This window comes from Sporosarcina sp. SAFN-015, from assembly GCF_059415085.1.
Window position 1 is genome coordinate 57,672 of record NZ_JBPFDR010000009.1, and the last position, 115,343, is coordinate 173,014.

The 115,343-nt window shown below is 42.9% G+C and carries 105 protein-coding genes and 1 other annotated feature (2 of these 106 cut by a window edge); of the genes, 26 read left to right on the plus strand and 79 right to left on the minus strand.

The genetic code is table 11. The features are described 5' to 3' along the window. Positions 1-1,288: the 5' portion of a threonine--tRNA ligase gene (thrS, locus tag ACR65H_RS15110; RefSeq protein ID WP_440501342.1), read on the minus strand. It extends 650 nt beyond the left edge of the window; only the first 1,288 of its 1,938 coding nucleotides appear in the window; it begins with the start codon at positions 1,286-1,288; the stop codon falls past the left edge of the window. Positions 1,289-1,359: 71 nt separating this feature from the next. Between thrS and ACR65H_RS15115 the strand changes: the two genes are divergently transcribed. Next, on the plus strand, positions 1,360-1,521 hold the full coding sequence (locus ACR65H_RS15115; RefSeq protein WP_440501343.1) for a hypothetical protein: 162 nt from the start codon (positions 1,360-1,362) through the stop codon (positions 1,519-1,521). 113 nt (positions 1,522-1,634) lie between these two features. Here the strand turns inward: ACR65H_RS15115 and dnaI are convergent, their stop codons facing one another. From dnaI to citZ, 14 genes are all read right to left on the minus strand, one after another. Further along, positions 1,635-2,579 carry a primosomal protein DnaI gene (gene dnaI / locus ACR65H_RS15120; RefSeq protein WP_440501345.1) on the minus strand — a complete coding sequence of 315 codons (945 nt, stop codon included), beginning with the start codon at positions 2,577-2,579 and terminating at the stop codon, positions 1,635-1,637. A 2-nt stretch (positions 2,580-2,581) separates the two neighbouring features. After that, complete coding sequence (locus ACR65H_RS15125; protein WP_440501347.1) at positions 2,582-3,940, minus strand: replication initiation and membrane attachment family protein; 1,359 nt, start codon at positions 3,938-3,940, stop codon at positions 2,582-2,584. A 33-nt stretch (positions 3,941-3,973) separates the two neighbouring features. Then, positions 3,974-4,438: a transcriptional regulator NrdR gene (nrdR, locus tag ACR65H_RS15130; RefSeq protein ID WP_440501348.1), complete on the minus strand. Its 465-nt coding sequence runs from the start codon at positions 4,436-4,438 to the stop codon at positions 3,974-3,976. Between the two features lie 839 nt (positions 4,439-5,277). Further along, positions 5,278-6,300: a glyceraldehyde-3-phosphate dehydrogenase gene (locus tag ACR65H_RS15135; protein WP_440501349.1), complete on the minus strand. Its 1,023-nt coding sequence runs from the start codon at positions 6,298-6,300 to the stop codon at positions 5,278-5,280. A 127-nt stretch (positions 6,301-6,427) separates the two neighbouring features. Further along, positions 6,428-7,024 carry a dephospho-CoA kinase gene (gene coaE, locus ACR65H_RS15140; protein WP_440501515.1) on the minus strand — a complete coding sequence of 199 codons (597 nt, stop codon included), beginning with the start codon at positions 7,022-7,024 and terminating at the stop codon, positions 6,428-6,430. Between the two features lie 16 nt (positions 7,025-7,040). Next, complete coding sequence (mutM, locus tag ACR65H_RS15145) at positions 7,041-7,913, minus strand: bifunctional DNA-formamidopyrimidine glycosylase/DNA-(apurinic or apyrimidinic site) lyase (RefSeq protein WP_440501350.1); 873 nt, start codon at positions 7,911-7,913, stop codon at positions 7,041-7,043. A 9-nt stretch (positions 7,914-7,922) separates the two neighbouring features. Then, a complete protein-coding gene (gene polA, locus ACR65H_RS15150; protein ID WP_440501351.1) occupies positions 7,923-10,547 on the minus strand; it encodes a DNA polymerase I in 2,625 nt (874 codons plus the stop codon). Positions 10,548-10,676: 129 nt separating this feature from the next. Next, a complete protein-coding gene (hflC, locus tag ACR65H_RS15155) occupies positions 10,677-11,678 on the minus strand; it encodes a protease modulator HflC (RefSeq protein ID WP_440501352.1) in 1,002 nt (333 codons plus the stop codon). Then, positions 11,678-12,646 carry an FtsH protease activity modulator HflK gene (gene hflK / locus ACR65H_RS15160; RefSeq protein WP_440501354.1) on the minus strand — a complete coding sequence of 323 codons (969 nt, stop codon included), beginning with the start codon at positions 12,644-12,646 and terminating at the stop codon, positions 11,678-11,680. The genes hflC and hflK overlap by 1 nt, the downstream gene beginning before the upstream one ends. 73 nt (positions 12,647-12,719) lie before the next feature. Next, complete coding sequence (gene pnpS, locus ACR65H_RS15165) at positions 12,720-14,120, minus strand: two-component system histidine kinase PnpS (RefSeq protein ID WP_440501356.1); 1,401 nt, start codon at positions 14,118-14,120, stop codon at positions 12,720-12,722. Then, positions 14,117-14,824, minus strand: a complete 708-nt coding sequence (locus ACR65H_RS15170) for a response regulator transcription factor (protein ID WP_440501517.1) — start codon at positions 14,822-14,824, stop codon at positions 14,117-14,119. The genes pnpS and ACR65H_RS15170 overlap by 4 nt, the downstream gene beginning before the upstream one ends. A 54-nt stretch (positions 14,825-14,878) precedes the next feature. Next, on the minus strand, positions 14,879-15,355 hold the full coding sequence (locus ACR65H_RS15175; RefSeq protein ID WP_440501357.1) for a MaoC/PaaZ C-terminal domain-containing protein: 477 nt from the start codon (positions 15,353-15,355) through the stop codon (positions 14,879-14,881). Positions 15,356-15,545: 190 nt separating this feature from the next. Then, positions 15,546-16,805 carry an NADP-dependent isocitrate dehydrogenase gene (gene icd, locus ACR65H_RS15180; RefSeq protein ID WP_440501359.1) on the minus strand — a complete coding sequence of 420 codons (1,260 nt, stop codon included), beginning with the start codon at positions 16,803-16,805 and terminating at the stop codon, positions 15,546-15,548. A gap of 95 nt (positions 16,806-16,900) precedes the next feature. Beyond that, positions 16,901-18,016 carry a citrate synthase gene (gene citZ / locus ACR65H_RS15185; RefSeq protein WP_440501360.1) on the minus strand — a complete coding sequence of 372 codons (1,116 nt, stop codon included), beginning with the start codon at positions 18,014-18,016 and terminating at the stop codon, positions 16,901-16,903. 182 nt (positions 18,017-18,198) lie between these two features. Here citZ and ACR65H_RS15190 point away from each other — a divergent pair, with 182 nt between their 5' ends. Continuing rightward, a complete protein-coding gene (locus ACR65H_RS15190; RefSeq protein WP_440501362.1) occupies positions 18,199-19,170 on the plus strand; it encodes an AI-2E family transporter in 972 nt (323 codons plus the stop codon). Here the strand turns inward: ACR65H_RS15190 and ACR65H_RS15195 are convergent. The 8 genes from ACR65H_RS15195 to ACR65H_RS15230 all read right to left on the minus strand — a co-directional run bounded on the left by ACR65H_RS15195 (position 19,160) and on the right by ACR65H_RS15230 (position 29,310). Then, positions 19,160-19,543, minus strand: a complete 384-nt coding sequence (locus ACR65H_RS15195; protein ID WP_440501364.1) for an FxsA family protein — start codon at positions 19,541-19,543, stop codon at positions 19,160-19,162. The genes ACR65H_RS15190 and ACR65H_RS15195 overlap by 11 nt on opposite strands. 78 nt (positions 19,544-19,621) lie before the next feature. Continuing rightward, on the minus strand, positions 19,622-21,382 hold the full coding sequence (pyk, locus tag ACR65H_RS15200; protein WP_440501366.1) for a pyruvate kinase: 1,761 nt from the start codon (positions 21,380-21,382) through the stop codon (positions 19,622-19,624). Between the two features lie 47 nt (positions 21,383-21,429). After that, positions 21,430-22,392: a 6-phosphofructokinase gene (gene pfkA / locus ACR65H_RS15205; protein ID WP_440501367.1), complete on the minus strand. Its 963-nt coding sequence runs from the start codon at positions 22,390-22,392 to the stop codon at positions 21,430-21,432. Between the two features lie 100 nt (positions 22,393-22,492). Next, a complete protein-coding gene (locus ACR65H_RS15210) occupies positions 22,493-23,446 on the minus strand; it encodes an acetyl-CoA carboxylase carboxyltransferase subunit alpha (protein ID WP_440501369.1) in 954 nt (317 codons plus the stop codon). Between the two features lies 1 nt (position 23,447). Further along, positions 23,448-24,302 carry an acetyl-CoA carboxylase, carboxyltransferase subunit beta gene (gene accD, locus ACR65H_RS15215; protein ID WP_440501370.1) on the minus strand — a complete coding sequence of 285 codons (855 nt, stop codon included), beginning with the start codon at positions 24,300-24,302 and terminating at the stop codon, positions 23,448-23,450. Beyond that, positions 24,299-24,949 (minus strand): FadR/GntR family transcriptional regulator, encoded by a 651-nt coding sequence (locus ACR65H_RS15220; RefSeq protein ID WP_440501372.1) that lies wholly within the window; start codon positions 24,947-24,949, stop codon positions 24,299-24,301. Before ACR65H_RS15220 ends, accD begins: the two co-directional genes overlap by 4 nt. Positions 24,950-25,283: 334 nt before the next feature. Next, positions 25,284-28,349, minus strand: a complete 3,066-nt coding sequence (locus ACR65H_RS15225; protein WP_440501374.1) for a DNA polymerase III subunit alpha — start codon at positions 28,347-28,349, stop codon at positions 25,284-25,286. A gap of 19 nt (positions 28,350-28,368) precedes the next feature. Next, a complete protein-coding gene (locus ACR65H_RS15230) occupies positions 28,369-29,310 on the minus strand; it encodes a DHH family phosphoesterase (RefSeq protein WP_440501375.1) in 942 nt (313 codons plus the stop codon). 91 nt (positions 29,311-29,401) lie between these two features. Here ACR65H_RS15230 and ACR65H_RS15235 point away from each other — a divergent pair, with 91 nt between their 5' ends. Further along, complete coding sequence (locus ACR65H_RS15235) at positions 29,402-29,722, plus strand: YtpI family protein (protein ID WP_440501377.1); 321 nt, start codon at positions 29,402-29,404, stop codon at positions 29,720-29,722. 34 nt (positions 29,723-29,756) lie between these two features. Here ACR65H_RS15235 and ACR65H_RS15240 read toward each other — a convergent pair whose 3' ends face one another. Both ACR65H_RS15240 and ACR65H_RS15245 read right to left on the minus strand, forming a co-directional pair. After that, entirely contained in the window at positions 29,757-31,064 is a 1,308-nt protein-coding gene (locus ACR65H_RS15240) for a DRTGG domain-containing protein (protein ID WP_440501378.1), read from the minus strand. Positions 31,065-31,208: 144 nt separating this feature from the next. Then, the gene (locus tag ACR65H_RS15245) at positions 31,209-31,889 is read right to left on the minus strand and encodes a metal-dependent hydrolase (protein WP_440501380.1); all 681 of its coding nucleotides are present in this window, start codon (positions 31,887-31,889) and stop codon (positions 31,209-31,211) included. A 101-nt stretch (positions 31,890-31,990) separates the two neighbouring features. Between ACR65H_RS15245 and ACR65H_RS15250 the strand changes: the two genes are divergently transcribed. Further along, the gene (locus ACR65H_RS15250) at positions 31,991-33,088 is read left to right on the plus strand and encodes a M24 family metallopeptidase (protein WP_440501382.1); all 1,098 of its coding nucleotides are present in this window, start codon (positions 31,991-31,993) and stop codon (positions 33,086-33,088) included. Between the two features lie 45 nt (positions 33,089-33,133). Here the strand turns inward: ACR65H_RS15250 and ald are convergent, their stop codons facing one another. Further along, on the minus strand, positions 33,134-34,249 hold the full coding sequence (gene ald, locus ACR65H_RS15255) for an alanine dehydrogenase (protein WP_440501385.1): 1,116 nt from the start codon (positions 34,247-34,249) through the stop codon (positions 33,134-33,136). A 348-nt stretch (positions 34,250-34,597) separates the two neighbouring features. On the opposite strand from ald, the gene ACR65H_RS15260 reads away from it, so the two are divergent. Beyond that, the gene (locus tag ACR65H_RS15260; RefSeq protein ID WP_440501387.1) at positions 34,598-35,047 is read left to right on the plus strand and encodes a universal stress protein; all 450 of its coding nucleotides are present in this window, start codon (positions 34,598-34,600) and stop codon (positions 35,045-35,047) included. 91 nt (positions 35,048-35,138) lie between these two features. On the opposite strand, the gene ACR65H_RS15265 is transcribed toward ACR65H_RS15260, so the two are convergent. From ACR65H_RS15265 to ezrA, 13 genes are all read right to left on the minus strand, one after another. Next, entirely contained in the window at positions 35,139-35,708 is a 570-nt protein-coding gene (locus ACR65H_RS15265) for a GNAT family N-acetyltransferase (protein ID WP_440501389.1), read from the minus strand. Between the two features lie 199 nt (positions 35,709-35,907). Further along, a complete protein-coding gene (locus tag ACR65H_RS15270; protein ID WP_440501390.1) occupies positions 35,908-36,300 on the minus strand; it encodes an SMI1/KNR4 family protein in 393 nt (130 codons plus the stop codon). 491 nt (positions 36,301-36,791) lie between these two features. Then, complete coding sequence (locus tag ACR65H_RS15275) at positions 36,792-37,652, minus strand: aminoglycoside phosphotransferase family protein (RefSeq protein WP_440501392.1); 861 nt, start codon at positions 37,650-37,652, stop codon at positions 36,792-36,794. A 389-nt stretch (positions 37,653-38,041) separates the two neighbouring features. After that, entirely contained in the window at positions 38,042-38,956 is a 915-nt protein-coding gene (locus ACR65H_RS15280) for a class I SAM-dependent methyltransferase (protein ID WP_440501394.1), read from the minus strand. Between the two features lie 88 nt (positions 38,957-39,044). Beyond that, entirely contained in the window at positions 39,045-39,551 is a 507-nt protein-coding gene (tpx, locus tag ACR65H_RS15285; RefSeq protein ID WP_440501396.1) for a thiol peroxidase, read from the minus strand. A 33-nt stretch (positions 39,552-39,584) separates the two neighbouring features. Then, positions 39,585-40,169, minus strand: a complete 585-nt coding sequence (locus ACR65H_RS15290) for an RDD family protein (RefSeq protein ID WP_440501397.1) — start codon at positions 40,167-40,169, stop codon at positions 39,585-39,587. Positions 40,170-40,183: 14 nt separating this feature from the next. After that, a complete protein-coding gene (sppA, locus tag ACR65H_RS15295) occupies positions 40,184-41,188 on the minus strand; it encodes a signal peptide peptidase SppA (RefSeq protein WP_440501399.1) in 1,005 nt (334 codons plus the stop codon). A gap of 62 nt (positions 41,189-41,250) precedes the next feature. After that, the gene (gene rarD / locus ACR65H_RS15300; protein WP_440501400.1) at positions 41,251-42,168 is read right to left on the minus strand and encodes an EamA family transporter RarD; all 918 of its coding nucleotides are present in this window, start codon (positions 42,166-42,168) and stop codon (positions 41,251-41,253) included. A gap of 110 nt (positions 42,169-42,278) precedes the next feature. Continuing rightward, positions 42,279-43,853, minus strand: a complete 1,575-nt coding sequence (gene mbcS / locus ACR65H_RS15305; RefSeq protein WP_440501401.1) for an acyl-CoA synthetase MbcS — start codon at positions 43,851-43,853, stop codon at positions 42,279-42,281. Between the two features lie 174 nt (positions 43,854-44,027). Next, positions 44,028-44,237: an alpha/beta-type small acid-soluble spore protein gene (locus ACR65H_RS15310; protein ID WP_381446212.1), complete on the minus strand. Its 210-nt coding sequence runs from the start codon at positions 44,235-44,237 to the stop codon at positions 44,028-44,030. A gap of 83 nt (positions 44,238-44,320) precedes the next feature. Next, positions 44,321-45,526, minus strand: coding sequence for a tRNA uracil 4-sulfurtransferase ThiI (gene thiI / locus ACR65H_RS15315; RefSeq protein WP_440501402.1), 1,206 nt, complete (start codon positions 45,524-45,526; stop codon positions 44,321-44,323). 3 nt (positions 45,527-45,529) lie between these two features. Continuing rightward, positions 45,530-46,660 (minus strand): cysteine desulfurase family protein, encoded by a 1,131-nt coding sequence (locus tag ACR65H_RS15320; RefSeq protein WP_440501403.1) that lies wholly within the window; start codon positions 46,658-46,660, stop codon positions 45,530-45,532. Positions 46,661-46,942: 282 nt separating this feature from the next. Continuing rightward, positions 46,943-48,637 carry a septation ring formation regulator EzrA gene (ezrA, locus tag ACR65H_RS15325; protein WP_440501405.1) on the minus strand — a complete coding sequence of 565 codons (1,695 nt, stop codon included), beginning with the start codon at positions 48,635-48,637 and terminating at the stop codon, positions 46,943-46,945. A gap of 211 nt (positions 48,638-48,848) precedes the next feature. On the opposite strand from ezrA, the gene ACR65H_RS15330 reads away from it, so the two are divergent. Then, positions 48,849-49,331 (plus strand): GAF domain-containing protein, encoded by a 483-nt coding sequence (locus tag ACR65H_RS15330; protein WP_440501406.1) that lies wholly within the window; start codon positions 48,849-48,851, stop codon positions 49,329-49,331. 48 nt (positions 49,332-49,379) lie between these two features. Here ACR65H_RS15330 and megL read toward each other — a convergent pair whose 3' ends face one another. Both megL and ACR65H_RS15340 read right to left on the minus strand, forming a co-directional pair. Beyond that, positions 49,380-50,597: a methionine gamma-lyase gene (gene megL / locus ACR65H_RS15335; protein ID WP_440501408.1), complete on the minus strand. Its 1,218-nt coding sequence runs from the start codon at positions 50,595-50,597 to the stop codon at positions 49,380-49,382. 86 nt (positions 50,598-50,683) lie between these two features. Then, positions 50,684-52,552, minus strand: coding sequence for a sensor domain-containing diguanylate cyclase (locus ACR65H_RS15340; protein ID WP_440501410.1), 1,869 nt, complete (start codon positions 52,550-52,552; stop codon positions 50,684-50,686). Positions 52,553-52,898: 346 nt separating this feature from the next. Here ACR65H_RS15340 and rpsD point away from each other — a divergent pair, with 346 nt between their 5' ends. After that, entirely contained in the window at positions 52,899-53,501 is a 603-nt protein-coding gene (rpsD, locus tag ACR65H_RS15345; RefSeq protein WP_381446233.1) for a 30S ribosomal protein S4, read from the plus strand. Positions 53,502-53,724: 223 nt separating this feature from the next. Then, positions 53,725-54,390 (plus strand): Type 1 glutamine amidotransferase-like domain-containing protein, encoded by a 666-nt coding sequence (locus ACR65H_RS15350; protein ID WP_440501412.1) that lies wholly within the window; start codon positions 53,725-53,727, stop codon positions 54,388-54,390. A gap of 79 nt (positions 54,391-54,469) precedes the next feature. Here the strand turns inward: ACR65H_RS15350 and ACR65H_RS15355 are convergent, their stop codons facing one another. Together ACR65H_RS15355 and ACR65H_RS15360 are read right to left on the minus strand one after the other, a co-directional pair. Next, positions 54,470-56,062 (minus strand): long-chain-fatty-acid--CoA ligase, encoded by a 1,593-nt coding sequence (locus ACR65H_RS15355; RefSeq protein ID WP_440501414.1) that lies wholly within the window; start codon positions 56,060-56,062, stop codon positions 54,470-54,472. A 117-nt stretch (positions 56,063-56,179) separates the two neighbouring features. Further along, positions 56,180-58,021, minus strand: a complete 1,842-nt coding sequence (locus ACR65H_RS15360; protein WP_440501415.1) for a DNA ligase D — start codon at positions 58,019-58,021, stop codon at positions 56,180-56,182. Positions 58,022-58,130: 109 nt separating this feature from the next. Between ACR65H_RS15360 and ku the strand changes: the two genes are divergently transcribed. Further along, positions 58,131-58,958 (plus strand): non-homologous end joining protein Ku, encoded by an 828-nt coding sequence (gene ku, locus ACR65H_RS15365; RefSeq protein WP_440501417.1) that lies wholly within the window; start codon positions 58,131-58,133, stop codon positions 58,956-58,958. 212 nt (positions 58,959-59,170) lie between these two features. On the opposite strand, the gene tyrS is transcribed toward ku, so the two are convergent. Next, a complete protein-coding gene (tyrS, locus tag ACR65H_RS15370; protein WP_440501418.1) occupies positions 59,171-60,436 on the minus strand; it encodes a tyrosine--tRNA ligase in 1,266 nt (421 codons plus the stop codon). Between the two features lie 363 nt (positions 60,437-60,799). Between tyrS and ACR65H_RS15375 the strand changes: the two genes are divergently transcribed. Then, a complete protein-coding gene (locus ACR65H_RS15375) occupies positions 60,800-63,793 on the plus strand; it encodes a transglycosylase domain-containing protein (RefSeq protein ID WP_440501420.1) in 2,994 nt (997 codons plus the stop codon). A gap of 46 nt (positions 63,794-63,839) precedes the next feature. On the opposite strand, the gene acsA is transcribed toward ACR65H_RS15375, so the two are convergent. Next, positions 63,840-65,558 carry an acetate--CoA ligase gene (acsA, locus tag ACR65H_RS15380; protein ID WP_440501421.1) on the minus strand — a complete coding sequence of 573 codons (1,719 nt, stop codon included), beginning with the start codon at positions 65,556-65,558 and terminating at the stop codon, positions 63,840-63,842. Between the two features lie 178 nt (positions 65,559-65,736). On the opposite strand from acsA, the gene ACR65H_RS15385 reads away from it, so the two are divergent. The 3 genes from ACR65H_RS15385 to ACR65H_RS15395 are packed head-to-tail and all read left to right on the plus strand — an operon-like array spanning position 65,737 to position 68,186. Then, positions 65,737-66,369 (plus strand): GNAT family N-acetyltransferase, encoded by a 633-nt coding sequence (locus ACR65H_RS15385; RefSeq protein ID WP_440501423.1) that lies wholly within the window; start codon positions 65,737-65,739, stop codon positions 66,367-66,369. 15 nt (positions 66,370-66,384) lie between these two features. Next, positions 66,385-67,032 carry an acetoin utilization AcuB family protein gene (locus ACR65H_RS15390; RefSeq protein WP_440501425.1) on the plus strand — a complete coding sequence of 216 codons (648 nt, stop codon included), beginning with the start codon at positions 66,385-66,387 and terminating at the stop codon, positions 67,030-67,032. Beyond that, on the plus strand, positions 67,032-68,186 hold the full coding sequence (locus ACR65H_RS15395; protein WP_440501427.1) for an acetoin utilization protein AcuC: 1,155 nt from the start codon (positions 67,032-67,034) through the stop codon (positions 68,184-68,186). The genes ACR65H_RS15390 and ACR65H_RS15395 overlap by 1 nt, the downstream gene beginning before the upstream one ends. Before the next feature lie 56 nt (positions 68,187-68,242). Here the strand turns inward: ACR65H_RS15395 and ccpA are convergent, their stop codons facing one another. Further along, positions 68,243-69,241: a catabolite control protein A gene (gene ccpA, locus ACR65H_RS15400; RefSeq protein WP_440501429.1), complete on the minus strand. Its 999-nt coding sequence runs from the start codon at positions 69,239-69,241 to the stop codon at positions 68,243-68,245. A 112-nt stretch (positions 69,242-69,353) separates the two neighbouring features. Further along, positions 69,354-70,436 (minus strand): bifunctional 3-deoxy-7-phosphoheptulonate synthase/chorismate mutase, encoded by a 1,083-nt coding sequence (locus ACR65H_RS15405; protein ID WP_440501519.1) that lies wholly within the window; start codon positions 70,434-70,436, stop codon positions 69,354-69,356. Positions 70,437-70,577: 141 nt separating this feature from the next. Between ACR65H_RS15405 and ACR65H_RS15410 the strand changes: the two genes are divergently transcribed. Next, positions 70,578-72,725: a cell division protein FtsA gene (locus ACR65H_RS15410; protein WP_440501430.1), complete on the plus strand. Its 2,148-nt coding sequence runs from the start codon at positions 70,578-70,580 to the stop codon at positions 72,723-72,725. A gap of 63 nt (positions 72,726-72,788) precedes the next feature. Here the strand turns inward: ACR65H_RS15410 and ACR65H_RS15415 are convergent, their stop codons facing one another. From ACR65H_RS15415 to ACR65H_RS15455, 9 genes are all read right to left on the minus strand, one after another. Then, positions 72,789-73,427, minus strand: coding sequence for a YtxH domain-containing protein (locus tag ACR65H_RS15415; RefSeq protein ID WP_440501432.1), 639 nt, complete (start codon positions 73,425-73,427; stop codon positions 72,789-72,791). Positions 73,428-73,458: 31 nt separating this feature from the next. Further along, complete coding sequence (locus ACR65H_RS15420) at positions 73,459-73,944, minus strand: DUF948 domain-containing protein (RefSeq protein WP_440501433.1); 486 nt, start codon at positions 73,942-73,944, stop codon at positions 73,459-73,461. 189 nt (positions 73,945-74,133) lie between these two features. Beyond that, the gene (gene murC, locus ACR65H_RS15425) at positions 74,134-75,447 is read right to left on the minus strand and encodes a UDP-N-acetylmuramate--L-alanine ligase (protein ID WP_440501434.1); all 1,314 of its coding nucleotides are present in this window, start codon (positions 75,445-75,447) and stop codon (positions 74,134-74,136) included. Positions 75,448-75,593: 146 nt separating this feature from the next. Beyond that, positions 75,594-78,248, minus strand: a complete 2,655-nt coding sequence (locus ACR65H_RS15430; RefSeq protein WP_440501436.1) for a DNA translocase FtsK — start codon at positions 78,246-78,248, stop codon at positions 75,594-75,596. 157 nt (positions 78,249-78,405) lie between these two features. Further along, positions 78,406-79,011, minus strand: coding sequence for a YtpR family tRNA-binding protein (gene ytpR, locus ACR65H_RS15435; protein WP_440501438.1), 606 nt, complete (start codon positions 79,009-79,011; stop codon positions 78,406-78,408). Next, complete coding sequence (locus tag ACR65H_RS15440) at positions 79,008-79,835, minus strand: DUF1444 domain-containing protein (protein WP_440501439.1); 828 nt, start codon at positions 79,833-79,835, stop codon at positions 79,008-79,010. The genes ytpR and ACR65H_RS15440 overlap by 4 nt, the downstream gene beginning before the upstream one ends. Before the next feature lie 63 nt (positions 79,836-79,898). Beyond that, positions 79,899-80,414 carry a hypothetical protein gene (locus tag ACR65H_RS15445; protein WP_440501441.1) on the minus strand — a complete coding sequence of 172 codons (516 nt, stop codon included), beginning with the start codon at positions 80,412-80,414 and terminating at the stop codon, positions 79,899-79,901. Positions 80,415-80,497: 83 nt separating this feature from the next. Next, complete coding sequence (locus ACR65H_RS15450; RefSeq protein ID WP_440501442.1) at positions 80,498-81,091, minus strand: DUF84 family protein; 594 nt, start codon at positions 81,089-81,091, stop codon at positions 80,498-80,500. A gap of 8 nt (positions 81,092-81,099) precedes the next feature. After that, positions 81,100-82,173, minus strand: coding sequence for a M42 family metallopeptidase (locus ACR65H_RS15455; protein WP_440501444.1), 1,074 nt, complete (start codon positions 82,171-82,173; stop codon positions 81,100-81,102). Positions 82,174-82,335: 162 nt separating this feature from the next. On the opposite strand from ACR65H_RS15455, the gene ACR65H_RS15460 reads away from it, so the two are divergent. Next, positions 82,336-82,650, plus strand: a complete 315-nt coding sequence (locus tag ACR65H_RS15460) for a hypothetical protein (RefSeq protein WP_440501445.1) — start codon at positions 82,336-82,338, stop codon at positions 82,648-82,650. Positions 82,651-82,717: 67 nt separating this feature from the next. Here ACR65H_RS15460 and ACR65H_RS15465 read toward each other — a convergent pair whose 3' ends face one another. The 5 genes from ACR65H_RS15465 to pepV are packed head-to-tail and all read right to left on the minus strand — an operon-like array spanning position 82,718 to position 87,534. Further along, complete coding sequence (locus tag ACR65H_RS15465) at positions 82,718-83,563, minus strand: YtnP family quorum-quenching lactonase (protein WP_440501446.1); 846 nt, start codon at positions 83,561-83,563, stop codon at positions 82,718-82,720. Between the two features lie 25 nt (positions 83,564-83,588). After that, complete coding sequence (gene trmB, locus ACR65H_RS15470; RefSeq protein ID WP_440501447.1) at positions 83,589-84,233, minus strand: tRNA (guanosine(46)-N7)-methyltransferase TrmB; 645 nt, start codon at positions 84,231-84,233, stop codon at positions 83,589-83,591. An 18-nt stretch (positions 84,234-84,251) separates the two neighbouring features. Continuing rightward, the gene (locus tag ACR65H_RS15475; protein WP_440501449.1) at positions 84,252-85,238 is read right to left on the minus strand and encodes a nuclease-related domain-containing protein; all 987 of its coding nucleotides are present in this window, start codon (positions 85,236-85,238) and stop codon (positions 84,252-84,254) included. 32 nt (positions 85,239-85,270) lie between these two features. Further along, entirely contained in the window at positions 85,271-86,125 is an 855-nt protein-coding gene (dat, locus tag ACR65H_RS15480) for a D-amino-acid transaminase (RefSeq protein WP_440501451.1), read from the minus strand. Beyond that, the gene (gene pepV / locus ACR65H_RS15485; RefSeq protein WP_440501521.1) at positions 86,122-87,534 is read right to left on the minus strand and encodes a dipeptidase PepV; all 1,413 of its coding nucleotides are present in this window, start codon (positions 87,532-87,534) and stop codon (positions 86,122-86,124) included. Before pepV ends, dat begins: the two co-directional genes overlap by 4 nt. 269 nt (positions 87,535-87,803) lie before the next feature. Between pepV and ACR65H_RS15490 the strand changes: the two genes are divergently transcribed. Next, entirely contained in the window at positions 87,804-88,025 is a 222-nt protein-coding gene (locus ACR65H_RS15490) for a DeoR family transcriptional regulator (RefSeq protein ID WP_239431539.1), read from the plus strand. 173 nt (positions 88,026-88,198) lie between these two features. On the opposite strand, the gene ACR65H_RS15495 is transcribed toward ACR65H_RS15490, so the two are convergent. Further along, positions 88,199-88,915: a pseudouridine synthase gene (locus ACR65H_RS15495; protein ID WP_440501453.1), complete on the minus strand. Its 717-nt coding sequence runs from the start codon at positions 88,913-88,915 to the stop codon at positions 88,199-88,201. 3 nt (positions 88,916-88,918) lie between these two features. Then, a complete protein-coding gene (locus ACR65H_RS15500) occupies positions 88,919-90,535 on the minus strand; it encodes a putative polysaccharide biosynthesis protein (protein ID WP_440501455.1) in 1,617 nt (538 codons plus the stop codon). A gap of 131 nt (positions 90,536-90,666) precedes the next feature. Between ACR65H_RS15500 and ACR65H_RS15505 the strand changes: the two genes are divergently transcribed. From ACR65H_RS15505 to ACR65H_RS15520, 4 genes are all read left to right on the plus strand, one after another. Further along, the gene (locus ACR65H_RS15505; protein WP_440501456.1) at positions 90,667-91,935 is read left to right on the plus strand and encodes a BaiN/RdsA family NAD(P)/FAD-dependent oxidoreductase; all 1,269 of its coding nucleotides are present in this window, start codon (positions 90,667-90,669) and stop codon (positions 91,933-91,935) included. 97 nt (positions 91,936-92,032) lie between these two features. Beyond that, a complete protein-coding gene (locus tag ACR65H_RS15510; RefSeq protein ID WP_440501457.1) occupies positions 92,033-92,194 on the plus strand; it encodes a hypothetical protein in 162 nt (53 codons plus the stop codon). Between the two features lie 111 nt (positions 92,195-92,305). Beyond that, complete coding sequence (locus ACR65H_RS15515) at positions 92,306-92,446, plus strand: hypothetical protein (RefSeq protein WP_440501458.1); 141 nt, start codon at positions 92,306-92,308, stop codon at positions 92,444-92,446. Positions 92,447-92,494: 48 nt separating this feature from the next. Continuing rightward, positions 92,495-92,623, plus strand: a complete 129-nt coding sequence (locus ACR65H_RS15520; protein WP_440501459.1) for a hypothetical protein — start codon at positions 92,495-92,497, stop codon at positions 92,621-92,623. A 2-nt stretch (positions 92,624-92,625) separates the two neighbouring features. Here ACR65H_RS15520 and leuS read toward each other — a convergent pair whose 3' ends face one another. The 4 genes from leuS to ACR65H_RS15540 form a co-directional block, all read right to left on the minus strand. Further along, positions 92,626-95,040, minus strand: a complete 2,415-nt coding sequence (leuS, locus tag ACR65H_RS15525) for a leucine--tRNA ligase (RefSeq protein ID WP_440501461.1) — start codon at positions 95,038-95,040, stop codon at positions 92,626-92,628. A 73-nt stretch (positions 95,041-95,113) separates the two neighbouring features. After that, positions 95,114-95,329: a binding site (T-box leader), on the minus strand. 201 nt (positions 95,330-95,530) lie between these two features. Further along, positions 95,531-96,175 (minus strand): 3-oxoacid CoA-transferase subunit B, encoded by a 645-nt coding sequence (locus ACR65H_RS15530; RefSeq protein WP_440501463.1) that lies wholly within the window; start codon positions 96,173-96,175, stop codon positions 95,531-95,533. A 9-nt stretch (positions 96,176-96,184) separates the two neighbouring features. Further along, positions 96,185-96,871 (minus strand): CoA transferase subunit A, encoded by a 687-nt coding sequence (locus tag ACR65H_RS15535; RefSeq protein ID WP_440501465.1) that lies wholly within the window; start codon positions 96,869-96,871, stop codon positions 96,185-96,187. Positions 96,872-96,980: 109 nt separating this feature from the next. Beyond that, on the minus strand, positions 96,981-98,162 hold the full coding sequence (locus ACR65H_RS15540; protein WP_440501467.1) for an MDR family MFS transporter: 1,182 nt from the start codon (positions 98,160-98,162) through the stop codon (positions 96,981-96,983). Positions 98,163-98,317: 155 nt separating this feature from the next. Between ACR65H_RS15540 and mnmL the strand changes: the two genes are divergently transcribed. Together mnmL and mnmM are read left to right on the plus strand one after the other, a co-directional pair. After that, positions 98,318-99,277 carry a tRNA modification radical SAM protein MnmL/YtqA gene (gene mnmL, locus ACR65H_RS15545; protein ID WP_440501468.1) on the plus strand — a complete coding sequence of 320 codons (960 nt, stop codon included), beginning with the start codon at positions 98,318-98,320 and terminating at the stop codon, positions 99,275-99,277. After that, entirely contained in the window at positions 99,274-99,873 is a 600-nt protein-coding gene (gene mnmM / locus ACR65H_RS15550; protein ID WP_440501469.1) for a tRNA 5-(aminomethyl)-2-thiouridylate-methyltransferase MnmM, read from the plus strand. The genes mnmL and mnmM overlap by 4 nt, the downstream gene beginning before the upstream one ends. Positions 99,874-99,911: 38 nt before the next feature. Here the strand turns inward: mnmM and ACR65H_RS15555 are convergent, their stop codons facing one another. The 3 genes from ACR65H_RS15555 to ACR65H_RS15565 all read right to left on the minus strand — a co-directional run bounded on the left by ACR65H_RS15555 (position 99,912) and on the right by ACR65H_RS15565 (position 101,497). Beyond that, a complete protein-coding gene (locus ACR65H_RS15555; RefSeq protein ID WP_440501470.1) occupies positions 99,912-100,637 on the minus strand; it encodes an SDR family NAD(P)-dependent oxidoreductase in 726 nt (241 codons plus the stop codon). After that, positions 100,634-100,810: a hypothetical protein gene (locus ACR65H_RS15560; RefSeq protein ID WP_440501472.1), complete on the minus strand. Its 177-nt coding sequence runs from the start codon at positions 100,808-100,810 to the stop codon at positions 100,634-100,636. The genes ACR65H_RS15555 and ACR65H_RS15560 overlap by 4 nt, the downstream gene beginning before the upstream one ends. Before the next feature lie 102 nt (positions 100,811-100,912). After that, on the minus strand, positions 100,913-101,497 hold the full coding sequence (locus ACR65H_RS15565; protein WP_440501474.1) for a 3D domain-containing protein: 585 nt from the start codon (positions 101,495-101,497) through the stop codon (positions 100,913-100,915). Positions 101,498-101,623: 126 nt separating this feature from the next. On the opposite strand from ACR65H_RS15565, the gene ACR65H_RS15570 reads away from it, so the two are divergent. Next, positions 101,624-102,139: a GNAT family N-acetyltransferase gene (locus ACR65H_RS15570; protein WP_440501476.1), complete on the plus strand. Its 516-nt coding sequence runs from the start codon at positions 101,624-101,626 to the stop codon at positions 102,137-102,139. 114 nt (positions 102,140-102,253) lie between these two features. Beyond that, entirely contained in the window at positions 102,254-102,916 is a 663-nt protein-coding gene (locus ACR65H_RS15575) for a GntR family transcriptional regulator (RefSeq protein WP_440501478.1), read from the plus strand. Between the two features lie 30 nt (positions 102,917-102,946). Here the strand turns inward: ACR65H_RS15575 and brnQ are convergent, their stop codons facing one another. From brnQ to ACR65H_RS15605, 6 genes are all read right to left on the minus strand, one after another. Continuing rightward, complete coding sequence (gene brnQ, locus ACR65H_RS15580) at positions 102,947-104,314, minus strand: branched-chain amino acid transport system II carrier protein (RefSeq protein WP_440501479.1); 1,368 nt, start codon at positions 104,312-104,314, stop codon at positions 102,947-102,949. Between the two features lie 195 nt (positions 104,315-104,509). Then, positions 104,510-107,587 (minus strand): AAA family ATPase, encoded by a 3,078-nt coding sequence (locus tag ACR65H_RS15585; RefSeq protein WP_440501481.1) that lies wholly within the window; start codon positions 107,585-107,587, stop codon positions 104,510-104,512. Beyond that, positions 107,584-108,735, minus strand: a complete 1,152-nt coding sequence (locus ACR65H_RS15590) for an exonuclease SbcCD subunit D (RefSeq protein WP_440501482.1) — start codon at positions 108,733-108,735, stop codon at positions 107,584-107,586. The genes ACR65H_RS15585 and ACR65H_RS15590 overlap by 4 nt, the downstream gene beginning before the upstream one ends. A 194-nt stretch (positions 108,736-108,929) precedes the next feature. Next, entirely contained in the window at positions 108,930-109,304 is a 375-nt protein-coding gene (locus ACR65H_RS15595) for a nucleotide excision repair endonuclease (protein WP_440501483.1), read from the minus strand. Positions 109,305-109,512: 208 nt separating this feature from the next. Next, positions 109,513-110,088, minus strand: a complete 576-nt coding sequence (locus ACR65H_RS15600) for a hypothetical protein (RefSeq protein WP_440501485.1) — start codon at positions 110,086-110,088, stop codon at positions 109,513-109,515. Between the two features lie 67 nt (positions 110,089-110,155). Next, positions 110,156-110,830 carry an SOS response-associated peptidase gene (locus ACR65H_RS15605; RefSeq protein ID WP_440501487.1) on the minus strand — a complete coding sequence of 225 codons (675 nt, stop codon included), beginning with the start codon at positions 110,828-110,830 and terminating at the stop codon, positions 110,156-110,158. A gap of 93 nt (positions 110,831-110,923) precedes the next feature. Between ACR65H_RS15605 and ACR65H_RS15610 the strand changes: the two genes are divergently transcribed. Together ACR65H_RS15610 and ACR65H_RS15615 are read left to right on the plus strand one after the other, a co-directional pair. Next, entirely contained in the window at positions 110,924-111,685 is a 762-nt protein-coding gene (locus ACR65H_RS15610) for a metallophosphoesterase family protein (protein ID WP_440501489.1), read from the plus strand. Further along, on the plus strand, positions 111,666-112,088 hold the full coding sequence (locus tag ACR65H_RS15615; RefSeq protein ID WP_440501491.1) for a protein-tyrosine phosphatase family protein: 423 nt from the start codon (positions 111,666-111,668) through the stop codon (positions 112,086-112,088). Before ACR65H_RS15610 ends, ACR65H_RS15615 begins: the two co-directional genes overlap by 20 nt. A 40-nt stretch (positions 112,089-112,128) precedes the next feature. On the opposite strand, the gene ACR65H_RS15620 is transcribed toward ACR65H_RS15615, so the two are convergent. The 3 genes from ACR65H_RS15620 to ACR65H_RS15630 all read right to left on the minus strand — a co-directional run. Beyond that, positions 112,129-113,694 carry a BCCT family transporter gene (locus ACR65H_RS15620; RefSeq protein ID WP_440501493.1) on the minus strand — a complete coding sequence of 522 codons (1,566 nt, stop codon included), beginning with the start codon at positions 113,692-113,694 and terminating at the stop codon, positions 112,129-112,131. An 84-nt stretch (positions 113,695-113,778) separates the two neighbouring features. Continuing rightward, complete coding sequence (locus ACR65H_RS15625) at positions 113,779-114,942, minus strand: MFS transporter (protein WP_440501494.1); 1,164 nt, start codon at positions 114,940-114,942, stop codon at positions 113,779-113,781. A gap of 18 nt (positions 114,943-114,960) precedes the next feature. Beyond that, positions 114,961-115,343, minus strand: the 3' portion of a protein-coding gene (locus ACR65H_RS15630; RefSeq protein ID WP_440501495.1) for a MarR family winged helix-turn-helix transcriptional regulator. The gene runs 19 nt beyond the window's last position; only the last 383 of its 402 coding nucleotides appear in the window; its start codon lies off the right edge, out of view; its stop codon occupies positions 114,961-114,963.

Genomic DNA, 115,343 nt, shown 5'->3' on the forward strand with positions numbered 1-115,343 from the left:
CCGGATCGCGGTACGATAAACGGAATGAGTAATCTGTAATATTGAAGTCTTTATACACATCGATGACGAGCTGAACGACACGTTTGAATTCTTCCTTGATTTGATCAGGGCGAACAAAGATATGCGCATCATTCAAAGTCATACCACGTACACGTTGGAGACCGGATAACGCACCAGACATTTCATAACGGTGCATCGTACCAAGCTCAGCAATGCGGATCGGCAAGTTACGATAAGAGTGAATGCCGTTTTTGTAGATCATCATATGGTGTGGGCAATTCATTGGACGGAGAACGAGGTCCTCATTATCCATGCTCATGACAGGGAACATGCCGTCTTGATAGTGTCCCCAGTGACCGGATGTTTTGTAGAGCTCAACACTTCCGAGAACTGGTGTGTAGACATGGTCGTACCCAAGCTTCACTTCTTTATCGACGATATAACGTTCTATAATACGACGAATTGTTGCGCCTTTTGGCAACCATAGCGGAAGACCTTGACCGACTTTTTGAGAGTTCGTGAATAAATTCAATTCTTTCCCGATTTTACGATGGTCGCGTTCCTTCGCTTCTTCGAGCATACGCAAGTGTTCTTGGAGCTCGTCCTTTTTGAAGAAGGCTGTTCCGTATATCCGCTGAAGCATTTTATTTTTCGAATCTCCGCGCCAGTAAGCGCCCGCGATGCTCAATAATTTAAACTCTTTCAGCTTACCTGTCGAAGGGACATGGATACCGCGGCAAAGGTCGAAAAATTCACCTTGTTCGTAAATGGAAACTTGTTCGCCCTCAGGAATTGCTTCCAATAGTTCAAGCTTGTAGGGATCGTCAATTTCTTTAAATCGTTTTTCGGCTTCTTCGCGAGATACGTCAATTCGTGTGATCGGAAGATTTTCGCCGATGATTCGTTTCATTTCCTTTTCAAGTTCAGGAAGGTCTTCAGCTGTGATTGGCGTTGGTGAATCAATGTCATAGTAGAAGCCATTGTCGATGACCGGACCGATTCCTAGTTTTGCGTCTGGGAATTTTCTTTTTACTGCTTGAGCTAATAGATGGGCAGTACTGTGACGCAGGATTTCGAGCGCTTCCGGTGATTGCGGTGTGATGATTGCAATATCACCGTCCTTTTCAATCGGTGTTTTCAAGTCGATGAGCTGGTCGCCAATTTTACCAGCGAGAGCGCTTTTTCGTAACCCCGGGCTGATGGAGCCTGCTACTTCTTCTGTTGTTGTGCCTTTTGGAAATTCCTTTATCGCACCATCTGGAAATTTCAATTGAATATTCTCTTCCATTACAAACACTCCTTGCTAATTTTTTTGAACAAAAAAAGCCCCATCCCGGTAAAGGGACGAGGCTGTTGCTCGTGGTTCCACCCTTCTTCCTTCCATCCGGCCATACAACCGGAAAGATGAAGCTTGAAACGGCTAACGGGCCGGGGTCCGTCATCGGCTATGTAAATGGTTCACCGATGCTGCTCCAAGGTGGTAAATCGATCCTCTGCACTTCAGGGCTTCCAGCCAAATGACCCTGATCTCTGTAAGTAGAAGAACCGATTCATGTCCTCTTCAACACATTTTCAAATATGATATCCATTAGTATAAGGAAAGTTACAGACAATTGCAAGTGGCGAAAGTCAACTTACACGTTTCTTCGGTTTTTGCCTTTCAATTGAACTGGTTTGGAGATTGTCTTGATCCGTTCCATAATGCGCGCTGCTTTAACCGCTTCTTTTTCACCCCGTTGCGTGTACGTCAAATGATGCTCCAGCTCATCAAAATTGAAATTGGAAGTGAAGAAGGTCGGAAGCTTTTCTGCCATTCGATATTGCAAAATCGTTCCAATCACTTCATCACGTGCCCAAGCAGACATGGACTCCGCTCCAAAATCATCGAGCATAAGTACTTTCGCTTTTTTTACGAAGTCAATTTTTTCATTCAACGTCTGGTCTTGGATAGATTGTTTCATTTCCCGAAGGAATTCCGGTATATAAACGACAACTGTCCGGATTCGAAGATTGGCAAGCTCATTAGCGAGTGCACCAAGTATAAAGGATTTCCCCGTTCCAAATGGACCGTAAATGTAAAGCCCACGTTCCGGAAGTTCTCCTGTTTCACTTATTTCACTCAAAAATTGAGCAGCTGCCTCCACGACAATGATTCGGCTATTGTCATGCTCCAAATCTACATTATGCAATCGGGCTTCCATGACATCCTTCGGCATATACATGCTATCAATCATATTGGATACATTACGACGTTCGTCTTCGACCAATTTATTCGGACATTTGACGTAATCAAGATCAATGAATCCTTGACTGAGGATTAGTTTTGGCTCAAATCCTTTCATTACGTTTATGCAGCCTTCAACGTTCGGGCATTTCTCACAGTTGTGAGAAGCTGTTGTATATTCGTATAATTTCCCTAAACTTTTATCGACAACTGTTTTATCGATCTCACTCGAATTCTCGGAAATGAACTGTTGGACGCCTTCGGACTCCATCACTTCATTCCGTAATTGCTCGTATCTTGCTGTCAGTTCTGAAGCGTTCATTACTCGCTTCAATGTATTTCCGATTCTTTCCAACTTTATTTCACCTCGCTTCTCATAGCATCCAGTTTCGCTAGCAGCTGACGTCTTTTTTCATCAATATCTGAATCTGCCTCGTTTTTCGGTTCATGCTGTTCCGTTTCTTCTTTCTTGTAAAACCATTCAGGCACCTTCTCTTCCCTTGTAGGCTTCCGGCTGGCTGGTTTCTTCTTCCCTTCATTCAACCACTTCATATATTGATCGTGCTCGGTACGGGATAACTCCATTGCCTTTTTGGCAGTTTCCACTTTTTTATTCGACCAATGCGAGGCAATCCGTTCTGCAAAATTATTCGTGATCTTTCCGTCGTTCCGTAAAATCATATATTGCAATAAAACGTTTACGACGCCGACGGACAATCCATGAGTGTTAATAAGCCTTTCCGCCAATTGGAGATCGACAGGAAAAGGTTCTTTTCCATTTAAATGTCGCAGCATTTCACGTGGTGATGTATTTTCCAAATAAAATAAGAGTTCGTCTTCTCGTGATTTTGGCTCATTCTCTTTTGCAGGTTCGACATTCTTGAATATCTTTTCAACAGTAGGAACGTTTCGCGAAATGTTGATCTTGTAATAATCAACCGCAGCCTTTCGAAGTCGATCTTCCGGAATCTGCATACTGTTTGCATCTAGCGCCATCATGACGACTTTCTGCATATCAAGTGGTGTCAATGAATAAAGAAACGCCAATTTCTCAATTAATTCTTTCGACACTGTAGCGAGGGAGGATTTCGGTACCATCTGTTCGGAAAGTCCCGAACGAAATAAATTGAAATCGAAGTCGGAATAAGCGAAAGGAATTCCCGTTGATTCATTGCGCCCCATCATATGACCGCCCTCTTCCATCCCTTCGGCTGCACTGTAACGGATAGGTTTGAAAACATCCAAAAATGTACGAGATACTTCCTTGTATTGTTCATCGATCGGATCTACTACCGTGAATCGATTTCTTAAACTCCGGTATGCCTGCTCGCCAATCTTGCTGAAAAGGAAAGTGGACAAAAGCGGGTCTTCGAAAAACGACTTTGCATCCATGGGCGGCAGCAATTCGTAGCAGAACGCACGATCCTGATCCTCCTGTTTGCAGTATGTACGCAGCAAGCCGATCGCCTCGAGGGAGATTCTCGCTTCAAACACTTTCACTAACGGCATTGTTAATAAATTCATTAAGTAATAATGATTAAACTCATTTTCCTTATTTCGTTCCGCATCAGCCCATAGTGACATGAAAAGACTCATAGCGTCAGGGCCGATCAATGGTTGGTAAAACAATGTGAGGAGTTGCCGGTCATAATCCGAAAATGGATGAGACAATTTGATCGTGAACGTATCGACTGGTTGTAATTCTTGGTAAAGCATATTGTCGGAACTCCTTTTTTCCTTTATTCAAAATCAATTCTCATCTTTATTCTTCTGCAAGTTTTGCAGTTCTTCGATAAATACGTTTATATCTTTGTATTGTCGATAGACTGATGCAAACCGGACATACGCAACTTCATCGACATCTGCCAATTTTTCCATGACCATTTCGCCGACGTCCTTAGAATCAATCTCAACGGTCCCTGAACTTCTTAATTCTTTTTCTATTAAATATACAATGTTTTTTACTGCTTCGAGGTCAACTGGGCGCTTTTCACATGCTCGGATGAGCCCTCTCAACAACTTTTCACTGCTGAATTCTTCCCGTGTGCCATCCTTTTTCACTACGATGAGCGGCATTTCTTCCACTTTTTCAAATGTCGTGAATCGGAATGCGCATCTCTCACATTCACGGCGTCTTCGGATGGATCGATTCTCTTCGGCAGGTCGAGAATCGATGACCCGGGTGCCATTATAATGACAAGCTGGACATATCATTTTCTGCTTCCTCCGCATTTCCGTATAGTATATTGATTATAACAGAAGTTCATCAAAAAAATCGAAAGGGATTCATTAATAATCAATCAAGTTGTTATGGGCTTTTAAAAAGTGAAATCTTGGCAGTATTGATTTCCGTTCCAGGCGCACGCTTTCCGTGGGGCGGGCGGTAAGCCTCCTCGGTCGCTTTGCTCCACTGCGGGGTCTTACCTGTCCCGCTAATCCCACAGGAGTCGGCGCCTTCCACTCCAATCAACAGAAATATTTTCCAAAAGTTTAAACCCGTAGAACGCCATTATAACACCAGCAAAAATTAAAGAATTATTAATAATGTATATACCACATGCAAAATTAATCGGAATTGAGAATTGCGGTCATTGGACTGTTGTGGAAAAACCAGACAAAATGAATACGTTAGCAGAAAATTTTTTCAGTCTCAACTTGTTCAACTAACGAGTGATTTACCTCTTCATGTCTTTACAATTACCATACAGCTTTGAATTTCAAGTATATGCCAATTGATTGGAGTGGAGATCGGCGACTCCTGCGGGAATAGCGCGAGCTGAAGACCCCGCAACGAAAGCCGTAACGAAGAACGGCTTTTGCGAGCAAAAGCGTAGCGTTGCGAGCACAACTATGGGATGCCTTAATTTCTGCAAAGAACGCAGAAATACGGCAAATCGAACCCTTCGCTGTTCGATTGGCTGAAGCCGTGCCCGCGGAAAGCATCCGATCGGAACGGAAATCAATAGTGTTTACAGAATATTAAAATTAATAATCAATCAAAAAGAAAAAACGTCCAAGCCGAGTTATCGACTTGGACGTTTTTCATTTTCCAATTATGAATTCACTTTGGATTTCAATTCATTTCCTACTTTAATAGCCAATTCAACAACACGTGCAGAATAGCCCCATTCATTGTCATACCAAGCAAGCACTTTTACTTTGCGATCACCCATGACAATTGTTGAAAGACCGTCTATCGTCGCAGACTCTGTTGTTGTGTTGAAGTCAATCGATACGAGTGGTTCAGTCGTGAAACGAAGGATTCCTGCCATTGGACCTTCTGCTGCCTTAATGAATGCTTCATTCACTTCTTCCACTGTTACATCTTTTTTCACATCAACGACGAGGTCGACCAATGACACGTTCGGAGTCGGTACACGTAAAGCCATACCGTGAATTTTCCCTTCAAGCTCAGGCAATACGAGCGAAAGTGCTTTTGCAGCACCTGTCGAGGTCGGGATGATCGACTGAGCACAAGAGCGTGCACGGCGAAGGTCCTTATGCGGGTTATCCAAGTTTTTCTGATCGTTTGTATAAGCATGAACAGTTGTCATCAACCCGTTTTCAATGCCGAATGAATCATTCAACACTTTTGCAACCGGTGCAAGGCAGTTTGTCGTGCAGCTTGCATTTGAAATGACATCATGTTTATTAATATCAAGCTTGTCATCATTCACACCTAACACAATCGTTACATCCTCATTTTTCCCTGGAGCAGTCAAGATGACTTTCTTAGCTCCGGCTTCCAAATGAAGGGCAGCTTTACTACGTTCATTGAAGACTCCCGTCGCTTCAATGACGATGTCGACACCAAGCTCTTTCCAAGGCAATTTGGATGGGTCGCGCTCCGCTATTAGTTGGACACGCTTTCCGTTGACAACAAGAGCATTTTCCTCCACAACGACTTCACCATCAAAAACTCCGTGATTTGTGTCATACTTAATCAAATGAGCTAGAGTTTCTGCCGGATACGATGCATTCACTGCAACTACAGCAACGTCATCCTTCGTGATAATTTGACGGAATACCATGCGTCCAATCCGTCCAAAACCGTTTATCGCTATCGAAGTAGTCATGAAAAAATCCTCCCGCGTAATGTTATATACTTTTTATCCTTTATCCGATAATTAGTATAGCACAATTTAACCGGGTGCAAAGAGTTTGTGAACAAAATAACAATGTTCTACTTTTCAGAGAATAGTTTTATTTGACAGCATTCCATTTAATCAATAATTCATCCAGCTGATTTTCAGTCTCTTCCATTGATCCGTTATTGTCAATGACTGCATCTGCGCATTTTTCCTTTTCCAATATTGAAAGCTGAGAATTGATACGGGCCTCCGCTTCATCTTGTGAATAGCCATTCCTAGCTATTAGACGTTCTCTTTGAACGGCAGGTGCTGCTGAAACGACGATAATTTTATCCACATATGATTGGAGTTTACTTTCAAATAAGAGCGGAATATCCATAATAATCGTGTTAAAACCTTTCTCCAACCATTCTTCCTTTTGTCGCAACATTTCTTTTCGTACAGCGGGGTGGATAATTCCGTTCAACTTTTTTCGCTTTTCCTCATCATTGAAAATGAGACTACCGAGTTTTCCCCTGTTCAGCGACCCGTCCGGCAGAAGGATATCAGAACCAAATGTTTCCGCGATACTCGTAAGAACTGGGCTTCCAGGTTCTACTACTAACCTTGAAATTTCATCTGCGTCAACAATCGGATACCCCTTTTGTTTTAACATTCGCGACACGGTACTTTTACCAGTTGCAATACTTCCCGTTAGACCGATGATCATTGACATCAACCTTCCCTCACCTTTGGCATTGCGGACAATAAACTGATGTCCTTCCAGCAATTTTCATGCTTTTCGTTTCTCTGCCACATGTCCCACACACTTTCTTTCCATACATCTTCAAACGGGTTTGCATCGTTCCAGCTTCCCCGTTAATATTCCGATAATCCGAAATGGAGCTTCCTCCCGCATCAATGCTCTCTTGCAGGACAACTACGATTTCCTGAAACAATTCTCGTTTCCTTTTTTCGCTGATCCTCTCCGTAGCTCGTCCGGGATGGATTTTCATTCGAAAAAGCGCTTCTGTCGCATAAATATTACCGCAACCCGAAATGACATGGCCATCCATTATCACTTCTTTGATAGGTTTCCTTGCATATTTCTGTATTGATGCCATGGATAGGAAATGGTTGATGGCGAATTCGTCAAAAGGTTCAGGAGCCATGTTCAGCAATGGCAAATAATCCTCTTCCTTCTGCAGTAGCCGCAGTTCCCCGAATCGGCGGATGTCGGAATAGACGAGCAATCCTCCGTCTGCCATGTTCAGGACGACATGGATATGATTCTTGAATTTCTTCTCTGTGATGTCTTCCAAGGAATCTACAACGAACCAAGCACCCGTCATTCCGAGATGGCTGACGAGCAAGTATGGCAGACCTTCCTTTTCTAAATGAAAATAAATATATTTACTTCTTCTAGTGACATCCACTACCGTCATTTCTGCTAGCTCTTCAATAAAGTCTTCAAGAGTTTTCCCTTTGACGATTGCTTCTTTACCTAGCTCCTTGGATTTTCTTATAATATCGGACACATGCACTTCAGAAATCGTCCGGCCAATGGAAGCAGGCGACAATTCGCGAACGACACCTTCAACTTCTGGCAGTTCTGGCATTTCCATTCCTCACTTCGTTTCGTACCAGGAGAATCCGAACGCCCACTCCGCTTTCAATGGAACATCGAGCGCCAATGCAGATTCCATTACTTCCGGTACGATTTTCTTCAGTCTTTCAAGTTCTTCTTCAGGCGCTTCAAAAATCAATTCATCATGCACTTGAAGGAGCATTCGTGTTTGCATATTCTCTTCTTTCAATCTTGCGTCCATATCAATCATCGCCTTCTTAATGATATCGGCAGCAGTCCCTTGTATCGGCGTATTCATAGCCGTTCTTTCAGCAAAGCTTCGCAAATTGAAATTCGAGCTCGTAATATCAGGCAAGTATCTTCGTCTATTCATCATCGTGACTACATAGCCTTTCATCTTCGCCTCAGAGACGATATCTTCCATGTATCGCTTTACACCAGGGAACGTCTCGAGATACGTTCCAATGAACTTACCTGCCTCTTTACGCGTTATATTCAAGCTTTGGGACAATCCGTAATCACTGATCCCGTAAACGATACCGAAGTTTACAGCTTTTGCCGTCCGCCTCATATCAGACGAAACGCCATCTTTATCAACACCGAATACATCCATCGCTGTTTTTGTATGGATGTCTTCCCCTTCCCGGAATGCGGAAATCATTTTTTCGTCTTGGGACATATGCGCAAGGACACGCAGTTCGATTTGCGAATAGTCGGCAGCAAACATAAGCCAGCCCGGCTCTGAAGGAACGAATGCCGCGCGGATTTTCCTGCCTTCCTCAAGCCGAATCGGGATATTCTGCAAGTTCGGATTGATGGAGCTCAGTCGGCCCGTTTGCGTCAATGCCTGCTGGAATCGTGTATGAATTTTTCCGTCCTCGTGGATTTCTTTCGATAATCCTTCAATATAAGTTGAGTTCAGTTTTCCGAGCTGACGATATGTCAAAATGAAACTGATGATTTCATGCTCGCTTTCAAGTTTTTCCAACACATCTGCCGCAGTCGAATAACCCGTTTTCGTTTTCTTGATAGGTGTCAGTCCAATTTTTTCGAACAAGATCTCACCTAACTGCTTTGGAGAATTAATATTGAAAGGTTGTCCCGCCATTTCATAGATGATCGATTCAAGTTCAGATAACCTTGAAGAAAGCTGAACACCGATTTGTTGAAGAATTCCCAAGTCCGTCTTAACACCTGTAGATTCCATTTTCCCAAGTATTTTTGCGAGTGGCATTTCAAGCTCACGATACAATTCAAACTGTTCATTTTCACGCAACTTCTCTTCAAGGACAGGTTTTAACTTCCAAACGGCTTGAGCTTTCCTACCAGCATGTTCCGCAAGCAACTTCTCCTTAGGCAATGACTTTTTAGCGCCTTTCCCGTACACCGATTCGTCAGACTGGACATCAGAATAATTGAATTCCTTTGCAACAGATGCAACATCTGTATATGAAGAGGAAGGATTCGCAATATACGTTGCCAATAATAAATCGAATTCGAAACCATTCACTTCGATGCCATAACGCAGTAAAGATGCGTATGCTGCTTTAGAATCGGTCGTAAATTTCCTTTTATTTTCATCGCGAAGCCACTCTTTTAGTCGTTCTGATTGTTGCAAGACTGTAATTGGAATGAACAGCGCTTGCTTGCCATCCGTCAAACTGACGCCTGTCACTTCCGTAGACAAATAATTTTCATCCATCATTTCTACATGTATCGCCATTTCATCCGCAAGCTCCATCGTTTCAGTATCCTCGACGATTTGAACGTCGATTTCTAAGATAGGAGCTGTTTCAGTTGGAGATTCCATTTTTTCAAGTAATGTTTTGAACTTTAATTCCTCATAGATCTTTTTAACATTTTCCTCGTCAGGGCCAGAATACGTCAAATCTGCAATGGAAATTTCAATCGGCGCATCCACTTCAATTGTTGCGAGTTTTTTGCTCATATATGCCTGTTCTTCATTCTCCGTCAAATTTTCCTTCAGTTTTTTTCCTGAAACGGATTCCAATGATTCATATACTTTTTCGACAGTGCCGTATTCCTTCAATAATTTAAGAGCGGTCTTCTCACCTACGCCAGGCACGCCTGGAATATTGTCAGAAGCATCTCCCATCAGACCCTTCATATCAATGATCTGAGGAGGTGTAATACCGTACTTTTCCATGACATGCTCAGGAGTGTACTTTTCAAGATCTGTAATCCCTTTTCGCGTAATGCATACTGTTGTATGATCGCTTGCGAGCTGTGTTAAGTCCTTATCACCAGAAATAATGACGACTTCTACGCCTTCTTCGTCTCCAGACTTGCTTAACGTACCGATAATATCATCCGCCTCATATTGCTCGAGTTCATATTGAGGGATTTGATAGGCATTCAGCAGTTTCCGCAAGTAAGGAAATTGCTCCGACAGCTCGGGTGGAGTTTTTTGACGGCCGCCTTTATATTCACTGAATGTCGAATGCCTAAAGGTTGTCTTCCCCGCATCCCAAGCAACGAGCATATGTGTCGGCTTTTCTTCTGCCAATATGTTTTGCAGCATCATCGTAAACCCGTACACCGCGTTTGTATGGATACCAGTGTCATTCGTCAACAATGGCAATGCAAAAAACGCACGATACGCCAAGCTATTTCCATCTAACAGTACTATTTTCTTTTTAGTCACCTGCATCCACTCCCTTGTTCGTTCATCCTACCGCTTATAAAAAAACGGCTATTCCTCTGTTTAAGATAAAAACGTCATCTTCATTTATCTTACCATGATGGCTAGAGTAAATGAAAATGACGTCATTTATTATTCCAAGTATCCTGTCAGTATTTTTGCATATGGAGAGTCGGCTGGCATGATGATGACCGTGTCGTCGCCTACTGTACGTGCATAGGATTGCAACGTACGATATAAGTTGTAGAACTCAGGATCCTTAGAAAATGCATTGTTATAGATTTTGGCAGCTTCTGCTTCCCCTTCGGCATGAATGATAGCTGCATCCTTTTTCGCAGTCGCAAGCATCTCTTGGACTAACCTATCTGTTTCCGCCTCTACTCTTTTCTTCTCTGCATCCCCTTGAGAAAGATAATCTTGTGCTGTAGACTCGCGTTCTGAAATCATCCGCGTGTAAATCGACTGTTCATTTTCTTGTGGAAGGTCAATCCGTTTAATCCGCACATCAATCACTTCGATGCCAAAATTACCTTCATCAAGAAATTCGTTCACTTTTTTCGTGATAAGGTCGTTCAAATTGCCTCGCTTTGAGTTTTCTTCATTAACGACATCTACGTAATCCAATCGTCCCATCTCGTTCCGTATGACGGAATAGATGAATTCTTCCATTCGCGCTTCAGCATTAATAATGTTTCGCGCATTGGAAATCATTTTACCGGGATCTGTTATTTTCCACACCGCATAATTATCAATGATAATACGCTTTTTATCTTTTGTACTGATTTCCGCTTCAGAAACATTATATGTCATTTGATTTTTCGGCAAGCTTGTCACTGATTGGATGAATGGGATTTTCATATTCAATCCCGGTTCTTTGATGATCCTCGTAATTTCACCGAATTGGCGCACGACTCGATATTCGCCTTCTTTCACTACGAACACATTGGCGAGAAGGATGACTGCAATTGCAAAAAACACTGTAAATGTAATTGCTCTCCTTACAAACTTCCTCGTATTGAACGGCTTTTTCGGAGTAATGACTTTTTCTGCGCCTGGTGTCTTTTTCTGTTTTCCACTTTGCATTTCTTTAAACTTCTCTTCAATACTTTTGAATGGATTATTGTCGTTCGTCATTAGTTGCCGCCCCCTTCCGTTTTCTGCTCAACAGGTGGTGGTGTTTGGCTTTCCATTTGTTGCAACGGCAAGTATTTCAATGTTTCACCGTCATCATTCATAATATAGATTTTTGCTTTTGGCAGTACTTGCTCCATCGTCTCAATTATTAACCTTTGACGGGTGATCGTTTTACTTTTTTCATATTCTGCATGCAAGTCGTTGAAAAGGGCGACGTCCCCTCGCGCTTGCTCTATACGGGCAGTTTTCTGACCGATAGCACGGGATATAATGGCGTCTTTTTCACCCTTCGCTTCGTTCTCGCGTTGATTTTTATAGCGCTGGGCTTCGTTAATTTTTGTACTTCTCGTTTCGCGTGCGTCCGTTACTGCAGTAAATGCGGCACGAACGTCAGCATTAGGCAATTCAACATCCTGTAATTTGACACCTTGAATCGAAATTCCGATATCATAATTCGTCATGAGCGATGTTAATAAATCACGTGTTTTCGCTTCAATTTCCGCTTTCCCATCTGTCAAAGCTGCATCGATTGTTGAACTACCGATAATTGATCTGATGGAAGCGGAAGTCGCATCATGTAGAATTTCCTGTGGATTTTGCGAGTTGAATAAATACTTTTCGGGATCTGTAATTTTCCACTGTACTACTAGATCTGCAAGCACGATGTATTCGTCTCCAGTAATCATTTTCGTTTCCTTGTCATAAGCAACAAGTGTTCCATCCGGATCTTGCTTATATCCGAACTGAAGACTAAACGTCTCTTTTGATAGCTTCTCAACTTTTTGGATCGGCCAAGGCAGCTTAAAATGCATACCCGATTCCGTTACAGGCGTATCTGCTTTTCCGAAAGTGATAACGATGGCCTGCTCAGATTCATCCACCGTATACCATGTCGTAAAAGCAACGATGAGCAATAATACTCCAGCGATGACAAGACCGGCTGCTACCGATGCTCGGCGTGTGCTCATTTCATCTTCCCCCTTTTCTATGTATCATCTGTACATACGGTCGGAGGAGAATTAGGTTTCAAAAAAATCCGCATTAAGCGGATTTTTTTGGTAGGTATATTGTAAATGTGGTTCCAACTCCTACTTTACTATCAACAGTCACTTTCCCTCTATGTGCTTCGATCAAATGTTTAACAATTGCGAGTCCAAGTCCAGTACCTCCAGAATCCCTGCTTCGTGCACGGTCGACTCTATAAAAACGTTCGAACAACCTCGGAAGCTCTGTTCGATCAATTCCAATCCCTTCATCCTTTACTTCGATGATGGCTTCACTAGTAGTTTCAAATGCGTTGACTGTAATGGTCGTATTTTCTTTTGAATAATTGATGGCGTTTGTCAATAAGTTGACCATTACTTGGATAAGCCTGTCGGAATCCGCTTCAACAACAATATCCGACGGGATATTTATAATTGTGTTCATATTTTTTCTTTCGAGCAATCCGAAAACAATTTTCAACGCACTTTCAACGATATCTGAGATCAACACTTCCTGATACTGTAGTTGGAAGCCTTCTCGTTCGATTCCTGATAATTCTAATAGATCATCAATCAATAAATGCAACCGATCGCTTTCCTTTTTGATGATTCCAAGGAATTCTGTAGATGCAGCCGAATCATTTATTGCACCGTCCATTAAAGTCTCTGTAAACCCTTTTATTGAAGTAATTGGTGTGCGCAGCTCATGTGAAACATTCGCGACGAAATCTTTACGGATTTCCTCCAATCTCACTAGCTTTGTAATGTCATGCGTCACTACAATGATGCCGAGCCAATTGCCATGACGTCCTATAACTGGCGCACCATAAACATTAAAATGGTATTCACCGGACCGGATTTGCTTTTCATGTACTTGTTCCGTTAAGAATACATCTTCAATTAAATTTTCGATACCTTGAGGCAATCCGATCTCCATGAAAGTTTTTCCAATCAGTTCATCCCGCTTATATCCGAAAGTTTTTTCAAATACCCCATTTGATAAATTTACAGAGCCTTCTCTTCCGAACATAAGGAGGCCATTCCCCATACTTTCAATCAATGTTTTCAGACGTTCCTTCTCCATTGCTCGCAAGATTGATGTTTCTTGTAAATTCCTTGCAATCTGATTCACTGCTATACCAAGCTCATTATGATTCCCGAGCTCTTCAATCGGGGTTCTCGCTAAATAATCCCCCCGAGCTATTTTCTCAGCAGTTTTTGTAACTAAATCGGTCGGTTTTGCATATTGCCTGAGGATGCGGGCACATAGGACAAGAGACAGAAAATAAGTGATTAACAAGATGACTATTAGGAAAATCCAATATTTCTGTTGAACTTGCAAAGTTACTGCATGATCAATAAGATAAAAAAACTGGCCAAGGACAATCCCAAGACCAGTCAATAGAATCAAAAATATGACTGCAAAAGCGATAAAAAGTCTGGAATAAAGACCTTTCATTTCAATTTTTGCTCCTCGAATTTATATCCAATCCCTCTAACCGTCTTAATAAAAATAGGTTTTTTTGTATTTTCTTCAATCTTTTCACGTAAATGACTTACATGAACATCAACGATCCGAGTATCACCTGCAAAGTCATAATTCCAAACCGCGCTCAATAATTGATCGCGAGTGAGCACCCGGTTTTTATTTTGTATAAAATAGACGAGGAGTTCAAATTCCTTCGGTGTGAATTCCAAAGGTTTCTCGTCTAGAAAAGCCTCGTACTGTTCAGGATGCACAGTAATAGGACCCGTGCGCAATACTTGCCCATCATCCTCATGAATGCCTGTACGCTCGCCGCTCCGTCGTAGGACAGCCTTTACTCTTGCAACAACTTCACGTGGACTAAACGGTTTTGTCATATAATCATCTGCCCCGATTTCCAAACCTAAAACTTTGTCGGTTTCTTCGCCTTTTGCTGTCAGCATAATGATAGGAGTATTGATATTCTTCTGTCTCAGAAGCTTGCACACCTCTATGCCATCCATTATGGGCAGCATCAGATCAAGCAAAATTAAATCCGGATTTTCATTTTCCACTTTCAATATTGCTTGTTCACCATCTGCGGCCATAATAGTTTCAAAGTTAGACTGTTTCAGATTGTAGTCTAATAATGTACGAATCGGCTGCTCATCGTCTACAATTAATATTTTCTGCACGATATCCCAAGTCCCCCTTAGATGCTAACTTTCATTATTATATATGCACAGAGATGATCAGAAGTTTTCCATTGCATCAGAAGTCAGATTTTCCCGGATCGAGGGAGGAATGACTGATACTGTACCAGAGATGACTGTTTTTCCATCTTCATTCGTCGCCTCGATTTGAATTACGATGAACCGCTTCTCTTTTTCCACTTGGATCACTTCAAATAGAAAATTAATTGTTTCATAGTGATACACATGGTTCGGGAAAGTTAAATGCTGTTCCGTAATATGCGATCCTGGCCCTGGCAAGTATTTTGAAATGGCGGAAGTGATGATTCCATTTAACATGATCGTCGGTACAATCGGCTTGTCGAATTCGGTTTGGGATGCATAATCATGCTGAATATACAGCGGATTTGAATCATTTGTCAGACCAAGGTAGAGAAGTAAATCCTTATCTTCAATCTTCTCGGTAAGCTTAAGCTTTTCACCTTCATCGATTTTCTCGATATCCCTTCCAATCCGCCTTTTTTTACCTAATATCAACTTGCTTCCCCCTTCTTCACCTATATGGAATTAGTGTTATAGAAATTGTATCAATTTTCACTTGGAAAGAGCAAGCAAACGCCGTTACAATGAACGGCGTTTGTTTGCGAGCAAAAGCGCAGTGTTGCGGGCAAGATTCTTGGCTAAAATAAAAACCGGGAAGCGTTAAGGCTTCCCGGTTGTATGGATATTATAGGTTTTTAATCAATTCATCAGCAAACTCGGAAGTCTTAACCTCTGTAGCTCCATCCATCAAACGAGCGAAGTCATAAGTTACAACTTTAGAAGCGATCGTTTTCTCGATAGAAGCAGTTATCATGTTTGCAGCTTCGTTCCAACCCATATGCTCAAGCATCATAACGCCTGAAAGTAGAACAGAAGAAGGGTTCACTTTGTCTAGGCCAGCATATTTTGGAGCTGTTCCGTGAGTTGCTTCAAAAATCGCATGTCCAGTAACGTAGTTAATGTTTGCTCCTGGAGCGATCCCGATTCCGCCGACTTGGGCTGCAAGCGCGTCGGAAATGTAGTCACCGTTCAAGTTCATCGTAGCAACAACGTCAAACTCTTTAGGGCGAGTCAAGATTTGTTGTAGGAAGATATCAGCAATCGCATCTTTAATGATGATTTTGCCAGCAGCTTCTGCATCAGCTTGCGCTTTGTTTGCAGCGTCTGTGCCTTCCGCTTCTTTTATCTTGTCATATTCGTTCCATGTGAATACTTTATCGCCAAACTCTTGCTCAGCCACTTCGTAACCCCAATTTTTGAAAGCACCTTCTGTGAATTTCATGATGTTACCTTTGTGGACAAGCGTTACCGATTTACGTCCTTCTTTTAGTGCGTAATTGATTGCACCGCGAACAAGTCTTTTTGTACCTTCTTCAGATACTGGTTTGATACCGATGCCGGAAGTTTCTGGGAAACGAATTTTGTTTACTCCCATTTCGTTTTGAAGGAATGAAATCAATTTTTTCACTTCATCGGAGCCTTCTTGGTATTCAATACCAGCATAAATATCTTCAGTGTTTTCACGGAAGATGACCATGTCGCAGTCTTCCGGACGCTTAACAGGAGATGGAACTCCTTCGAAATAACGAACAGGACGCAAGCAAGTATAAAGATCCAACTCTTGACGAAGTGCAACGTTCAAAGAACGGAAACCGCCGCCGATTGGAGTCGTCAAAGGACCTTTAATAGCGATAAGGTACTCATCAATCGTGTCAAGAGTCTCTTGTGGAAGCCATTCTCCAGTTTCGTTGAATGCTTTTTCTCCTGCAAGTACTTCTTTCCATTCGATTTTCTTTTGGCCATCGTATGCTTTTTCAACTGCCGCTTCCATTACGCGTGAAGCTGCATTCCAAATATCAGGGCCAGTACCGTCACCAATGATGAATGGGATTGTTGCATGATCCGGAACGTTAAGAACGCCGTCAGTTACTGTGATTTTTGCCATTTTATTATTCCTCCATTTCGAAATGAGGGGGCCAATCTTAATGCTTCGGCCCCGATGTATTACTTGTGAACTTGGACAATCACACCAAGTACAAGTTATCTTTCGTTGATTGGTACGTATTTTTGCATATCTGGTCCGATATATTCAGCACGTGGTCGAATCAGTCTATTGTTGGAGTATTGCTCCAAAATATGCGCCGTCCAGCCTGAGAATCGGGAAACTGCAAAAATAGGTGTGAATAAATCGTGATCGATACCAAGTGAATGATATACCGAAGCCGAATAGAAATCAACGTTCGGTGGCAAATTCTTCTCGCCAGTTACGATTGATTCAATTTGGAGTGACATATTATACCACTTTTCTTCTCCACGGAGTGCTGTCAACTTACGGGACATTTCGCGCAGATGCTTCGCACGTGGGTCGCCTTTACGATACACACGATGGCCGAAGCCCATAATCTTTTCTTTATTATCAAGTTTTTCTCTAATATAAGATTCTACTTTTTCTTCTTCGCCGATTTCCATGAGCATCTTCATGACTTGCTCGTTCGCACCACCGTGAAGTGGTCCTTTAAGCGCTCCGATTGCAGCCGTAATGCCGGAATACATATCGGATAGAGTTGCCACACAAACACGTGCTGTGAAAGTGGAAGCGTTCAATTCATGGTCGGCGTGAAGAACTAAGGCTTTATTGAATGCTTCAATTGCAATATCTTCAGGCTCTTCACCTGTTAACATGTACAAGAAGTTTGCTGCATAGCCAAGTTCCTTTTTGGGAGCAACTGGCTCTTGACCTTTACGGATGCGAGAGAAAGCAGTAACGATCGTTGCCACTTTCGCTTGAAGCTGAATCGCTTTTTGATAATTGGCTTCTTCAGACATATCTTCCGCGTGTTCATCGTATAATCCGAGGAGGGAGATTGCTGTACGCAATGCTGCCATCGGGTGAACTTCGCCAATCGGATATGTCTTAAAATGATCGAGAACAGGTTGTGGAACCGACATATTGTCCGCAAGTTGCTGTTTCAATTCCGCAAGCTCGTCCGCTTTTGGAAGACGCTGATGCCATAATAGATAAACAACTTCCTCAAAGCTTGCATTTACTGCAAGATCATCGATATCGTAACCGACGTATGTAAGGGTGTCATCAATAATTGAACTGATGGCGGACTGTGTCGCTACGATTCCTTCCAATCCTTTTGATGCTGTCATTTAAATCGCTCCTTCAGTCTTTTTTTGCCGGTATGTCTACAAAATCTAGCAATTTCCGGCAAAACTACATTTTATTTAGTACTGTCTGAAACGCTTACATTGACCATTATAAGCAAATATTACAGATTTGTGAATGGAAACGCTTGTTTTATTTGTAGAATAAGAGAAAAAAGGATGAAATCTTGATAAAAAACATAAGACAGCAAACATACAAATCGCTTGCCACGCAATGGTTTCCCGCGATTGTCGCAGGGATTTTCATCTTCATAGTTCCTCCGGTAGGAATTGCAATAATAGCAGCCTATTTTACTGCACCTATTTTACTGGCAGTCCGGACGATGACAAAACTACCTTTAACGATAGCCACTTTTTTCGTCATGATTTCCATGTTGTTTATCTTCAGCACTTTTTCTTTCATTGCATTGCATGGATTGATGGATACAGTACCGCTGCTAGAAAAACATTTATCAACATACACCGGAAATACGAATTTCACTGGAAGAGTCATCAAATTTCTTGAAGATAAGATTATTGAATATGGACATGCGTTGCTTGAATATGCCATTACATTTACCGCTACTTTTTTTCAAAGAATATTTAGCATGTTCATTTTCATCGTAGCTTATTTTTTTGCACTGCGTGAATCAGGCAAAAACAAATTCTGGTTTCTCGTTTATTTTCCCGTAAGTATGCGAGCACCTGCCAAACGTATCTTTACAAAATCCGGTGAATTGTTCGGGACATTCGCGTTTGTGGAAGCAAGATTGTTTCTTTTGACTTTCATTATCCTGAGCATCGGATTTTCAGTCCTTAGATTTGAATCGCCAATCGGCAGCGCATTCCTTGTCTCCATCGCCGATAGCCTGCCTTTGTTAGGCATCGGACTATTCCTAATTCCGATGTCGGCTTTTTTCCTCTATTCCAATCAATTATTCATCGGTGTTTCGCTTGCTCTGCTCTATATATTCGTCGTTACAACGAGGCAATTGGCTGAATCCTATATGTGGGCATCTGCTTTTCGTGTAAAGCCTATCCATGCTTTTTTCATTACAGTGTGCTCGCTCTATCTATTTGGATTAGCGGGTATACTTTTGACGCCGTTCCTATTGTTTGCCGCACTGAAATTGAAAAAACATCCATCATTCATCGAATGACAATCCTGCCTTGTTTCATCTTTTTATATATCCAAGCAACGATAAATGGTCGAATCATATTTCTTGGCCCTTTAAATAAAAGCAAAAGTCCCGCTATATCACTAATAAATCCAGGCATGATCAATAAAATGCCGCCAAAGAAAATACAGACGCCATCGATGACGGCGTTCCCAGGGGCCTCCATTGTTCCCATCCTATTCCTCAAATCTGTCAAAGCTTTAAGACCTTGTTTTTTTGCCAAGTAAGCCCCCCCTAATCCGCTGATGACGATGAGAAGAAGGGTCGGTATGACTCCAATTGTCTTCCCCGAATATAGCAGCACGAAGAGTTCCGCAGCTGGCACGAGAATAAATAAAGGTAAAAGCCATTTCATTCAACGACAACCCCAATCCTAAAAAGGCCGCTTCCGAATTGTTTCGGAAGACAGCCTTTTTTCATAATTTGTTATTTGTTAAAGAACCCTTGCATGTCCATTATAAATCACTCCGGATTCTGCATCCATCGTTATGTCTTTTCCATCAATGATTAGTTCGGTCGCTTTTTCAACTCCGACAATGACAGGGATACCTAAACTGAGACCAACGACAGCCGCATGACTTGTCAAGCCGCCCTCTTCCGTTATTAATCCTGCACATTTTTCAATTGCGGGCATCATATCACGGTCCGAAGAATATGTGACTAGAATCTTCCCTTTCACATCGTGAGCCAATGCTTCTTGTGCATTATGAGCGACAACCGCTTGACCAAATGCTACCGACTTTCCAATTCCTTGCCCTTTCGCAAGCATATCGCCGATAACATGAATCTTCATCAAGTTCGTCGTTCCTGCTTCACCGACCGGCACACCTGCCGTAATAATGACAACGTCGCCATGGGTTACATATTGATGCTTAACGCTTTCCTCAACGGATTCCTGTAAAATCTCATCAATTGAATGTACCCTTTCCCCGATAATCGGGTAGATTCCCCAGACAAGCGTCAATTTTCTGGAGCACTCATCTGAAGCTGTAATTGCGACGATTGGGCATCCTGGGCGATATTTGGCAATCATTTTAGCAGTATGGCCGCTTTCCGTTGGGGCAAGCACAGCTTTCACTTTTAAATTAATTGCCGTATAGGCTACTGCTTGACCGATTGATTCTGTCATATTGCCATGCTTTTCTCGTCGGCGAGTAGATACGACAGCACGGTAATCGACAGCATCTTCAGCTGTTTTCGCAATACGATCCATCGTACGAACAGATTCAACCGGGTATAAGCCGGCCGCTGTTTCACCTGATAGCATGATGGCATCTGAACCGTCCAAAATGGCGTTCGCGACGTCACTTGCTTCTGCCCGTGTTGGACGTGGATTGCGTTGCATTGAATCGAGCATTTGTGTTGCTGTAATGACTGGTTTGCCAGCTTGATTGCATTTCTCGATCATTTTCTTTTGTACGAGCGGGACTTCTTCCGCTGGTATTTCCACGCCGAGATCGCCCCTTGCAACCATCAGTCCATCGGATACCGTCAATATATCATCCAAATTGTCGACACCTTCACCATTCTCGATCTTAGGAATAATATGAATTTGCGCTCCACCGTTTTTCTCTAATAATTCCCGTATTTCCATAACGTCAGAAGCTCTGCGCACAAAAGAAGCTGCAATGAAATCAACACCTTCGTGGATTCCAAATAAGATGTCTTCCCGGTCTTTCTCGGTAATTCCAGGGAGTTGTACCGAAACACCTGGCACATTCACTCCTTTTTTATTTTTCAATGTACCCGAGTTGACGACAATCGTATGGATCAGTCCTTTTTCAAGATCCTTTCCGACGACTTCGAGTTGGATCAATCCGTCATCCAATAAAATGACAGAACCTTTGTCCACATCTTCGATCAGCTTTTCATATGTAACAGAAAATACATCTTCAGTACCTTCCACCTCAGTCATCGAAATATCGATATGCTGACCGGTGATCAATTCAATTTGTCCGTTTCTCATAGAATGCGTCCGGATTTCAGGACCTTTCGTATCAAGAAGGATTCCGACGACCTTGCCTGTCTTCTTTGACGCTTCCCTGATGGATTTTATGCGGGCTTTGTGCTCTTCGTGTGTACCATGTGAAAAGTTAAGCCGTGCAACATTCATGCCTGCCTCTATCAACTGTTCTAATAGCTCCGGTGATTCGCTAGCTGGTCCGATTGTGCACACAATTTTTGTCTTTCTCATCACAAAAACGCCCTTTCGTATTGTACTCATCAAATGTTTTAGTTTACTTAAATTGACAACACTTTGGATAACTCATAAAGTTCCATATCCAACGTATGATCTGTTGGTGCAAATACCACTTCTAAATCATAGTCTACCACCTTATGGTTTTGCATACCAATTGCTACGCCGCCACGACCTTCGCCTAACACTTCGACCGCTCTTGCTCCATATTGACTCGCAATGACCCGATCTCTGGCAGAAGGAGAACCTCCACGTTGAATATGCCCCAAGACAGATACACGCGTCTCGATTCCTGCTTTCTCCTTCAACAGATCGGCCAACGATGAACCGGACATGACTCCTTCCGCTACGATAATGATACTATGTTTTTTACCACGGCCCGTACCGCTCTGTAACCGGTTTACGATTTCATCGATATCATAACCTTCTTCAGGTATGAGGATTGTTTCAGCACCGCCAGCTAGTCCAGACCAAAGGGCCAAATCTCCGGCGTCTCTGCCCATTACTTCAATTATGAACGTTCGTTCATGCGAAGTCGCTGTATCCCTAATCTTATCAATCGCGTCAATAACTGTATTTAGTGCAGAATCGAAACCAATCGTGAATTCTGTACCATTAATGTCATTGTCGATTGTCGCGGGAACACAAACACAAGGAATCCCCATTTTCACCAATTCGAACGCACCTTTAAATGATCCGTCTCCACCTATTACGACAAGTCCATCGATATGATGCGCCTTCAACTGGCGGATCGCTTCTTTACGCCCTTCCTCTGTCATGAATTCCGGGGAGCGTGCGGATCTAAGCATCGTTCCTCCTCGTTGAATAATGTCACCGACCGACCCGAGCTGCAACAATTCGATTTTCCCTTGGATGAGTCCTTGATAGCCATTGAAAACACCAGCAACTTCGAACCCCTCGTAAATCGCCTTCCGCACGACCGCACGGACAGCTGCATTCATGCCTGGCGCATCTCCCCCACTAGTCAAAACTCCGATCTTTTTCAAATGGACCACCCCTTCATATCGATTACTTTATGTATAACAAACAAAAGCGCAGGCGCATGCCTAGAAGCAACGAAAAGATGCGGGGTAAGCCCGCACCTTGTCATTCTGAAAACACACCGATATTACGGAACTTATTATACCGATCTTCTATAATTGCAGCCGCATCCATTTTACAAAGTGAGTCTAATGAAGTTCGTAACACTTTCCTCATTTCCACTGCCTGTGCTTTCGGATCACGATGCGCACCGCCAAGTACTTCTGGAATGATTTCATCGATAATTCCCATTTCCTTTAAATGAGGGGCTGTAATTTTCATTGCTTCCGCTGCCTGCTTTGAAAGGCTTGAATCTTTCCAAAGTATCGAAGCTGCCCCTTCAGGAGAAATGACAGAGTACGTCGAATTCTCCAACATATGAATGTGATTTGCGACGCCTAAAGCGAGCGCACCTCCACTGCCGCCTTCTCCGATGACAATAGAAACGACTGGCACTTTCAATCCAGCCATTTCGATAAGATTACGGGCAATTGCTTCACTTTGTCCACGCTCTTCCGCTGCTTTCCCTGGATATGCACCTTTCGTATCAATAAAACATATGATCGGACGGCCAAACTTTTCAGCCTGTTTCATTAAACGCAAAGCTTTCCGGTACCCTTCCGGATGCGGCATACCAAAGTTGCGTTTCACGTTTTCCTTCGTATCTTTACCTCTCTGATGCCCGATAACCGTTACAGGCATTGATTCGAAGGAACCTATTCCACCAATGATTGCTGCATCGTCTCCAAATGAGCGATCCCCGTGCAGTTCCATAAAGTCTTCAAAAAGTTCAGCGACATAATCCCTCGTTGTGGGGCGCTCAGGGTGTCTTGCAACTTGTACGCGATCCCACGGTTCCATATTACTATAAATTTCCGTCTCCAAATTACTTAATCTAGTTTTCAACTTGCCGATTTCGTCGGTTAGATCGACTTCATTTGTTGAAGTGAACTCTTCGAGCTCATTGATTTTTTCCCGAAGTTTCACAATCGGTTCTTCGAATGCCAACGTCTTGCTCATATTAGTTTACCTCCCTTACATGCAGCCCAATGAGTTTTGCAAGGGCTTCTGTCAATTCACGGCGATCGATAACCGCATCGACTTGTCCATGCTCTAACAAGAATTCGGCAGTTTGGAAATTGTCCGGCAGCTTTTCTCGTACAGTTTGTTCGATTACACGTCTACCCGCAAAGCCAATCAACGCTTTTGGTTCAGCAATATTAATATCGCCTACAGAAGCGAAACTTGCCGAAACACCGCCAGTTGTTGGATAGGTCATGACGGAAATAAAAAGCAATCCTTTGTCAGCATGTCGTTGTAATGCAACGCTCGTTTTCGCCATTTGCATTAGCGATAATACGCCTTCCTGCATACGTGCCCCGCCGCTTGCTGAAAAAATAATGACAGGAATGCCCTTTTCCGTAGCAGCTTCAACTGCACGGGTGATTTTTTCTCCGACGACCGAACCCATGGAACCCATTCGGAAATGAGAATCCATAATTGCAATTGCAACTTCATTTCCCCCGATTTTCCCGATTCCGGTAAGAACCGCTTCGTTCAATCCCGTCTTCTCTGAATCTGACGCTATTTTCTCTGTATATGATGGGAAATTAAGCGGGTTCTCGGATTTCAGATGGTCGTCCATTGATGTGAATGTATCTTCGTCAAATAGACATTCAACACGCTCCCACGCCGTCATTTTAAAGTGGTGATCACATTTAGGGCAAACTTTCGCTGTTTTCATTAAATCTTTCGTTAAGATGATTTGTTTACATTCCGGACATTTAGTCATAATTCCTTCCGGCACATCGTTTTTCGCATCGGCCGAAGGTATCGTTATTGCTTGCTTCTTCTTCGTAAAAAATTCACGGATCATTCTTTGTTTTCCCCCTCGATATATTCAATCCACCGGTCATAGGCTTGTAATGCTTCCATGACGCTTCCGTCCATTAAATGTTTGAGCATAGCCCTTACAATTTCATTTTCTTTTACTGCTGTCATATGTTCAAACGGAACCTTGCTATATTGTTTCAGTATAAACCAAATTTTCAATGATAATCGGTTATCTGTAGCGACAATCATTTCCCGCATGATATCTTCCCGAAAAACCTCGCCGTCCTCGTCAATCTTCATGAGAATTCCTTCCCAGACAGGAAGTTTACGTTTCTGCTCGTCCTCACAAATTGTTTGTATCGCGGCTTTTTCATGTATGATGCGTGTATCTGTCACATCCATTGCCGATTGAGGTTGCTGCATGACGAATGTTGAGAGAACTTCAACAAGCTGGTGCTTTTTAAAGTCGGCAAGGTATGTCCCTTCGCCTCGACGGGTTTCGATCAGTCCAAGCAGCTCGAGGCTTCTCAATGCTTCGCGGACTGTCGATCTTCCGACTTGCAGACGTTCCGCCAAAACACGTTCAGAAGGCAGTTTGTCACCTGCTTTTATGCCTTCCGCCTTTATCATTAATCTGAGTTCTCCAACGATATCGAGAAACATCTTTGATGATGGTTTTGTATTTTGCATACGGCCGCCCCTCTTGGAAATTCGTAATCCGAGTGGTCTGACCACTACTTGTTATAGCATACAGAAAAGTGATGGCATCGTAAAGAGATTTGTAGGAATTAATGATGAAAAGACAAAAAGAGACATGATTTTACATGTCTCAGGTAATTGGAATACATGGATTTCCGTTCCAGGCAGACGCGTTCCGCGGGCACGGCTTCAATCTCCTCGCCACTTCGTGTCTGCGGGGCTTTCAGCTCGTGCTGTTCCCGCTAGAGTCGCTGCCTTTCACTCCAATCCAGTTGTTATTCTTCTTCAACTTCTAAACCTAAAATTCTCTTTTTAATATCACTACTTAAACCCTTTTAACCTGTTGCACGATCAGTTGTGTTTGGCCGTTGCGTTTTTCCATTGTTCCTGTTACGTGCACCATTGCAAGCTCTTGTAATAGGGAGTTGCTTGTGGCGTATTGTTTTGGGAAGATTGTGCACGATAATTCACCGGTTTCATCTTGAAGTGTTAGGAAAGCCATCGCCTCGCCTTTTTTCGTTCGGATCCGTTTGATTTCCCTTATCATACCGGCAACCTGCAGTACCGATCGTTCTTTTGCATCGGGTACGACTACGAGATCTACGATTGGCTCCATCAATTTCTTTTTCATTTCTAGAGCCGGATGCTCTGATAAATAGAAGCCTAGCATTTCGCGTTCGTACTCAAGCATTGCAAATCGCGGCATCGACCCGCCTGGTGAATACTTTGGCTTGGCAACTGAATAAATAATATCCTGAAGCAAGTCGTCGCCATCGGGACTGACGAATAGGGCATGGTTTCGGGCGGCTTCAATTGAAGCAAGCAACACAGATCGATCTTTCCCAAATTCATCGAGTGCTCCCGCTTTAATAAGAGGGATGATTGTCTTTTCGGTAAAATGTGTACCGCCGATTGCAGCTGAAAAATCGAATAGCGTTTTCCAACCTTCTGAATTCCGTGCGTCTTTCACGATATTATAAAATGACGGGGTCACTCCTTTGATCGACCCTAATCCGATTCGAATGGACCCTTTTTCAACGACGTGTGCGTATTTGCTTTTTTGGATGGACGGTGGGAGAATTTCAATGCCTTTCCGTCTAATTTCATTAATATATTCCATCGTTTTTTCTTGATTGCCAGTGGCCATCGACAATAACGAAGCGTAGAAATAAGCCGGCGCATTCGCCTTGACGTATGCCAATTGGTAGGAAATCAATGAATAGGCCACCGCATGGCTTTTCGGAAATCCGTAATCGGCAAACTTAACAATCAAATCATATATTTCACTTGCGGAACGTTCTGGAAAATTGTGCTGAACTGCACTTTTGACAAAATGCTCTCTCTCCTGGCGAAGAACTTCACGCTTCTTCTTGCTGACTGCCCTTCTTAACAGATCCGCTTCCGCCATTGTAAAACCTGCAATTTGAACAGCGATTTGCATGATTTGCTCTTGGTATACGATAATTCCTGCAGTCTCCTTAAGAATCGGCTCCAACTGAGGGTGTAAATATTCAATTTTCTCCTTATTGTTTTTTCTTCGGCTATATAATGGGATATTTTCCATCGGACCAGGACGGTATAAAGCATTGATTGCATACAGATCACTGAATTCATCAGGTTTAATAAGCCTTAATGCATCTCTCATGCCATCTGACTCAAATTGGAAAATCCCTGTCATGTCACCTTTCTTGAAAAGTTCAAAAGTTTTCGAGTCGTTTAAAGGAATGTCTTCGAAATGAAATGTCTTTCCCGTATCATATTGAATCATCGAGCGTATTCGATCCATTAATGTCAAATTGCGCAACCCGAGGAAATCCATTTTCAACAAGCCGATTTCCTCCACATCCCCCATCGCCCATTGCGTCAAGAAAATATCGTCTCCGCTATTTTGAAGAGGAACTGTTTCGACTAACGGTATCGGTGACAAAATGACGCCTGCAGCATGTGTAGAGGCATTCCTCGGCAGCCCTTCCAACGTTTTCGCTGCCTGTAGCCATTTAGCACGGACAGGGTCCATTGCAACCCAGTCTTGAAGCGCTTTAGATTTGTTAACAGATTCTTCAAGCCTTTTGCTATGTCCTTCTTGAATTTGTTTAGATAAGAAAGACATTTCTTCATTGGAAAAGTCAAATACACGTGCAACGTTTCGTGCTACAGATTTGGGCGACAGTGTACCGAACGTGATGATCTGAGCAACATGAGCTTTTCCGTATTTTTTTGCTACATATTCAATAACTTCAGAGCGGCGGTTATCGGCAAAATCTATGTCGATATCCGGCATCGTAATTCTGCCGGGATTGAGGAACCGCTCAAAGATGAGTCCGTATCTGATTGGATCTACATCTGTTATGCCAAGGGAGAAGGCGACGAGCGATCCAGCTGAAGAACCCCTTCCTGGGCCAGTCAGTATCCCATTCTTTTTTGAGAAACGCATGAAATCCTCAACGATAAGAAAGTAATCGGAAAATCCCATGTTTTCAATGACTTGAAGCTCTTTTTTGAGTCGATCATAATAAACTGGACTCACTTTCTCTAGCCGATGGAGCAACCCTTCCTCGCAATTCTTTTTCAGCAAGGAAGCTGCGGTATGTCCTTCCGGAACGGGAAAGGCAGGCATTAATGTGCGACTTGGAGGCAATTTCGCATCACAAGATAACATGATTTCAGCCATATTTTCGATCCATTCCGGACGATCGGAAAACCATTGTAGAATTTCTTTCTCTTCTGGCACATGGGCATCATAAACATCCATTTTTGGACGAGCTGGATCATTGAGCTTATAGCCGGACCGGATTGCTGTGGCCACTTCAAAAGCGAAAGCATCTTCTTCGGTAATATATCTTGATTCGTGGTAAGCGGTAATGATTGTCCCCGTATCTTCGGCTATCTTTATAATTTCATTCTCGGCAATATGCTTTACGCTGCCTGGCCGTGAAATGCCGATATAGACCGTCCTGCAAGCTTTTCGGATTATCTCGATCGTGTCGTTTCCTCGGCTCTCATCCCATGAACGATCGGTCAATGGGCATATGATAATACAACCCTCGCTATACGCTTGCAACCATTTCAAAGGCAGCGTTTCCTGTTCCCTCGTCGCCATCGCACTGCTTATTTTAAGAAGATTGCTATAGCCTTTATCATCTTTAGCATACGCATATAGCAAAATGTCTTGGCCATCTTCCAGCTCCAACCGAATGGACAATCCAATGACAGGATGGATGCCGTACTTTTCCATTACCTTGCAAAATGAACGAACACCATACATTTTCGAATTGACGATTCCAACAGATCTAGCCCCTCTCCTTTGCAGAAGCGGGGCCAGATGGTCTAATTTTATAATGCCGCGCAGCAGATCAGCGCCGGTCACAATTTGTGGATAGACAAGTACCAATGAAAATCCCTCCGAACCGTTACTTCTCCGCACATAATTTTTTCAATTTACCAATGACCTCATCCGCTTTTTCCCAAGAATAAATTGAAGCCCCGGAAGCGAGCGGATGTCCTCCTCCGTCATATTCGGCAGCGAGTTGATTGATAATAGGTCCCTTTGAACGTAGTCTGACACGGATTTGATCGTCTTCCTCGACAAAAATTACCCATGCACAAATCCCTTTCACATCACCGAGGGAACCGACAAGTTGGGACGTCTCACTAGCAGTGACGTCAAACTTTTCCAGAATCGATTTGTCGATTTTTATGAAGGCTGCCCCATTTTCGTCAATGGTGAATTGTTGATATATATATCCTTTTAAATGGAGCAATCTGCGGTCTTCTTCATACATTTCTGCATATAACTTCGTACGATCAAAGTCGTATTTGATCAAACTACTTGCGATTTCAAACGTCCTTACAGTTGCACTCGGGAAAAGGAATCTGCCTGTATCTCCCACAATGCCAGCAAAAAGTAAACGGGCGCACGCATCAGACATTTTCCATCCGAAATGCTTTTCACCTTCTTCAAATAAAAGATAAATCATTTCTGACGTGGAGCTAGATTCGGTATCTACCCATCTCATATCTCCATACGGATCTACATTCGGATGGTGATCAATTTTTATAAGAAAGTCGCCCTTCTCATAATATTCAGCGTCAATCCGCTCCGTATTGCCGGTATCGGTCACAATGACAAGCGCATTTTTGTATTCTTCAGGCCCTATTTCATCCTGCACCGCCAAATACGTAAGCAAGTTATCATGCATGCCTGCAGCGTACACTTTCTTTTCAGGATAATTTGTTTTTATTAACTCCTTCAAGCCGACTTGCGATCCGTATGCATCAGGATCTGGGCGGACATGACGATGAATGATGATTGTTTCGTATTGTTCAATTGTGTCGATGATTTGTCGTTTCAATTTGGGATTCCTCCGGTTTTCAATGAATTCTGTTCGCATTCCTAGAAAAAAGCCGCTACAATGAAAGAAGTTATTTGATGGAGGCTCTTTTATGAAAACGCTCAATTTTATACTAGTTTTTCTTATTGTTGCATCAGGCGTCTACTATTTTTATTTTAAAACCCGCCAATTCAGAACTAGTCGAATGTTCCCAATCCGTAAAAAGTATTTCGCAAGCAGGGCTGGAGCATTTCTTGGCGGTCTTCTATTCTTTTTCGGAATCAACCAGCTTTTTCTTTTTGAAGGTGTTGCAACGTATGTCGTTTCCGGTCTTTTTATCGTCTTCGGCGCCTATATCATTTTCTTTAATAGTAGAGCTGCAAAGCATTATAAACAATTTATCGACGAAGAGACAAAGCTGAATGAAAACTGATGCGACTTCCGCATCAGTTTTTTTATTTTAACTATCATCTTTCGAAAAGCTGATACATGACCATTGCTTTAGCAATCAGCTCCGAATCCGAAAAAAGATCGAAGTCCACTTTAACGAACCTCCGACTCATATGCAGAATCCTCGGCTCTACCGTGACAGTATTTCCGAGCTGTACATGCTTAATGAAGTAAATTGTCATATTTTCCGGGACGCTTTCTCCACGTTTGTGCATTTTAATTGCACGATTTCCAACGTCCGTCAACAATGTCGTCAACGCACCGTATGAAAGTGATCCTAGTTGGTTTGTCATTTGGGGAACGACAGTAAATTCTACATTTTGCGGCTGATCAGACATGGCTTTCATTTGGTTCTTAACGATATCATCGATTTTTTCCCCTTGCTGCGGCTGCCTTTGTGTCATTTGAAATGCCTTTAGTACATCTTGGCGGCTAATGATTCCTTCGAGAATTCCACCATCAGTCACAACAGGCATTAAATCAATGCCCTCCCAAATCATGCTATGCCCTGCGGAGGCTACGCTCGTTTTGCCATTCACGGTAATCGGATGCTGTGTCATCACTTTCTCAATGAGATCCATCCCTTGCTTTCCAACTGCATCGCGGGAAGTAACGATTCCGATCAATTTCCCGTTCCGATCGATGACGGGATATCCAGAATGCGCTGTTTTCCGGTTCACTTCATTGAAATGTGCCACAGTGTCCTTCGGCGAAAAAGTGATCGTTTCAGAAAGCGGAGTCAAAATATCTTCCACAAGAAGAATTTCCTTTTCAATCAATTGATCGTAAATCGCCCGGTTTAGCATCGTCGCAACCGTGAATGTGTCGTAACTGGATGATATGATGGGCAAATTCAATTCATTTGCAAGCTTTTTTGCCTCATCGGCAACATCGAATCCTCCCGTAACAAGAACAGCTGCGCCTGCGCTTAAAGCAAGCTCGTGAGCCTTATGCCTGTTTCCGACAATTAATAAACTGCCTGCGTCTATGTACCGTCTCATATCATCAAGCTGCATCGCCCCGATGACGAATTTCGTCAATGTTTTATGAAGACCATCACGTCCTCCAAGTACAACTCCATCAACGATATTGACGACTTCGGCGAATGTCAGCCTTTCGATATTCTCTTTCTTCTTCTTTTCAATACGGATTGTGCCAACACGTTCGATTGTATTGACTAGCTTTTGGTTTTCAGCTTCCTTTATCGCCCGATATGCCGTTCCCTCACTGACAGATAGTGCTTTGGCAACTTGGCGGACGGAAATTTTTTCGCCGACGGCCAACCCTTCAATATAGCGTAATATCAGCTCATGTTTTGTCGACATCTTTTCACCTTTTTCTCTTTTTACCTGCTCCTATTTTATCATACATCGGAAAGAATAGTGATTGCAGGAAGACCGAGACAGTTAATTCATTCAGCGGTAGGAAAAACCGACCCGGCGTTCTAGCTATCCGGATCGGTTTCTGTTTTAAAATTCGATTGACTCCCCAGCCTTCATTATCTTTACTTCATGAGCCGTGACGAGTTCTTTAAATGTTTGCGGATTTTGCCTGATCGGCGGAAACGTATCGTAATGGATTGGCACGACAAGCTTCGGATTCAGCAATTCAACTGCCTCTGCAGCATCTTCCGGACCCATCGTGAAATTATCGCCGATCGGCAAAAACGTGACATCGATGGAATGACGCCTTCCGATTAATGCCATATCTCCGAAAAGTGACGTATCTCCTGCATGATAGATCGTCTTTTCTTCTGCGGTGAATAAAATTCCGGCAGGCATCCCAGTATAAATGATTTCATTTTGATCAGTCGTATAGGAAGAGCTGTGGAAAGCCTTCGTATATTTCACTGTTCCGAAGTCAAATGTGTATGAACCTCCAATGTTCATTCCATGGGTATTCAAGCCTTGCCAACCTAAATAGACAGCAAGTTCGTTCGGTGCAACGATGAGCGGGTTACATCGTTTCGCTATTTCCATCGTATCTCCTACATGGTCATTATGACCGTGTGTCAGCAATATCACATCAGGTGTCTGAGCGGAAGCATTCAAATCCGTCAATTCATTTCCAGTGATAAACGGATCAATTAAAATCGTTTTTCCTTCAGTTTCAATTTTCACGACAGAATGCCCGTGATAAGAAATCTTCATTTGCATATCCCTCCAAATCTGTTCATACATACTGTTTCGATATCTAGCCGGTAAACCCTCTTTTTTGATATGATAAGTGTGTTGAAATAGGAGGGATAAGTTTGGATAAAATTAACGAAATTAAAGAGTACTTGCAGAAAAATGATGTAGATGCGGCATTCGTTACAACTCCGGACAACGTTTTTTATGTTTCGGGATTCCGCAGTGAACCGCACGAAAGACTATTAGGTGTCATGATTTTTAAAGAAGCGGAACCATTTGTCATTTGTCCGCTCATGGAAGTTCCTGATTTAAAGGCATCTGGGTGGACATCTGAAGCTGTCGGACATCAGGATACAGAAGACGCGTGGGAAGTTCTTGCTTCTGCAGCGCAAAAAAGAGAAGTTTCTCTAAAAAACATCGCCATCGAAAAATCGCATTTAACGGTGGAACGGTTAGAGCGGATGGAACAACTTTTCGAAAGCGCTTCTTTCCAACGCCTTGATGAACAATTGAATAAAATGCGGAACATTAAAAGCGAGGAAGAGCTAGTGAAACTTCGAAAGGCAGCGGAGTTGGCGGATTATGCAATCGAAGTCGGCTGCAAGGAAATTGCGGAAGGCAAAACCGAGCTCGAAATCCTAATGGCAATCGAATTTGAAATGAAGAAAAAAGGCGCGGAAAAAATGTCTTTCGATACGATGGTGTTGTCCGGGCCCAAAACTGCTTCCCCACACGGAACGCCGGGTGACCGCAAAATCCAAAAAGGTGATTTCATCCTGTTCGATCTTGGTGTCGTTTACGAAGGATATTGCTCAGATATTACAAGAACTGTCGCATTCGGCGAACCATCCGAAAAACAGCGTGAGATTTATGAAACCGTCAAAAAAGCGGAACAGGCAGCAATCGATTTAATCCGACCAGGAGTCAAAGCACGCGATTTGGATAAAGCCGCTCGCGATGTCATCACTGATGCAGGTTACGGTGAATATTTCACACATCGTCTTGGACATGGGCTCGGCATTTCCGTCCATGAGTTCCCATCTGTTACAGGAACGAATGAAATGGAACTTGAAGAAGGAATGGTCTTCACTGTTGAACCAGGTATTTACCATCCAGAAATAACTGGAGTCCGTATTGAAGATGATGTTGTTGTCACGTCTAATGGTGTTGAAGTGCTTACGAAATTCCCGAAAGAGCTGCAGATCATCGAAGCATAAAATTAGAAAAACGCTGTCCGAATTTTGTTTCGGACAGCGTTTTTATTATTTGCTTAATAGTGTTTCAGCCGGTACATACTCCAAGCCTTGCGCTTCTGCAACAGCTTTATACGTAACATGGCCTTCCAAAGTGTTAACTCCTTTTTGCAATGCAGCGTTATCCAAGCAAGCTTGCTTGTAACCTTTATTCGCAATTTGTAATGCATATGGAACTGTAACGTTCGTCAATGCCATTGTCGAAGTGCGTGGAACAGCTCCTGGCATATTCGCAACTGCATAGTGTACAACACCATGTTTTTCATAAGTAGGGTTATCGTGAGTTGTCACGCGGTCAGATGTTTCGAAAATTCCGCCTTGGTCGATTGCGATATCGACAAGTACTGAACCAGGCTTCATCGATTTTACCATCTCTTCAGAAACCAATTTCGGCGCTTTAGCACCTGGGATCAATACACAACCGATTACAAGATCGGATTCTTTGACAGATTCAGCGATATTGAATGGGTTAGATACAAGCGTTTGAATGCTATCGCCAAACATTTCATCCAATTGGCGAAGACGGTCTACAGACAGATCAAGCACAGTCACTTTCGCACCCATGCCGACTGCGATTTTCGCCGCGTTCGTTCCTGCTTGTCCTCCGCCGATCACTGTTACTGTTCCGCGTGAAACGCCTGGGACTCCAGAAAGAAGGATTCCTTTTCCTCCGTTGATCTTTTCAAGATATTGCGCACCGATTTGAGTCGCCATACGTCCTGCTACTTCACTCATCGGAGCTAGCAACGGCAAAGAATTGTTCACTTGCACAGTTTCATAGGCAATCCCAACAACTTTGTTATCTAGCATAGCTTTAGTCAATTCCAGTTCAGGAGCTAAATGTAGATAAGTGAAGAGGATAAGACCTTCACGGAAATAACCGAACTCGGAAGCAAGTGGTTCTTTTACTTTCATGACCATTTCAGCTTCCCATGCCTCTTTCGCAGTCGCTACAATTGTCGCACCTGCTTCGATATAGTCTTCGTCCGTAAAGCTGGAACCAAGACCTGCACCAGTTTCAATTAACACTTCATGGCCTGCAGACTTTAAGTTGAACGCACCCGCAGGTGTCATCGCCACCCGATTTTCGTTATTCTTGATTTCTTTTGGAATCCCAATACGCATTTCTGATCCTCCTAAATATATGAAAATTAGTTGGCCACAAATCGACATTTCGACAATAGCCAATGTACTGTCAATTCTATCAGATGTTATACAAATTTGCTCTCTATATTGATGATAAACAAATTTTCAGATTCATTATGTATTAACTCATTCCTTTTAATTAAAAATAGACAGACCTTTTTTCCATGTTTTTTATAAGATGGAGAGGGAATATATATAAATGAGACTGTCACATTTCAGTCAAATTCTTTATGCCCAATATTGATTTTATTAGAAATGGAAAGGGTTTTCCGGAATTTCATCGAAGTTAGTAATTGTAAATATAATCTACAGGATGGAGTGAATGGAATGGTATTAAAATACGATCAAATTATCGTAGCTGTGGATGGATCGAAGGAATCCAGATGGGCGTTCAAAAAAGCAGTGGGCATCGCGGAGCGGAATGATGCAACTTTGAACTTGGTGAACATCATCGATACTCGATCTTACGCGGCAGTCGAAGCTTACGATCGATCCATCGCAGAACGGGCTCAGAAATTCGCTGAGGAATTGTTGAATGAATATAAGCAAGAGGCCGAAGCAGCTGGTTTACAGAACGTAAATATTGTCGTTGAATACGGTTCGCCGAAAACGATGATTTCACGCGACCTATCCAAGAAGCTCGGAGCAGATCTCATCATTTGCGGAGCGACCGGCTTGAACAAAGTGGAACGCTTCCTAATTGGCAGCGTGTCCGAAAACATTGTCCGCTCATCCGCTTGTGACGTACTTGTCGTCCGCACTCCCGAAGAAGATTAATATGCAATAGAAGAACCTGCCCGACAGTAGATGGACAAGTTCTTTCAGACTGTAGACAAACTCTGGAAAGTTTGTCTACAGTTTTTTTCTCTTACAATGGAGTAGTTATATTCGTCCTATTATATTTTGAGTTATTCAGATAATCCCTTTTAAGGAACCCCATGAAAACAACATCATGCCATGCGCCATTCCGATACAGTTGCTCCTTCAATCTTCCTTCTTCATCAAATCCGAGTTTTTGATATAAATTTATCGCACGTTCATTGAAGGAAAACACCCTCAAAACCACCTTATGCAAATTTAACTCTTTGAAGGCGAATTCTATTAGTAGCTGGAAAGATTCTCGTCCAAACCCCTTGCTCCAGTAATTCTTATCTCCGATGTCAATGATGCACTCAGCGTTACGGTTTGCAAAATCGATGTTAATAAGTGATGTGATGCCAATGGGTTTACCAGATTTTATTTCCTCGATGATATAACTCTTTGAAGTTGTAGATTCGGCTATACTGTTAATGAAGCTTTCCGTGTCGGCCAATGTAAAAACATCTAGAGACTGGCTCGTATAATGCATCACCTCTAAATCATTTCTCCACTCATGGTACGTAGCGGCATCTTCCCTGGACAGTTTCCTTAATCGAACTCTTTCCCCTATAAAAAGCATCGGAAAAACTCCTTTTCATTTTTATTGATCGAATGAAATTCCCTATTTCTCAATCTATTTATGTTCCAACAAGCTATATAAAAGAGAATCGTGCCAGCCATCTTTAATCATTAGATCCTCACGCATCCTGCCTACTTTAGAAAAGAATCTTTTTTTACGTCATAATCTCTCCAGTAATCCAGCCTTTAATAAACACTTCTTATGAGGAAGCAACCCAAGTTCTACTATCATCTTCGTGGTTCCATACATAAATATCATCTGTTGGAATCGAGCCATTTGCTATTCTGTAGCCAAATAAATCTCCGCAGCCATTATCCGAAAAAAATAACAAGTGATTGAATGGCATGTAAATGTCCTTATAGTCTTCAAAATTTCTAAAAAACAAATTATCCTCCACTACCCTAGAGATTGACCATATTAACGGGCAACCGAAACTGTCAAACACTCCATTTGTTTCTCTATATAATTCCATTAACTTTTCGGATACTCCAACGCCAAGCTCCTCTGCAACTTGATGCATTTCACTTTCAGACGCCGATGGTTTGTAGGAGTAATCACCACTTGATAGCGCGCGAATATAATCGATCCACATTCTTGCCACACATCCTTCAATACGCTTTCTGCCTATTTTTCAAGCGATAAAAGATCATTCTTGATGACATCTTTCTTACTCATCATTCATCAGCCAACTGCGGCACGCCAATCCTCGATCATGATAAGTTTCCCGTTCCACATCTATTTTGACACTGTTGTTATAAGGCCCTGCATTCGTTTTGAATAGCGTTTTTTCATCTACCTAATCCAGTTGGATATTGTCATTTGTATCATTATAATAAATTATTTTCTTATAACCTTCTCTTTGTTAATTCCACCCAAACATTAAACCCACCCACTGCCCCCCCGTATGGCTCATAATAAGCACTAACCGAATCAGCTTTACATTTTCACTTTCGCCTTTGGATTTCAAACCATTATGATTTTGACAAGACACTAACTGCAGCAAACAGACGATAAAAATAGTCATAGGATGGCCTTTAGTGAATAGACACAACTTCTTTTTCTGGAATTGCGCCGGATTGTGGCTTATTGCAAAACTCTTTTAAGGATTGAAATATTTTCCGTTAGAAATGAAGCGTGTTTTTCAATTCCACGGCGTTGACACCAGCCAATACTATTAAAAGCATCTGTGAATTGATAGAAAGGCAACACAACTTCTAAATCGATTAGCGGTCTTATCGTGTTATAGCCTTCTTTATAGGACTGATCCAATTTAAGATCGAAGCTTAGAAAATCACGGTGCAGTTTGGTGAAATCAATTTCTGTTGAGCCGAAACGTACGCTTTCAAAATCAATTACCCCTGACACCTTATCTTCTTGAACAATTATATTCGCTGGACGAAAATCCATATGTATAAAGCTCGGACCATCAGCAGGCGGAAGCTGTCGTTTCATCGTTTCGAATTGTTCAATGGCCAGTCTATATAAGGTCTCATCTAGAACTTCCTTTACATCTTCAGCAAAACTATAAAATTGGCTTTCTACAAAACATGACCAATCCGGAAATTCATCTTGTATGCCAGTTAACTGTGATGAAGGCGGTTGAATTTGGTGCATAGTGGCATGAAGGACCCCTACTTGAAACGCTATTGCCGGTGAATTCTTTTTCGTTAAGGGTTGGCCTTTTAATTCAGATAATAAAAATGCACCCGGACACGTCTCATCGCCAGGCCAATAATCCAGCATCTTAGGAATGGAAACTCTATCTTTTAAGATCTCATAGGCTTCCAACTCTCGCTTACACTTCAATTTTGTGTACGGTATTTTTACAAAGATATTTTCCCTATTTACCAAATTGCATTTGTAAACTGTGGAACTATGGGAATCTTCAACCTCATTAATTGATATCACATTCAAATCGAATTGTTGAATGACTCGTTTTAACATCCAACCCCTCCTATTCTGTAAAGTGTTTGGCTGCAATATGGCCCGATTTTAGAGTATCGTTGTATAGCGAATACGCCCATGTACCTTAATTCATCAATAGTGAATTTTATATACAATTCCATATTATCACAATTAAATCTTTTCTAAGGAAAGATATTCAAAAATCCCTTCCAATCCACAATAGGATCAGAAGGGATTAACTTGATAATTCCATTTATGATTCAATTTTCGAAACTGCATTGTGAAGGCTCCGATGACTGAAGTAATCTCCGTTACGAAGAACGACGTTTTCGAGCAATGTTTAATGCGACCCTAAAGAAGCGAAAGCGCAGGGTCGAGTATGACGTTCTACGGAAAGCATCCACCAAAAGCGTAAATCAGCAGCTTATTTAATCATCGATCCAATCATCAATCTGTTCAAGGAAGCGGGACATTGCAATCTTATCCGACATATTTGGTACCTTGGACAGCAAAACATCCGGAGCGGATTTCATTTCTGCGTACGGCTTCTGTAAGATGAAGATGCTTTTTTCATGTGCAGCGCTGCGGAATAAGGAAGCCGGCAATTGAAGGACTGCTCGGATGACCGCATTCTTCTTCAAATAGCGGTGAAGCTCCGCTGATTGATCGGACTCGAAAAGGGATGCAGGCGTCAGGAATATTGCATAGCCGCCTTCCTTCAGATGGTTCATCGATTGTTCAATGAACAGATGATGGGAGAACGCATGCCCTTCAGCTGGCATCATTTCAAAGTTGAGTGCATTGTCATCATCCGGATAAAAGCCAACCGGAAGATCACAAACGACTAAGTCGACCGGATCCACAAGTAGTGGACGTAATGCGTCCTGGATGAAAAAGCGGACAGGCTGTTCTAAAAGATCTGCAGTGACAGCGGACAATCTGACTAACAGCTCATCTATTTCCACAGATGTAGCGGTGACGTTATCACCGATTGCATTCATGACTGTGAAAAGCAAATTGCCTGTCCCTGCAGCCGGGTCAAGCAACGTCACTTGTTCTTTATGTTGCATGAGCTTGTTTGCGAAATGTCCAATTAGCATACCGATAGCATCGGGTGTCATTTGATGATTCGGCTGAGCATTCTGCTTCATCCCTTTCAGGACAGCTAGTTGGATCCCACGCCGAATTTCCTCTTTTGATACAGTCGGGGACAAACGCGGCATTGTTTCGCCTGAGAGCCATTCATTACAAGCATCAATGACAGCTTCTAAATATAGATCCTCTTTTTTCGATTCTGCATATTCATTTAAAAATGTAAAGATAAGTTCTGTATTTGTTGCCATTATTAATCCCTCTAATCCCAAGTATAACTTCATTGAATAAGGTGTGTAACGGTAAGGCGGCCCACCCGTTTCCGAGTGGGCCAGCCAATTATTTAGTCAATTCTTTTATAGCCGCTATTGCCTTTTCATAGTCTGGGTGATCCGTTCCTTCACTTACGTATTCAACATAAGCGATTGTATCATCCTGATCGACAACGAAGACGGAGCGCGCCAATAGACGAAACTCTTTCATAACGACGCCATAGGCTTCTCCGAATGAAAGGTCACGATGGTCTGACAATGTCTGAACGTTGTTGATTCCTTCCGCTCCACACCATCTTGCTTGTGCAAAAGGTAGGTCGACGGAAATCGTAAGCACTACCACATCGTCACCAAAAGAAGTTGCTTCTTCATTGAATTTACGTGTCTGCTCTGAACAAACACCGGTGTCAAGTGATGGTACAACGCTGATCAAACGGACTTTCCCTTTCGAATCATTCAGCGTGACCGGTTGTAAATCATTGGATAGTACTGTGAAATCTGGAGCTTTGTCGCCTACTGTTACTTCTTTTCCGAGCAATGTGACCGGGTTTTGTTTAAAAGTTACATTTACCATGAAGACGCCTCCTTCTCATTTCAATTCATTCTACTAAACAATTGTTCCCGCATGCAACTCTTCGCCCTTACGTTCCTGTCTAGTCTCTATGACTTCTTTTTCAAATGCCTGTTCGTGGATAACGTATGTGTCTGCAAACAGGTCATGCAACGCTTCCTTTTTAGGCATAAAAACAACGAGCAAATAAGGGATTGTAAGAAGCTTTGAAATGAATCTGCCGATCACTTCCCTGAACAAGATTGTTCCCCAAGTGAGTCTCTCGCCATCTTGCCTGACGACTTTTATGCCTAAAATCATTTTGCCGACAGTCTGACCTGCAATTTTCGTCATGAAAGCGAAATAGGCAATAAAGAGAATGAGGAGCGTTACTTTGTACGGGCTGAATAACAGAAATGATGGATTGGATATTTTAATATCAAACACCCTGAAGATCGGCTTGATAAATATACCGCTAATCGATGAAACAATTAGCAAGTCGATGATATATGCCCAGAATCGTGTCCAGAAACCTGCAAATTTCGGTCTGAATCGCTCCGTCCGGATGATTTCGTAATCAGGAAGGCGACTCGGCTCAGGATTGTCATACATCGGCTGGTTCTGTTCAATATAATCCGTCATGCCTAATCCCCTCCTTATTTTTCACCATATAAGTACATCATCCGTGGTGCATCATAATCCGATAACAATTTACCGATCAACTCAGATTCCATATTACGACCGAAAAGATTCCCGACTTCGACTCCGAATAATGATCCAATGCTCTCCATTGGCGCATATTCAAAGACGGTTGCGTTTTCCAGTTCGTAGTCTGCTTTCATCGCATCGATGACATCCCCCATCTTGCCGAAATCATCAGCAAGACCGGATTCGATTGCCTGCTTCCCATTCATAATTCTGCCATCCGCGACCTTTTTCACTTGGTCCGTAGTCATATTGCGCCCTTCTGCAACAATCGCTACAAATCGCTCGTATGAATCATTGATCATTTCCTGTAGCATATCATGCTCTTCTTGTGTCATTTCACGGGAACCGCTCATGATGTCCTTGTAAGGACCAGTTTTGATCGTATTAAAATCAATTCCATACTTTTCGGCTAGCTTAGCATAATTGACGCTTTCCATGATGACACCGATGGAACCAGTAATCGTTTCTGGGTGAACGAAAATCTTTTCTGCCGGTGCGGATACATAATAGCCTCCAGATGCGGCCATTCCGCCCATTGCTACATATATAGGAATTTCCCTATCGTTTTGGATTGCTTTGATGGCATCGTAAATATCCGAAGATTCCACTACGCCTCCACCAGGTGTGTTCACTGATAAGACAACGCCTTTTATCGTTTGATCGTTCAGGATATCATGAAGCTGGGACATGAATAATTGGTGGTTATATCCACTTGATGCGAACAAGGAGCTGCCAACGTCTTGAATAACTCCGTCCAATGTTAGGACTGCAATTCGATCCCTTCCTTTTCCTTGTTCGATGACGACTTCGCTATAGCCCGCATTGCCTGCCGCCATTTCTTCCATGAAGCCGCTGAAATCTCTCGTGAATAAATACGAAAGTGAGTTAATGCCTATCGAAATGAATATAAGCACTGCAGCTACGATGATTGCAATCCATCGTTTCATTGCCATTATGTAATTCCCCCTTCTTTCTTGCACCATTGTATACGTTCATGTCTTAAAAACGTTTCATTTCACTTTGAAGTTTCATGTGCACTCCTTTTTGTAGAAACCGTTTCAAATACTTTAGAAACAGTGAAGAGAATTAGCGCAGCCCAAATTAATGAAAATGACAACATTTCAACACCGCCAAACGACTCTTTATATATGACGACTCCTATGAACAGCATCAAAGTAGGTGCGATATATTGTATGAACCCCGCCACATACAAAGGAACCATTCGTACACCTTGCGCATACATGACAAGCGGAAGCGCAGTTGCAATTCCCGTAAGGATGAGAAGGATATCCGTTTTTATATCTACTTGTAAAAACGCGGCTTGACCTTTCATGAAAAGAAATATGTAATAGCCGACTGCGAATGGTGTAATGAATAATGTCTCGATTGCCAATCCGCGAAGAGCATCCAATTTCACGTTTTTCTTAATAAATCCATAAATCGCGAATGTCATAGCAAGACTTAAAGCGATCCATGGAAACTTGCCATATGAAACAGTTAAGATGATGACACCCGTAAAGGCTAGTAAGAATGCAATTTTCTGCGAAGAAGAAAGCTTCTCCTTCAAAAAGAAAATGCCAAGCAACACAGAAACGAGAGGATTGATATAATAACCTAGGCTCGTTTGCACGATGTAATCGTGATTGACCGCCCATATGTAGATGAACCAGTTAGAGGTGACTAGCACGGATGCGATAAATAGGCTCCAAAATTGCGACTGGCTCTTCCATAGATTCCGGACATCATTTACAAGCTGCCTTCCATTTCTCATGATTAACACAGCAAGAAACGTGAAAATGAATGCCCACATAATCCGCCCGGTTAGAATTTCGTCACTTTGTACATGTTCAAGATGCTTCCAATAAATCGGCATGAATCCCCAAATGAGAAAGGATCCGACAACCCACAGGATACCACTTTTTTCAGACTGCATTCAGGCACCCTCCTTTCGAATAGGACAATTATAGTCCTTCCTAAACTATTCGTAAACCCGCAAAGAAAAAAACCGCCCTTGCCTTCACAGCGTTGGACGGTCTGCTAAAATCATTTATTTTGCTCCAATCTTCTCAATTCAACACGCATGATTTTTCCTGATGCCGTCTTCGGCAGTTCCGAGACGAATTCAATTTTACGTGGGTATTTATATGGAGCTGTCAACGTTTTCACATGCTCTTGCAATTCTTTTACAAGACTTTCGCTTTGCTCCATTTCGGGATTGCGCAAAACGATGAACGCTTTTACGACGCTGCCCCGCACTTCGTCAGGGCTGCCGACGACCGCACACTCGCGAACCGCCGAATGTTTCGTCAACGCATCTTCGACTTCGAACGGTCCGATTGTATATCCGGAACTGATAATAATGTCATCACCGCGTCCTTCAAACCAAAAATATCCGTCTTCATCGAGTCTCGCACGATCTCCCGTCACGTAATATTCGCCTCTAAATTGCATTTTCGTCCGTTCAGGATCATTCAAGTACTCTTTGAAGAGTGCTGGCGTAGATACGTGAACAGCAATATCCCCCACCTCTCCAGCCCTTACCGGCATCCCTTCTTCATCAATAATATCGACTCGATTCCCCGGGGTCGGTTTTCCCATCGAGCCTGGCCTTGCTTCCATCCCTATCATCGTTCCGACAAGGAGTGTATTTTCCGTTTGTCCATACCCATCTCTAACCGCTAGACTGAATGTTCTTTCAAAAATATCGATTACTTCCCTATTCAACGGCTCGCCAGCTGATACTGCACTTCGAAGTGAGGATAGGTCATAATCCTGTAAATTTTCAGCTTTGGCCATAAACCGATATTCGGTTGGTGTACAGCATAGTACATTCACTTCGAATTTCTTAATTAAATCCAAATATGTTTTTACGTCAAATTTTCCGTTATATACAAGGCCAGTCGCCCCACTTCCTAAAACGGATAGGAATGGAGACCAAATCCATTTCTGCCATCCCGGCGCCGCGGTCGCCCAAACGACATCTCCTTCCTTTATGCCAAGCCAGTTTGGACCAGCTGTTCGCAAATGCGCATAAGCCCAAGCATGTGTATGGACGACTCCTTTCGGTTTTCCTGTAGTCCCTGATGTGTATGAAAGAAACGCCATATCTGTAGACTTAGTAGCGGATGCTTCAAAATTGGAGGAAGCTGAATCCATTAACTGTGTCAATGATTTTTGGCTTTCGCATGATTGGCCAATTACAAACAATTGAACACCTTGTAAATTATTCACTGTTTCAAACTGGTCCATGAATGATTCATTAGCGACAATCGCTTTTGCCTGACTATGTTCCAATCGATATTCAATATCAGAGGAGCGGAGCATTTCAGAACTTGGAATGACGACAATTCCCGCCTTCAATGCGCCGATATACGTTATATACGCATCGATGGTCCGTGGAACCATTACGAGGATGACATCCCCTTTCTTCAAACCGCTTTCTACAAACACATTTGCCGCTCTATTCGCTGAGGCCATTAATTCATCATATGTAATTTCCTGTTCCTGACCGTCTGAATTAACGTAAATCAAAGCATTTTTTTCGGAGCCTGTTGCATACTTTTCAAATTCGGAAACGAGATTATAATCCTCCGGTGCCAGTAATTCTTCACGATTCATCTGATCTCCCCCTTTTATGTATTACTCAATTATACAAACGTCCCGTGGGAAATTCAAAACATATTCACATTTCTTTCAGTTATTTGAATAATCTATCCCTTCTCCGTCAAGACTGGTGTGTAATGAAATAAAGAAAAACTGCCCCGGAAATCCGGGACAGCTTTCATAAACTCGTTATTGTTGGTAACCCTTCATTTGTTGTTGGGCTTGACGCACTAATCGCTTAGTAATTTCTCCGCCGACGGATCCGTTGGCACGCGATGTGGAGTCTGGTCCAAGGTTTACACCAAATTCTGCTGCGATTTCGTTTTTCATTTGGTCAAGAGCTTGTTGTACCCCTGGAACTAGGAGTTGGTTTGAGTTGCCGCTGTTGTTGTTCGCCATGTCGTTGTCACCTCCTTGTGCATATAGAATGGACCGTTTCCGGAAATTCATGCAGGAGGTATTATGGTAATAATTTCTTTATTTTAAAGAAGACCCTCGAATTCATCCTTCTCTTGCTGTTGCCACACTTCGATGATCTCCCTATTTTGTACCGCTTCCTCAATCAAAGGTTGGAAATCAAAAAAGCTTTCAAAATGTTGGACTTTCTCGAGCTTCGGTTTTGTTTTTGGATTGCTTGGGGTAAAGATTGTACAGCAATCCTCATATGGCCTGATTGAAGTTTCGTACGTCCCGATCTGTTGTGAAATCTCAATTATGTCGAGCTTATCCATTGCGATTAAAGGTCGCAAGATAGGTGTTGCGGTCACTTCGTTTATCGCAGTTAAGCTTTCAAGCGTCTGACTCGCAACTTGTCCGAGGCTTTCTCCCGTAACAATTGCCAAAGCACCGATCTCTTCTCTTACTTTATCTGCGATTTGCAGCATCATTCTTCTTGTCGTCGTCATCGATAAGTTATCAGGCACCTGCTGGACGATTGCTTGCTGCAATTCCGTGAAAGGGATGACATGGAGACGGACCGGCGCTCCGAACGAGCATAGCTTTTCGGTCAAATCTATTACTTTTCGTTTTGCTAATTCGCTCGTATATGGAGGGCTCGCAAAATGGATTGCATCAATGGAGACGCCGCGTTTCATAAGTAAATAACCTGCTACCGGGCTGTCGATCCCTCCGGAAAGCATAAGCAATGAATGTCCATTCGAACCAACAGGCATGCCGCCTGCCCCTTTATAAACTTTTGACGTAAGAAAGGCTCCTTCTTTTCGAATATCGACGAGCAGCATAATATCAGGCTTTTTCATTTGAACAGTAAGCTCGGGAAAATGATGTAGTACATGTCCACCGATTGCCTGTTGCAATTCTCCCGTAACATATGGGAATGTTTTGTCTGCCCGCTTTATCTCTACTTTAAATGTTTTGCCCTCAGTATCTTCGGTACCGATCACTTCGAGTGCTTTCTTTTTAATGGCATCTAGATCCGCTTCACACATAGCAACCGGGCTAAATGACTGGATGCCAAATATATGCGGCAAGCGTTCAATCGCTTCCTTCATATCCATCTCATTATCTGCAAGCAAAAACATTCGATCTCGTTCAGCGCGCAACTGAACAGATTTCAAATCGGTCAAGGCATCTTTTATATTATTTTTTAATCTGCGAACGAATTGGTTTCGATTCCGTCCCTTTAAAGATAATTCACCGTATCGAATTAAGATCTCTTTCCATTCCATCAGTTACATTCCCCTCTCAATCAAATCCATGAAGCTTTTTAGCACTTTTATAAATTCATTTATTTGGTCTTTTGTATTAGTGTTGCCGAAACTTATACGAATGACCCCGTTTTTAAACTTATTTTCCAATCCGATTGCTTCTATAACATGTCCTGCATTTTTACTTTTTGATGAGCAGGCGCTTGAAGTTGAAATGATAATGCCTTGCTCTTGGAAGTAGTTCACAGCAACTTCTCCCTTGATTGATTTGAATGCAAGGGATAAAATATGCGGCGCTCCATAATCCGGTGATAGGACCCGAATATTTTCATATGGTCGGCAAACTGCTATCAGCAAATTTCGCCACTCTCGGAAATCTTCTCTCTCCTCTTGAACAGAGCTGATCCTCATCGCCTTAGCCATTGCTACCGCATTCGGAACTGAAACGGTTCCGCTTCTCAATCCATTTTCCTGACCACCGCCAAAGTTGATGGCAACCGGTGTAACGCCTTTTTTCAAAATTAATGCACCAGAGTTCTTTAACCCATTCACTTTATGTGCTGACAAGGTGATGGCATCCAATTGAAGTGAATCCATATTGACTGGCAGCTTTCCAAAACTTTGAACACAATCAGCATGAAAAATTGCACGGCTTTTGTTTTTAATAATTTCCGCGCATTGTCGGATTGGTTGAATCGTGCCAATTTCATTATTGACGTGCATGATACTAATGAGAATAGTTTCTTTTTTCACCGTCTTCTCTAATTCATCAAGCGAGATGCGACCTTGGGCATCAACCGGCAGGTAATCAACTTCGAATCCACTTTCCTCCAATTTTCGGCATGCGTTCAAAATGGAAGGATGCTCGATTTGCGTCGTGATTATATGATTTCCTCTTCCTCGATATGCTTCAGCGAGACCGATTATTGCCAAATTATTTGCTTCCGTGCCGCCTGATGTTAGTATGACTTCACCGCTTTCATTACCAACAAGGCTGAGCATTTGCTCTTTTGAGCGCTTTAATAAAACTTCGGTTTCCCTTCCGTATATATGCAGCGAAGCTGGGTTCGCGTAATATTTCATATTTGCCGCTATGAAAGATTCAAGGACACTTTCATCAGGCTGTGTCGTTGAGCTGTTATCAAAATAAATCATATAGATTTTCCTTTCTTTTCTTCGCCAATGTTCAGCTTTTCCCACTGTCCAGCTTCAGACGCTAGACGCTCGGGTCATAAGCCAAAGCTGCTCTGTGGCATAGAGCGCCACGATGCATCTTTGGCTTATGCCTGAGGCCGGCAGGAAGCCGGTCATGCAGTCGTTGCCGCAGGAAGCGGCGTACTTAGACTGCGAACCTATGCTGGGCAAGCGCCTTCAGCTTTTCCCACAACAAAGCCACCTGCACTCATTATGCTGGTGGCTTGTCATTGTCATTCAACATTAGACTTGTTCTTTCAACATTTCTTCAATTCGCTTCATTGCACCAGGTTCAACGGCTTCTACAGCCGTTGCAGCTTCTTCCAGTGCTTTGGCATAACGGAATTGCCTAAAGGATTCTTCTGCATCAAGCAAACGTTCATGCATCTCCAAATTTGATGCGCGATAACGATTTCCGTATTGGATGATTCGTTCAACAAGCATGACATTTTCCAGAAGCTCATCTACTTTTTCATTCACTTCTTTTACAGCGGTTTCTGCATTTGCCAAATAACTTTCAGCGACTGATATATTCAACGGGACTTCCTGCAAACTTTGACTTACAAGGAATAGCTGCTCCTCCGCTTCCTCAAGCCGAGCATCCATTTCATCAGGGATTCCCGGAATATTTCCACGGTGAAGCTTCCGATCCGCGTTTTGCAAGTCCCGCGCAAATTCGTTCAGTTTGTTTCGAACATTGTTTTCGTCAATCCGAAGATTTTTCATCCGATTTGCAAGACTTTCTTGTTCCTCGGCAATTTCTTCAAGCTCATCAGCAATCCCTTTCAGTTCAGTTTCCATGAATGAATAAGGGGATTGCTCTTCGGCCATCATGACCTTCAACATATCATGACGTTTTTGGATTGTCTCCAACCTTTTCAAGCTTGATTGCGGTAATTTCGCTTCTTTTTCATCTAGACGATAACTCTGTTGGACATAGACCGCCTCGTCGGATGTCTCCTTCGTCAATCTTATAATGGCTTCCAACGATTCTTCGATGTCAGCAAAATGATAATCCACATAATGCTTTGCATTCACTTCGTTCTCCAAGGAATCATAGAAAGCATCAATGCGATCATTCATTTCCATAACATTTTGCCTTACCGTATCAATGTCAAGTTCAGCCATCTTCGTTAATTGTTCCCCGATAGCTCCCTCGATTTCATGTAATTGCGTCTGCAAATCAAGATGTGCCAAATTATAAGATTGCTCTTCCATTTCTCGAATGCCGTTCCGCAATTCTCTTATGGAGGCAGGAATCTTGTTTTGAAGCTCCGTCAGCAAAGAAGGTATTTCATGAATAAGTGTCGATAACCTTTCCCCTTTCGAAGACAAGGTGATGACGATTTCACGGGCAAGGAGGTAGTTCCCATTAGCCGTTAATTCATCATATTCCTCAAATTTAGGGGTGAATGATTCAAGCTCCTTTTCTAATGGAGTGACAGTCATCCCGTACGAGTGCTGATGGGCTAATATTGTTTTCCGTGCTAATCGATATTGCTCGCGTAAGTTTTCGATTTCAATCCTGTTCTTTTCCTCACTGCCGATCAATTCGTTCAGCTCTTCCAAAATGTCATTTTTCCTTTTATCACATTGGCGGATTTTTTCTTGGATTTCTTTTTCGATCACTGTCGCTTTTTTGAAACGAAACCGATCAATTAAGTCTTCCGCGTCAAATAACATGGAATCAATTTTAGGCATATGTACGTCGACGACTTCTGTCCATTCATTTCGCCATCTTTCGAACTTCTCTTCTGTTTCGCCTGTCATATTCAATTGTTTAACCTTCATCATCTCTTCAAAAATCGGCTTGTTTTGAATTTGCATCTTTTCATGTTCTAGTTTATTTATTTCGCTAATATGTTTACGCCTGAATAAAAAGGCGATGGTAATAAGCACAAGTAGAACAATAATTGGAATGATGAAATATTTCACCATTGTGATCCCCCTATTCCGAAGTCACTGAAATGAACTTTTAACCACTATTTACAATAATATTATCTTATATAGTAACATGTTTAAAGCATTTTCGTACGATTTTGGACGAATTATAGGGAAAAAGGTTTTTTCGAGGCCGATTCCCACGAAATTTGTAGAATATCCACGAGGGTCGTATACTGAAAAGGAATATATTTAGGGGGTGCTTTTTTTGTTTACGACAACTACTTATTCGGACGTTCCAAAGGAAAAGTATGAACAACTGGCAAAACAACTTGATGCGTTACTTTCCGGAGAGAGCAACCGTTATGCAAATTTAAGCAATGCATCAGCTTTGCTCAACCAATTTTTTGACCGCATCAATTGGGCTGGCTTTTATCTAATGGACAGCGAGGACGAGCTTGTACTCGGGCCATTCCAAGGTTTGCCTGCGTGCATCCGGATTCCTCTTGGAAGAGGCGTTTGCGGGACTGCCGCTCAAAACAAAGAAACCATTTTAGTTCCGGACGTTAACAAATTCCCAGGACATATCGCTTGTGATGCCGCATCCCGTTCTGAGATTGTCGTTCCGTTGATGAAAGACGGAGAAGTGATCGGCGTACTTGATATCGATAGTCCGGAATATGAGCGTTTTAATGAAGACGATCAAAAAGGACTTGAGCAATTTGTGAGCGTACTTGTTAAGCATATATAAATGCATGAAAAAATGCCCGACATATGAGTAAGTACGTCGGGCATTTTTTCATGCATGTGTCGAATGTTTTTGTCCTAATGTGATGAAAGCGGAGTCCAAGTCGGCGATGAGATCGTCCGCATACTCTAGACCGACAGATAGACGAAGCAATGAATCTGTAATCCCCATTTGCAAACGGTCCGCTTCCGGCACGCCTGAATGCGTCATCGTCGCAGGATGTTGGATAAGTGTCTCGGCATCACCAAGACTGACAGCGATTTTGATCAATGAAAGGCTGTCAATGAACGATTGGGCGCTCTCCTTGCCGCCTTTCACCGTAAATGAAATAAGACCACCGCCAGCTTTCATTTGACGTTTGGCAATTTCAAACTGCGGGTTGCCTGCATCAAACGGATAATAGATGTCTTCGACGAGCGGCTGGCCCTTTAGATAGTCGAGGATTTTTTCAGCATTTGCTGTATGCCTTTCCATCCGGACAGGCAGTGTCTTTAGTCCTCGGATAAGTAACCATGCGTCAAATGGAGACATGATGGCCCCGTAATCTTTTTGAACACTCATCTTAAGTTTCTGCATTTCATCTGCATCTTTCCCGACGAGCAATCCAGCGATGACGTCACCGTGTCCATTAATATATTTCGTTGCGCTATGCAAGACATAATCCGCTCCATAGTCGATTGGATTTTGCAAATATGGTGATGTGAATGTATTATCGACAACGACAACCAATCCATGCTTCCGTGCTACATTGCACACCATTTGCAAGTCAACCAATTCCATTGTCGGATTGATCGGTGTTTCTACGTAGATACACACGGTTTCAGGCGTGATTGCCTTTTCAATCTCTTCCTCATTCGTCATACTGATCAAATTATGAGTAATATTATATTTCTCTTGCAAGATTCTAAGAAAGCCGAATGTACAGCCATAGATGCCCCTAGAGCAGATAATATGATCTCCCGCCTTCGTCAAGTGAACGAGGATAGAGCTGACTGCCGCCATACCGGAACCGAAAGCTAGTGCAGCTGCTCCATTTTCTAATGCAGCTATTCTTTCTTCAAGAACGCTGACAGTCGGACTGCCGAGTCTTGAGTAAATATTCCCCGCCTCTTCACCCGCGAAGCGTTTTTCCCCTTGAATTGCATTTTCAAATGAATAAGTCGAAGTTTGATAGAGTGGTACCGCCAAACTGCCATGATGCTTCGAATCATCATAGCCTTCATGGATGACAAGAGTATCTTTATGGAGTGTCTGTTTCTTTTTATTCATTTTCCATTCCGCCCTTCGTTTTTTGTAAGCACTTACATTCCCTATCTTCATTTTACCCTCTCTACCGAAAAAGAAAAAGAGCAACTTCAGCGACAATTTATCGCCGAAGCCGCTCCGTGCAGAACAAAACGGTTCTTACCATAATTTTTTGCGTGATATAATGCTTGGTCCGTCGATTGGAAAAGCTCCTTATAAGACTTTCCGTCCTCTGGAGACCAACCTGCCAATCCAATTGACACGGTCACTTGAGGATCTGTTGCTGCAGGTATTCCTTCCCCGAGTTGTCTAGCCAAATCGACGCCTTCCTCGATGGTCGCGGATGGGACGAAAATTGCAATTTCCTCACCGCCCCATCTGCTTGCAATCCCTCTCTCTCCCACTTTCGTCAGGATAAAGGAAGCAATTTGCTGCAATACTAAATCTCCTGTCGTGTGGCCGTAAGAGTCGTTTACCAATTTGAAATTGTCCACATCCATTAACAGGAATATGCCTGACTCTTCATTATCCATCGAAGAAGTTACAATTTCATCTAAATAGGAACGGGTAAATAGTTTAGTTAAGTGATCTTTATTCACTAGCTCCTGCAACTGATCACGCAGCATAATATTTGAAATGGCCAATGAAGAATGACCAATAAGCGAACGCATTAATTTGAAACTGTCAAATGAGAAGAAGTACTCTTTTTGATGCATAAGAACGATGAATCCAATCATTTCACCGCCGTTCCTAATAGGGAGGGCGACAATTGATTTGAAATTCTCGACATCTTCCGTGCAAATTTTCGTATTCACGTCAAAAATAGCTTCTTCCCCGCCACGCAAGCGGAGTGAAACAGTTTCGATAAATGTCTTTCCTGCATCATTGGTGAAAAAGGACGTACTCGATCGGGAAATGGAATAGTCACATTTCTCATCATAAAATACGAATGCAATTTCGTTCGGGCGGAATGCATGAAGAAATTGATCTTTAAGAAAGGCAATCATTTCATCAAGCTCCAAATTGCTGTTCAACTTCCTTGATGCTTCATTTACTAAACGCAGATCATCCACAAGTCGATGGGATTGGTCGTAAAGGCTAGCATTTTCCAGTGCGCTACCGGCAGCATTCGCTATCGATCTAATAAAGCTCTTATGCGTCACTGTAAATTCTGTATCTCCTGGGGCGGTAATCTGTAATACGCCGTAGATCCCTTGCCTTCCACGAATTGGAGCATTCATTAGAACACTTGAAATATCCGATGCATTTTCAATTGTTAGATCGCCTGACAGAAATGCATCGATTGCGGATGCCCTTTCATTCGCATAGTCAAACAAACGATATTCATTCGTTTTTCCTTTTTGTTCATTCGATAGAAGCAGACTTACATCATAAGCTGGATATGATTCGGTAACGGCCTCCAGAAGCCCTTCAAGGATGACATCACTTTCCATTGTTGAGTTGAAAAGCTCTGCCACTTCAAATAGATGACGATATGTCTTTTCCTTTACTGAGAGTTCATGCATTTTGACAGCTTGGCTAATGAACGTGCCAAACACTCTCTTCAAATCCTTCAAATGGTCCGTCAAGGCGAATGCGTGCCATTTCTCACTTGCCTTAAATAACAGCGCGCCTAGAGGAGCAAGATGAATATCTCTTATGATGAGTGAGTCGTCAGCGAATTCATACTCCCTGCCAGAGGCATGCGACATAAATGAGACATTGAAAATCGGATGGTCTTTTGTATATGCTTCATGACCCGACGAACTATTTTTCTGTGCGGCGTCACTATTATTGAGCGGTACGAACCTATTATTCTCGTAAAGAAGTATTTCAGCATCCATGATATCAAACTGATTCATGAACATCTCCTTGAACTTCGCAAGATTGTCTTCAAGAGGTTGTTCATCATTCAAATTTGATAATAAATCAAAAACAGCGCTTTTCACTTCATATAATGTCATTTTATGATCGTTCATTTGCCATCACCCTCATTTTACGACCCTCGTAATTAATACCTATATTTACATTCTAATACAAACAACCTATTATTTATAGTTTTTCAATCGTTTCTTTCTCTGAAATTTGAATCGTCATGAAAAGAGCTTGACTCATATGCGAATAATTGTTATGATGTTCCTTGTGTAAAATAGTTGCAGCAGTTGTATGATCCATGTTGTCCAGTCTATTCCTTTCAGTAAGGTGCATCGCGTAACCTTGAGGCTGCTGAGGCGAGGATGCAAGATTATAGAATGGCACACGGATTGAATACATCTGGTTCTTATTTTACAACAAAATAAAACCAAAACAGAGGAGGAGTCTTTCATGGCTCGTTATACAGGTCCATCTTGGAAACTTTCCCGTCGTCTTGGCATTTCGCTAAGCGGTACTGGAAAAGAAATTGAAAAACGCCCTTATGCACCAGGACAACACGGTCCTACTCAACGTAAAAAACTTTCCGAATACGGATTGCAATTACAAGAAAAACAAAAACTTCGTTTCATGTTCGGTGTGAACGAACGTCAATTTAAAACTGTTTTCAACAAAGCTGGTAAAATGCCTGGTAAACACGGTGAGAACTTCATGATTCTTCTTGAAACTCGCCTTGATAACCTAGTATACCGCATGGGTCTTGCACGCACTCGTCGTGCAGCACGCCAACTCGTCAACCACGGTCACATCCTTGTTGACGGTAAACGCGTTGACATCCCATCTTACAGCGTAAAACCTGGTCAAGAGATCTCTCTTCGTGAAAAATCTCAAAACCTTGATGTTGTAAACGAAGCGCTTGAAGTGAACAACTATGTTCCTGAGTACGTTTCATTCAACGCTGACACTAAAGTCGGTACATTTGTACGTCTTCCAGAGCGTAGCGAACTTGCTGCTGAAATTAACGAAGCTCTTATCGTTGAGTTCTACTCTCGTTAATAGTAGCATAAAGCATTATAATGCTAATAAAACCCTTGAAATGTTGTTTAATCAACGTTTCAAGGGTTTTTTCATTTTTTCGCAAGATAATATCTATTTGATTTTTTACTATTGACTCTCGCTACACAATGGTGCTTACATTAAGATACAGCATGCAACTGGATACGAAAGCAATTAAAAAGTCCGAAAAAAGTAGACCATGCAAAAAAAAGGAGTTGAGTTTATGAAATTTCTACTGACATCTGCAGGTATCAATAACAAAAGCATTCATGATGCATTGGTGGATATGCTGGGCAAGCCGATCTCCGAGTCTAGCGCACTCTGTATCCCCACTGCGATGTACGGCCTCCCTTGGGTAGGTCCCGGCGTCAAAACTTGGGAGTTCATCAGCGGGAAATCCGATTCCATGGTTGGACTGGGCTGGAAGTCCGTCGGCGTGCTGGAGCTTACAGCGCTTCCAAGCATCGACGAAGATCGCTGGGTTCCACTGGTCCGAGAGACGGATGTCCTGCTGGTTTCTGGTGGTGACGCCCTCTACCTGAACCACTGGATGCGGCAATCCGGGCTGGCGGACCTCTTGCCGTCGCTGCAAGCAGTTTATGTGGGAATGAGTGCAGGAAGTATGGTAATGGCACCTAACATTGGGGAATTCTTCATTGGCTGGACCCCACCCAACGGTAGCGATGAAACGCTGGGGCTAGTCGATTTTGCAATGTTCCCGCATCTGGATCACGAGATGCTGCCGTATAACACAACGGCTAATGCGGAGAAATGGGCCGCCGGGATACAGGGGCCGGCGTATGCAATTGACGATCAAACCGCCATCAAAGTGATCGACGGAGCGATCGATGTTGTATCCGAAGGTGTATGGAAATTGTTTACGCCGTAATCTTATGATGCAATGCACAATAAAACCCTTGAAATGTTGTTAAATCAACGTTACAAGGGTTAGTTCTAATCACTTTTTATTAGTTAACAAATCTCTCTGCTTTTCCGACAGACTCCCAGTAGGCATTACGCAACTGAACTTTTAATATCTTACCAGAAGCATTTTTCGGCAGTTCGTCTACAAAAGTGACTCCCGTAATCGCTTTAAAATGGGCAAGCTTATCCCTTGTGAATTGTATCAAGTCCTCTTCTGTCGCGCCTTGCCCTGACCGTAAAACCACGTAAGCGTGAGGTGTTTCACCCCATTTTTCGTGGGAAACTGCTATCACCGCTGCTTCCAGGATAGCCGGGTGATCATATAAAACACCTTCGACTTCAATCGAAGAAATATTTTCTCCACCAGAGATGATTACATCTTTTTTCCGGTCGACGATCCCAACGGTTCCATACTCATCCACTACGGCCATGTCCCCTGTATAGAGCCAGCCATCCCGGATGGCTTCCATTGTTGCTTCTTCATTTTTCCAATAACCTTTCATGACGCCATTTCCACGGACAATAAGTTCGCCAATTTCTTTTCCGTCCCAGGCCACTTCTTCTCCAAAGTCATTTACGACTTTTACATCTGTACCAATCATTTGGGTTCCGGCTTTAGCTTTCAAACGAGACTGTTCATCTCCTGAAAATTCTTTGAAGTGAGTTCGGATTCTAGAAATGGTGCTTAACGGACTGGATTCCGTCATACCGTATACTTGAATAAACTCCCAGCCTAGCTCATCTTCAACTCTATTGACGAATGCTGTCGGAGGTGCCGATCCTGCAATAAATACACGAGTATTTTGCTTCATTTCTTGCGGATGCTCTTCGTAATGCTGCAACAATGAATTCAACACCGTCGGAGCCATATGCATGACGGTAACCCCATGTTTCTCAACTGCATCAAAAATGCTTTTTGGAGTGACTTTTCTTAAACAGACTTGAGTTGCTCCGTTTGCTGTGTAATAGAACGGAGAGCCCCAGCCGTTAACATGAAACATCGGCAACACATGTGCAAGAACATCTTCATCCGTCACCCGTAAATGATGCATACATGTTAACGCATGAAGATAGTTGTTACGATGTGTCAACATCACACCTTTAGGATTACCGGTTGTTCCACTCGTGTATAGCAAGCTGCAGACATCAGTTTCTTCAAGAGCTTCACGCTCGAAAGTATCTTTTGAATACGCCTGTAAAAATTCATCATAATTCACTTCAGCACATGAGCCGTCATGATAATGAACAATAATCTCTTCAACGGTTTCAAGCTTTTCTTTAATAGGCAAAATTAAATTGTATAAGTCCTGATCTACAAACAAAACCTTCGATCCACTATGATTCAATATATATAGATAATCCTCAGGTTTTAAACGAATATTCAATGGCACCATGACAGCCCCTAACTGGAAAACACCATAAAAACCCTCCAGCATCTCTACAGTATTTGGTGCCAAGAACGCTACCCGGTCGCCTTTTTTCACACCTAACTTCCGAAGACCACCTGACAACTGATTGACACGTTCATTCATTTCACGATAAGTAAATACCCTTTCATCACAAATAATCGCTTTTTTATCCCCATAGAGCTTAACTGCATGATCTAAAAACTGAGTTAAAATCAAAGGTACTTCCATGATAATCCCCCTTTTCCGCTAATCCAATATGTACCTACCAAACTATATGATTGGTAGTACATAGAGTAAACATTATCATAAAATTCTGCTATTTGTAAACAATTTAAAACAAGGGGGCTATTTTTCCTTTAACAACTCTATCAACTGTTCAAGAACAACGGCAAACGGTTGCGCATCCCCTACTTTTCTAAATTCGAGAAATGGATCTCCAATCGTTTTCATCCGTTCGATTACGCTGTGGATTGTAAATAGATCCGGACTCAAAGAAGTCCCTACTTCATCCCAATTCAACGGGGTAGCGACCGTGGCAAGCTCGTTTCCTCTAGGCGAATAAGGAGCAACAATGGTTTTACCTTCGTGATGCTGTACGTAGTCCAAGTAAAGTTTGTTTCCCCTGTTCTTTTTTAGGCGTTCGGTCGTGAACCATTGCGGTTCCTGGTCGCAGAGGAAGTCGGCGATGAATTTGGTGAAGATGCGGGTATCATCATAGGTGAATTTGTTGATTGGAAGCGGGATATATACTTGCAGCCCCTTTCCACCTGATGTTTTAACGAATGATTTTAGTTGGAACTGATCGAATATCGCTTTCATCCGTAGTGCGGCTTCTACGGATAGTGAAAATTCATCTACTGATGGTGGATCCAAATCGAAAACGATCTCCGTCGGCATATTCGTGTCAATCGTTTGGAAAGGAATGTGGTATTCAAGTGCAAGCTGGTTCCCTAGCCATAGCAATGTCGTAATGTCATTACATACGATATAGTCAATATCCTCATCTCTTGATGTTTTTACAAATTCGGGAGCATAATCTGGAACGCTTTTCTGATAAAACTTCTCTCCTGGAACACCATGCGGAAAACGGATTAAGGTTAGATGTCGTTCTTCTAGAAATGGGATCATATAAGGCGCAGCCATTTGCAAATAAAGCAAGTAGTCATCCTTCTCCAAGCCTACTTTCGGCCAAACCGGTTTGTCAGGATGTGTAATTTGGACGTGGTCAGGAATCGGATTCAACTGTCGCAGCATATGGCGCCATTGGCATTCTTCAGTATTCATATCAAATTGAAAGGAATGGAAACGAGGTTCGCGCAAATGTTTTCCGTCAAAGCTAATACATTTTAAATTTGCACAAATGGATGGCAAGATTTCATAGATAGAATCTCCAGTTTTTTTACCATTTATAAGAAACAATTCGCTAAGCGTCTTCATTTCTTCTTCTGACAAACCGTGCTTGAACGTCACAATTTCAATTAACTGCTTATCCTTATAGACAGCGCCTGTAAAGAACCCATTGACTTGCTCATATTTCGTTATAATGACTGTAACCAATCTCCAGTTTTTCACTTTTAGCCATTGATTCGTCCGTTTTTCATTGCTCCAAATACTTTTCTTCCGCTTTGCAATTACCCCTTCCCCGTTATATAGTGAAATTTGATTCCACAAGTCTTTTTCATCTGTAAACATCTCTACCAATTGAATTAAACTTTCGTGACGATATTGAACTTTAATGGGCAACCCCAGTTGTTCGAAACATTTCTTCAGCTGTGCCTTTCTCTTTTCAAGCTCAGCTTCGGTTAAATTCTTTCCTTTAATGATCAACAGATCGAATACGATATATTGGCAAGGGAAAGTTGTTGAGTGCTGTTCAATCACATCTTTCTTTCGCATACGTCCTCTTGTTTGCACGATGGAAAATTCACTTCTGAAATCGTCTTGCAAGCAAACCAATTCACCGTCAAATGCAATGGGGAGATATGGCTTTATCAAATGTTCGATGCGGCGACATTCCTCAATAATTTCTGGAAACATATCGTTCAGTAATTTTTCGTTTCTGCTGAACAGCTGTATTCCTTTTTTATCCCATTGAAGAATTGCTCTGAATCCATCATATTTCGCCTCGTAAAGCCAATCTTTCCCTACTGGCACTTTATCTGCATCCATCATAAGCATCGGTTTCATCTAATCGCTCCAAGTTTTTATGTATTTTCCCTATTGTTTGACGGAACGTATTTCGTATACATAGGAATGCGCCAGCTTTCCATACTAAAAATAAAAGCAGGTGATTTCATTGCATACGATTTGGAAAGGCAGCATCAGTTTCGGGCTTGTCAATATTCCGATCAAGCTTCATGCGGCTACTGAAAATAACGATATAAAATTGCGCCAGCTTCACAAGGAATGCCATTCTCCAATCAGCTATCAAAAAGTATGTCCGATTTGTGATAAAGAAGTGAAGAGCGAAGAGATCGTGAAAGCGTATGAGTATACGAAAAACAAGTTCGTCGTCCTCGATGACGAAGATCTCGAAAAGCTGAAGAAGGAAAATGAAGATAAAGCTGTAGAGATCATTGATTTCGTGAAATTGGAAGAAATTGACCCCATTTATTTTGAAAGGAGTTATTTTATGGCTCCTGATGCGAACGGCGGAAAGGCGTATGCGCTATTGCGGAAAGCTTTGAAGGAATCCGGCAAAATCGGTGTGGCAAAAATTATCATCCGCTCGAAGGAGCAATTGGCGGTCGTCCGGGTTTATAAAGACGCTTTGTTAATGGAAACAATCCATTTCCCTGATGAAGTGCGAAATGTTGGAGATGTGCCGAACATTCCAGATGAAGATACTGTCGTGAAAAAAGAGCTTGATACCGCACTTTTGCTAGTCGATCAACTGACGACTGCATTCGATCCCGATAAATATACGGACGAGTATCGAACAGCTCTTATGGAATTGATCGAAGAGAAAAAAGCAGGCAATACGACTGTGGCTAAAACAGAGAAAAAAGCGATTTCTCCTTCGAATACGACCGATTTAATGGCGGCATTGCAAGCTTCACTCGATAAGACGAAAAAGAAAAAGCCCGCACCACGGAAGAAGACACCAGCAAAGATGAAAGCATAAATACTCCCGGGAGACGTGTTATCACCGATTCGTAATGGTTTATCACCGACTCTCGAGATGTTATCACCGACTCGATGCATTTTATCACCGACTCTAGAAAGTTTATCACCGACTCAGCAATTTGCGACAGACTTTAGATTGTTTACCACCGACTCTGACTTTCCACCTATAAAAAAAGGCCATCCTTTGAAGTAAAGGATGGCCTTTTTGCATTAGATGAATCTCACCATTTTATAATTTTTCTTCCCTCTACGAACGATTGTGAACGCGTCATCTAGACGATCCGCCGCAGTAACTTCATATGCGAGGTCCGTTACCTTTTCTCCGTTCAACGAAATCGCACCGTTAGTCACATCTTCACGTGCTTGGCGTTTAGAAGAAGACACGCCAGCTTCAACGATGAAATCGACGATATTCTTATTCGCCTTATCCAATTCGGCCGTCGGCACATCTTTAAATGCGTCTTTCATTTCCTCAACAGTCAATGCTTTCAAGTCTCCGCTAAATAACGCTTTCGAAATGCGGATTGCTTGGTCGAGTGCTTCCTCACCGTGGATGAGACGCATCATTTCTTCAGCAAGTGCTTGCTGCGCTTTGCGTAAATGTGGTTCTTCCTGTACGGAAACTTCTAGCGCCTCTATCGCTTCACGGTCCATGAACGTAAAAATTTTCAAGTACTTGATAACATCAGCGTCGGCTGTGTTGATCCAAAATTGGTAGAACTCATAAGGGGATGTTTTTGCTGCATCCAGCCAAACGGATCCACCAGCTGTTTTACCGAATTTCGTGCCATCCGCTTTGGTGACGAGAGGAATTGTAATACCGAACGCTTTCGTCTCTTCCTCATGCGTTTTCCGGATAATTTCAAGACCTGTCGTAATATTGCCCCATTGGTCAGATCCTCCGATTTGTACACGGCAGCCGTAATTGTCATACAAATGATTGAAGTCAGCACCTTGGATGAGCATATACGTAAATTCCGTGAAGGAGATGCCCGTTTCCAGACGGGATGCAACATTCTCTTTTGCGAGCATATAGTTGACGCTTAACAGCTTTCCGAAGTCTCGAAGGAAGCTGATGGCAGACATTTCCCCAAACCAGTCTTTATTGTTAACTAAGATAGCACCGTTTTCACTTTCGAAATCAAAGATGTGTTTCAATTGCCCGCGGATGCCCGCCACGTTTTTTGTAATTTGCTCATCTGACAGAAGCTGCCGCTCATCCGCCTTGAAGGAAGGATCCCCAATCATGCCGGTTGCTCCACCCACCAGAACGATTGGACGGTGGCCGTGTTGCTGAAAACGGCGAAGCGTTAGAAAAGGAACAATATGACCGATATGCAAGCTGTCCGCCGTCGGGTCGACGCCGCAATATAATGAAATCTTTTCCTCATTTAATACCTTTTCAAGGCCTTCCTCATCAGTTTGCTGATACAGCAGGCCTCTCCATCTCAAGTCTTCCAGCAATGCGCTTTTCATCAAAATCCCTCCTATAAATTGAAAAAGCCCCTACACGATTCAATCGAATCATGCAGGGACGTTAGACACATAGTCAAATAACGCGGTACCACCCGGCTTGAGAACATATAAATTCTCCGCTTTAAGACGCATTATCGCCGCGTACGCGTCACACTCCAAAGCTGTAATTCGTGAACGTGCTACCGGACAGCTTCCACCAACCGCTGCCTCTCTATACGGATCGACCGTTCCTACTCCGGCTTTCTCACCATGTGAAAAATGATTTAAACCTTATTGTAGTCTAAAATATCGTTTTGTCAAACATTTTCTATTGATTTCCACGAAATGTGCTATAATAGGAAGGATTTTAGGGGGGATGAAAACTTGAGCGAAAAACGTAAAAACAGGATAGATCTTATAGAAGAAAAGTTTGAATCATTGAAGAAAAAGAGATGGGCAAAGGGAGTCCGTATCACATCTGGAGTCATATGGAATCTCTTTCTTCTCTTCCTCGTCTTCGGTCTGACGATAGGTGTTTTTGCAGCCTCCGTCGGTGCAGGATATTTCGCATCATTAGTCGCGAAAGAACCGCTCCGTTCGAAAACTGAAATGCGAGGAGATATCTTCAATTACGAAGAGACTTCAGAAATCTACTTTGCCAACGACATATATTTAGGAAAAGTTAGTGCAGATATCGAACGGAAAGAAACGACATTGAAAGATGTTTCTCCTTTCGTCATTGATGCCGTCCTCGCGACGGAAGACGAGTATTTTAAAACTCATAATGGAATTGTCCCGAAAGCGATTTTCCGCGGTCTATTTCAAGACGTAACGAATTCATCCAGCCAGACGGGTGGCTCGACCCTCACCCAACAGCTGATCAAAAATCAGATTCTCACGAATGAAGTTTCATATGAGCGGAAAGCGAAAGAAATCCTTCTCGCCATGCGACTTGAACACTTCATGGATAAAGATGAGATTCTAGAAGCCTATTTAAATATCATTCCATATGGAAGAAATGCCATGGGGCAAAATATTGCAGGAATTGAAACCGCAGCAGAAGGTATTTTTGGCGTGAAGGCAAAAGAACTTAACCTTCCCCAAGCGGCTTATATCGCTGGAATTCCGCAAGCACCGTTTGCATATACCCCTTTCTTGAGCAACTATTATGGCGGCGGTTTGAAGAAGGAAGAAAATATTAAACCCGGAATCGACAGGATGAAAACGGTCCTTTTCCGTATGAAGGAAACCGGCTATATTACCGAAAAGCAATATGAAGAAGCGATCGCTTACGATATTACTAAAGACTTTCGAGAAAAGACGGAACGCGCAACCGAGAGATATCCATACTTGACCCAAGAAATCCAGGAACGCACAAAGGACATTTTAGCCGGGATTCTCGCTGAGAAAGATGGTATTGATGCAGATCGTCTAGGAGAAGAGAAAAAACTCGCAGAGAAATACCGTATCTTAGCGGAGCGCGACATGCGCACGGGAGGGTATCGTATATATTCGACAGTAGATAAAGATCTGTACGACGGAATGAATAAAGTGGCAGAAGAATATGAGAACTATGGATTCACTTACACACGTGAGGAAAAGGATATAAGCACAGGCGAAGTCATTATGAAAGATGACCCTGTACAAGTCGGAGCCATTATGATTGAAAACAAGACTGGCCGAATCCTCTCCTTTGTCGGAGGACGTGACCATAATCTTGAAAACACTAATCATGCGACAATGGCTTTCAGGCAAAACGGCTCTTCCATGAAACCGCTTCTCGTCTATGCTCCGGCAATTGAATATGGGGTGATTGGCGCAGGAAGCCCTGTCGTCGACGTGAAATTCGAAGTGCCAGACAACGGAAAAATTTGGGCACCAACGAACTATAATGCTAACGTAGAAAACGGAATTATCCCAGCTAGGCAGGCGTTAGCTGAATCCCTCAACTTACCGACAGCAAGGCTTTACAAGGAAATTGTGGATCGCCGACCTGCAGAGTTTCTTGAAAAGATGAACTTCACCAAACTCACGGAGGGAGATTACGTCCATCTATCCGTTTCATATGGTGGAATGGATGTAGGAGTCAGCGTTGAAGAGAATACAAACGCATTCGCCACTTTCGCGAATGGCGGCAAATTCATTCAGTCTTACATCATTGAACGAATCGAAGACATGTCTGGAAATGTCGTGTATGAACACGAGATTGAACCTGTGGACGTGTTCAGCCCTGAAACATCGTACATCGTAACAGATATGCTCAGAGATGTAATAAAACCTGGTGGAACAGGACAGCAATTGCCTGGTTTCATGAACTTCAAAACCGATTTAGCTGCAAAAACCGGGACGACGAACGGATACGGTGACGCTTGGCTTGTCGGGTACAATCCGAATGTCTCGATGGGCCTTTGGTTTGGCTATAAAGATCAAAAACGTAAATTGTACACTCGAAAATCCGGAGCAATGCATCCGACAACCCGGACGACAATGCTATTCGGCAGATTGATGAATAAAGCGAATGAAATAAAACCCGATATCGTCGGAGCAGGCAGCACCTTCAAACAACCAGAAGGAGTCGTTTCGAAAGCTTTTTGTGGAATTTCAGGATTGGCCCCATCAGCCGCCTGTACGTCAGCCGGATTGGTCAGATCTGATCTGTTCAATTCCAAAGTGATGTTGCCTACAGAACCGGATGACAGCATTATCAACGCTTCCTATGTATCCGTGAAAGGCAGCCGTTACATGGCGCTTCCTTCAACACCTGCTGAATTTATCGTTTCAGGAGGAACAGGAGTTAATCAGGCGTTCATCGACCGGATGCTCGGACCTTGGGGGGGAGATGCTTCGAAGCTGTTCCCATCTATGTCAGTATTCGCTTCTAGCGTCGTATCGGGAGCAACTTTCCCAGCTGACGATGCAGCACCAGCCGGCGTCAGCGCATCTCTAAACGGATCAACATTAGTATGGTCGGACTCCCCTTCCAATGATGTCATCGGTTATTATGTGTACCGGAACAATGAAAGGATAGCAACGATTGTTGATGGTGCTGCCAATTCAATTCCTGTCGGACCTGGAGATTATTTCGTCAGAGCAGTAGATATTACTGGACTGTTATCCGGAGGCTCCAATATCGTAATTGTCGACAACCCGGAACCGCCACAAACAGAAACGCCAGATGATGAGAATTCACCGCCGCCACCGCCAGGAAATGAAGGCGATGGCGATGAAGATGGTGACGGCACTAATGGAAACGAGAACAACGGTGGAACTAACGGCAACAACGGTAATAACGGTAATAACGGTAATGGAAATAACGGCAATGGTAACAACGGTGGAGGTAATAAACCTCCTGCAGACGATGATGAAGACGATGATTAAGTAGAAAGGGAGTCCCGCAACCGGGACTCCCTTTTGATATATTCATTTAATCTTCCATCGTCGATAAGTCGCCTGTCGGCAAGTTCAGTTCCCACGCTTTTAATACACGTCGCATGATTTTTCCGCTTCTCGTCTTCGGAAGCTTATCCTTGAATTCAATTTCCCTTGGAGCTGCATGTGCAGCAAGTTCCTTTTTGACGAATTGCTTAATTTCTTCTTCGAGTTCATCTGTCGGTTCATATCCTTCATGAAGTGCGACAAATGCCTTAATGATTTCACCGCGGACCGGATCAGGCTTTCCAATAACCCCCGCCTCGACAATCGCAGGATGCTCCAACAGCTTGCTTTCCACTTCAAACGGCCCTACACGTTCGCCGCTTGTCATGATGACGTCATCAACCCGTCCTTGGAAGAAGAAATAGCCATCCTCGTCCATATAGGCAGAATCCCCAGAAACATACCATTCATTATTTAAGAAATACGAATCATATTTCTCGGGGTTATTCCAAATTTGCCTCATCATAGCTGGCCAGCCTTTTTTGATGGCTAAATTGCCCATTCGATTCGGCGGCAACACTTGCCCTCGATCATCTACGATGGCGGCTTCAATCCCAGGCACCGCTTTGCCCATGGATCCCATTTTGATTGGCAAAGATCCGAAGTTACAAATCGTTTGCGCACCAGTTTCAGTCATCCACCAAGTATCGTGGATGCGCAGCTTAAACACTTCCATTCCCCAACGGATAACTTCAGGGTTCAACGGTTCACCGACTGATAGAATATGGCGCAATGAAGATAAATCGTATTTCTCCAATGGTCCCGCACCAGCTCCCATCAACATCCGGAATGCTGTCGGCGCACTGTACCAAACCGTTACTCCATACTCTTGGATAGCTCCATACCAACTATCGGTAGAAAATCTTCCACCAACAATCAGTGATGTTGCACCCGCAAGCATCGGTCCAAAAATACCATATGCTGTTCCTGTAACCCAACCAGGATCCGCCGTACACCAAAAAACATCTTCATCTTTTAAGTCCATTACCCAACGCGCCGTTTGTAATTGTTGCACCATCGCCTCCTGCACATGCAGAACGCCTTTCGGTTTTCCAGTGGATCCGGAAGTATAATGAAGCAATGTTGGAGATTCACGTTCCATCCATTCCACTTGGAAGTAAGGTGACGCATTTTTAAAATGCTTAAGGAAATCTATATACTTATTATCTTCTTTAATATTTTCACCGACTAAAAAGATTGTTTTCAAGTGAGGCAATTTGTCTTCAGGAATCCTATTCAACAATTCCGGTGTCGTCACAATCGCTTTTGCTTCACTATCCGCAAGCCTATCATAGACAGCACCTTCCATGAACGCTTCGAATAACGGCCCGACAATTGTGCCCATTTTCAATGCGCCGAGAATTGCGAAATACAATTCAGGAGAACGTGGCATGAAAACAAATAGGCGGTCTCCTTTTTCCAATGTCGAATGGTTCGTCAATACATTTGCAGCTTTATTGGACATTCTTTTCATTTCATTGTACGTATACGCTTCCTTGCGTGCCGCATCTTTGTAGAATAGCGCAACTTTGTTTTTTCGATAGGAATTCGCATGACGATCTACAGCTTCGTGCGCAATATTAATATGCCCGGTCTCATGCCAGCTGAACTCCTTCTCTACGTCAGACCATTTGAAATCCTTCGCTGTTTGGTCATAATCCTGTAATTGATAATCCCCCTGCATTACAGGTAAAATGTTAATCTCCATTCCTATCACCCTTTCATGAAACATTTACCTCTCTTATTCTACATTATCATTTCTTTATTTGCTAATAAATTGATATTTTTAGTATTGTCGTTTAATTGTTATTTATAAGTTCTCTACCTCGTATATAATTGTTGTATACTATATATATGGTCTATTTATTTGTAGGACGGTGATAAGTTTGGAGCATAAGAAAACGTATAATGCGATGGAAGTTAAACATAAGAATGGCGACCTCGTAATTGAAGGCCCAATTCCCGGAATAGAGTTGGCAAACCTTGAGTTCCATAACGATTTAATTGCTTTCAGACCGCCTGAACAGCAGCATAAGGCACTGATTGAAATCGCCGATCTCCCGGAAGGACGGATACTTATCGTACGCGACATGAATAAAATTGTCGGGTATGTTACGTACTTGTATCCAGACCCTTTAGAAAGATGGTCGAAAGGTAAGATGGAAAATCTCATTGAGCTAGGAGCAATCGAAGTAATTCCTAAATTTAGGGGCGGCGGAGTCGGAAAGGCTTTGCTTGAAGTTTCTATGATGGACGATGCAATGGAAGATTATATTATCATTACGACCGAGTATTATTGGCATTGGGATTTAAAAGGAACAAAATTGAATGTATGGGAATACCGAAAAGTGATGGAAAAGATGATGAACGCTGGCGGGTTGGAATATTACGCTACCGATGATCCTGAAATAAGCTCACACCCAGCAAATTGCCTCATGGCGAGGATAGGAAAACGAGTAGATCAGGAATCGATTCAACAATTCGACAGTCTTCGTTTCATGAACCGATTCATGTATTGATGGGAGGATATTCAAGTGCTAATTGAAGAGATTATGAAAAGGGACGTCATCTCCCTTTCACCTGACCATACAGTAAACGATGCCTTGTTGATCATGCAAGAGAAAAAGATTAGGCATTTACCAATCATTACCGAAGATAAAGGACTTGTCGGCGTCATAACAGACCGTGATTTGAAAGACGTCGTTCCTTCCCTTTATACTGATTCATGTGATGTAACCGTTTACAAAACGCCACTTTCTAAAGTCATGACAAAAAACCCTATTAGCGGCCATCCGATGGATTTTGTAGAGGAGGCGGCTGTTATTTTTTACGATAACCGCATCGGCTGTCTCCCCATCGTCACAGGAGGCAAACTCGTAGGGATCATTACAGAGACGGATTTACTATATAAGTATATCGAATTGACCGGGGTTCATCAGCCTGGTTCCCAGATTGAAGTACGCGTTCCTAATATACCCGGTATTCTTTTTGAAGTGTCCAAAGTGTTCCATGACTTTAAATTGAATGTGCTAAGTGTTCTTGTTTATCCTGACAAGGAAAATGAAAATAATAAAATTCTTGTCATTCGTGTGAAGACGATGAATCCGCTCAATGTCATAGATGGCTTGCGAAATAATGGATTTGAAGTCCTCTGGCCGAATGTACCTGGCATTGATCTATGATGAAAGATGCTGTATTTATTTATTCCGAGGAACAACTTGGCTATTCATTTTCGGATACCCACCCATTCAATCAAAAGAGAATTGTTTTGACGCTGGATCTATTGAAAAAAAGCGGTGCTATATCGGATGAAGATATTGTTATGCCGCGATCCGCGACTGATGAGGAATTAATATTAGCGCATGACCCGAAGTTCATCGACATCGTCAAAAAGGCTGGCAAGGGTCTGATTAGTGAAGAGGTAGGCTCCGTTTATGGCATAGGAACAGAAGACACTCCGATTTTCCCGAATATGCACGAAGCGAGTGCAATGCTTGTCGGAGGGACTTTGACTGCTGTCGATGAAGTAATGGAAGGAAGGGCGAAATACGCTTTGAATTTGGGAGGCGGGCTCCATCATGGATTCCAAGGAAAAGCATCCGGTTTCTGCGTCTACAATGACAGCTCTGTCGCCATAAAATATATTCAAAAGAAATACGATGCCCGTGTACTTTATATCGATACCGACGCACATCACGGCGACGGTGTCCAATGGACTTTTTACGACGATCCAAACGTTTGCACACTTTCTATTCATGAAACGGGTAGATACCTGTTCCCTGGGACGGGAGCAATAAACGAACGAGGAAACGGAGATGGCTATGGGACTTCTTTCAATTTCCCGATAGATGCTTTTACGGAAGATGAGTCATTTCTTGAAATTTATAAAACTGCCATTGAAGAAGTCGCCGCTTATTTCAAGCCGGATGTAATATTGACACAAAATGGGGCCGATGCACACTTTTTTGATCCCCTTACCCACTTGTACGGAACGATGAAGATTTATGAACAAATACCACGGATGGCACGTGATATTGCCGAGCGTTATTGTGAGGGTCGCTGGATTGCTGTTGGCGGCGGAGGTTATGATATTTGGCGGGTCGTTCCAAGGGCGTGGGCACATATTTGGCTCGCCATGAAGCAGTTTCCAGCACCTGTAGGAAAACTGCCTGAACAATGGCTTACCGCTTGGCAAGATGATTCTCCCGTACCTTTCATTGAAACATGGGAGGATCCAAATCCGCTGTACGAGCCTATTCCAAGAAAAGCGGAGATTACGGAGAAGAATGCCCAAATGCTTGAACGCGCGTTACATATCGTGCGAAGTCAGCAATAAGTTTTACATTAATAAAGCTGTTCCGGATAATCTCGCGGAACAGCTTTTAGCTTTAATTATTTCGTCGATTGACGTACTTCCTTATGATACGGCAAGATCACATTTATATCTTCAACTTCCTCACCATTCATAAGCTTCGTCAACAGACGCATCGAAACCGCTCCTAAGTCATATAGCGGAACGATAATGGCCGTCAATTGCGGCCTTACTGCACGTGACAGCAACGTATGCTGGAAACAGATCAATTCGAAGTCATCCGGCACTGAAAAACCGTCATCTCTAATTCCATTCAAAACACCTACTGCAATTTCATCATTCCCAGCAAAAATGGCAGTTGGTTGCTCTTCGAGGTTTCGTATAATGGACCATTTTTCATATGCGTCATCGTACGTATTATCCGTTTCAATGAAATATTCTTCAATGATCGGAAGGCCAGCTTCCTTCAATGCCCTCTCATAACCGACCTTCTTACACAATCGATTGATGTCTCTGGACATCGGACCGCTCACATGCGCGATGCGTTTATGGCCATTTTCAATCAATTTTCTCACTGCTTCATATGCTGCTTCTTCATGATCTATGTTCACCGTCGGCAAATCCGTCTCAGTGCCCAAAGTACCAGCCAAGACAATCGGTACATTCGCTGTTGCCATTTCTGACCGAATTTCCTCCGAAAGCGAATCGCTCATGAAAATAAGGCCATCTACCTGTTTGCCGAGATGGTCTTCTAACAGCTCCACTTCCCTCGTCGCCCGCTTATCTGAGTTGGACAAGATAATATTGTATTCGTACATCGTCGCAATATCCGCAATCCCCCGAGAAAGTTCGGCATAATAGCTTTTTGAAATGTCCGGAACAATAACACCGACCGTCGTCGTCTTTTTACTTGCAAGCCCTCTCGCAACAGCGTTCGGACGATAACCGAGACGCTCGATGCATTCAAGCACCTTTTTACGTGTTGCCGGTTTTACGTTCTGATTTCCGTTCACAACACGTGAAACTGTAGCCATGGAAACATTTGCTTCTCGTGCTACATCATATATAGTTACTGCCATTGACGAATCTCCTTCCCATCGTATGTATTCGCTTACTTTCATTATAAACAAAACACCGGATCCTTTAAAGGTCCGGCGTTGTTTATAGAATAATTAAAATAACAACCCTTGCTTAGACAGTTTGATGGGTGTTCATGAATCTTTGAATTTCTGCGTAGAACTCATCGAATTGTTTAATATCCATTTGCTGTGCAGAATCGGATAGTGCAACAGCTGGATCAGGATGCACTTCTGCCATTACTCCGTCCGCACCTACTGCAATTGCCGCTTTTGCAGTCGGCAGCAACAAATCTTTTCTGCCTGTTGAGTGAGTGACGTCAACGAAAACTGGTAAATGTGTCTCCTGTTTTAAAATCGGTACTGCAGAAATGTCCAATGTGTTACGTGTTGCCCGTTCATATGTACGGATTCCGCGCTCACAAAGCATAATTTGGCTATTGCCTTTAGAAATGATATATTCAGCCGCATTGATGAATTCATCAATTGTCGCCGCCAATCCACGTTTCAGAAGTACTGGTTTATTCACCATGCCTGCTTCCTTCAACAATTCAAAATTCTGCATATTGCGTGCCCCAATTTGGATAACGTCGATATAATCTAGAGCCTCTTCCAAATGGGAAGGGGTAATGATTTCCGTCACGATCGATAAGCCAGTTTCATCAGCGACCCGTTTCAAAATTTTCAATCCTTCCAGGCCAAGTCCTTGGAAATCATAAGGGGAAGTACGCGGTTTGTAAGCGCCGCCTCTCATCATCGTCAAACCTTTTGCCTTAATGGATTGCGCAACTGCAAGAACTTGTTCATATGATTCAACGGCACAAGGGCCAAAAACAAATGTCGGTTCCCCATTCCCGATTTTTTGCCCATTGACATCTACAATCGTATCTTCAGGCTTGCGTTCACGGGATACAAGCAATGCATTGCGTTGCTCATCTTCTTGAATTTCCAACGCTGACATGAAAATCCCTTTAAAAATTTGTTCTAGAACCCCGTTTGGAATCGGGCCATTATTCGATTGGACTAATGCGTTAAGCATTTCTCTTTCACGGATCGGATCATATCTGTTGACACCTTGCTTTTCCTTCACTCTACCAATTTCTTGGACAACCGCTGTGCGTTCATTGATCAAGTCCAGGATTTTAGTATTTAACTCATCTACTTGACCTCTAAGCTGATCTAAATCATTTTGTCTCATCATTATGTCTCCTCCCCGTACACATCATTCCCTTTTCGAAGCGGGAAATCTATGTTACATTTTTATATAATAGTCCTTAGTATAATGAAAAGTATTTGAAAAGTCACGTCATTTTTATAAATTGTTTAATTTCGTTAGTATTTGACGAAAAAGAGGTGTATTATTCTGTCGAACAAACTATTTGCACTTGATATCGGAACTCGTTCTGTCGTAGGCATCATTCTAACCGAACAGGACGGCATTTATCACGTTGACGATCTCGTCACAATTGAACATAAGGAACGCTCGATGATTGATGGACAAATACATAATATTGTAAGTGTCGCCAATGTCATATCTGAAATCAAATCCATTCTAGAAGAACGCCATGGGATGCTAAAAAAAGTAAGTGTCGCGGCTGCAGGACGAGCACTGAAAACGATGGAAGGCTCCATGACGATCGATATTGCCGGGAAACCGCTCTTCACTTCAGAAGATATTAACCGGCTTGAATTAGCCGCTGTACAACAAGCACAACAGAAATTACTATCTTCTGTATCCACCGCTGATGACTATTATTATTGTGTCGGTTATTCAGTTCTTCATTACAAGCTGGATGGAGATGAAATTGGCAGTCTAATTGATCAAGCCGGAAGGACAGCAACAGCCGAAGTCATTGCAACCTTCCTCCCTCGCGTCGTCGTCGAATCGCTTTTATCCGCATTGAAACGGGCCGAGCTTGAGATGGAAGCGTTGACGCTCGAACCGATTGCCGCCATTAATGTTCTCATTCCGCCATCCATGCGCAGGTTGAATGTGGCGCTCGTCGATATCGGCGCAGGAACATCGGATATTGCGATTACAAATAATAATACAGTCGTCTCGTACGGCATGGTTCCGATTGCTGGGGATGAAATTACAGAAGCGCTCAGCAACAACTACCTTCTCGATTTTCCGGTAGCCGAACTAGCAAAGCGTACTCTTGCAACTGCCGAAACGATTACAATTACTGATATTCTAGGATTTGAACAGCAAGTACCATCTTCGGAAGTACTTGCCGCCATTAAACCTGCCATCGAAAAGCTGGCGACGAGCATCGCAGAAGAAATCAAAAAACTAAATAACAGGAAATCACCTCAAGCTGTCATGGTTGTCGGCGGAGGCAGCCTCACACCACACTTAACAAAAGAACTGAGCAGCCGACTAGATTTACCAGAAAACCGGGTAGGTATCCGTGGGCTGGATGCATTGTCTGAAGTCACTCTATCGGATGGAATCATTTCAACCCCTGCCCTCGTCACGCCAATCGGCATCGCGATTGCAGCGAGAAGAGCACCTATCCATTATATGTCTGTTACTGTGAATGAAAAAACGATACGCTTATTTGAGTTAAAAGAAATGACGGTCGGTGACGCATTGCTTGCAGCAAATATAAAAGCGAGACAACTATACGGCAAGCCTGGCATGGGAATGTCAGTTACATTGAACGGAAGCCTTATGACAATCCCTGGTGAACATGGCAGTTCATCCAAGATATTGTTAAATGGAAATATTGCAAGTACGAAAGATTTCATTTCAAATGGGGATGAAATTAAACTCGAGCCTGGAAGGAACGGAAATGATGCGTCAGCAACCATCCGGGATTTGATTGGTGAGATTTCTCCTATCGAGGTGACATTCAATGAACGTAAGCATACAATCGTACCACGTATTGAATGCAACGGCATTCCTGTTGATCTTGATACAATCGTGAATGATAGGGATCAAATAAGTTATTCCTCCATAACGAAACTGAATGATGTCCTTTCAGTACTCGGTATTGAAACTATTGAGCCATTCGAAATATACGTGAATAACAAAAGAACGCTACTGGAAAAATGGACTACCCAGTTTTTCATCGGCGATATGCCAGCCTCACCGGATCAACATCTAAAAGATGGAGATGTTATCAGATTAGGGATTCTAGATCCACCAACCGTCGACGAAGTCGTTTCTTCTATGAACCATTCGGCTCAAACAACAGCGGTTACATTCAACGGGGAGCCTGTAACGTTGACAAACAGCGGGTCTCCTATATTATTGAACGGCAAGCAAGTGGATGCTTTTGAGATTGTTCGTCCTGGAGATCGTCTAACAATAGCAGAAGCTTCTAGCAGATCGTTTTTATTCAGTGACATTTTCCTTTTCATTAACTATACCATGCCGAAGACATCATCCACTTCCTACCAATTGCTGCGCAATGGGGAACCAATTGGCTTCAATGATCCGATTTTCAGCGGAGATGCGTTAGAGATTAAATTCGATTCCTAAAAAAATCATACTAAAAGCCAGGCATCCAAAAATGGCTGCCTGGCTTTTTATTTTTCTTTCTTTTTACTTTTCTTTTTCAACTGAAATATGATTTTGATTCACATTTTTTTCTTGTCCGATATTTTCACTGTTGTCATAGGAAACATTGCTGTTTTTGGTCGATTGATCCTCAACAGCTTTTTTATCATTACCCGTGGAAGTCGATACAAAATCCATTGCTTCTTCACCTTCAGAAGAGGCTGTTCCATCATCCATAGGAACCGAAGTCTTATTTGTCATCGATTTCACTTTATCGACGAGTTGTCCAGATTGCTCTTGGATCGTTTTTGTCAGGCCGTCCGTCTTTTCCTTCGCTACTGAAGTGATTTCCGTCGCTTTATCCTTCGCAACAGCACTCAATTCAATTCCTTTATTTTTAATTTGTACAGCTTGCTCTGAAAAATCGTCACGCATTTCTCTGCCTGTTTTAGGCGCAAGGAACAATGCAGCAGCCGCTCCGATAACTCCTCCTACGAGAGCACCTAATAAGAAGCTCCCTGCACCGGAATTGTCATCGTCATAAAAATCGTCCGTATTCGAACGGTATGGATAGCTGACAGGCAATTGGGATGGTTCACCAAAAGTATTTTTATATTCTTGGTTACCGTAATATTGGCGATCAAAATGAGTATCGTTATAGTTCGGTTTTAGTTTTTCAGTCATGTGAATCCCTCCGTTATAATTTTTTCAGTTTTTAACGGCCATCCGGACTCGGCAGCCTTTTTTGACTCGTGTCTGCTTTATAAACAGTCCATCCTGATGATTTTTCTGTTTTCATATCTTTTACTTTACCGATGATGCCGAATGCGACGTTGCTCCATTGAACAACTTGGGCTATTTTATCACTGTTCTTCTCGGCTTCGACAGTGATAGAATTGGTGACTCGGCGAACTGAACTATTTAAGTTGCTAACAGAGTCCCCTACCCCTTTCACTGCATCAACAACAGTGTTCAATTTTTCGGATTTCTGTTGAATATCCTCGGCAAGGGCATTTGTCTTATGAAGAAGTTCAGTCGTTTCCGACGTTACCCCTTCCAACTGGTTCGTCAAGCCATCCAATGTTTCGGAAACGCTTCGTAATGTTGTTTTCAATGAACCTAATGTCATTGCAAGGCTAATGCATAAAATCAAAAATGCGATTGCAGCCACTATGGCAGCAATATACAGTAAAACTTCCATGGCAATCCTCCTCCCGATAAACATCCATAAATAATTTTACCCTTTATATGAGGTAAATAAACGCCGCCTACTCTAACCTTTTTCGACATTCTTTTCTAATCTCCTGCATTTTTTCCGAAATAAATTATTTCTGGATATTATGATAAAGACTCATATATAAAAATGTAAAAAACAGCTGACCCGTGGGGATCAAGCTGTTTCTTCTTTTTTTGTATGTTCAGCGAAGACGTTTAAATACTTTTGGATATCGCCTGCGCCCATGAATAGATAAACTGCGTTTCCGTGGGCATCGAGTACATCGATATTATCCAATTCAAGATGCTTCGCTCCAGGAATTTTGCCGACAAGATCGTCAATCGACAAATTGCCTGATTTCTCCCTAGCGGAGCCAAAAATATCACATAAATAGACGTGGTCGGCCCCTGAAAGACTATCTGCAAATTGTTCGAGCAACGCTGCTGTCCGTGTAAACGTATGCGGTTGGAAAATCGCAATGATTTCTTTATTAGGATACTTCTGCCTTGCAGATTGCAATGTCGCTTTAATTTCCGTCGGATGATGGGCATAGTCGTCAACGATCGTTCTACCGTAAGACTCTGTTACAGTAAATCGTCTTTTCACACCATTAAACGTCGCCAATCTCGCTTCAATGCCTTCAACCGGAATTCCTTCATAGTGGCATAATGCAATAACACCTAAAGAATTCAATATTCCATGGTCACCCGCCAATGCGATTGTAAATGTATGGAAAAATTCATTCCGCACATACACATCAAATGACGCACCTTTCTCCGATTTCACTATGTTCTTTGCAGAGAAGTCATTCACTTCATCAAAGCCATAGTAGACAACAGGAACATTCGCTTTAATTTGTTGCAAATGAATGTCATCTCCACAAGCAATAATTGCTTTTTTAACGCGTAAGGCCATTTGGCCAAATGCTTCCATCACATCATCCAGATCTTTAAAATAATCCGGATGATCAAAATCTATATTCGTCATGATGGCGTAGTCAGGCTCATAGGCAAGGAAATGACGTTTATATTCACACGCTTCAAAAACAAAGTACTCGCTATCCTCGACACCTTTGCCCGTACCGTCTCCGATCAGATAGGATGTCGGTGCATTCCCGGATAAAACATGTGCCAACAGTCCCGTCGTCGATGTTTTTCCGTGGGATCCCGTAATACCGACCGAAATGAATTTTTCCATATAGTTACCCAAAAACTCATGATAGCGTATTACTTCTACTCCCAATTCATGGGCTTTTACAATTTCAGGATGACTGTCAGGGAATGCATTCCCGGCAATTACAGTCATCCCAGGCTTAATATTATTTTCATCAAAAGGTAAAATGGTTATTTTTCTATCATGTAACGGATCTTCCGTAAAGAAATATTTCTCCACATCAGAGCCTTGTACTGCATAAGATGAATCATGCAGGATCTGTGCAAGGGAACTCATCCCTGATCCTTTGATTCCTGTAAAATGGTACAATGTCATAATGCAACCTCCCGGGATCAAAACTGTTCCCACATTCTGGAACACCAGCCGAAAACTATTGCTTAACGGCTAATCCCCCATTCTTTTTTAGTATTCTCTATTCCCAATTCTATTTCTAATGAAGCATCTTTTATATTTCTTCACATTTAAACAGTTTTCTCATTACCATTAAGAAAATGGTTGAGTTCACTTTCCGTCAAATAAACTTCCCGTGCTTTGCTTCCTCTTTGCTCGGAAATGAAACCTAGTTTTTCCATACGATCCATCAATTTCGCTGCACGATTGTAGCCAATGCTAAAGTTGCGCTGCAATAAGGATGTGGAAGCACTGCCTTGCTCGATTATGAACATGCAAGCATTAGCAAATAAAGGATCAGACTCCTCTTCTTCCATCGTATTCGCCAGTAAATCCTCCTGACCGAATAAATAATCCGGTTCTGCTTCGTTTTGAACGTGTTCTATTATACGTTCAATTTCAGCATCCGTGACAAATGTACCTTGCAACCGCACAGCGGAGGACTGACCGTTTCCTAGATAAAGCATATCACCTTTCCCAAGTAGCCGTTCAGCTCCTGGTGTATCAATGATTGTGCGAGAATCAATCTGAGAGGAAACAGAAAATGCAATCCGAGTCGGGACATTCGCCTTGATTGTTCCAGTAATGACGTCGACAGATGGCCGTTGAGTCGCAATGATCAGATGGATTCCGCATGCTCTTGCTTTTTGAGTAATTCGGCTAATAGAAACTTCTACATCTGCAGGAGCCATCATCATTAAATCCGCAAGTTCGTCAATAACGATAAGTAAATAAGGCAGTTTCAAAGAAAACTTGCGGTCCTTCTCTGCCATTTCATTATATCGTTCAATATTTCTTGCTCCGACATGGGCAAATAATTCATATCGGCGCTCCATTTCACCGACCGCCCATTTAAGCGCGGCAGTCGCAGCCTTCACGTCGGTTATGACAGGGCTCAACAAATGCGGGATGCCATTGAATGGAGCAAGTTCCACCATTTTGGGGTCGATGAGCAGCATCTTCAAATCTGCAGGTGACGCTTTATACAATAAGCTAATCAAGATTGAATTGATGCACACCGATTTACCAGATCCGGTCGCTCCAGCAATCATCCCATGTGGCATCTTGCGTAAATCCAATGTTACTGGCTCACCCGTCAAGCTAAGTCCTAAGACCGCTTCTAATGGAGATTCGGAATCTTGAAAGCGTTTCGTTTCAATTACTTCCGATATTCGGACCGCTCTTGGCTTTCGATTCGGGATTTCAATGCCAATGGAGCTGGTCCCTGGAATCGGTGCTTGAATACGGATATCCTCCGCTGCTAGGGCTAATTTAAGATCATCAGTCAGATTACGGACTTTACTCACTTTTGTTCCATGACCAACCGTCAATTCGAATCTTGTGACGGTTGGGCCTTGCACCGCTTCAATAACATTCGCCTGTACTGCAAAATAGGAAAGCGCTTCTTCCAGCTTTTCAGACTGGGACTGCAGCCAATCAGTATCTTCTATATGCTCTTCAGGCTGAATAAGAAAGCCCTTTGAAGGGAATGCATAATAAGGTTGTTCTTCCATCTCTTCAGGAGCATCATCAATTTCAGCTGAAACTTGTCTTGATTCCGTTTTAATAGCATCTGTTCTTTCGATATTATTAGTTGTGGAATCAATGCTGGAGTAATTGGTTATTCTTTTTTCCCGTTCCTCATATTTCAGTTTATCATTTTTCAGCATAAGGACATTGAATGGCACTATTTTTTCTTTTTTCTGCTCTCGGTGCTCAGGCACAGTTTCACTTTCTAGCTGCAATTCCGTTTCTTCTGTCGGCTCGAAATCTTCTTCTATCGGTAACTCCATTAATTCCGCCGGTTCAAGATTTTCTCCTACCGGTAATTCCATTGCTTCAATCGGTTCGATCTCTTCTTCTGCTAATGACGCTATTGACTCCATTGGTTCGAACTTTTCCTCAGCTGAAGTTGCCGTTGTATAGTCAGGCTCAAGCTTTTCTTCGATTACTTCATTCGAAGGTAAATCAAGTTCTAACTCTTCCTCGGCAGTGGGCAGAGGTATAGGCTCAAACTCTTTTTCTGCCGATTCGGCAAGTGTCGTTTCTTCAACTTCGCAAGCCAACTTTTCTTTATCTACAGTATGTGCATGTTCTTCCAAATCAATGCGATGAATTTCTTCTACAATGGTTTGTTCACTAGTGAATTCAGCCTCATTTTTAATAAGATCCTTACCGGAAACAGCCGGCACCTTTGTCAATGCGGACTGTGATTCTACTTTATTTACTTTCGGTCTTGAATAGCCATAAACCGGAGATGGCACCTCAGTTGGCGTGAATGGACGGTTGCTCTTTTTCCGAATGATTGCCGAATTACTTTCCTCTTTATCTTCTGCAACGGCAGTCTCTTTTTTCGGAGCTTGCTTCGGAATGATTTCCCGTTCTGGTTCGTATTTATTTTGATACTTCAACGGTGCAGTCGCCCTGTGAATTTTTGGTTTTTCGTTTCCACCCGGCCATCTTTCATTTTTATATAACGGTACAGGTTCAAAGCCATCGTTATCCAAATCCGTAATTAAATTATCTGCTTTTTTTCGTTCGTTTTCCGGATCGGGTTCCCAGCCATAAATTTCAGCATCGGTTATGATCGGAAAACGAAATGCAGGCTTTTCGAGACGTACTTCTTCTTTACTTTCCTCCAGCTCAATATCATTAAAACTTTCTTCGAATTCTTCATTTTTTTCAGTATCAAATATGCGATTCATCATTTTTTTAATCCAAGTCAAATCTATCACTCTTTTCAAGTCGATCATTCTATTTTAGCAGGTTTTCATCAACTAAATCAATCAGATGGCCAAAATAAGAAAAACGTACTGCTGTAAACAGTACGTTCAATCAATTACGACTTGGCGTAATTGCTGGATTAAGTAAATATATTACAAATTATATTACAAATGTTTCTCCGGGTACTGCATCTTCTGAAAGGACCATAATGCCTTTTTCAGCTGGGGCATTCGGGATGCCAAGCTCTTTTGCTGAACAGATCATGCCCGATGATGCAATTCCTCTAAGTTCTGCATCTCTTATGACCATTCCGGATGGCATTACCGCTCCTACTTTTGCTACGACAACTTTTTGACCAGCATCGACATTTGGTGCACCACAGACAATTTGAAGCGTTTCATTCCCAACGTCGACCTTGCAGACACTTAATTTATCTGCATTTGGGTGCTTTTCTTTATCAACGACGTGTCCAACAACAAACTTAGGGCTGAAATCTACATCCAATTCAAGCTCCACACCATTAGCCTTTAGTGCTTCCTTTAGCTGACCGACAATTTCTTCCGTCGTTTCAACTTGACCATCGGCTTCTACCTTCACATAATTAGAAGCGTTGAAGACGTTGAAAGCTACAACGTTATTCGTTTCCTCGTCTTTAATGATTGCTATGTCCTGATTTTTTTCGACTTCTTTATTATTTGGGCGTTCTGTCGTTAGTTGGACGAAAAGCACGTCGCCCACTCCGTTTTGATTGTAAAAAATATTCATTTCCTCTTCCCTTCCTTTCGAGCAACCCGATTTTTTGCCATAATGAAAATCGGTTCCAATTTACCATCTTCATAAATAAATGACAAGGACGTGACAGGCACTGCTCCAACTGTGAAAAATTGCATCGTCATTTGTGCAAGGACATCATATCCTGTGTCGTTTCGAATGTCGCCAATAATGAGAACGTCTTGGTGGGGAACCGAAACGGTCATATGTCCTTCAATTTTCTCTTCCATTTCCTTTAGAAAAGATTGATTCAAAATACGGCTCGCATCGTATCCGTCATTATTATTGACGAAATAAAACATATTGCCAGCCACTTCATCCTTTTTCATATTTGTTGGTAATGCTCTTACTTTAAAAAGTGCGGACTCTATTATCTCCGACTCCGTCATGCCAATGGAATCTAGCATTGATTCGTCTATCAGACGATACGTCGTTCCCAAGTCCAAAGCATAGAAAATTCTCGTTTCAGCAGTGTGGTCTTTTACGATAAAACGATCTCCTGCTTTCGATGTTTGAGGGAATGAAGTAGAGCGGATAACCGGATAAATTGCATTCTCTGTCACAAATCCGTCTTTCTGTTCTTTTTCCATCGCCTTGAAAGTTTCCCTTATCGTATAGACAACTTCATTGATTGCTGCTTCTTGCTTTGTTTCATACTTCGCAAGGATTTCCGGCAAGGAAATATCCATCCCTTTTTTCAGAACAGTATGCTCTAATCGGACTTTATCAGTTTTCCGATCGAAACGCCATTGCAGATTTTCGGACGGCAAATGTTCTTTTAATAATTCCACTAGTTGTTGTGAATTCATACCTTTCATCCTTTCTTCAAAAATAAACGGCCGCTCGCCGCAATTGCGCCGGGTGACCGCCTAGTCTATGGATTACGAGCCTTGTTCGATGGATCGTACAATTTCCATCATTTTGCCCATATTCACTTCTATATTTTTGTTTTTTGTAATTGTTGTCATCTTAATTCCACCGACACTTGCAACAAGCTCAACCTGGTCTTCGCCCTTTTTTACAATCGATGCGAAACCGAAATATCCATCATCGGTAAATACTTCCTCAACCCGCTTGTCATCCTCTGTTCTAGTTAACAGATCATAAAAGAGTCTGCTATTCTTATCTTCATTCGGATTGATGAAAAGGAGAAATGTCTCATCGCCTTTTTTCATAACAATGTTTTGAGCATCGGACTTCTCTTCAATCGTAAATCCAGCTGGTTTATATAAAGAAACTCCATGGACTTCATCATTCACATGTTGATCATGTAATTGAAAGGCTTCTTTTGCCGAGAGAATTGCCTCAGCGGCTTGTTCATCGAAAGTTTTACCGCATGCGGTTAATACACTAATGGATAGGAATGCCAGGAATAAGAATTTCCACAGGCGGAACATTCAGCTTCCTCCAATCGTACATTTTTAATCAAATACCGATACCTATTTTAAAGATAATACTGCTTATATGCAAATTTCGCGATTTAGTTAGCCTTCTTATAGTATTTTAATTGGCCTATCAATAATTGCATGACATGTTCGAACAGTAAATCACGGGTGATTGTATGGGCTGTAAACATCCCGATAGCTCCTTCGCTATACCGGATGCCGCTTTCTTTGAAATATTCATCGACAACAACCCCTAGTTCACTGCCTTTCTGTAATTCAGAAGCGATTTCGTCAGGCAGCGGAATCTGAGCTCCTGCAGCTGTAAACGACTTACCGGACGGCAGCACGAGCGCTCCCCAGTTGCAAACGAACATCTCGTCACCAAGCATGCGTACTCCGCCTTCCAATCCGATACCGATTGCCCCTACTAATTCATTAGCGGCATTCGTTGCGCGGTTCAAAGCTCCTGTCCTTGTTTCCTCATCTCCAAAAGGCTGTTCTTTTACTCCGGAAGGAACTTTCACTGTGGACAGTTCACTTCCTGGAAAATGGCTTTCAATCACCGCTCTTGCCGCTTTCACTTTCGCCTGATTGGTAGACCCTATGATGAATTTCATGCTGTTCTCCTTTCCGTCGAAAAAAGCCATCCCCATTGCAACTGAAAGGATGGCTCTATTTTTAATCGGCATTGATTCAATCACATATTACTTTTGATTGTATCAACTGTCGTTTTATCGCAAGCTTTCACCAGTTTTATGAGAAGCTCCTTCGCTGCTGCGTAATCATCTGTATGGATGATGGAAGCAGACGTGTGGATGTAGCGAGAGCAGATTCCAATTACGGCGCTTGGTACACCTTCGTTAGAAATATGCACTTGTCCTGCATCCGTCCCCCCCATTGAGATGAAATATTGATAAGGGATTTTATGCGTTTCTGCCATATCAAGGATGAATTCACGCATTCCCCGATGAGTGACCATTGAACGGTCAAATATACGCAGCAGCGTCCCTTTTCCTAGCTGGCCAAATTCTTTTTTATTCCCAGAGGCATCATTTGCCGGGCTTGCATCCAAGGCGAAGAACAAATCCGGGTTGATCATACGTGCAGCAGCCTGCGCTCCACGCAACCCGACTTCCTCCATGACGTTTGCTCCTGAATAAAGGGTATTCGGCAAAGTTTCCCCATGGACTTCTTTCAATAGTTCGATTGCCAAGCCACATCCATAACGGTTATCCCAAGCTTTCGCCAAAATCTTCTTTTCGTTTGCCATCGGCGTGAATGGGCAGATCGGCACAATTTGCTGGCCAGGACGGATGCCGATTTTTTTCGCATCTTCTTTATCGTCCGCTCCAATATCGATAAGCATATTTTTAATATCCATCGGCTTATTTCGAACTTCGTCACTGAGTAGATGTGGCGGAATGGAACCGATAACACCGACAACCGGCCCTTCATCTGTCATGATTTGGACACGTTGCGCCAATAGCACTTGGTTCCACCATCCTCCAAGCGGTTGGAAGCGAAGCATGCCGTTATCTGTTATAGCAGTTACCATGAAACCGACTTCATCCATATGGCCGGCTACCATGATGCGCGGACTGTCCTCGGAGCCTTTTCGTACGCCAAACACACCACCAAGGTTGTCTTGAATGATTTCATCGGAATACTTCGCTAGCTCCTCACGCATATACTTGCGTACCATATGCTCATTTCCTGGCGCGCCAGGCAGCTCGGTCAATGTTTTGAACATTGTCAACGTTTCGTTGTTCATGAAAAGTTTCCCCCAATTCGATATGTACTTCTTCTAGTATAGTGTACGTATTTGAAACTTTCCATCATAATATTTAGGTTTCCGAACTACTATTTCAGCAGTTAAACATTTTTTTGAAATATGGTACACTTGGGGAAGATTGATGGAGGGGGTTTCTTAGCCATGAAAGTGAAAGATTTCGTTGCAGGGGTTTTGACAGGTGTAGCTGCTGGACTGGTTGTCAATCAAGCAATCGGGAAGATGAACCCGAACACTCCGGCAGAACATGTCCTGAACGCAGTGAAGGAGTCCTTCAAAAAAGAAGGCCCGATCGATGGCTCGTGGATCGTCATGAAACCTGAGCCGTTTACTAACAATGTCTTGTCGATGGAAGTATACCGAGGCGGCATCACGAGAATTCGGAATGGTGAACTAGAACAATTTGAGTTTGCGGCGAATTCGCAAACAGGTACTGTCGTTGAATTGATACAAAAATGATTCATAATAAAAGCAACAGTTGAAAGAGCAAAGCAAAGCTTGTCTTCATCTGTTGCTTTTCTATTTCTTATTTTGTGCGTTCGATTGATTCGATGATTTCCTTGCCGCTTTCATCCCACTGGACGAGACGATAAACCGCATCATGATAAAAAATGAATCGATATCCGTTCGGCAATGCTTCTTTCATTAGCTTTTCCTTTGCAAAGATCGAAGTCATCGGATAATCATCAAAAGCGAGCACCCATAGCGGATTGCTATGAGCATGCGTCGGCATAATGTCCCCCATATGAATGAGCGTTTCACCGTTTCGGGTCAGCTTAACAACGCTATGTCCGTCGCTGTGGCCTCCAGTATGGATCATCTCAATGCCCGGCAATACTTCCACTTGGCCTTCGAAAGTTTTCACTTGGTGCTGGATCGGCTCCCAATTTTCTTTCCAATACGTATTCCTTGAACGAATATTAGGATTCCTCATCTCATCCCATTCAACTTGAGAAACATGAATTTCAGCGTTCGGGAAAACAGAGACTAGCGTGTCATCCTTCCAGCCGGTCAACCCTGCAGCATGATCATTATGTAAATGAGTCATGAGGACAATATCGATATCAGCAGGCGTCAATCCGAGCTCCTCCAAGCTTTCCTCCACCTTCGTCTCAGCACGGACACCGAGATTGCGTTTCTGCTTGTCCGTAAGTTTTCCCTTCCCGATCCCTGAATCTATGATGATATGCTTTCCTTCATAGGCAATATAAATAGGATCAGTCCGCAGCTCTATCAAGTTATTTTCGTCGACATCATATTTGCGCGACCATAACGCTTTCGGAACGACCCCAAACATCGTCCCGCCATCAAGAAAATTGACTCCCCCATCAAGCCAAGCAAGCTTCATATCGTGAAAATTGTATGTATCCAAACAAAACCTCCCCTTTCACTCGTCATTAATTATTGAACATTGCTTCCAAACGATATATCGGCTGCCCTTTTGCTGAAAATTTCTCTTCATATTCGGTCATAATATTGTCTTCGGGCATTTCTGCATGCAGATCAAGCGACACATCTTGAAGGATCATTCCATAAGCAGACATCGAAACAAGCGAGTATTCAAATAGCTTTCGATTGTCAGTCTTAAAGTGGATTTCCCCTCTATTCTTCAACGCTTTCTCATAGCGTGCCAAAAACGATTCGTGGGTCAATCGGCGTTTTGCATGGCGGGATTTCGGCCATGGATCGGAAAAGTTCAAGTAAATTCGGTCTAATTCTCCAGCTTGAAATAAACCCTCTAAATTCGCGCCATTTCCTCTTAAAAGGCGTAGATTGGAAGGCTTTTCTGCCTCTATGACCTTTTCTAAGGCGGAGACGATGACATTATCAAAATGCTCGATTCCTATATAGTTGACGTCAGGATTGGCTAAAGCCATTCCGATGATAAATTGCCCTTTTCCTGTCCCGACTTCAACATGGATCGGATTTTCATTGCCGAAAACCGATTTCCAGTCAATTGTTGTTCCTTCTTCTTCATGGATCAGTACATCAGGATGTTCTGCCATGAAGTCTTTTGCCCACGGTTTATTGCGTAGCCGCATAATTCATTACACTCTTTTCTATTCGTTATTATCAGGTTCTCCCTGCTCCATCTGCTCTTCAAAAAGTCTGCTCACTGCAGTAGTTTGTCCCAAATCCAAAATCGATTGGGCCGCTTTGAATTGGTTGAACTTCATCGGAACAGTCGATTTCCGTAGTGAGTCGAACCAAGCCCCGTATGTTTTTCGATCAACGATATCCGTGTCAAACGGCAATCCCGGATAATCGATATAACCATTTCTCGAAATAACCAATTTCTTAATAGGGAAATCTATGTCATTCGCAGCAAAAATTCCTAATAGTATTTTCTCCATCCGACTCAGTCCGATAAAAGGATTCAATACCCTGGATTCTTTATCTCCGAATTTTTTCGTCCAAAAACGATCGCCATTTCCAATGAACGCCGCAGCGTCCTCCCCTTCCAACACGGTGATGCATAGGCATTCTATAGGTGTAACGAGTACAATGTCAAGTTCAACAGGTGCTTTTTTCACTTTGAGAATTGGATAATAGAACAGAAGATAGCTGTCAGGCAGCTGCTGGGTAAAGCTTCTTAACAATGTATCCCTCATAAAGCTTGCATCCAAATTCGACTTTTCCATCATCGTTGAGCTTGCCCATTTCAATTGGAAATGGAAAAGCTGGTCCAAGTAAAGCTTTCGAAGCTGCTGTTCGGTTTTTGGGTTATAGATGATGTTCGGATTAAAATCCAATACACCTACATCATCCTGTTCATCGTTCGCTGTTTCGATCGGCTCCGCTTCTTCAGAACGACCTTTCCGATTGCCAAAGAGACGGAAGAGAGGGGAGTACCATTTCCCCTCCTCAGCCGGCTCTTCCGCCTCATCAGGAATATGCTGCCATTCCGACAAGTCAACGCCATGCTCCCATTGTGTTTTCATCCGTTTCCATTGGGAGTTTTTCAAGCGGATATATTGTGTCGGATAACGTGATAAATCATTTTCATAGCGTGATACATAATCAAGCAGTTTGACGAGTTGCGCCAATTTCATCCACTCCGATCAGTAGGCAAAGTACATTATTCCCCCGCCACGGTCAATGGAATCTGCCGTGCGAAGGCCTCTTGCAATTGTCTTGTTATTACCCCAGGCGCTCCGGATCCAACCGGTTTCTCATCGATCAAGACGACAGGAGTGATTTCTGCAGTAGTCGAAGTTATGAAAAATTCATCCATCGCAGCCATTTCTTCAGGAGTGAATGCCCTTTCTTCGACAGGAATACCCATTTCAGCGCAAAGCTTCAATACAACTTGGCGCGTAATTCCGTTCAAGATAAGATTTGTAGCAGGATGTGTAATGACGACCCCGTCTTTCACACCAAATGCATTGGAAGATGATCCTTCCATGACGAGTCCGTCACGGATAAATATCGCCTCTGCACAGCCCGCTTCATAAGCCTCTTGTTTCGCAAGGACATTGGCAAGCAAGTTCAAGCTTTTAATATCGCAGCGCAGCCAGCGGACATCTTCAACCGACTTCACGGAGACACCGCCTTCAATATTGCTCAACGGCCTTGGATTATGGATTGCATAGGCGGTCACAACAGGAGCAACAGATAGTTCAGGGAACTGATGGATGCGCGGAGACGCCCCTCGTGTCACTTGCAAATAAATATGGCCGGTATTCACTTCGTTCACTTTCACTAATTCTTTCGCAATGTCAATGAGCTGTTGTTCCGAATAAGGAATTGCCATTTTAATTTTCTTAGCACTCTGACAAAGGCGCGCAAAATGCTCCTCTGCTGTGTACAATTCCCCATCATACACTTTAACGACTTCATACACTCCATCGCCGAAATAGTATCCCCTATCGTCTACAGAAATGTTCAAACTATCCTTGCTCGTGAACTTCCCATCAATAAAATAAATCGTCATTCGTTTTCCCCTTCCCCTTTATCGGATGCAAGACGGCTAATTGCTTCCGTGTATATAGCTGTCGCCTTTAATAAGTCCTCAATATATACATATTCATCCGCTTGGTGAGCGACATCGTCCCTTCCAGGGAAGAGCATACCGAAAGCGACTCCCTTATCAAGCACTCGGGCATACGTGCCTCCGCCAATCGCCAATAGCTCTGCCTCTTCACCCGTATAGGACGTGTAAATTTCCTGCAACGTTTTAATGAATGGATCATTCGCATCGACATGATGTGGTTTCGAGTTCGATTTCACAGTCAAATCGAATGATGAATCCTTTAGTCTGTCATTGCAAGTTCCGATTTTCTCTTCAAAGGGATACGTGACAGAATACCGCATGCTCACTAGAACTTGACCGCCTTGTTCAGGAGTGAAAGAAACGATGCCGGCATTCAATGTTGTATCGCCAGAAATTTCATCATTATAAGCTAACCCGAGAAAGCGGCCTCGACTCTCCGTCCCGAATGCGTCGAGAATAAATTGGGTAAAATCCTTCGATTCGCCTTCTTCGAAGATCTTATTCAGGAACGCGGCTAGTAGTACAGCAGCATTTACACCGTTATCCGGCTCCATCGCATGTGCAGACTTGCCGTGAAAACGTAAAACCGCCTCACCGTCTTCCTCGACAATTGAAGCCACAATACCGTGTATATTCGTGTAGCTTTCAAACTTACTTTGAATATCCTTGAAATCGAATCCTTTAATATGTGCTTCCGCATAATCGGGCACCATATTTGTCCGGTCGCCCGATTTGAAATGAAGAAGCTGCCCATCAGCTTTTTTCGTCTTTTGAGTAAACACTAATGTGGAGATTCCTTTTTCTGCGTTGATGATTGGAAAATCTGCATCTGGAGCAAACCCGATTGTCGGCATCTCTTCTTTTTCAAAATAACGTCGAACACATCGGAAACCGCTTTCTTCATCCGCCCCAATAATGAGCCGGACTCTTTTGTTCAAAGGTATGCCAGCTTCATTCACTAATTTCATGGCGTGCCAAGCAGCGATTGTCGGCCCCTTATCGTCAATCGCCCCACGGCCAAACAGTTTTCCGTCCTTCACGGTTCCATCAAATGGGCCGAATGTCCAATTGCCACCGGCAGGTACAACATCGACGTGACAGAGGATGCCAAGCAGTTCATCCCCTTCTCCCATTTCAATATGGCCAGCCATATTGTCGACGTTCTTCACAGTAAATCCAGCTTTCCTACCTTCCTCCAGCATCCAATCGAGCGCACGCTTCGGCTCCGGACCAAACGGTGCATCATCAGTTGACAAGCTTTCATCAAGCACCGACGGAATGGAAATCAATTGTTTCAAGTCATCAATTACAAGTTCTTCTTTTTCCAACACTTTATCATGCCAATTCACCAATCCAAGCACCTTCTTTCTTAATACCCTATTTTCACATGTTCGGTCCAGAAAATAAAGAGCTAAACAATCTCAACAGAATTTTTACAAAAAATTCATGTACTATTAGCAAAAATGAGTTATACTTATATTGTCAGAACATTGCATCTGACGCAAAGTTCTGATGAAAGGAGTGCATTGTCGGGGGGCAGTTCAACTAACATACGGTACATTCAATAGTCTCATGCCCATCGTTTTTGGAAAATGAAGATGAAGGAGTGGTTCCACAGTTGAATCCAGCTACTGATCGTATGCTTACCCGCATCAAGGACGTATATTTATATATCCTTGACAGGGGTATTGTCACAACGGAAAATGTTGTTGAAGAATTCGGCATCACAAACCGCACAGCGCAAAGAGACTTGAATGTCCTCGAATACAACGAGCTCATTACAAGCCCGGCCCGCGGAAAATGGACGACAACAAAGAAAAAAGTTAAATTGCCTTCATGATGACACTTCCATAAACAAAAGCGAAGGGCGCCTGACCAGAGGCGACAGGCATAAGGCGAAGATGCGGCGTGGCATTCTTTGCCACAGAGCAACTTTGACTTATGACCCCGAGACTCTTGCGCCCTGAGTCTAGACGTAACAAAATATGAAAAAGCTGAACCGAGTAATTCGGTTCAGCTTTTTTCATTGCGGAGCATTGCGACTTCCTCATCGGTCAGCTCCCTGTATTCCCCTAAGTATAAGGAACTATCCAATTCCAGGGGTCCCATCGATAGGCGTTTCAAATAGACGACCCGCTTCCCGACCGCTTCGAACATCCGCTTCACTTGATGAAACTTCCCTTCAGTAATCGTCAGCTCAATTTCTGACGTCTCGCCTGATTGCAATATACTGAGTTGTCCCGGTTTCGTGAAGTAACCATCGTCCAACGTGACCCCTTCTGCAAACTTTTCAATATCAGTTTCATCGACGTTCCCATCGATACGGGCGTAATACGTTTTTGGAACATGCTTCTTCGGAGACAGTAATTCATGCGCCAGCTTGCCATCATTTGTAATCAATAAGAATCCTTCTGTATCCTTATCAAGCCTTCCTACAGGGAAAGGTTCAAAATGACGATGCTCCTCATCCAGCAAATCGATGACAGTTCTATCCCGGTTATCCTCAGTTGCAGAAATGACACCTTGTGGTTTATTCAACATCAAGTAAATGAATTCCTTATAGACGACCCGTTCACCGAGGATTGTCACTTCATCCTTTTCCGGATTAACATGGAGCGCCGCATCCTTCACCGGCGCATCATTCACCTGAACAGAACCATTTTTCAATAGCTGCTTAACTTCCTTACGAGAACCATAGCCCATATTCGCCAATAATTTATCGAGTCGCATTTCTCACCCTCCAAAGCCAAGCTTCTTTGTAATCTTCGTCAATCGATCGCCGAACAGCTTTTGCGCAAGTCCCGATTTCAAAGAAAGGGCTCCGTAAACAACTACTCCTACAACCGCACAAATTAAAACATATAACAATGCCTGCATTTTGCCTTCTACAGGATTAATTGCAAGCAAACCTTTTAATGTAAAGTGAACAGCAATAAGCATAATGATGTTGAAAATCCCAATAAGGATGAGGCGTCTGAATACCATTTTCGAACGATAATGTAGAACTCTCGATATGACATATATATTGATCCCGACTGCAATGGCATATCCAATCGCCGTAGCAGCAATCGCACCGTTCACTTCAAAAAGTTTGATGAGCGGGATATTCAAAATCATTTTAAATAAAAGTCCCGTTAGCGAAGTGAAGACGATCCATTTGTGCTTGTCGATCCCTTGCAGGATAGCGGCTGTTACTGTAAAGAGACCGAACAGGATGGCGACGGGTGCATAAGAGGCGAGAACCTCCGCGCCAGCCGTACTTTTGCTATATAGGAAAGTATAGGTTTCATTCGATAGGACAATCAAGCCAAGAACCATCGGAACGGTCAAAAACAGCATGATTTGAAATGTTTGGTCGAGTGATCGGGTAATTCCTTTCTGATCTTTCTTCGTATAAAAGCTTGTAATGACCGGAATCAAAGCCATCGAAAAACCGGTAGCCACCATAACGGGAATCATGACGACTTTATGTGTCAAAAAGTTGAGCATTGTAAAGTAGTCATCCATTACGTCCGATAGGCCGATCGATTTCATCGCATTATTAAATGTAATCATATCTACAAATTGGTAAAGGGGATTAATGACTCCGACAAGAACAAATGGGATTGTATACCCTATTACTTCTTTATACATATCAAGAAAAGTAATATCGCTTGCTGGCGGACTGCTCGCATACAGTTGATTGAATTCAGGTTTATACTTCATCCAATATTTATATAATACAGCAAGGCCAGCAACCGCGCCGATGAATGCTGCAAATACCGCAAATTTCACTGCTGTCCTCGGAGAAAGATCCATGACATTCACTACAATGAACGCTCCAAGCAACACGAAAAGAATTCGGACAATCTGCTCAACAAGTTGAGAAACAGAAGTCGGTTCAAACTTCTGGTTACCTTGAAGATACCCACGTACAATACTCATCAATGGGACAACAAGTAGCGCATAACTCACCCACCGAATCACGGATGTAACTTCCGCCATCGTATATCTTTGGTCATCATCGACCACGACAAGATGCGCAATAGGTTCAGCCAGAAAAAATAATATCAAGAACGACAAGATGCCTGTAACTAACATGACAAGCATGCCGGATTTCATTAATTTCCGTCCAGTGGCATAGTCGCCCATCGCATTATATTTCGATACGAATTTTGAAATGGCAAGTGGTGCACCAGAAATCGCAACTGCCAAAGCTAAATTGTATGGAATGTATGCATATTGATACAAACCGATATTCTCAACCCCGACAATCGCGTAAAACGGTATGACGTATAAAAGACCAAGCGCCTTCGATAAGAAGAGGCCGATCGTTAAAATGGCCGTGCCTTTAACAAGATTTGATGACATATTTGATCCTTCCAATCATAAGAACTACTCCACAAAGCTACTTATCAGTTTACCCCCCGACGGCACTTTTCACAATGATTATTGAGTGCATCCATGTATAATAGAGAAAAACTGAAAGTGTGGTTCCATATATGTATGACGTCATAATCATCGGCGGGGGTCCCTCAGGACTGATGGCCTCGATCGCTGCAGCAGAAAACGGAGGCAAGGTTCTCCTTCTTGATAAAGGGAAAAAGCTCGGGAATAAATTATCGATTTCGGGTGGTGGAAGATGCAATGTAACAAACCGTCTGCCCTTAGAGGAAATCGTGAAAAACATTCCCGGAAACGGAAGATTTTTGTATGGTCCCTTTTCCGTCTTTAATAACGAAGATATCATCGCATTTTTTGAAGGGCTTGGCGTACCGCTGAAAGAAGAGGATCACGGTCGGATGTTCCCTGTTTCGAATAAGGCGAAGGACGTCGTCAATGCGTTGCTTTCCGAGATGGACCGATTGCAAGTGGAAGTGAGATTATCGACTCGCGTGAAGAAATTATTGATGGATGATGATCGGATTTTGGGCGTACGTCTGGAAGACGGTGAAGAAATCCGTTCTCATGCAGTCGTTGTTGCAGTAGGCGGCAAGGCGGTCCCGCAAACCGGAAGTACAGGAGATGGCTATCCATGGGCCGAAAAAGCAGGACATACAGTGACGGAGCTATATCCAACAGAAGTTCCGCTATTATCCGATGAACCGTTTATCCAATCCAAAGAACTGCAAGGGCTCGCACTGCGCGATGTTGCTGTTTCCGTTTTGAATGCAAAAGGAAAGACGCTTATTACCCATCAGATGGACATGCTTTTCACCCACTTCGGATTGAGCGGCCCAGCAATATTGCGTTGCAGCCAATTCGTCGTGAAGGAGCAGATGAAAAATGGAAAACAACCCGTCGAAATGCGGATTGACTCCCTTCCTTCGATGAATGAAGAAAAGGCTTTTCAAATGATCCAAGCGATGTTGAAGGAAGATCCCAAAAAAGCGGTAAAAAACAGTTTGAAAGGAATCGCTCCAGAGCGATGGCTGCTGTTTATATTTAACCGTGCAGGCATCGATGAAGCCGATATTGGCGCAGGACTTTCAAATGAAAAGATCCGCAAGCTTGCAGGGTTGCTGAAAGGATTCCCGATGACTGTAAACGGCACGCAGCCGATTGAAAAGGCATTCGTTACAGGTGGAGGCGTTTCGACAAAGGAAATCGAACCTAAAACGATGGCTTCCCGGAAAAAGGACGGGCTTTTCTTCTGTGGTGAGATTTTAGATATCCATGGTTATACCGGCGGATATAATATTACTTCTGCGCTCGTTACTGGGCGGATTGCAGGGATGAATGCAGGGGCATTTGCGAAGGATGAAGGCTAATATGTTAAAACACCAGATTCAAGGATTCTGGTGTTTTTTGATTTGGAAGAGGATTGCTTTGGACGTGATACTTGCTTTAGACGTATAGCAGCTTACTTTGGACGCACGAAGGCTCGCTTTGGACGCGGAGCAGCTTACTTTGGACGCGCAACGGCCTGCTTTGGACGCGGAGCAGCTTACTTTGGACGCGCAACGGCCCGCTTTGGACGCGGAGCAGCTTACTTTGGACGCGCAATGGCCTGCTTTGGACGCGGAGTAGATTACTTTGGACGCACGATGGCCCGCTTTGGACGCGGAGCAGCTTACTTTGGACGCGCAACGGCCCGCTTTGGACGCACAGTAGATTACTTTGGACGCACGGAGGCTCGCTTTGGACGCGGAGCAGATTACTTTGGACGCTCGAAGGCTCGCTTTGGACGCGGAGCAGATTACTTTGGACGCACGAAGGCTCGCTTTGGACGCGGAGCAGATTACTTTGGACGCGCAACGGCCTGCTTTGGACGCGGAGTAGATTACTTTGGACGCGCAACGGCCCACTTTGGACGCGGAGTAGATTACTTTGGACGCGCAACGGCCCGCTTTGGACGCGGAGCAGCTTACTTTGGACGCACGAAGGCCCGCTTTGGACGCAATCAAAAAAATCCGAAGAAATGGACGCATCCATTTCTTCGGATTTTTATTTTATTGAAATCAAACTGCCACGATATTAACCAATCTTCCAGGAATTGCAATGACCTTTTTCAATTCTTTCCCATCGATCCATTGCTTCACCTGTTCGTCTGCAAGAGCAACTTTTTCAAGTTCCTCTTTTGTAATGTCTTTAGCGACATCAATTTTCGCACGGACTTTTCCATTGATTTGAACAGCAACTTCCACTGTATCATCGAAAAGTTTCGATTCATCGTACGTTGGCCATGCAACGTATGCGATGGATTCTTCATGGCCTAACATTTCCCATAGCTCTTCAGCAAGATGCGGAGTGATCGGTGAAATCAATGTAATAAAGCCTTCGACATATTCTTTTGGAATCGAATCTGCTTTATATCCTTCATTGATGAATACCATCATTTGTGAAATGGCAGTGTTGTTGCGCATGCCTTCCAAGTCTTCCGTCACTTTCTTCACAGTTTGGTGGTACACCTTTTCAAGCGTACCGCCTGGCTCGCCACCAATTTTTGAACTTAGAGTTCCGTCTTCATTGACGAATAGGCGCCAAATACGGTCCAAGAAACGACGAGACCCGTCTAGTCCATTTGTCGACCATTCCTTCGATGCATCAAGCGGTCCCATGAACATTTCGTATAGACGAAGTGTATCTGCACCGTGTGAATGAACGATGTCGTCTGGATTGATGACGTTGCCAAGCGACTTGGACATCTTCACATGCCCTTCCCCAAGGATCATTCCTTGGTTGAATAGTTTTTGGAAAGGCTCTTTCGTTGGCACGACACCGATATCGTAAAGCACTTTATGCCAGAAACGTGCATATAGAAGGTGAAGAACCGCATGCTCCGCACCGCCGACGTAAATGTCGACCGGCAACCAGCGTTCCGCTAGTTTTGGATCAATTAGCATTTCGTCATTATCTGGATCGATATAGCGCAAGTAGTACCAGCAGCTGCCTGCCCATTGCGGCATCGTATTCGTTTCACGACGACCTTTCATGCCTGTGTCCGGATCGACGACATTGACCCACTCTTCAATATTCGCAAGTGGAGACTCGCCTGTTCCGCTCGGTTTGATATTATCCGTTTTCGGCAACATCAATGGCAATTCGGATTCATCGACAGGAGTCATCGAGCCGTCTTCCCAATGGATGATCGGAATCGGTTCACCCCAATAACGTTGTCTGGAGAATAACCAATCGCGCAGACGATACGTAATTTTCTTCTCGCCTTTGCCGTTTTCAACAAACCAAGCAATTGCTTTTTCGATTGCCTCGTCTTTACCTAGACCGTTCAAGAAATCGGAGTTGATATGCTCGCCATCACCAACATATGCTTCCTTCGAAATGTCGCCGCCTGCAACGACTTCTACAATCGGCAATTTGAATTCTACCGCAAACTCATAGTCTCTTTCATCATGTGCAGGAACCGCCATGATAGCTCCAGTTCCATACGAAGCAAGTACATAATCCGCAATCCAGATCGGCATCTTTTCGCCGCTCGCAGGGTTGATGGCATAAGCACCAGTGAATACGCCTGTTTTCTCTTTCGCAAGGTCAGTCCGTTCCAAATCGCTTTTCGTTTTTACTTTATCTAAATAAGCATTCACTGCTTCTCTTTGTTCAGCAGTCGTAATTTTATCGACAAGCTTATGTTCAGGGGCAAGAACAGCATATGTTGCACCGAAAATTGTATCAGGACGTGTCGTGAATGCTTCGAATGAAAGATCAGTTCCTTCAATGTCGAACGTCAATTGAGCACCTTCAGAACGTCCAATCCAGTTGCGTTGCATATCTTTCAAACTGTCTGGCCAATCAAGCTCATCCAAATCCTCAAGCAAGCGATCCGCATATTCCGTAATGCGCAATACCCATTGGCGCATCGGACGACGTTCAACCGGATGACCGCCACGTTCTGATTTACCGTCGATCACTTCCTCGTTCGCAAGGACCGTACCAAGTGCAGGACACCAGTTGACCGGTACTTCATCAATGTACGCAAGGCCTTTTTTATACAATTGGATGAAAATCCATTGCGTCCATTTGTAATATTTCGGATCTGTCGTATTCACTTCACGGTCCCAGTCATAAGTAAACCCAAGATCATTCATTTGGCGCTTGAATGTTGCAATATTTTTCGCAGTGAATTCAGCTGGATCATTACCCGTGTCAATCGCATATTGTTCAGCTGGCAATCCGAACGCGTCCCATCCCATCGGGTGAAGGACATTATAGCCTTGCTTTCGTTTGAATGAACTTAAAATATCCGTTGCGATATAGCCAAGCGGATGGCCGACATGAAGTCCTGCCCCAGATGGATATGGGAACATATCAAGCGCATAAAACTTCGGCTTCGATTCGTCGTTCACCATTTTATACGTTTTATTGTCTTTCCAATATTGCTGCCATTTCTTTTCAATTTCCACATGCTTGTAACTCATCTCTGTTCATTCCTTCCCATTACATTCAAATCGCGTTATTGCGGAAATAAAAAAACTCCCGTCCCTTAAAACATTAAGGGACGAGAGGTATATGTACTCCCGCGGTGCCACCCAAATTGACGGCAATGCCGCCCAACTTGATTCCTTAACGCGGAAAACGGCACTGGCTACTATTGGTTCACCGATGCAGGCTCAAAGGCGAGTTCATCGTAGTCGTACAGGCTTGCACCAACCGCCTGCTCTCTTCAATCGACCGGACCGATTACTAATTCCTTTTCAACGCCAACGCTATTTGAATTCAGTTTATTGTAGTGTACCCGAATGTGTTACAAATTACAACTAAATATCTTATAATTTAATGGAAGTCACTAGGAAACAAATGAGCCAAAGGTCCCTTTTTGGTGATACCTTTCCTGATTCAATAGATAACTCCACTTATTCGATAAATAAAAAATACCAAGTCCATTATCTAGGACTTGGCATTTCGTGCTCAACCAATATTGACTTTCAATTCCGCTTCTGTCGAATTGATGACATCTTCGATGGTGAATCCTTCGAACACTTCTTTTAACTCCAGTCCGTTAGGCGTTACGTCGATCAAGGCGCGTTCCGTAATGATTTTATGGACGACTCCTTTTCCTGTCAGTGGCAATGAGCATTCCTTCTTTATTTTCGCTGAGCCGTCTTTCGCGACATGGTCCATAATGACGATGATTTTTTTCGCACCATGCACGAGATCCATCGCGCCGCCCATTCCTTTGATCATCTTCCCAGGAATCATCCAGTTGGCAAGATCTCCTTTTTCGGACACTTCCATTCCTCCGAGGATTGCTACGTCGACATGCCCTCCACGAATCATTGCGAACGATTCTGCGCTGTTGAAAAATGCAGATCCGGGGATTGTCGTTACCGTTTCCTTACCAGCATTGATCAAATCCGGATCAACTTCGTCTTCCGTTGGATATGGTCCGATTCCAAGAAGTCCATTTTCCGACTGAAGCACAACCGTTTTATCATCTGAAATATAGTTGGCAACCAATGTAGGCATACCGATGCCAAGGTTTACGTAGTCACCGTCGTTAATTTCCTTTTCCGCACGTCTTGCAATTCTCTCTCTGAAATTCATCGTGAACATCCCCTTCCCTTATCGAATCGTTAATCGTTCTATCCGTTTTTCCTGTTTCGCTTGGAATAGACCTTGCACATAGATGCTCGGTGTATGGATCGTTGCAGGATCGAGCTGTCCTGTTTCCACAATCTCTTCCACTTCCGCAATTGTAAACTTGCCTGCCGCAGCCATCATTGGATTGAAATTTTGAGCTGTCTTGTTATAAATCAAATTTCCGATTTTATCCGCCTTCGCTGCGCGAATCAATGCAAAATCGGCGACAAGGGCTTCCTCCAGGACATATTCTTTGCCATCAAACATTCTTGTCTCTTTGCCGTCCGCTACCGTTGTTCCAACTCCCGCAGGGGTGTAAAATGCGGGAATACCAGCACCTCCAGCGCGGATCTTTTCAGCGAGCGTCCCTTGTGGAGTCAATTCAACTTCAATTTCTCCTGATAATACTTGGCGTTCAAACTCCTTGTTTTCGCCTACATAGGAGCCGATCATTTTTTTAATCTGCTTTTCTTTTAATAAAAGGCCGAGTCCCCATTCGTCCACGCCGCAGTTATTCGAAATGATTGTCAAATCTTTAACACCTTTTTCAACAAGTGCCAAAATGAGCTGTTCAGGTATTCCTACAAGTCCGAAGCCCCCCACCATTAATGTGGATCCGTCTTCAATTTGTGAAATTGCTTCCATAGCTGTTGAATAAATTGGTTTCATCCAGTATTCCCCCTTTACATACTTCAGAAAAATTGCAAATATCCTATATTCATTTAATCAAACTATTTATCGTGAAGCAATCTTCGAAACTAAAAAAACCGGAAACCCTTTATTGGATTTCCGGTTTTTCTAATGATTTCAATGGTCGATCATATAGTAGAGTCGTAACAATTGTAATAGCCATGAGGCTCGTTAATAGCAAAAGCATCATTTTCATGCCGTGAACCTCGACTAGGATCCCCCCTGCCAATGGGCCGATCATACGACCGATTGTTGCAGCGGAGTTGACAATTCCTTGGTAGAATCCATCTCTCCCTTTTGGTGCAAGCTGACTCGCCAACGTCGGAATGGCTGGCCAGACAATCATTTCACCGAATGTGAGGATGACCATCGAAGCGATGAACATTTGGAATGAGCCAGCAAAACTGACAACAATGAACGAGATAATGAAAATAACTGTTCCAATGACCATTTGTGCTTTCAGCTGCTTTTCAAGCCGTTTGATAAGCGGTTTGATAAGCGGCTGTCCGACAACGATCAGCAGTCCATTGATCGTCCATATAAAGCTGTACTCTCTTAATGTTACGCCGATTGATAGAGCATGTGTGGAAATCGTCGTCGACCATTGTGAATAGACGAGCCACGTGATCAAATAGCCGCTTACTAAAATAAGCAATGCGTAAAAAGGTGCTTTATTTTTAATTCGCGCTGTTTCCCGAATGACGTCTGTATGCCGATCAGGTGCGATTTCAAGCTTTTTATATCCGAAGTAAGCGATAAAAAGAAAAATAACGTAAAAGATTAAGTTCGCCAAAAAGATATAATCAATATGGACGGAAGCTACAAGACCAGCAAGCGCTGGACCGATAGCGACACCGACGTTCTGCGCCAAATAAATTGAGTTGAACGCCTTCCTGCCGCCTTCAGGCCATACAGTCCCCACCATCGCATACATACTCGGAAAAATAACGCCTCCGCTGAATCCCAATATGGTTAGCAAAATGATATACGGATACCAACTATGGTCGTACACAAGGTAAGCAAGTGCCAAAATCGAAATGACAATGCCCGCCATGATTGATTTGAATCCACCGATCTTATCGAATAAAAATCCACCAAGCAAATTCCCGACGACACCCGCTCCAGCGTTCGCCATTAAGACCAGCCCCGCGACCGCCAACGATTTGCCGAGGTAATCATGCATGTAAATTGTATTCAAAGGCCATAAGAACGAGTTCCCTATGACATTGACAAACATCCCTATAATGAGAAGCCAAACTTTATTAGGCATTTATTTCGCCTCCGATCTTTATCTCCTGCCAAAAGCTATTTTGAGTGTATTCCTTTTTCTGGTTTCGGACAACAAAAACGGAATATGTTCCGCAATTCAGATGACACTGATTGAATCCGACATGATACAATGTACGATTAGAGGAGTTGAAACAGATGGCAGACTTCAGTTACCCGTTCCCGACAGAAGGGAAACGGTATCATACATGGTCAAGACATTTAAAGGATGAATTCGGATTCAAAGTATTTAAAGTCGCGCTAGATGCAGGCTTTGACTGTCCGAATCGCGATGGTACGGTCGCTTTCGGCGGCTGTACGTTTTGCAGTGTTGCAGGCTCTGGAGATTTTGCAGGAGACCGGGCAAAATCGATAGATGTCCAGTTCGCGGAAATCCGTGATAAAATGCACCAAAAATGGAGGGAAGGCAAGTATATCGCCTATTTTCAAGCATACACGAATACACACGCCCCGCTTCCTGTTTTGAAAGAGAAGTTTGAAGCAGCACTTGCTCAACCCGGTGTTGTCGGACTTTCAATCGGCACACGTCCCGATTGCCTTCCCGATGATGTTGTCGATTATTTAGCCGAGCTGAATGAAAGGACATATTTATGGGTCGAATTAGGCTTGCAGACCGTTCATGAAAAAACGGCTAAGCTCGTGAACAGAGCGCATGATTACGCAACGTACGTGGAAGGCGTGGGAAAATTGCGAAGGCACGGCATCCGAGTGTGCAGCCATATCATTAATGGGCTCCCGCTAGAAGACAGAGAGATGATGATGGAAACGGCAAGAGAAGTGGCAAAGCTGGATGTCCAAGGCATCAAGATTCATTTACTGCATTTATTAAAAGGAACGCCCATGGTGAAACAATACGAAAAAGGCATGCTTGAGTTCCTTACAATGGATGAATATATTAACCTTGTCGTCGATCAGCTTGAGATTCTTCCCCCCGAAATGATTGTCCACCGAATTACAGGTGACGGACCGCTCGATTTAATGATTGGTCCGATGTGGAGTGCGTCAAAGTGGGATGTTCTAAACGGCATCGACAAAGAATTGAAACGCCGCGACAGCTACCAAGGAAAGTTTTTCGGAAAGGCGGTTGAACGAATATGAATCAAATTTTATTGCATCGGGTTTTACCATTTTCAAAGCGGTTGATCAGTGAAACTGTGTTGCCAGGTGAATCGGTAGTAGACGCGACTGCTGGAAATGGAAACGACACATTATTCTTAGCGGACCTCGTTGGTATAGAAGGACGAGTGTACGCTTTCGATATCCAGCAAGCAGCACTCGAAGCTACCGCTAACAGATTAGATACGCTGAACGAGCGCGTCACATTGATTTTGGACAGCCATGCCAATGTGGATCAATATGTTACGAAGCCAATTGGTGGTGCAATGTTCAATTTAGGCTATCTTCCATACAGTGAAGATTTATCCATCATTACAAAACCCGATTCCACAATCGAAGCGATCGATAAGCTGCTCGGCATGTTGAAAAAAGGTGGAATCATTACGATATCCGTCTATGATGGACATGAAGGCGGTAAGGAAGAGCGAGATGCATTGCTCGCATATGTGAAATCTCTCCACCAAGCCGATGTTCACGTTGCCCGCTACGAATTGTTAAACCAACGAAAAAATCCCCCATTTTTGATCGCAATTGAAAAAGTGAGGGATTTTGATACAGTTATTCAAGTTGTCGAATAAAAAACCGCTTGGACCTTTAGGATCCAAGCGGTTTTTCATTAACCGATCTGCCGAATATCCGCAATCGGTCCTAGCTTGCTGAAGTCTTCGCGATCCAAAATGGCTATCAGTTTACTCGCTGTTTCTTCCGCACTGCTTAAATGTCCTTGCTGTTTGTAGTCAACGAAACGGTCGTGCAATGGAAAATCATCCGCATTGCTCGCCCGGATTGTTTCCTGCATGCCGGTGTCGATAATTCCAGGGGCAATCGAAATGATCTCGACAGGGAATTCCGCTGTCTCCTGTTCTAAAGATACGACTCGTGAAAAATGGTCGAGCCCCGCCTTTGTTGTACAATAAACGCCCCATCCTTCATATGGATTCCGTCCTGCCCCTGAAGATATATTTACGATCCTTTTGCGCCCCTCAAACTTTTCAAGAACAGACATGAAAGCATTCGATAAAATCATTGGCGCGGTTAAATTTACAGCGAGTGCTTGCGCCATTTTCGTTTCGTCAATCGTACCGACTAAACCGATCGGCTCCACCGTTCCAGCGTTGTTGATCAATGTGAACGATGTGGCGGATGAAAGATTCTCTTCCAGTACATTCGCAATGATGCCAGTCAATCGATCAGTCTGCGAAAGATCTGCAGTCACCATATGAGCGGCGTCGTTTTCATTCGTCCTCGCAATGCCGATTACCTTGTCCCCTCTCCCCTTTAACTGTTTTACCAATTCATAACCGATTCCCTTAGAAGAACCGGTAACTATAAAAATATTCATATGACTTCCCCTTTCAAAGATGCGTCAATCCCTACATTCGATGACTCTTCTTGTAGTTTATCCTCCCCGATTTTCACCTTCGCTGGAATCTCGAAATAAGCTATCCAAATGTATAATGCAATTGCAAGAATAGCGACTATCCCGAGGAACAACCTTCTTTTCTCCATCTTCACTCCCCATTCCCCTTTGTTTACATAAGTTTACCACGATGAATAGGTGTTGGGAGCAATAAAATAGCCAACCCCCTCGGCAATGAGGGGATCAGCTTATTATCGTCATTTCAATATTTTTATTTTCACTTGTTTTCTGCCCCATTTGTACGCTTCACTTTTGCTTGGGAAGAAAACATCGATTTTATTTCCTTTTATCGAGCCTCCAGTATCTCCCGCGATTGCATACCCGTACCCTTCCACGTACACTTTCGTACCTAATGGTATAATAGAAGGATCAACAGCAATTACTTTAGCGTCAGGATTTCGCTTTAAGTTAATGCCGGTTGATGTGATGCCGGAACAGCCATTACAATTCGCTGTATAAGCACTAGCAGAAACTGTTATTTCTTTTACTACATCGTCGTCATCAGATCGCGATGGTGTTTTTGCTACCTTTTTAGTCTTCGATTGCTTCTCAACGTTAGTATCGGTCTTCACGACCTTTAATTTTTGATTCGGATGAATGGTATTCGACTTCATGCCATTCCAAGCTTTCAATTCTTTAACGGTGATCTTATGCATTTCCGCTATGCTATAAAGCGTGTCACCTTTTTTGACCTTATACGTTGAAGAGGCTGCAAAACTTTCGTTCGTACTACCAATCAATAACACTACTGTAAAAATGATAGTCACAATATGTTTTTTCAAGTTTTCTACTCCCCGCCTTTTTAGTCTATCCATAGATTATCAGTGAAGTATTACATAGATGTTACAATTTGCAGCCATTATCATTACAAAAGAAAAGTGATTATTACAATTGGAGGCGCGAGGAATATGTCAGAAATTTTAGTGAGAAAAGCAAGGATAGACGAGTCAAAAACCTTGGCTGACTTGCTTTCTAGATGCCAGTGGTTCACTTATGGAGAACTGTTTTCAGAGGCCTATATTGAACGATTAATCGAGAAATATTACAATGTCGAACGCATCAAACAGGAAGTCACTTTAATCGACAAAAACTGGCATGGCTATATTGTTGCTGAAAGGCAGGGAAACATCCTTGGAGTGATCGGCGGCGGGATGAGAGATGAAGTCGATGGGGAGATTTACGTCTTTTATGTAGCTCCTGAAATGAGGGGAACTGGAATAGGATCAAGACTGCTCGATTTTTATACGAAGATTCAAAAGCATACATACGGAGCGACTCGGCAATGGGTATCGGTTGCCAAAGGTAATATGTATGGAATCCCTTTTTATGAAGCGAAAGGCTTTTCGTTTGAAAGAGAAGAAGTTTCTTATGGAGCGATAGAAGAAGATGGAGATATTTCACTCGTGTATGCTCGGGAAATCTAAATCTGATATATTGCATATCATCCCTTTCTTCCTTCATTCGTATCATGTATACTAATAGTACTAGAAACAAAGTAAGACAGGATAGTCAAATTGCATGCAGGATGGTGACTAGTAATGCCAATACCTTCGGAGCATCAAAAGCCCACACGTAAAACAGCAAAAGAAAGTGCGTTTACCCAATTACAGCAATGGATCATCGATGGAACATTGCAGCCAGGTGAAAAGTTGAACGATATTGAATTGGCAGAAGCACTCGGTGTAAGCAGGACGCCCATCCGTGAGTCACTTCAATTGCTCGAGGTACAAGGATTTGTGAAAATGTATCCTGGAAAAGCGACACAAGTGACTGAGGTGGATAAAGAGTCCATTAACGATCTGTTACCACCGTTAGCCGCTTTGCAAGCGTTATCTGCGGAACTATCAATTCCTCATTTGGATGAAAGTGTCATAAGTGAATTGGAAGAAACAAATAATCGTTTCGCCCAAGCAGTCCACGAAGAGGATTTCTTTGCCGCCTTGAAAATCGATGAAGACTTTCATCAAATTATCGTCGACCAAACGGCAAACCAATATATACATTCCATCGTCGCTTCCTTGCAAACCCATGTGCGCCGGCTTTTCTTCCATAACTCCATCATTTTGACAGAAGAGTCGATTGAGGAGCATAATGAGATCATCCGCTTCCTAAAAGAAGGAAATGCAGAAAAAGCGGCAGCCGTCATGCGTGAAAACTGGCTCCGTGCCATCGACGAATTCAATTCCATGAAAGAAGACTAAAAAAGTACTCCAATAAGGAGTACTTTTTTCTTACTTATTTACAGATGGGCTAGGCTGAAACAACTTGGCGAGGATGCCAGTAAACAGCATTACGATTACTACCGGGAGAAGCCAGCCAAGGCCTTCGCTGTAATATGGTAAAACTTGATTGTAAAATGCAACGATGGAAGAAAGCCAATTCGGCCACTGCTCTTCAGCAAATCCAAGCGTGCCGTAAAGTGTTTTGATGCCGTCAATTGTGCTAATTAAAAACGCTACAGCCGTCGCACTCACATAGACGAACCGTGCATGATTAAACAATGGCGAAGTAAACGTCAACAACATTAGAACGACCGCTAGCGGATATAAAAACATCAATACCGGAATCGAATACGTAATAATATTGGATAGTCCGAAGTTCGATACGATGAAGCAAAATGTTGTGAAAATGACAACAAACGCCTTATAGCTCACTTTAGGTATTATCGTGTGGAAATATTCTCCACAAGCAGTAACTAATCCGATGCTTGTCGTCAAGCAAGCCAATATGATGATGACTGCAAGCATGACGGAGCCGAAAGTACCGAAATAATAAGCGGATGCGCCGCTTAAAACAGGACCACCTGTTTCAAAGAGGCCGAACTTCTCTGTAGTCGTTGCCCCTAGATAAGCAATTCCAACATAGAGAAGTGCAAGGAATCCCGCTGCTACGACGCCTGTTTTAGCTGTAGTCGTAAAAATTTGCACTTTATTCGTAATTCCTAAAGAACGGATGACATTAATAACGATAATTCCAAATACGAGTGATGCCAATGCATCCATTGTATTATAACCTTCCATAAAGCCTTTCATGAACGCCCCGCCTGTATAAGCATCCACAGGGTTTTGAATCGCACCGATTGGATTAAGGAATGCCATAGATAGCAATACAAGCAATAACACAATGATAGCCGGTGACATGATCTTACCGACACGATCAACAATCTTTGCCGGATTAAGCGATAACCACAATGTTAATCCAAAAAAGATAAGTGTAAAAACAAACAAACCGATGCGCGCAAAATCTTCAGGAATGAATGTTGAGATGCCGATATCATAGGCGACTGCCCCGGTCCGTGGAGCTGCAAAGAACGGTCCAATCGTCAAATATAATAAAGATGTAAAAAGTACCGCATAGACTGGGTGAACCCGACTCGCCAAATCTTGCAAGTTCCGACTGCCTGAAAAGCCCATTGCAAGTATGCCGAGGAAAGGCAATCCTACTCCAGTAATCAGAAAGCCGATGACCGCTGGCCAAAGATTGGTTCCTGCATTTTGTCCCAATTGAGCAGGGAAAATAAGGTTTCCAGCACCGAAGAATAAGGCAAACAGCATGATGCCAATAAATAAATATGAGGAAAAAGACAGTTTATTTTGCATGGTATATGAGTCCCTTCATGTTGTAGATTTAATTTATAACGTATGCAATATATCGCTGTTGTCTAATAATAAGCTCTCATACTGTAAAATGCAATAGTAAAATATTCTTTGAATATAATATTTTATCAGTCAACTCATTTATATGCATAATAACAAAAAGAGCAAGCGGTTGGATAACACCGCCTGCCCTTACTATCATTTTAAAACAAATCGAGTGACACTATGTCCTTCCCTTGATTTCTGAACTTCTAGTATTGCCGGGAATGCGGCTTTCAACTCTTCCACATGCGATATGACGCCGATCATTCTGCCGGACTTTTGCAAATCAACGAGTGTATCAACCGCTTTTTGTAAAGCTTCCTCATCCAATGTACCGAATCCTTCATCGATGAACATCGTTTCGATAGACACTGCACCTTGATAACTTTGGATGACATCCGCCATGCCCAAAGCCAAACTAAGTGATGCATTGAATTTCTCTCCGCCCGATAACGTCTTCACATCTCTGTTTTGTCCTGTATATGCATCATACACATCCAAGCCTAATCCGCTTTGTTTTCCGCGCACTTCCTGACGGTCGCTGCGCATCAATTCATACTGACCGTTCGATAGATTTCTCAGCCTTTCATTCGCAGATTGAATAATCCTCTCTAAATAATCAATTTGAATAAAACGTTCAAATGATAGCTTATAATCGTTTTGACCGCGTATGACATCGTATAAGCCGGTTAGCTTTCCGACTTTCCGTTCCAAATCATCTACGCCTTGTGATGTCTTTTCTATATCGGCTTTCAAACAAAGTAAAGATTTTTCATATTCGATTGAATGATTCCAATCCGCGAACGCTTTTTCATAAGCAGACTTCAATGATTGAATTGTACTTATAAGTCCTTCCAAATCGGTTTTCTCTTTGCCCATTAAGCTCGTTTCAAGATCTTTTATCGCTTCTTTCGTAGTATGAAGACGCTGATTGAAATCCGTTATATATTCCTTCAAATGAAGCTTCTCTTCATCTGACATTTTTGCTTGCCGATATTCTGCTTCTGTCTTAAATTCGGAAGCTTGTAAAGCATTTCTGAAACGGAGTTCCGCTTTCTCTCTTTTATCAATACTTTCATCAAATGATTTCTTCAAATGTTGTTCTGAGTTTACGCTCGTCGCAAGTCTTTCTCTTGCCTCTTCCAGATTTTTTCGCACCGATTGCCACGCTTCATCCAGTTGATGCTTCCGTAACTCCGTTTCTTTTATTTCTACTTGAAGGCGCGCTAAATCCCTAAGCCCTTCCGGAATGGATGAAAGCTCTCTTTCTAATAAAGCAGATTGCTGCGCAAAAAGCGTTTTTTGTTCAAACAATGCTTGCTCATGTCCCGACTTTCGTGTAATCCATTCAGTCTGTTCCCGATCTTTTACTTTTTGCCGTTCTTTTAACGAAACGAGTTCTTCGCGAATACGTTTTAATTGTTCAACTTTCTCAGCAGTTTCCTGTCCTCTGTTAAACAATGCTTCCAAACTATCCTGAATGTGAAGTTCTTCCATTTCTTTTTCTTTAGCGGTAACTTGTGCGAGGACACTTTCCGCTTTCGCCTCAGCAGACCTAAATTCACTTTCAACATCTGTCAAATTCGACCTCTTCAAATCGAGTTTCTCACGGGAGACTGCCTCGGTATCATTTTTATGTTTTTTTGACGGATGGTGATCACTTCCGCATACCGGACAAGGTTCCCCTTCCTTTAACGTTTGTGCCAAAAATGAAGCTTGATCATTCAACCACGCATTTTGCATATTCTCAAACTCAGTTTTTGACTGCTTGAATTTGGTGAATGATGCCTCTTTCATTTGCATCGAAACAGCATAGTCTTTTTTCAAGTTTTCATAATCCCGAACGACTTTGTAATGCAATCTGATCGTATTTAATTGTTCGAACAGCTTGTCATAAGGAATAATCGCATGTTCAGATTTCTCAATCTGTACATTCAGGTCGGCTACTTGTTTTTTTACTGCCTCAACCTTTTCGGATGTTGTAGATAACTCGCTTTCGAGCTTTCCAATCTTCACTTTTAAATTCCGTACATTTGCTTCTTTTTCTGCCAAGTCAGTGACGGCAGGAAGGTGATCCCTCAGGCGGATGATTCTTTCTGTCGCCGCCCCTCTTTCCTGCTCTCTTCCTTCTTCCACCTTATACGCCAGCTCTTTCTCTTCCACCCATTTCGTCGCCTTTTGTACAGCTGTAATCGCATTTTGCAATTCGATTCTCTTCAATTTTGATTCCTCATCTAATATGAGAAACTGACCTTCAATTTCATATATGAAAGATGCCCGTTCGGCGTTCTCTATTCGCTTTTGCTTTTGATCAACAGATGGGATTTCTTCCTTTAACTTTTCAAAGACGGCTTTACGTTGCTCCAGCTGTTCAAATTGCTCATTGCAATTTTTGGCCACATGGTATGTTTCCAAAACGTCAGCATGCTTTTGATAGGCAGATGTATAATTCACTTCATCTTTAGCGCATTTCTCGGTGTAATACTCGATTTCCTGTTCAAGGCCAGCTATCACTTGTGATATGTTCATATATTCTTGAGATAAAACATCAAAAATGGGTGACTCCCGAGGCGGGACGAGATTCTTAATTTGGTGGATATACCCATCCACTTTCCTTTTCTCTACCATTAATTGTTGATTCGCTTCGTCTCTTTTCATCTTTAAACGATTGACGATTTCCCGATACTCTTCTGTTTTAAAAATCTTTCGCATGATCGTTTCTTTATTTTCAGTATCCGAAGTTAGGAATTTACGGAACTCGCCTTGCGGAAGCATAACAATTTGACTGAATTGAGCTTGTGTAAAACCGACAAGCTCCTCAACTTTCCGATTGATCTCTGAAACGATTTGACGATCGACAAAAGGAACTTCTCCATCATCGATCATCTCAAAAAACTCGCATCTCGCATTTGTCTCTGTTTTATTTCCGCTTTTCGTATAAGGTATTTGCCTCATGATACGAAAAGTGCGGCCGTTTATTTCAAAAATCAACTCAACAGCTGTCTGAACGGCATCATCCGCAAAATCACTTCTCATCGATCTATATTCTGTTCTGTCTTCCCCGCTTGCCTGTCCATATAAAGCGAAGCAGATTCCGTCAAAGATCGTCGTCTTCCCTGCGCCAGTTGCACCGGAAACTACGAATAACCTATGCTCTTCGAGTTTCCGAAAATCGATTGTCTCTGTTCCTTTATAAGGTCCGAAAGCGGTCATCGTCAGTTGAATCGGCTTCATTTTTCGCTGCCCCCTTTAACTTCGTGCAGCACTTCCGCAAATATCTTCTCTGTTTCAGCGTCAGGTTCAATATCGTTCATCTCGGCATAAAAGAACCGGAAAAGGGTCAGATCATCTGGCTGTTCCTTCATAACAACCGATTCATGCTCGAGTGCGGCTGAAGTCCTTACTAGTTTTCTTTCAATATGCATCGCATTCGGATAAACGGACTTGACTTTTTCCATTGGAAATAAAACAGGTGTCTCATCTTGCAGCGTAACAAATACATAATCCAAACTAGTCGGATGATCTAGAATTTCGTCTATCGTGCCTTCCACTCTACGCATGTCATGTAAAGGATTGAGTCCTCTCTTTTCCACCTCCACATTGCCTTCGCCATCCATTTCTACAATAAAAAACCCTTTTGCATGCCTTTCTTCTGAAATGGAATATTTCATCGGAGAACCTGCATAGCGAATTTTTTCTTCGAGGACATGATGTGCCTGATGTAAATGACCGAGCGCTGTATAGTGAAACGGTGTAAACAAGTGGGCCGCCACGTATTCCGCTCCGCCAATTGCAAGCGGACGCTCCGAATCGCTCGTATTTTCTTCTTCCTCACCTAAAGGCGTGACAAAGGCATGTCCGACGAATACATGACGAGCAGTGTTATCCATCGATTCTAGAATTCTTCCGACCACTTTTTCCATCGCTGTATGATGGTCTACAACATTATGTTCTTCATATAAATGCTTTACAATCGACGGGTCACAAAATGGCACCAAGTGGAAATGAACTTCTCCAAATTGATCCGCCAGAACAACTGGTTCAAGTTGCGCAGACATTTGACCGACAATATGGAAGCCGTTCGATTGCATCAGTCTGCTTCCGAATTGCAGGCGTCCTGGGCTATCATGATTGCCCGCGACCGCAATGACCGGTGTTTTCAGCTCCATAACAATTTCCCAAAGTATATCATCCAATAAGGCAACCGCTTCCGGTGGTGGTACCGCCCGATCATACAAATCACCCGCAATGATGACAGCATCGGGCTTCTCTTCACGAACAGCATCTACGAACTGACGAAGGACGTACCGCTGCCCATCTGTCATATAAACGCCTTGCACTAATTTGCCAAGATGCCAATCGGCAGTGTGGAAAAACTTCATTACCATTACCCCCTACTTAATTTATATTTTCATTCTCTAAATGACGTATAAACTTCTCCGTACTCCTCAGAAATAATACAATCTACCATTCATTTTACAGTAAGTGCAACGTGATTTACATCAGACAATGAAAAAACGGAACACCCTTTAAATGGGTGCCCCGTAGGATTGCGCAATAGTCGGTCCGTCGTCAATTATTCGAAAAACACTTTATCTACATTATATTTTGCACGTAATGTATTGATGATATAAGTTTCATAAATTTCCCGTTCCATCGGATCATCGACTATGATGACGGAAATCTTATTGATTTCATGTCGATGATTTTTAATTGGTGAGGTAGTATCTTCAAGATGCTTTTTCACACGTTGACGTAGCTTTCTTGCTTTCCCGGCAAACAACAATTCATCACTTTTATTGTAAAAAAGAATGAGTCCTCCTTTGTCGCGTGGAATTTCATGAAGATCGATAAAACCATTGATGGGTTTGATTGGCGCTTCGTCTGCGCTCATTTCTTGCTTGCGTTGCTGAATCGTTACATCCGGATTCGGAATTGTAATTGAAATCATTCATTTTCACGTCCTCTTCTTTTGTGAATCTAAATCCTACCATAATTCGGAACGGATTGTGAAATGTTATGCCATTCGCCTTTAACCGAGTTTTATATCAAAAAAGGGCATCTGCCATTCCTCTTCTCATATACCAGAGAAAAAATACGTGCAGTATGTGCTCAAAGCGCTGCGCTTTTACTCACAATAGTCGTTCTTCATGACGGCTTTAGCTTCTTGCATTTTTCTTTATTTTTTTGTATTGGAAACCGATGAATATGAAGATCAATCCGACAATAAATATAGCAAACGCCCACCACGGGAAGGAGGATTCCTTTTCATCTCGACCTTCATGTGTACTGCCTACTTCCCGGCCTTCACCCAATGCGTTCAAATCTTCTGTTGCACCGGAAATTTCAGTTGTCCTGTGGCAAATCGTGGTAGATAAAGTTCCCGCCTCATACATATTGCTCGCTGATGCATATACGAGATATTGCTGTCCCTCTTCAAAAGAAATGCCGCAATCACCGCCGCCATATCCGGTAGTGATGACCATTTCAGATTCATCAGTTCCCTTCCATGCTTTATCAACTTTGAAATGAACGACATTTCCATACCCACGCTTAATCCCCTTATTCTCGATCACCTTTACCACTTCACCACTGAATACAGCGTCCGCCTGATCTAGTGCATCTTCCGGTGGCGGTGGCATGACGCACGAGCATGCGGAAGCGTCTAATGGTTTCCACCATAATAAAACTAATAACAATACGCTAATAGGAATAATACGCTTACAACATCTCAAGCTATTCCAACCCCTCTCCCTTGTTAACTAGTAGACGAAGGAGCAAGAGATTCGTTTCAAATTTCAATTAACAAATAGGCACAATCAGCGACTCTTCATTATTCTTCGGTGAGTTTACTGCAGATGAAACACTATATGCCTCCATTTGCTCCTCATCGAATGGCATCAACATATTCCCCAGGAAATCAATATCAGCATTCCGAGGATCAAGCCATGCAGCCTCATCTTCTCTTTTCAAAATAACCGGCATTCTATCATGAATCGGCTTCATTAAATCATTTGGTTCAGTCGTGATAGCGGTACAAGTATGAATGATCTTTCCTTCAGGAGACTTCCATGATTCCCACAATCCTGCAATAGCGAATAGTTCATCATTTTTAAGCCTGATTCGCATCGGAATCTTCTCTCCGTCTCTCCTTTGCCATTCATAAAATGAATCCGCAGGAAGAATGCAGCGCTGCTTTTGAAAAGCTTTCCGATAGCTAGGCTTCTCGGCTACTGTTTCAGCCCGGGCATTGATCATCTTATAACCGATTTTTTCGTCCTTCGCCCACGGTGGAATCAATCCCCATCTAAGATGTCCTAAACGGTTTTTCTGTCCATCATTAATAATCGCAACCACTTGTTGCGACGGTGCGATGTTGTAGCTCGGTATATAGTCGCTTTCTGCAAATGCCGATTCAATATCAAATCGATCGATAATTTCATAATACGGTGCAAATAAAGTGAAGCGGCCACACATATAGGAATCCTCCTCTTACTTTCACGATTATTTAGTTAATGATACCATTGCTATTGGGTAGTTTCATGAAAAATGGCAGAAGGGGTGATTTCAATGAAGAGAACACTTGTCATCAGCGATATTCACGGAGAGCTGGAGCTGTTCGAGGAGCTTTTGCAAAGAACTGGGTATGATTCCACCCAAGATCAGCTCGTACTTCTAGGTGACTATATCGACAGAGGGCCTCATTCAAAAGAGGTGCTTGACAAGGTGATGGAGTTGAAAAGCGAAGGAGCTATTGTTCTGAAAGGAAATCACGATGAAATGTTGGTAAAGGCATTCAGAACCAATGAGGAACGGGCTTGGAAGAACTGGACTAACCGCAATGGCGGAGATGCAACATTGAAAAGTTATGGTTTTTCCGAAGAAGAATTTAAAGTTGGGGAAGAAGAACCTTTCGTCAAACCAGAAATCCATTCCGTTGAATTGGAGGAACATATTCAGTTTATACAAACCCTCGATTATTATTTGGAATGGGATGACACTATCTTCGTCCACGCAGGCGTCCATCCAGAAAAACCGGTAGAAGAAACAGATCCTTATGAGCTCATTTGGATTCGAGATGTCTTCCACAACGGATATAATGGAGAGAAGACGGTTATCTTCGGACATACCCCGACAAAGAACTTACATAAGGACAAGCAAGGCTGTTCGGTGTTCTTTGGTGAAAATCGAATAATCGGCATCGATGGTGCTGCCGTATACGGCGGACAGTTGAACTGCCTCCAGCTTCCCGAAAAAATTGTTTACTCCGTTACAGCAAAAGAAAAAAAGAATTTGAAAAAAGGTGAGGTACATGACAAACAAACCGTATAAAGCATTAGTGACCGATCGTATCTTCTTCGGCGGTGTCGATGCAATTGAAGAATTGATGGCTAATGAAAAGATTGACGTTATTTTTGATTTGCGTGCAGAAGTGGAAGGTTCATTGCCGAGCAACGTAAGCATCCATCAACCGTTGTTGGACGGTGCTGATGAACAGGACAACTCTATCCGTGAAGCGGTGAACAAAGTGATGGAAGCTTACAAAGAAGGCAAAAATGTATATTTCCATTGTAATACTGGTAGAGGACGCGGGGGCACCCTTGCGGCAGCCACGCTTATTGAATTAGGCAAAGCGGAAAATGTGGAGGAAGCGGAGCTAATGACACAAGCGATCCGTCCCGAAACAAACATCAAACCGGCCTTTAAAGAGGCACTGAATCGTCTATACGGATAATGAAAAAGCGGAGGCAGGGATACCCCCACCTCCACTTTTTTCATTTCCTCTCCTTGCGCTTCGCTTTCTTTTTCACTTCCCGCTCAATCTTCTCAAAACGTCTGATATCAGTTGGCCTTACCGTAATCGGCTCTTTCCTCAACAACTTACCTAAAGAAAAGATGAGTAAAATGAGAAATAGAGTAAATGGCAACGCAGAAACGAGAGATGCAGATTGCAAAGCCTCCAGCCCGCCCGCATAAAGCAATACTGCCGCAATCGCCGACATGAGGAAGCCCCAAATCATTTTGACGATAAGAGGAGGAAGCAAGCTCCCCTTGGTCGTCATACTTGCTAATATATAAGTCGCAGAATCTGCAGATGTTATTAAGAATGTAAAAATGAGTACAATGGATAAAAATGAAACAACGCCTGTAAACGGTAAATGGTTGAGCGTTTCAAATATGGCGGAAGTGACGTCCGCATCTACTGCCTCGGCGATCTTCGTCCCATTGTTCAAATCGCTATATAATGCCGTCCCGCCTAATGTTGCAATCCACATACAAGCGAAGACCGGAGGAATAATCATAACTCCGGCAATAAACTCTCGGATTGTGCGCCCTTTAGAAACGCGGGCGACGAAAGCGCCGACGAAAGGAGACCATGCTATTGTCCAAGCCCAGTAAAAGATCGTCCATTCCCTTACCCACGTCCCGCCTTGATACGGCTGCAGCCGTAAACTGTATCGAATGAAATTATTAATGTAATCCCCTATTGCCAATGTGAAGCTTTCGAGAATAAAAACCTTAGGACCGACAAAAAAGAAAAAGATAAGCAATGCAATAGCCATCGCTAAATTAAAGTTGCCTAAATAAGCAATCCCCTTACTCAAACCGCTTGAAGCTGAAATCATATAAGCGACGAAAACAATGAATATAATAATTAGCTGTATCCAAAATGTGTTTTTCGTATGAAATACATACTCCAAACCGCCACTCATCTGCAACACTCCCATGCCGAGTGATGTCGCGATTCCCATGACGGTAGCAATAACTGCGAATGAATCGATGCCTGTCTTTAAATGGCGATTCGAACCGACCAACGGCTCCAGCGCTGTTGAAATTAAACCATCCTTCCTTTTTCGGAACTGGAGAAACCCGATAACGAGCCCGACAATCCCAAAGATACCCCATTGCGAGATTCCCCAATGGAAGAACGAATAGCCCATTGCAATGCGTGCCGCCTCCTCAGATTGCGGTTCGATACCTTTAAGAGGAGAAGTGAAATAATGGCTCATCGGTTCCGCGACTCCCCAGAAAACGAGTCCGACTCCAAATCCTGCCGAGAACAGCATGCCGATCCAAGTGAAAAATGGATAGTCAGGCCTTTCCTCGTCCCCTCCTAAACGTATCGCACCGAATTTACTAATTGCTAAGCCAGCTAAAAAAACAACGATAATGAAAACTGTTAATAAATAAAACCAACCGAACTTCGCAGTCGTAAAACCGTATAATTGTCCTGCAACTTCCCCAAACGGACCTGGCACTACCGTTCCTAGGATGACAAGCACTAATATAGCGACTGCTGATATCGTAAACACCGGATTCTTCCAAAACTTTCTGTCCAAAACAAAATCGACTCCCAATAAACATAGTTACCTAGTGTGTACCCTAAATTAACAAAAGATAACATGAAAAAACGGCGATGTTTTTCAACTTCGCCGTTTTCGGATGATTAAACCATATAAAGCTAATACTGCAAGGACAATAAGGGCGGATAACAAATATACATTCCGGTATCCCATTTGAACTGCTATAATTCCTAACACATACGATCCGACAGCAAGCCCCGAGTCGAATAGCGTAAAGAATGTTGCTGTCGCATACCCGCTTCTTTGATGTGACGTCGATTGGATTGCAAGCGTCTGCATGCTCGGTACAAGTGCTCCATAGCCAAGCCCGACAAACGCTCCTGCAATTAAAAATAATCCCGAGGAATCCATGAAGGATAGGATGAACAAACCGAAGAAGAAGCATAGGAATCCAGGTATCAAAATAAATGCCGGTCCTTTTTCATCAAAAATTCTCCCGGTGAATGGTCGAGTTATAAGCATAACCGCTGCAAAGACGACAAAAAAGAAACTCGCTAGCGGCAATAAGCCTTTCTCTTGCGCATAAATCGACAAATAGGAAAGGACACTGGCATAAGAAAATGCAATTAAGCTCGCCAAAAATGCAATCGGCAACGCTTTTTTCTCAAACAAGTCATTCCATGTAAAACCTTTTGACTTCGTTGCAACAGGCACCATATCCATTTTCGGAATTAGAAGAGCCACAACCGCACCGATAATCATAAGGACACTCATTAAAATGAACAATGCATCGTAGGAATATGTTTGGATAACAAAAAGGGCAATGAATGGTCCAATAACGACCGCCAAATTCGTCGACATAACAAAGTAGCCAAGCCCTGCCCCTCTTCTCGTTGGCGGGACGATATCCGCGGCGAGTGAACCTGCTGCCGTTGTCACGATGCTGAACCAAACACCTTGGAAGAATCGCAAGGCAAGCAAGCCTCCGAATGGTGTAATGAAATAATAGAGAATCGTGCAAATGAGGTAGAAGAATAAGCTGACTAGCAGCATTTTTCGTTTCCCGACAATATCAAGCAGTTTTCCAGTAAATGGACGTACAATAATAGCGGATATTAAGAAGATTGTCATTAACAGGCCAGCTTCTTCGTCTGTCCTGCTCAGTGCATCTTTTGCGTAAAGTGGTAAAGTCGAGACTAAGCCATAAAACACAATAAAAACAGATAAATTTGTCAAGAACAAACTAATAAACGGCTTCGTCCAAATAGGTTCTTTATTATTCAATGAATCATACTCCTTAACTTATATTTTTTTCAATAATTCCATGAGAAGCTTTTCCTCTTCCCCTGAAAGACCTCTCAAACTTTGTTCTTCAAACCGAATGATTGTCTTTTTAATATCGGAGAGCTGCAGAATCGCATTTTCTGTTAAGCTGACATATTTTTCACGCCTGTCCTTCCCTTCACGCGTCACTAGCCAGCCCATTTCCTCTAATCGATTGACAGTCCGAGTAATCGTTGGTGCCTCTACATTTAAGTATTTCCATATTTGCGTCAATGTCATCTCACCATGTTGATAAACCGAGTAAATAACCGACCATTGCGCGGCAAACAGGCCATGTTCTTTCAGTGCTATGTTCAGCTCCTTGCTCAATAATCGTGATCGCTGAAACAGCTCATGAATTA

Coding starts and splice junctions, on each gene's coding strand:
- ACR65H_RS15245 (WP_440501380.1), bottom strand. CDS start 31,889: ATGAAGATTTCTTATCACGGGCATTCTGTCGTGAAAATTGAAACTGAA.
- ACR65H_RS15530 (WP_440501463.1), bottom strand. CDS start 96,175: ATGTTCACGATGAATTTCAGAGAGAGAATTGCAAGACGTGCGGAAAAG.
- ACR65H_RS15275 (WP_440501392.1), bottom strand. CDS start 37,652: ATGTTAAAACGAGTCATTCAACAATTCGATTTGAATGTGATATCAATT.
- pnpS (WP_440501356.1), bottom strand. CDS start 14,120: ATGAAAGGTCTTTATTCCAGACTTTTTATCGCTTTTGCAGTCATATTT.
- ACR65H_RS15320 (WP_440501403.1), bottom strand. CDS start 46,660: ATGATTTATTTTGATAACAGCTCAACGACACAGCCTGATGAAAGTGTC.
- ACR65H_RS15590 (WP_440501482.1), bottom strand. CDS start 108,735: ATGAAGTTTTTCCACACTGCCGATTGGCATCTTGGCAAATTAGTGCAA.
- tyrS (WP_440501418.1), bottom strand. CDS start 60,436: ATGAAAAGCGCATTGCTGGAAGACTTGAGATGGAGAGGCCTGCTGTAT.
- ACR65H_RS15265 (WP_440501389.1), bottom strand. CDS start 35,708: ATGCTTTTTATAGGGGAAAGAGTTCGATTAAGGAAACTGTCCAGGGAA.
- ACR65H_RS15420 (WP_440501433.1), bottom strand. CDS start 73,944: ATGGAAGTTTTACTGTATATTGCTGCCATAGTGGCTGCAATCGCATTT.
- ACR65H_RS15615 (WP_440501491.1), top strand. CDS start 111,666: ATGACAAACAAACCGTATAAAGCATTAGTGACCGATCGTATCTTCTTC.
- mbcS (WP_440501401.1), bottom strand. CDS start 43,853: ATGAATCGTGAAGAATTACTGGCACCGGAGGATTATAATCTCGTTTCC.
- ACR65H_RS15355 (WP_440501414.1), bottom strand. CDS start 56,062: ATGGAAGTACCTTTGATTTTAACTCAGTTTTTAGATCATGCAGTTAAG.
- trmB (WP_440501447.1), bottom strand. CDS start 84,233: ATGCGGCTACGCAATAAACCGTGGGCAAAAGACTTCATGGCAGAACAT.
- ACR65H_RS15555 (WP_440501470.1), bottom strand. CDS start 100,637: ATGAATATTTTTATAGTTACCGGTTCTTCTAAGGGAATCGGTTATGAA.
- mutM (WP_440501350.1), bottom strand. CDS start 7,913: ATGCCAGAACTGCCAGAAGTTGAAGGTGTCGTTCGCGAATTGTCGCCT.
- ACR65H_RS15415 (WP_440501432.1), bottom strand. CDS start 73,427: ATGACTGAAAAACTAAAACCGAACTATAACGATACTCATTTTGATCGC.
- ACR65H_RS15340 (WP_440501410.1), bottom strand. CDS start 52,552: ATGAACGATCATAAAATGACATTATATGAAGTGAAAAGCGCTGTTTTT.
- ACR65H_RS15220 (WP_440501372.1), bottom strand. CDS start 24,949: ATGCAAAATACAAAACCATCATCAAAGATGTTTCTCGATATCGTTGGA.
- ACR65H_RS15310 (WP_381446212.1), bottom strand. CDS start 44,237: ATGGCGAACAACAACAGCGGCAACTCAAACCAACTCCTAGTTCCAGGG.
- ACR65H_RS15605 (WP_440501487.1), bottom strand. CDS start 110,830: ATGTGTGGCCGCTTCACTTTATTTGCACCGTATTATGAAATTATCGAT.
- sppA (WP_440501399.1), bottom strand. CDS start 41,188: ATGGCAATGAAACGATGGATTGCAATCATCGTAGCTGCAGTGCTTATA.
- ACR65H_RS15280 (WP_440501394.1), bottom strand. CDS start 38,956: ATGGCAACAAATACAGAACTTATCTTTACATTTTTAAATGAATATGCA.
- tpx (WP_440501396.1), bottom strand. CDS start 39,551: ATGGTAAATGTAACTTTTAAACAAAACCCGGTCACATTGCTCGGAAAA.
- ACR65H_RS15595 (WP_440501483.1), bottom strand. CDS start 109,304: ATGATTTCAATTACAATTCCGAATCCGGATGTAACGATTCAGCAACGC.
- ACR65H_RS15260 (WP_440501387.1), top strand. CDS start 34,598: ATGGTATTAAAATACGATCAAATTATCGTAGCTGTGGATGGATCGAAG.
- mnmL (WP_440501468.1), top strand. CDS start 98,318: ATGGCAGACTTCAGTTACCCGTTCCCGACAGAAGGGAAACGGTATCAT.
- ACR65H_RS15405 (WP_440501519.1), bottom strand. CDS start 70,436: ATGAGACAAAATGATTTAGATCAGCTTAGAGGTCAAGTAGATGAGTTA.
- ACR65H_RS15455 (WP_440501444.1), bottom strand. CDS start 82,173: ATGAACAACGAAACGTTGACAATGTTCAAAACATTGACCGAGCTGCCT.
- ACR65H_RS15505 (WP_440501456.1), top strand. CDS start 90,667: ATGTATGACGTCATAATCATCGGCGGGGGTCCCTCAGGACTGATGGCC.
- ACR65H_RS15585 (WP_440501481.1), bottom strand. CDS start 107,587: ATGAAGCCGATTCAACTGACGATGACCGCTTTCGGACCTTATAAAGGA.
- ald (WP_440501385.1), bottom strand. CDS start 34,249: ATGCGTATTGGGATTCCAAAAGAAATCAAGAATAACGAAAATCGGGTG.
- ACR65H_RS15440 (WP_440501439.1), bottom strand. CDS start 79,835: ATGAAAGGTATGAATTCACAACAACTAGTGGAATTATTAAAAGAACAT.
- ACR65H_RS15350 (WP_440501412.1), top strand. CDS start 53,725: ATGAAATTTCTACTGACATCTGCAGGTATCAATAACAAAAGCATTCAT.
- brnQ (WP_440501479.1), bottom strand. CDS start 104,314: ATGCAAAATAAACTGTCTTTTTCCTCATATTTATTTATTGGCATCATG.
- ACR65H_RS15610 (WP_440501489.1), top strand. CDS start 110,924: ATGAAGAGAACACTTGTCATCAGCGATATTCACGGAGAGCTGGAGCTG.
- ACR65H_RS15445 (WP_440501441.1), bottom strand. CDS start 80,414: ATGTTCCGCCTGTGGAAATTCTTATTCCTGGCATTCCTATCCATTAGT.
- ACR65H_RS15210 (WP_440501369.1), bottom strand. CDS start 23,446: ATGAGCAAGACGTTGGCATTCGAAGAACCGATTGTGAAACTTCGGGAA.
- icd (WP_440501359.1), bottom strand. CDS start 16,805: ATGGCAAAAATCACAGTAACTGACGGCGTTCTTAACGTTCCGGATCAT.
- ACR65H_RS15235 (WP_440501377.1), top strand. CDS start 29,402: ATGAAAACGCTCAATTTTATACTAGTTTTTCTTATTGTTGCATCAGGC.
- acsA (WP_440501421.1), bottom strand. CDS start 65,558: ATGGAGATTAACATTTTACCTGTAATGCAGGGGGATTATCAATTACAG.
- hflK (WP_440501354.1), bottom strand. CDS start 12,646: ATGAGCACACGCCGAGCATCGGTAGCAGCCGGTCTTGTCATCGCTGGA.
- ACR65H_RS15575 (WP_440501478.1), top strand. CDS start 102,254: ATGCCAATACCTTCGGAGCATCAAAAGCCCACACGTAAAACAGCAAAA.
- ACR65H_RS15240 (WP_440501378.1), bottom strand. CDS start 31,064: ATGTCGACAAAACATGAGCTGATATTACGCTATATTGAAGGGTTGGCC.
- coaE (WP_440501515.1), bottom strand. CDS start 7,024: ATGATCATCGGTCTAACGGGAAGTATTGCAACTGGTAAAAGTACCGTG.
- rarD (WP_440501400.1), bottom strand. CDS start 42,168: ATGCAGTCTGAAAAAAGTGGTATCCTGTGGGTTGTCGGATCCTTTCTC.
- ACR65H_RS15135 (WP_440501349.1), bottom strand. CDS start 6,300: ATGACTACTTCGATAGCGATAAACGGTTTTGGACGGATTGGACGCATG.
- dat (WP_440501451.1), bottom strand. CDS start 86,125: ATGACGATTTATTTTATTGATGGGAAGTTCACGAGCAAGGATAGTTTG.
- thiI (WP_440501402.1), bottom strand. CDS start 45,526: ATGGAATGGAAAGAGATCTTAATTCGATACGGTGAATTATCTTTAAAG.
- ACR65H_RS15570 (WP_440501476.1), top strand. CDS start 101,624: ATGTCAGAAATTTTAGTGAGAAAAGCAAGGATAGACGAGTCAAAAACC.
- ACR65H_RS15125 (WP_440501347.1), bottom strand. CDS start 3,940: ATGCTTTACCAAGAATTACAACCAGTCGATACGTTCACGATCAAATTG.
- citZ (WP_440501360.1), bottom strand. CDS start 18,016: ATGACAGCATCAAAAGGATTGGAAGGAATCGTAGCGACACAGTCCGCC.
- rpsD (WP_381446233.1), top strand. CDS start 52,899: ATGGCTCGTTATACAGGTCCATCTTGGAAACTTTCCCGTCGTCTTGGC.
- ACR65H_RS15460 (WP_440501445.1), top strand. CDS start 82,336: ATGAAAGTGAAAGATTTCGTTGCAGGGGTTTTGACAGGTGTAGCTGCT.
- hflC (WP_440501352.1), bottom strand. CDS start 11,678: ATGACGAACGACAATAATCCATTCAAAAGTATTGAAGAGAAGTTTAAA.
- accD (WP_440501370.1), bottom strand. CDS start 24,302: ATGATCCGTGAATTTTTTACGAAGAAGAAGCAAGCAATAACGATACCT.
- megL (WP_440501408.1), bottom strand. CDS start 50,597: ATGAATAAAAAGAAACAGACACTCCATAAAGATACTCTTGTCATCCAT.
- ACR65H_RS15450 (WP_440501442.1), bottom strand. CDS start 81,091: ATGCCGATTAAAAATAGAGCCATCCTTTCAGTTGCAATGGGGATGGCT.
- ACR65H_RS15495 (WP_440501453.1), bottom strand. CDS start 88,915: ATGCGACTCGATAAATTATTGGCGAATATGGGCTATGGTTCTCGTAAG.
- ACR65H_RS15360 (WP_440501415.1), bottom strand. CDS start 58,021: ATGAAACCGATGCTTATGATGGATGCAGATAAAGTGCCAGTAGGGAAA.
- ccpA (WP_440501429.1), bottom strand. CDS start 69,241: ATGGCAGTAACTATATATGATGTAGCACGAGAAGCAAATGTTTCCATG.
- ACR65H_RS15290 (WP_440501397.1), bottom strand. CDS start 40,169: ATGACGGATTATATTGAACAGAACCAGCCGATGTATGACAATCCTGAG.
- ytpR (WP_440501438.1), bottom strand. CDS start 79,011: ATGAATATTTTTTACAATCAAAACGGAGTGGGCGACGTGCTTTTCGTC.
- nrdR (WP_440501348.1), bottom strand. CDS start 4,438: ATGATATGTCCAGCTTGTCATTATAATGGCACCCGGGTCATCGATTCT.
- mnmM (WP_440501469.1), top strand. CDS start 99,274: ATGAATCAAATTTTATTGCATCGGGTTTTACCATTTTCAAAGCGGTTG.
- ezrA (WP_440501405.1), bottom strand. CDS start 48,637: ATGGTGAAATATTTCATCATTCCAATTATTGTTCTACTTGTGCTTATT.
- ACR65H_RS15535 (WP_440501465.1), bottom strand. CDS start 96,871: ATGAAACCAATTTATTCAACAGCTATGGAAGCAATTTCACAAATTGAA.
- ACR65H_RS15195 (WP_440501364.1), bottom strand. CDS start 19,543: ATGAAATGGCTTTTACCTTTATTTATTCTCGTGCCAGCTGCGGAACTC.
- pyk (WP_440501366.1), bottom strand. CDS start 21,382: ATGAGAAAGACAAAAATTGTGTGCACAATCGGACCAGCTAGCGAATCA.
- leuS (WP_440501461.1), bottom strand. CDS start 95,040: ATGAGTTACAAGCATGTGGAAATTGAAAAGAAATGGCAGCAATATTGG.
- murC (WP_440501434.1), bottom strand. CDS start 75,447: ATGACATTGTACCATTTTACAGGAATCAAAGGATCAGGGATGAGTTCC.
- ACR65H_RS15500 (WP_440501455.1), bottom strand. CDS start 90,535: ATGTCATCAAATCTTGTTAAAGGCACGGCCATTTTAACGATCGGCCTC.
- ACR65H_RS15395 (WP_440501427.1), top strand. CDS start 67,032: ATGAAAGATGCTGTATTTATTTATTCCGAGGAACAACTTGGCTATTCA.
- ACR65H_RS15270 (WP_440501390.1), bottom strand. CDS start 36,300: ATGTGGATCGATTATATTCGCGCGCTATCAAGTGGTGATTACTCCTAC.
- ACR65H_RS15540 (WP_440501467.1), bottom strand. CDS start 98,162: ATGCCTAATAAAGTTTGGCTTCTCATTATAGGGATGTTTGTCAATGTC.